106 protein-coding genes, 1 tRNA gene and 1 pseudogene (2 of these 108 cut by a window edge) are annotated in these 113413 nt (G+C 64.7%); 49 read left to right on the top strand and 59 right to left on the bottom strand.

Features of this window, described 5'->3' with window-relative positions:
• Nucleotides 1-123 carry the final stretch of an adenylate kinase gene (locus tag EA472_RS11035; protein WP_124191567.1) on the top strand. The gene continues 513 nt to the left of window position 1, outside the view, so 123 of the gene's 636 nt are visible here — the last part of the coding sequence; the start codon falls outside the window, past its left edge; the stop codon is at nt 121-123.
• A gap of 252 nt (nt 124-375) precedes the next feature.
• Here the strand turns inward: EA472_RS11035 and EA472_RS11030 are convergent, their stop codons facing one another.
• Nucleotides 376-3144, bottom strand: coding sequence for a DUF7289 family protein (locus tag EA472_RS11030; RefSeq protein ID WP_124191566.1), 2769 nt, complete (start codon nt 3142-3144; stop codon nt 376-378).
• A gap of 252 nt (nt 3145-3396) precedes the next feature.
• Here EA472_RS11030 and EA472_RS11025 point away from each other — a divergent pair, with 252 nt between their 5' ends.
• From EA472_RS11025 to EA472_RS11010, 4 genes are all read left to right on the top strand, one after another.
• The gene (locus tag EA472_RS11025) at nt 3397-4344 is read left to right on the top strand and encodes a DUF106 domain-containing protein (protein WP_124191565.1); all 948 of its coding nucleotides are present in this window, start codon (nt 3397-3399) and stop codon (nt 4342-4344) included.
• A 126-nt stretch (nt 4345-4470) separates the two neighbouring features.
• Nucleotides 4471-5049, top strand: a complete 579-nt coding sequence (cmk, locus tag EA472_RS11020) for a (d)CMP kinase (protein ID WP_124191564.1) — start codon at nt 4471-4473, stop codon at nt 5047-5049.
• Nucleotides 5046-5954, top strand: coding sequence for an RNA-guided pseudouridylation complex pseudouridine synthase subunit Cbf5 (locus tag EA472_RS11015; RefSeq protein ID WP_124191563.1), 909 nt, complete (start codon nt 5046-5048; stop codon nt 5952-5954). Before cmk ends, EA472_RS11015 begins: the two co-directional genes overlap by 4 nt.
• Before the next feature lie 102 nt (nt 5955-6056).
• A tRNA-Pro gene (locus EA472_RS11010) sits at nt 6057-6127 on the top strand.
• Nucleotides 6128-6219: 92 nt separating this feature from the next.
• Here the strand turns inward: EA472_RS11010 and EA472_RS11005 are convergent.
• From EA472_RS11005 to EA472_RS22515, 9 genes are all read right to left on the bottom strand, one after another.
• Nucleotides 6220-6606, bottom strand: coding sequence for a PIN domain-containing protein (locus tag EA472_RS11005; protein WP_124191562.1), 387 nt, complete (start codon nt 6604-6606; stop codon nt 6220-6222).
• Nucleotides 6596-6820, bottom strand: a complete 225-nt coding sequence (locus EA472_RS11000) for a ribbon-helix-helix domain-containing protein (RefSeq protein WP_124191561.1) — start codon at nt 6818-6820, stop codon at nt 6596-6598. The genes EA472_RS11005 and EA472_RS11000 overlap by 11 nt, the downstream gene beginning before the upstream one ends.
• A gap of 352 nt (nt 6821-7172) precedes the next feature.
• Complete coding sequence (locus tag EA472_RS23005) at nt 7173-7571, bottom strand: tyrosine-type recombinase/integrase (protein ID WP_124191560.1); 399 nt, start codon at nt 7569-7571, stop codon at nt 7173-7175.
• A gap of 28 nt (nt 7572-7599) precedes the next feature.
• Nucleotides 7600-7803, bottom strand: coding sequence for a hypothetical protein (locus tag EA472_RS10990; protein WP_124191559.1), 204 nt, complete (start codon nt 7801-7803; stop codon nt 7600-7602).
• A 555-nt stretch (nt 7804-8358) separates the two neighbouring features.
• Nucleotides 8359-8784: a type IV pilin gene (locus EA472_RS10985; RefSeq protein ID WP_124191558.1), complete on the bottom strand. Its 426-nt coding sequence runs from the start codon at nt 8782-8784 to the stop codon at nt 8359-8361.
• 51 nt (nt 8785-8835) lie between these two features.
• Nucleotides 8836-9273, bottom strand: a complete 438-nt coding sequence (locus tag EA472_RS10980; RefSeq protein WP_124191557.1) for a type IV pilin — start codon at nt 9271-9273, stop codon at nt 8836-8838.
• A 540-nt stretch (nt 9274-9813) separates the two neighbouring features.
• The gene (locus EA472_RS10975) at nt 9814-10014 is read right to left on the bottom strand and encodes a hypothetical protein (protein ID WP_124191556.1); all 201 of its coding nucleotides are present in this window, start codon (nt 10012-10014) and stop codon (nt 9814-9816) included.
• Nucleotides 10015-10137: 123 nt separating this feature from the next.
• On the bottom strand, nt 10138-10494 hold the full coding sequence (locus tag EA472_RS10970) for a type IV pilin (protein WP_394341342.1): 357 nt from the start codon (nt 10492-10494) through the stop codon (nt 10138-10140).
• A 421-nt stretch (nt 10495-10915) separates the two neighbouring features.
• Nucleotides 10916-11071: a hypothetical protein gene (locus EA472_RS22515; protein WP_165874874.1), complete on the bottom strand. Its 156-nt coding sequence runs from the start codon at nt 11069-11071 to the stop codon at nt 10916-10918.
• A 329-nt stretch (nt 11072-11400) separates the two neighbouring features.
• Between EA472_RS22515 and EA472_RS10965 the strand changes: the two genes are divergently transcribed.
• The 3 genes from EA472_RS10965 to EA472_RS10955 all read left to right on the top strand — a co-directional run bounded on the left by EA472_RS10965 (nt 11401) and on the right by EA472_RS10955 (nt 13141).
• Nucleotides 11401-11661, top strand: coding sequence for a hypothetical protein (locus EA472_RS10965; protein WP_124191554.1), 261 nt, complete (start codon nt 11401-11403; stop codon nt 11659-11661).
• A 44-nt stretch (nt 11662-11705) separates the two neighbouring features.
• A complete protein-coding gene (locus EA472_RS10960) occupies nt 11706-12527 on the top strand; it encodes an Nmad3 family putative nucleotide modification protein (RefSeq protein ID WP_124191553.1) in 822 nt (273 codons plus the stop codon).
• An 83-nt stretch (nt 12528-12610) separates the two neighbouring features.
• Nucleotides 12611-13141: an acyltransferase gene (locus EA472_RS10955; protein ID WP_124191552.1), complete on the top strand. Its 531-nt coding sequence runs from the start codon at nt 12611-12613 to the stop codon at nt 13139-13141.
• A 37-nt stretch (nt 13142-13178) separates the two neighbouring features.
• On the opposite strand, the gene EA472_RS10950 is transcribed toward EA472_RS10955, so the two are convergent.
• The 3 genes from EA472_RS10950 to EA472_RS10940 all read right to left on the bottom strand — a co-directional run bounded on the left by EA472_RS10950 (nt 13179) and on the right by EA472_RS10940 (nt 16016).
• Nucleotides 13179-14348, bottom strand: a complete 1170-nt coding sequence (locus tag EA472_RS10950; RefSeq protein ID WP_124191551.1) for an NAD(P)/FAD-dependent oxidoreductase — start codon at nt 14346-14348, stop codon at nt 13179-13181.
• Nucleotides 14349-14469: 121 nt separating this feature from the next.
• On the bottom strand, nt 14470-15675 hold the full coding sequence (locus tag EA472_RS10945; RefSeq protein ID WP_124191550.1) for a TIGR04347 family pseudo-SAM/SPASM protein: 1206 nt from the start codon (nt 15673-15675) through the stop codon (nt 14470-14472).
• Nucleotides 15672-16016 carry an Htur_1727 family rSAM-partnered candidate RiPP gene (locus tag EA472_RS10940; protein ID WP_124191549.1) on the bottom strand — a complete coding sequence of 115 codons (345 nt, stop codon included), beginning with the start codon at nt 16014-16016 and terminating at the stop codon, nt 15672-15674. Before EA472_RS10940 ends, EA472_RS10945 begins: the two co-directional genes overlap by 4 nt.
• 206 nt (nt 16017-16222) lie before the next feature.
• On the opposite strand from EA472_RS10940, the gene EA472_RS10935 reads away from it, so the two are divergent.
• Nucleotides 16223-17332 carry a TIGR04053 family radical SAM/SPASM domain-containing protein gene (locus EA472_RS10935; protein WP_124191548.1) on the top strand — a complete coding sequence of 370 codons (1110 nt, stop codon included), beginning with the start codon at nt 16223-16225 and terminating at the stop codon, nt 17330-17332.
• Nucleotides 17333-17748: 416 nt separating this feature from the next.
• Here the strand turns inward: EA472_RS10935 and EA472_RS10930 are convergent, their stop codons facing one another.
• The 3 genes from EA472_RS10930 to EA472_RS10920 all read right to left on the bottom strand — a co-directional run bounded on the left by EA472_RS10930 (nt 17749) and on the right by EA472_RS10920 (nt 21678).
• On the bottom strand, nt 17749-19572 hold the full coding sequence (locus EA472_RS10930; RefSeq protein WP_124191547.1) for an acetyl-CoA carboxylase biotin carboxylase subunit: 1824 nt from the start codon (nt 19570-19572) through the stop codon (nt 17749-17751).
• Nucleotides 19573-19777: 205 nt separating this feature from the next.
• A complete protein-coding gene (locus EA472_RS10925; protein WP_124191546.1) occupies nt 19778-20131 on the bottom strand; it encodes a hypothetical protein in 354 nt (117 codons plus the stop codon).
• Nucleotides 20132-20133: 2 nt separating this feature from the next.
• Nucleotides 20134-21678: an acyl-CoA carboxylase subunit beta gene (locus EA472_RS10920; RefSeq protein WP_124191654.1), complete on the bottom strand. Its 1545-nt coding sequence runs from the start codon at nt 21676-21678 to the stop codon at nt 20134-20136.
• Between the two features lie 258 nt (nt 21679-21936).
• On the opposite strand from EA472_RS10920, the gene EA472_RS10915 reads away from it, so the two are divergent.
• Nucleotides 21937-23211, top strand: a complete 1275-nt coding sequence (locus EA472_RS10915; protein ID WP_124191545.1) for an ABC transporter substrate-binding protein — start codon at nt 21937-21939, stop codon at nt 23209-23211.
• A 227-nt stretch (nt 23212-23438) separates the two neighbouring features.
• On the opposite strand, the gene EA472_RS10910 is transcribed toward EA472_RS10915, so the two are convergent.
• The 7 genes from EA472_RS10910 to EA472_RS10880 form a co-directional block, all read right to left on the bottom strand.
• Nucleotides 23439-24143 (bottom strand): ABC transporter ATP-binding protein, encoded by a 705-nt coding sequence (locus EA472_RS10910; protein ID WP_124191544.1) that lies wholly within the window; start codon nt 24141-24143, stop codon nt 23439-23441.
• The gene (locus EA472_RS10905; protein WP_124191543.1) at nt 24143-25018 is read right to left on the bottom strand and encodes an ABC transporter ATP-binding protein; all 876 of its coding nucleotides are present in this window, start codon (nt 25016-25018) and stop codon (nt 24143-24145) included. The genes EA472_RS10910 and EA472_RS10905 overlap by 1 nt, the downstream gene beginning before the upstream one ends.
• The gene (locus tag EA472_RS10900) at nt 25011-26342 is read right to left on the bottom strand and encodes a branched-chain amino acid ABC transporter permease (protein WP_124191542.1); all 1332 of its coding nucleotides are present in this window, start codon (nt 26340-26342) and stop codon (nt 25011-25013) included. Before EA472_RS10900 ends, EA472_RS10905 begins: the two co-directional genes overlap by 8 nt.
• Nucleotides 26339-27478, bottom strand: a complete 1140-nt coding sequence (locus tag EA472_RS10895) for a branched-chain amino acid ABC transporter permease (RefSeq protein ID WP_124191541.1) — start codon at nt 27476-27478, stop codon at nt 26339-26341. The genes EA472_RS10900 and EA472_RS10895 overlap by 4 nt, the downstream gene beginning before the upstream one ends.
• 144 nt (nt 27479-27622) lie before the next feature.
• Entirely contained in the window at nt 27623-28417 is a 795-nt protein-coding gene (locus EA472_RS10890; RefSeq protein ID WP_124191540.1) for a metallophosphoesterase, read from the bottom strand.
• Nucleotides 28418-28426: 9 nt separating this feature from the next.
• Nucleotides 28427-30151: a hypothetical protein gene (locus tag EA472_RS10885; RefSeq protein WP_124191539.1), complete on the bottom strand. Its 1725-nt coding sequence runs from the start codon at nt 30149-30151 to the stop codon at nt 28427-28429.
• Entirely contained in the window at nt 30148-31455 is a 1308-nt protein-coding gene (locus tag EA472_RS10880) for a Single-stranded DNA binding protein (RefSeq protein WP_124191538.1), read from the bottom strand. The genes EA472_RS10885 and EA472_RS10880 overlap by 4 nt, the downstream gene beginning before the upstream one ends.
• 147 nt (nt 31456-31602) lie before the next feature.
• On the opposite strand from EA472_RS10880, the gene EA472_RS10875 reads away from it, so the two are divergent.
• The 3 genes from EA472_RS10875 (at nt 31603) to msrA (ending at nt 33349) form a co-directional block, all read left to right on the top strand.
• Nucleotides 31603-31812 (top strand): hypothetical protein, encoded by a 210-nt coding sequence (locus tag EA472_RS10875; RefSeq protein WP_124191537.1) that lies wholly within the window; start codon nt 31603-31605, stop codon nt 31810-31812.
• A 115-nt stretch (nt 31813-31927) separates the two neighbouring features.
• Entirely contained in the window at nt 31928-32587 is a 660-nt protein-coding gene (locus EA472_RS10870) for a 2,5-diamino-6-(ribosylamino)-4(3H)-pyrimidinone 5'-phosphate reductase (protein WP_124191536.1), read from the top strand.
• A gap of 228 nt (nt 32588-32815) precedes the next feature.
• Nucleotides 32816-33349 carry a peptide-methionine (S)-S-oxide reductase MsrA gene (gene msrA / locus EA472_RS10865; RefSeq protein WP_124191535.1) on the top strand — a complete coding sequence of 178 codons (534 nt, stop codon included), beginning with the start codon at nt 32816-32818 and terminating at the stop codon, nt 33347-33349.
• Nucleotides 33350-33688: 339 nt separating this feature from the next.
• Here msrA and EA472_RS10860 read toward each other — a convergent pair whose 3' ends face one another.
• Nucleotides 33689-34054 carry a winged helix-turn-helix domain-containing protein gene (locus EA472_RS10860; protein WP_124191534.1) on the bottom strand — a complete coding sequence of 122 codons (366 nt, stop codon included), beginning with the start codon at nt 34052-34054 and terminating at the stop codon, nt 33689-33691.
• A 106-nt stretch (nt 34055-34160) separates the two neighbouring features.
• Between EA472_RS10860 and EA472_RS10855 the strand changes: the two genes are divergently transcribed.
• From EA472_RS10855 to EA472_RS10835, 5 genes are all read left to right on the top strand, one after another.
• Complete coding sequence (locus EA472_RS10855) at nt 34161-34850, top strand: cob(I)yrinic acid a,c-diamide adenosyltransferase (RefSeq protein WP_124191533.1); 690 nt, start codon at nt 34161-34163, stop codon at nt 34848-34850.
• A 141-nt stretch (nt 34851-34991) separates the two neighbouring features.
• Nucleotides 34992-35750 carry an ABC transporter ATP-binding protein gene (locus EA472_RS10850; protein ID WP_124191532.1) on the top strand — a complete coding sequence of 253 codons (759 nt, stop codon included), beginning with the start codon at nt 34992-34994 and terminating at the stop codon, nt 35748-35750.
• Nucleotides 35731-37197, top strand: a complete 1467-nt coding sequence (locus EA472_RS10845) for a hypothetical protein (RefSeq protein WP_394341341.1) — start codon at nt 35731-35733, stop codon at nt 37195-37197. Before EA472_RS10850 ends, EA472_RS10845 begins: the two co-directional genes overlap by 20 nt.
• Nucleotides 37198-37417: 220 nt before the next feature.
• Nucleotides 37418-37630 carry a hypothetical protein gene (locus EA472_RS10840; protein WP_124191653.1) on the top strand — a complete coding sequence of 71 codons (213 nt, stop codon included), beginning with the start codon at nt 37418-37420 and terminating at the stop codon, nt 37628-37630.
• Between the two features lie 75 nt (nt 37631-37705).
• Complete coding sequence (locus tag EA472_RS10835; RefSeq protein ID WP_124191530.1) at nt 37706-39418, top strand: cobyric acid synthase; 1713 nt, start codon at nt 37706-37708, stop codon at nt 39416-39418.
• A 52-nt stretch (nt 39419-39470) separates the two neighbouring features.
• Here the strand turns inward: EA472_RS10835 and EA472_RS10830 are convergent, their stop codons facing one another.
• Nucleotides 39471-39860: a CopG family transcriptional regulator gene (locus EA472_RS10830; protein ID WP_124191529.1), complete on the bottom strand. Its 390-nt coding sequence runs from the start codon at nt 39858-39860 to the stop codon at nt 39471-39473.
• Between the two features lie 150 nt (nt 39861-40010).
• On the opposite strand from EA472_RS10830, the gene EA472_RS10825 reads away from it, so the two are divergent.
• The 4 genes from EA472_RS10825 to EA472_RS10810 all read left to right on the top strand — a co-directional run bounded on the left by EA472_RS10825 (nt 40011) and on the right by EA472_RS10810 (nt 43946).
• Complete coding sequence (locus EA472_RS10825) at nt 40011-40262, top strand: MTH865 family protein (RefSeq protein ID WP_124191528.1); 252 nt, start codon at nt 40011-40013, stop codon at nt 40260-40262.
• Nucleotides 40263-40539: 277 nt separating this feature from the next.
• Nucleotides 40540-42543 (top strand): bacterio-opsin activator domain-containing protein, encoded by a 2004-nt coding sequence (locus tag EA472_RS10820; RefSeq protein WP_124191527.1) that lies wholly within the window; start codon nt 40540-40542, stop codon nt 42541-42543.
• 164 nt (nt 42544-42707) lie between these two features.
• Entirely contained in the window at nt 42708-43004 is a 297-nt protein-coding gene (locus tag EA472_RS10815; RefSeq protein ID WP_243637828.1) for a hypothetical protein, read from the top strand.
• A gap of 141 nt (nt 43005-43145) precedes the next feature.
• On the top strand, nt 43146-43946 hold the full coding sequence (locus EA472_RS10810; RefSeq protein WP_124191526.1) for a peptidase M10A and M12B matrixin and adamalysin: 801 nt from the start codon (nt 43146-43148) through the stop codon (nt 43944-43946).
• 78 nt (nt 43947-44024) lie between these two features.
• On the opposite strand, the gene EA472_RS10805 is transcribed toward EA472_RS10810, so the two are convergent.
• The 3 genes from EA472_RS10805 to EA472_RS10795 form a co-directional block, all read right to left on the bottom strand.
• Nucleotides 44025-44381 carry a winged helix-turn-helix domain-containing protein gene (locus EA472_RS10805; protein WP_124191525.1) on the bottom strand — a complete coding sequence of 119 codons (357 nt, stop codon included), beginning with the start codon at nt 44379-44381 and terminating at the stop codon, nt 44025-44027.
• A 142-nt stretch (nt 44382-44523) separates the two neighbouring features.
• Nucleotides 44524-45420 (bottom strand): trehalose-phosphatase, encoded by an 897-nt coding sequence (gene otsB / locus EA472_RS10800; protein ID WP_124191524.1) that lies wholly within the window; start codon nt 45418-45420, stop codon nt 44524-44526.
• 4 nt (nt 45421-45424) lie between these two features.
• Nucleotides 45425-47110 carry an alpha,alpha-trehalose-phosphate synthase (UDP-forming) gene (locus tag EA472_RS10795; RefSeq protein WP_124191523.1) on the bottom strand — a complete coding sequence of 562 codons (1686 nt, stop codon included), beginning with the start codon at nt 47108-47110 and terminating at the stop codon, nt 45425-45427.
• Nucleotides 47111-47759: 649 nt separating this feature from the next.
• On the opposite strand from EA472_RS10795, the gene EA472_RS10790 reads away from it, so the two are divergent.
• The 6 genes from EA472_RS10790 to EA472_RS10765 all read left to right on the top strand — a co-directional run bounded on the left by EA472_RS10790 (nt 47760) and on the right by EA472_RS10765 (nt 54947).
• Nucleotides 47760-48509: an SCO family protein gene (locus EA472_RS10790; protein ID WP_124191522.1), complete on the top strand. Its 750-nt coding sequence runs from the start codon at nt 47760-47762 to the stop codon at nt 48507-48509.
• A gap of 3 nt (nt 48510-48512) precedes the next feature.
• Nucleotides 48513-49076, top strand: a complete 564-nt coding sequence (locus tag EA472_RS10785) for a TlpA family protein disulfide reductase (protein WP_124191521.1) — start codon at nt 48513-48515, stop codon at nt 49074-49076.
• Nucleotides 49073-49747: a cytochrome c biogenesis CcdA family protein gene (locus EA472_RS10780; protein WP_124191520.1), complete on the top strand. Its 675-nt coding sequence runs from the start codon at nt 49073-49075 to the stop codon at nt 49745-49747. Before EA472_RS10785 ends, EA472_RS10780 begins: the two co-directional genes overlap by 4 nt.
• A gap of 392 nt (nt 49748-50139) precedes the next feature.
• Entirely contained in the window at nt 50140-50562 is a 423-nt protein-coding gene (locus tag EA472_RS10775) for a universal stress protein (RefSeq protein ID WP_124191519.1), read from the top strand.
• Nucleotides 50563-50790: 228 nt separating this feature from the next.
• Nucleotides 50791-53943, top strand: a complete 3153-nt coding sequence (locus EA472_RS10770) for a bacterio-opsin activator domain-containing protein (RefSeq protein WP_207891151.1) — start codon at nt 50791-50793, stop codon at nt 53941-53943.
• 290 nt (nt 53944-54233) lie between these two features.
• A complete protein-coding gene (locus EA472_RS10765) occupies nt 54234-54947 on the top strand; it encodes a helix-turn-helix domain-containing protein (RefSeq protein WP_243637827.1) in 714 nt (237 codons plus the stop codon).
• A gap of 4 nt (nt 54948-54951) precedes the next feature.
• On the opposite strand, the gene EA472_RS10760 is transcribed toward EA472_RS10765, so the two are convergent.
• Entirely contained in the window at nt 54952-55125 is a 174-nt protein-coding gene (locus tag EA472_RS10760; RefSeq protein ID WP_124191517.1) for a DUF5786 family protein, read from the bottom strand.
• A gap of 136 nt (nt 55126-55261) precedes the next feature.
• Nucleotides 55262-57322: a cation:proton antiporter gene (locus EA472_RS10755; protein WP_124191516.1), complete on the bottom strand. Its 2061-nt coding sequence runs from the start codon at nt 57320-57322 to the stop codon at nt 55262-55264.
• 768 nt (nt 57323-58090) lie between these two features.
• Here EA472_RS10755 and glmS point away from each other — a divergent pair.
• Complete coding sequence (gene glmS, locus EA472_RS10750; RefSeq protein WP_124191515.1) at nt 58091-59905, top strand: glutamine--fructose-6-phosphate transaminase (isomerizing); 1815 nt, start codon at nt 58091-58093, stop codon at nt 59903-59905.
• Between the two features lie 433 nt (nt 59906-60338).
• Here the strand turns inward: glmS and glmU are convergent, their stop codons facing one another.
• The gene (gene glmU / locus EA472_RS10745) at nt 60339-61520 is read right to left on the bottom strand and encodes a bifunctional sugar-1-phosphate nucleotidylyltransferase/acetyltransferase (RefSeq protein ID WP_124191514.1); all 1182 of its coding nucleotides are present in this window, start codon (nt 61518-61520) and stop codon (nt 60339-60341) included.
• Nucleotides 61521-61922: 402 nt separating this feature from the next.
• Between glmU and EA472_RS10740 the strand changes: the two genes are divergently transcribed.
• Entirely contained in the window at nt 61923-62132 is a 210-nt protein-coding gene (locus tag EA472_RS10740) for a DUF7563 family protein (protein ID WP_124191513.1), read from the top strand.
• Between the two features lie 462 nt (nt 62133-62594).
• On the top strand, nt 62595-62858 hold the full coding sequence (locus EA472_RS10735) for a MarR family transcriptional regulator (protein ID WP_124191512.1): 264 nt from the start codon (nt 62595-62597) through the stop codon (nt 62856-62858).
• A gap of 43 nt (nt 62859-62901) precedes the next feature.
• Here EA472_RS10735 and EA472_RS10730 read toward each other — a convergent pair whose 3' ends face one another.
• The 3 genes from EA472_RS10730 to EA472_RS10720 form a co-directional block, all read right to left on the bottom strand.
• Nucleotides 62902-63912 (bottom strand): lipid II:glycine glycyltransferase FemX, encoded by a 1011-nt coding sequence (locus EA472_RS10730; RefSeq protein WP_124191511.1) that lies wholly within the window; start codon nt 63910-63912, stop codon nt 62902-62904.
• Nucleotides 63909-65534, bottom strand: coding sequence for an alkaline phosphatase family protein (locus tag EA472_RS10725; RefSeq protein WP_124191510.1), 1626 nt, complete (start codon nt 65532-65534; stop codon nt 63909-63911). Before EA472_RS10725 ends, EA472_RS10730 begins: the two co-directional genes overlap by 4 nt.
• 159 nt (nt 65535-65693) lie before the next feature.
• Complete coding sequence (locus EA472_RS10720; protein WP_124191509.1) at nt 65694-67418, bottom strand: ATP-binding protein; 1725 nt, start codon at nt 67416-67418, stop codon at nt 65694-65696.
• Between the two features lie 574 nt (nt 67419-67992).
• Between EA472_RS10720 and EA472_RS10715 the strand changes: the two genes are divergently transcribed.
• Nucleotides 67993-68322 carry a hypothetical protein gene (locus EA472_RS10715; RefSeq protein WP_243637826.1) on the top strand — a complete coding sequence of 110 codons (330 nt, stop codon included), beginning with the start codon at nt 67993-67995 and terminating at the stop codon, nt 68320-68322.
• Nucleotides 68323-68352: 30 nt separating this feature from the next.
• On the opposite strand, the gene EA472_RS10710 is transcribed toward EA472_RS10715, so the two are convergent.
• The gene (locus EA472_RS10710; protein WP_124191507.1) at nt 68353-70287 is read right to left on the bottom strand and encodes a DEAD/DEAH box helicase; all 1935 of its coding nucleotides are present in this window, start codon (nt 70285-70287) and stop codon (nt 68353-68355) included.
• 197 nt (nt 70288-70484) lie between these two features.
• Between EA472_RS10710 and EA472_RS10705 the strand changes: the two genes are divergently transcribed.
• Both EA472_RS10705 and EA472_RS22510 read left to right on the top strand, forming a co-directional pair.
• Nucleotides 70485-72212 (top strand): methyl-accepting chemotaxis protein, encoded by a 1728-nt coding sequence (locus tag EA472_RS10705; RefSeq protein WP_124191506.1) that lies wholly within the window; start codon nt 70485-70487, stop codon nt 72210-72212.
• A 76-nt stretch (nt 72213-72288) separates the two neighbouring features.
• On the top strand, nt 72289-72465 hold the full coding sequence (locus tag EA472_RS22510) for a hypothetical protein (RefSeq protein WP_165874873.1): 177 nt from the start codon (nt 72289-72291) through the stop codon (nt 72463-72465).
• On the opposite strand, the gene EA472_RS10700 is transcribed toward EA472_RS22510, so the two are convergent.
• Nucleotides 72458-73411: a transcription initiation factor IIB gene (locus EA472_RS10700; RefSeq protein ID WP_124191505.1), complete on the bottom strand. Its 954-nt coding sequence runs from the start codon at nt 73409-73411 to the stop codon at nt 72458-72460. The two genes, EA472_RS22510 and EA472_RS10700, sit on opposite strands and share 8 nt — an antisense overlap.
• A 745-nt stretch (nt 73412-74156) precedes the next feature.
• Here EA472_RS10700 and EA472_RS10695 point away from each other — a divergent pair.
• Nucleotides 74157-74756: a DUF7344 domain-containing protein gene (locus EA472_RS10695; protein WP_124191504.1), complete on the top strand. Its 600-nt coding sequence runs from the start codon at nt 74157-74159 to the stop codon at nt 74754-74756.
• Between the two features lie 209 nt (nt 74757-74965).
• On the opposite strand, the gene EA472_RS10690 is transcribed toward EA472_RS10695, so the two are convergent.
• From EA472_RS10690 to EA472_RS10675, 4 genes are all read right to left on the bottom strand, one after another.
• Nucleotides 74966-76762, bottom strand: a complete 1797-nt coding sequence (locus tag EA472_RS10690) for a hypothetical protein (RefSeq protein ID WP_165874872.1) — start codon at nt 76760-76762, stop codon at nt 74966-74968.
• A gap of 587 nt (nt 76763-77349) precedes the next feature.
• On the bottom strand, nt 77350-78294 hold the full coding sequence (locus EA472_RS10685) for a hypothetical protein (RefSeq protein ID WP_124191503.1): 945 nt from the start codon (nt 78292-78294) through the stop codon (nt 77350-77352).
• 282 nt (nt 78295-78576) lie between these two features.
• Nucleotides 78577-78807, bottom strand: a complete 231-nt coding sequence (locus EA472_RS10680; RefSeq protein WP_124191502.1) for a hypothetical protein — start codon at nt 78805-78807, stop codon at nt 78577-78579.
• 473 nt (nt 78808-79280) lie between these two features.
• Nucleotides 79281-81071: a hypothetical protein gene (locus EA472_RS10675; RefSeq protein WP_124191501.1), complete on the bottom strand. Its 1791-nt coding sequence runs from the start codon at nt 81069-81071 to the stop codon at nt 79281-79283.
• A 409-nt stretch (nt 81072-81480) separates the two neighbouring features.
• Between EA472_RS10675 and EA472_RS10670 the strand changes: the two genes are divergently transcribed.
• Entirely contained in the window at nt 81481-82806 is a 1326-nt protein-coding gene (locus EA472_RS10670; protein ID WP_124191500.1) for a hypothetical protein, read from the top strand.
• Between the two features lie 66 nt (nt 82807-82872).
• On the opposite strand, the gene EA472_RS10665 is transcribed toward EA472_RS10670, so the two are convergent.
• Entirely contained in the window at nt 82873-83247 is a 375-nt protein-coding gene (locus tag EA472_RS10665; protein WP_124191499.1) for a hypothetical protein, read from the bottom strand.
• A gap of 76 nt (nt 83248-83323) precedes the next feature.
• Nucleotides 83324-84913, bottom strand: coding sequence for an alkaline phosphatase family protein (locus tag EA472_RS10660; protein ID WP_124191498.1), 1590 nt, complete (start codon nt 84911-84913; stop codon nt 83324-83326).
• A 297-nt stretch (nt 84914-85210) separates the two neighbouring features.
• On the opposite strand from EA472_RS10660, the gene EA472_RS10655 reads away from it, so the two are divergent.
• The 4 genes from EA472_RS10655 (at nt 85211) to EA472_RS10640 (ending at nt 89458) form a co-directional block, all read left to right on the top strand.
• Nucleotides 85211-86137, top strand: coding sequence for a polysaccharide deacetylase family protein (locus tag EA472_RS10655; RefSeq protein WP_124191649.1), 927 nt, complete (start codon nt 85211-85213; stop codon nt 86135-86137).
• 317 nt (nt 86138-86454) lie between these two features.
• On the top strand, nt 86455-87558 hold the full coding sequence (locus EA472_RS10650) for a Gfo/Idh/MocA family protein (RefSeq protein ID WP_124191497.1): 1104 nt from the start codon (nt 86455-86457) through the stop codon (nt 87556-87558).
• Nucleotides 87558-88490: a DUF362 domain-containing protein gene (locus tag EA472_RS10645; protein WP_124191496.1), complete on the top strand. Its 933-nt coding sequence runs from the start codon at nt 87558-87560 to the stop codon at nt 88488-88490. Before EA472_RS10650 ends, EA472_RS10645 begins: the two co-directional genes overlap by 1 nt.
• Nucleotides 88487-89458, top strand: a complete 972-nt coding sequence (locus tag EA472_RS10640; protein ID WP_124191495.1) for an NAD-dependent epimerase/dehydratase family protein — start codon at nt 88487-88489, stop codon at nt 89456-89458. The genes EA472_RS10645 and EA472_RS10640 overlap by 4 nt, the downstream gene beginning before the upstream one ends.
• A 135-nt stretch (nt 89459-89593) precedes the next feature.
• On the opposite strand, the gene EA472_RS10635 is transcribed toward EA472_RS10640, so the two are convergent.
• Entirely contained in the window at nt 89594-90511 is a 918-nt protein-coding gene (locus EA472_RS10635; protein WP_124191494.1) for a glycosyltransferase, read from the bottom strand.
• 176 nt (nt 90512-90687) lie between these two features.
• On the opposite strand from EA472_RS10635, the gene EA472_RS10630 reads away from it, so the two are divergent.
• Nucleotides 90688-91788, top strand: a complete 1101-nt coding sequence (locus EA472_RS10630) for a DUF354 domain-containing protein (protein WP_124191493.1) — start codon at nt 90688-90690, stop codon at nt 91786-91788.
• A gap of 118 nt (nt 91789-91906) precedes the next feature.
• Here the strand turns inward: EA472_RS10630 and EA472_RS10625 are convergent, their stop codons facing one another.
• The 5 genes from EA472_RS10625 to EA472_RS10605 are packed head-to-tail and all read right to left on the bottom strand — an operon-like array spanning nt 91907 to nt 97259.
• Nucleotides 91907-92980, bottom strand: coding sequence for a glycosyltransferase family 2 protein (locus EA472_RS10625; RefSeq protein WP_124191492.1), 1074 nt, complete (start codon nt 92978-92980; stop codon nt 91907-91909).
• On the bottom strand, nt 92973-94433 hold the full coding sequence (locus EA472_RS10620; RefSeq protein ID WP_124191491.1) for a nucleotide sugar dehydrogenase: 1461 nt from the start codon (nt 94431-94433) through the stop codon (nt 92973-92975). The genes EA472_RS10625 and EA472_RS10620 overlap by 8 nt, the downstream gene beginning before the upstream one ends.
• On the bottom strand, nt 94433-95452 hold the full coding sequence (locus tag EA472_RS10615; protein WP_124191490.1) for a Gfo/Idh/MocA family protein: 1020 nt from the start codon (nt 95450-95452) through the stop codon (nt 94433-94435). Before EA472_RS10615 ends, EA472_RS10620 begins: the two co-directional genes overlap by 1 nt.
• The gene (locus EA472_RS10610) at nt 95449-96684 is read right to left on the bottom strand and encodes a DegT/DnrJ/EryC1/StrS family aminotransferase (protein WP_124191489.1); all 1236 of its coding nucleotides are present in this window, start codon (nt 96682-96684) and stop codon (nt 95449-95451) included. The genes EA472_RS10615 and EA472_RS10610 overlap by 4 nt, the downstream gene beginning before the upstream one ends.
• A complete protein-coding gene (locus tag EA472_RS10605) occupies nt 96681-97259 on the bottom strand; it encodes an acyltransferase (protein WP_124191488.1) in 579 nt (192 codons plus the stop codon). The genes EA472_RS10610 and EA472_RS10605 overlap by 4 nt, the downstream gene beginning before the upstream one ends.
• A 428-nt stretch (nt 97260-97687) precedes the next feature.
• Between EA472_RS10605 and EA472_RS10600 the strand changes: the two genes are divergently transcribed.
• On the top strand, nt 97688-98224 hold the full coding sequence (locus tag EA472_RS10600; RefSeq protein WP_124191487.1) for a DUF7344 domain-containing protein: 537 nt from the start codon (nt 97688-97690) through the stop codon (nt 98222-98224).
• Between the two features lie 185 nt (nt 98225-98409).
• Here the strand turns inward: EA472_RS10600 and EA472_RS10595 are convergent, their stop codons facing one another.
• From EA472_RS10595 to EA472_RS10585, 3 genes are all read right to left on the bottom strand, one after another.
• Nucleotides 98410-99417 carry a DUF1616 domain-containing protein gene (locus EA472_RS10595; RefSeq protein WP_124191486.1) on the bottom strand — a complete coding sequence of 336 codons (1008 nt, stop codon included), beginning with the start codon at nt 99415-99417 and terminating at the stop codon, nt 98410-98412.
• A 542-nt stretch (nt 99418-99959) separates the two neighbouring features.
• Complete coding sequence (locus EA472_RS10590; RefSeq protein ID WP_124191485.1) at nt 99960-100235, bottom strand: PadR family transcriptional regulator; 276 nt, start codon at nt 100233-100235, stop codon at nt 99960-99962.
• A 330-nt stretch (nt 100236-100565) separates the two neighbouring features.
• Entirely contained in the window at nt 100566-100898 is a 333-nt protein-coding gene (locus tag EA472_RS10585) for a helix-turn-helix domain-containing protein (RefSeq protein ID WP_124191484.1), read from the bottom strand.
• 639 nt (nt 100899-101537) lie between these two features.
• On the opposite strand from EA472_RS10585, the gene EA472_RS22505 reads away from it, so the two are divergent.
• On the top strand, nt 101538-101708 hold the full coding sequence (locus EA472_RS22505) for a DUF7563 family protein (protein WP_165874871.1): 171 nt from the start codon (nt 101538-101540) through the stop codon (nt 101706-101708).
• 172 nt (nt 101709-101880) lie between these two features.
• A complete protein-coding gene (locus tag EA472_RS10580; protein ID WP_124191483.1) occupies nt 101881-102384 on the top strand; it encodes a DUF7344 domain-containing protein in 504 nt (167 codons plus the stop codon).
• A 79-nt stretch (nt 102385-102463) separates the two neighbouring features.
• Here EA472_RS10580 and EA472_RS10575 read toward each other — a convergent pair whose 3' ends face one another.
• The 4 genes from EA472_RS10575 to EA472_RS10560 form a co-directional block, all read right to left on the bottom strand.
• Nucleotides 102464-102943: a peroxiredoxin gene (locus EA472_RS10575; protein ID WP_124191482.1), complete on the bottom strand. Its 480-nt coding sequence runs from the start codon at nt 102941-102943 to the stop codon at nt 102464-102466.
• 110 nt (nt 102944-103053) lie between these two features.
• Nucleotides 103054-104064 (bottom strand): DNA replication complex subunit Gins51, encoded by a 1011-nt coding sequence (locus EA472_RS10570; RefSeq protein ID WP_124191481.1) that lies wholly within the window; start codon nt 104062-104064, stop codon nt 103054-103056.
• Nucleotides 104061-105236, bottom strand: a complete 1176-nt coding sequence (gene priS / locus EA472_RS10565) for a DNA primase small subunit PriS (RefSeq protein ID WP_124191480.1) — start codon at nt 105234-105236, stop codon at nt 104061-104063. Before priS ends, EA472_RS10570 begins: the two co-directional genes overlap by 4 nt.
• 106 nt (nt 105237-105342) lie before the next feature.
• Nucleotides 105343-105819: a GNAT family N-acetyltransferase gene (locus tag EA472_RS10560; RefSeq protein WP_124191479.1), complete on the bottom strand. Its 477-nt coding sequence runs from the start codon at nt 105817-105819 to the stop codon at nt 105343-105345.
• A gap of 209 nt (nt 105820-106028) precedes the next feature.
• Between EA472_RS10560 and EA472_RS10555 the strand changes: the two genes are divergently transcribed.
• The 3 genes from EA472_RS10555 (at nt 106029) to EA472_RS10545 (ending at nt 109171) form a co-directional block, all read left to right on the top strand.
• Complete coding sequence (locus EA472_RS10555) at nt 106029-106457, top strand: archease (protein WP_124191478.1); 429 nt, start codon at nt 106029-106031, stop codon at nt 106455-106457.
• Nucleotides 106458-106532: 75 nt separating this feature from the next.
• Nucleotides 106533-107597, top strand: coding sequence for a DoxX family membrane protein (locus tag EA472_RS10550; RefSeq protein ID WP_243637832.1), 1065 nt, complete (start codon nt 106533-106535; stop codon nt 107595-107597).
• Between the two features lie 107 nt (nt 107598-107704).
• On the top strand, nt 107705-109171 hold the full coding sequence (locus EA472_RS10545; RefSeq protein ID WP_124191476.1) for an RtcB family protein: 1467 nt from the start codon (nt 107705-107707) through the stop codon (nt 109169-109171).
• A gap of 63 nt (nt 109172-109234) precedes the next feature.
• Here the strand turns inward: EA472_RS10545 and EA472_RS10540 are convergent, their stop codons facing one another.
• Nucleotides 109235-109450 carry a hypothetical protein gene (locus EA472_RS10540; protein WP_124191475.1) on the bottom strand — a complete coding sequence of 72 codons (216 nt, stop codon included), beginning with the start codon at nt 109448-109450 and terminating at the stop codon, nt 109235-109237.
• A 188-nt stretch (nt 109451-109638) separates the two neighbouring features.
• Nucleotides 109639-109791, bottom strand: coding sequence for a hypothetical protein (locus EA472_RS22500; protein WP_165874870.1), 153 nt, complete (start codon nt 109789-109791; stop codon nt 109639-109641).
• Between the two features lie 116 nt (nt 109792-109907).
• Between EA472_RS22500 and EA472_RS10530 the strand changes: the two genes are divergently transcribed.
• A complete protein-coding gene (locus EA472_RS10530; RefSeq protein WP_124191473.1) occupies nt 109908-110672 on the top strand; it encodes an HNH endonuclease in 765 nt (254 codons plus the stop codon).
• Nucleotides 110673-110802: 130 nt separating this feature from the next.
• Nucleotides 110803-110999 (top strand): annotated as a pseudogene (locus EA472_RS10525) (IS4 family transposase); the annotation flags it as partial.
• A 528-nt stretch (nt 111000-111527) separates the two neighbouring features.
• Here the strand turns inward: EA472_RS10525 and pstB are convergent.
• A complete protein-coding gene (gene pstB, locus EA472_RS10520) occupies nt 111528-112388 on the bottom strand; it encodes a phosphate ABC transporter ATP-binding protein PstB (protein WP_124191472.1) in 861 nt (286 codons plus the stop codon).
• Between the two features lie 235 nt (nt 112389-112623).
• Nucleotides 112624-113413, bottom strand: partial view of a phosphate ABC transporter permease PstA gene (gene pstA, locus EA472_RS10515; RefSeq protein WP_124191471.1) — the 3' portion only. 113 nt of this gene lie beyond the right edge of the window; the window shows 790 of its 903 coding nt (coding positions 114-903); its start codon lies off the right edge, out of view; its stop codon occupies nt 112624-112626.

Raw genomic sequence — 113413 nt, 5'->3', positions numbered from 1 at the left:
GAGAACACCGAACCCGTCATCGAACACTACGACGACGAGGGAGTCCTCGAGCGCGTCGACGGAGAACAGGCTCCGAACGAGGTGTGGGCGGACGTGAAGGCGACGATCGAAGACGCGGTCTAGTTCCGTTGAGCGTCCATCGACTGGACGCCGGCGCTCCTCGGCTCAGACGATTTACTGTGAGCCATTTTCGGCGCAACCGCCGCACGGGTCGCGGTTGGGCCGATAAATCGAGATGGCAATCCGCATCGGGTCGAGTTCGTTTTCCTCGGGCGATCGGCCAAACCGTCGCCAGCGAGGTGAACGACCCGCGAACGCGTTACGAACAAAAGAGTCGGACGAACGGACGATCGCTCGAGTTCGCCCGCGATCGAGTTAGCCGATGATGATTTCGTCGGTTCCGACGTCGACGTTATCCCCGCTCGAGTTGCCCGACTCGGTCGGGTCGTCGGAGCCACCGGTGCCACCGCTTGCTGCATCGCCTTCGGCTCCGGAGAACGACGGATCGAGGTCGGGCAATCCGCCGCCGCTCGGCGAAATTTCGACGTGCGCGATCATGTCGTTGAAGTTCGGGTCGCCGTTCGTCTCGTGGGCTTCGTCCCAGTAGTCGTCCGGCGAGATATTCCGGTCTACGGACGGATTGGAGTTGTGCTGGATCGGGTGATGCGTAATCTCGAACACGAAGATGTACTCGTGTTCCCCGAGATCGAGGTAGCCGTCCTCGTCAACGGGAACGTCGACTTCGGGCCGCTCGAGGAGTTCGTCGGTGCTCATCTGCCGTTCGACGCCGGGATCGAGTTCCGGCAGCTGGACGTCGTCTTCGCCAAGCACGCGCACGTTCGTTTCTTCGGTCTCCGTATCTGCTGAGAGGCTGACGAGTTCGTCGTCTTCGTCGGCGAGGACGGCGTCGTCGGAACACTCCGTGTGATCCCACACGGCACCGTCGTACGTATCGGTAAACGTCCGGTCGGTGTAGCTGCCGCAGAAGTCGGAGCCGCCGTGGTTATACGACGTCGCGCTGATCATGAAGCTCACGCGCTCTTCTGTCGTGAAGCTGTACTCGTACAGCGGACGCGGTTCGTCGAATCGGTTCAGGTTGGTATCGTGCCACGGCACGTCGCCGAGGCGAGTCGGCTCGCCGATCGCGGTTCCGTCTTCGTCGACCGGTTGCGTCACGAGGTCGGCGCTCGCGGCGACCCAGTTGATCTCGTAGCCGTCGACCTGGAACTCCGGCTCGTCGTCGGGGGCCTCGCCGGCCTCGATCGGACCGTCCCAGCCCCACTGGTTCGCGTTGTGGTCCTGTCGGTTTTCCCATCGAATGTCCCACCCACCGTCGTCGTCCCACCAGAACTCCGTCGAATCGGGGAATCCGTACTCCTCACACGAGCCGTCCCAGGCTTCGTCGATACACTCGGGGTCGGCGTCGGAGTTCCAGCCGCCGGAATCGTTCCACTCCGGTTCGGTCGCGTCGTAGTTCCACTCGCCCTCTCGCGTCTCCCACTCGTATCCGACCCGGTCTCCCTCGACGAACGACCCCTCGGATTTCTCGGAGACGTGAGCCGTTTCACAGTCGGTACAGTCGTGTGGATCGCTGTTCGACATCTCGCTTCCGACGATCGTCACGTTCACACCCGTATCGGGACCCAGCACGATCTCCGACGAGCCGACGTCGCGGGCGTCGTAGACGTAAAAGTGACCCGCCGCGTCGTCGTCAGCCGTCGAAACCGTGAACGTGTGATCCCCTTCGAACAGTTCGCTCCGATTGAGTTCCCAGCTGACCGTCGCTTTCTCGCCGCGGTCGCGTTCGACCGTTGCCGTATCGGTGAACTCCCAGTCTTCGTCGTCGAACTCGAGGACGAACTCGATCGACTCGTCCTCGATCGGATCGAGGCCGACGTTCTGTACGTCCGCCTCGAGGGTAACGAGTTCCTCGCTCGCGTTGACGGGATCGGTTTCGTCGCTCGCGTCGACGCCGTCGACCGTCTGGTTGGTGACGGCGAGCCACGGCGCCTCCTGTTTTGCGTAGTAGAACGATCCGATGTCGTCGAGCGAGTCGCTGTCTGTTTCGACGTCGTAGTCGTAGACGCCGTACTCGAGTTCGCTCTCGTGGTCGTCGATCGTGAAGTTGACGATCGTCTCCTCGCCGCCATCGAGTTCGGTTTCGTTACCGACGTCGAGGACTTCGTTTCCGTCTTCGTCGAGGATCGTCAGGTTGACGTCCTGGGTCTGGCGTTCGTCGCCGACGTTTTCGATCGTGGCCTGGAATCGGAGCGGATCCGGGCTATCCGAGACGAAGACGTTCTCGCTTGCGTGCTCGCCGGTGACGATACCGTGGTCCTCTTTCACCCAGAAGTCCGGCGCGTCGGTGTCGGTGACGTTTTTCATGACCACCTCGACGGTGTTGGGGCCTCCGTCGCCGATCACCGGATTCGACTCGCTCGCGTTGACGGTGATGTTCTCGTGGCCGCTCAACTCCGAATCGAGATAATCGACCCAGCCGTCGTGGTACTCGCTCTGGACGACGAACGCGAGATCGTTGTATCCTCGGTTCGCAGCCTCCGCTCTTGCCGCTTCGATTCGGTCGGGAAGGTCGCTGTCGTAGTTCGGTCTCGCGACCGGATCACCGCTTCTCGCGTCGTCCTCGTCGAGCGTCAACAGCCGAAGCTGCAGGAAGTCGCCGTCGTACCGGATGTTCGGTCCTTGGTCGGTGCGGTACTCGCCGTTCTGGCGCTCCCAGCGCGCTCCCGACTGCTGGATGACCGTGCGATCGTCGAGGTCGTACTCGAGTGCACCCAGTCGGTCGATCGTTACGTTCGCGTCGTACACCGTGTTGGTATCGGAGGCGTCGTACCAGGCGAGGTGTACAGTTCCGTCGTCCCGGTACGTCGCGTCATCGAGATTCAGTCCCTGGATCTGTCCCTCTAGCGCCGCGGTCGTCAGGCTGTGTTCGGTCGAATCGATCGCGGCGTACGTTATCTCCGACTCGCTTTCGGACTCGAGCGAGTCGATCAGTCCCATTCCGAGCGTAATGACGAGGATCGATCCGATGAACACCATCCCGAGTAGAATAACGAATCCAATCTGCGGTGATAATCCCCGATCTTCGCCCCCGATCCGACGAAGCCGATCAACTCCCGAACTCATTATTTTGTACCAGTTATCAGTTTGGGATAATAAATGTTCTCCTCACCGTTACATCGATCGCTACGATCGAAACGAAAACCGTCGGCGTCGAACCGATCACAGCCGGTGTGAGAGCCGTATCCGACACCGATGTGGCCTTCCGGGAGGCCCCGTTTGGATCGTATACCATCGCGGACGAGCAGCCGTCGGCACGTCGCGAGCGTTCCGCCGAAGATAAACACTTGTATACCGAACGGACCCTACCACAACCAGATGACGCGTACAGCCGAGAAGATCACGTCCCTCGTTCGTGAGGATTCCTCGATGTTCGACGCCCTCGAGGCGATTCGCGAGACCGCCGACGAAAACGGCGGCGAGGTCCAGTGGCAGGACGTAAACGACGACCTGACGAGCGGACAGTGGGGGCGGTTGATCGAAAAAGGGGTGTTGGTCGACGGCGACGAGGGATTCGAAATCGCCGATCGGGAAGCCTACGACGAGGCGCTCGACGGCGACGGCGACGGCGGATCGCTCGCCGACGACGTCGACGTCGACGCCGAGGAATCGAAATGGTCGCAGTGGGACAAGCTCGCGGCCGTCGGCTCGGTGTTGTTGATGATCGGCTACTGGCTCGAGTCCGTCAGGGAAACCGTCGGCGGCGCGATCGATCTAGTGCTCTATCCGCTCGACGCGACGCTGCCGTTCTACGCGGTGATCCTCGCGGTTGCGATGCTGACCGGGCTGTACTCGACGCTGTTGCAGGCGAACCTGATGAATCCCGAGATCATCGGGAAGTACCAACAGCGGATGAAGTCCATGCAGGAAAAACAAAAGGACGTCCGCGAGCGCAAGAAAGAAGCCGAAGAGCGAGACGCGAGCGAAGCCGAGATCGAACGCCTCGAGAACGAAATGGAGCGCGTCCGCGAAGAGCAGATGGAGGCGATGGCGGACAACATCGGCATGTTCAAAGAGCAGTTCCGCCCGATGGTCTGGATCATGCTGTTTACGATTCCGCTGTTTCTGTGGATGTACTGGAAGATCCTCGGCGGTCACATCAGCGAAACCGAAATGACGATGGTGATGCCGATCGTCGGGCACGTCTCGTTAAACGAGGGGCTTGTCGGCCCGATGTGGGCCTGGATCGTCTGGTACTTCCTCTGTTCGATGGGCTTTACGCAACTGCTGCGCAAGGCGTTGAACATCGACATGACGCCGACGTGATCGGACGACGCTGTACGCATTGCCTACTCGTCCCGGGTTCGCTTCGTCCGGGACGCGACCGATCGACGGATTGACTCCCCTCGGCCGATTCAAAACCCATTTTACCGGCCACGTCACAGATTGAATATGTTACTCACCGTCTCCGGGCCGCCGGGAAGCGGAAAGAGCACGACCGCCGGGTTGTTGGCCGAGGCGTTCGACCTCTCGCACGTCAGCGGCGGTGACATCTTCCGCGAACTGGCCGACGAGCGCGGATACACGCCCCTCGAGTTCAACAAACTCGCAGAGGAGAACGACCAGATCGATCGCGATCTCGACCGTCGACTCCGCGAGATCGCTCGCACGGAAGACGACCTCGTGCTCGAGTCGAGATTAGCCGGCTGGCTAGCTGGCGACGAAGCGGACTTTCGCTTCTGGCTCGACGCGCCGGCCAACGTTCGAGGCCAACGGATCGCCGACCGCGAGGACAAAGACCCAGAGCGAGCGACCGAAGAAACCAAAGCGCGCGAGGCGAGCGAAGCCCAGCGGTACGAGGAGTACTACGGGATCGACATTCAGGACCTGACGATCTACGATCTCTCGGTCAATACGGCACGCTGGGATCCCGACGCCGTCCTGGACATGCTGGTAACCGCGGTCGACGAGTACGAACCGAACGGCGACGAGGGAAAGGCACCCGTCACCCTCGACTACGAGTTCGAATGACGCTTCGCGGTCCACCCGAGAATCGATCGCCGGCCGACCTCCTCTCGTTCGGCGTCGTCAACCTCGACAAACCGCCAGGCCCGTCGTCCCACCAGCTCAGCGGCTGGCTTCGCGACGCCGTCGCCGACACGCTCGAGGAGAGCACCGCCGAGGAGACGATCGACAACGCCGCACACGCGGGCACGCTCGACCCGAAGGTGACCGGCTGTCTGCCGATCATGCTCGGCGACGCGACCAGGCTCGCACAGGTCTTTCTCGAGGGACCGAAGGAGTACGTCGCCGTCCTCGAGTGTCACGCACCGGTTCCGTCCGATGCCGAGGCGATCGTCGAGGAGTTCGAGGGACCCATCTACCAGAAACCGCCCCGAAAGAGCGCCGTCTCGCGCCGGCTCCGCGTCCGAACGATTCACAGTCTGGAGGTACTCGAACGCGAACCGCGGCGGCTCCTGTTACGAATCCGCTGTGAGAGCGGCACCTACGTCCGGAAGCTCTGTCACGACGTTGGACTGGCCCTCGGTACCGGCGGTCACATGGGCCACTTGCGCCGGACTCAGACCTCCCCGTTCGACGACACGGACCTCCACACCCCGTACGAGTTCCTCGACGCGCTCGCCTTCTGGCTCGAGGACGACGATCCGGGTCGGCTGTTCGACGTCGTCGATCCGGCCGAACGAATCCTCGAGCAACTCCCGCGGGCGGTAATCGCAGAGAGCGCGGCCATCGAAGTCGCGAACGGCGCTCCGGTCTACGCACCCGGCCTCCTCGAGATCGACGATGACGTCGACGACGGTGGTCTCCTCGCCTGTTTCACCCCGAACGGTGCTGCGGTCTGTCTCGGCAGACTCGTCGGCGATCCAGACGCCGACTCGGGCACCGTCGTCGAACTCGAGCGCGTGCTCGTCTGATCCCGACCCGACTACGGTTTCAGCGCAATCACGGTGGCGGACGCCTCGAGTCGCGGCCCGAAACGACACGCTTAAACGGAAGACGCTACTTCGATCAGTTGCGGGACCGTGGGGTAGTGGTATCCTCTGCGGATGGGGTCCGTAGGACCCGAGTTCGACTCTCGGCGGTCCCATATTTCGCGGTGCAATAACGAGAACACGAGGTGCCGAGAAGCGACACCTCGTTGAGTTTGCGCTTTCTGCCGGATTAGTACGGAGAGAGACGTTACTCGAGATCGCGCGGATCGACGTGTTCGATCTCTTCGATCGTCGGATACAGCGTGTCGGTCGAGACGATCGGTTCTTCGAGTACCGTTGCAACGCCGAGGTGGACAGCATCGAACAGATTCAAACGGTCGTAGGAGAGTTGCAACGTCGAACCGGCGGCGACGTGTTCCAGTTGCAGTGGGACGAGCGTAACTCCCTCGTCGGCGATCAGTTCGTGAACTCTCGCCCGTCGATCACGGTCCCATTCGTCCTGCATCGCGTACTGGACCTCGATACACGTCGCAACCGAGGTCTTGGGTTCCTCGATCGTCTCGAGGTCGACGACCGAACTGAGCCAGTCGTCGGCCTTCAGAACGGCGAGAACGACGTCGGTGTCAACGTACACGCTTTCGCTCCAGCCGGTCTTCGATGTCCTGCTCGGCAGCGTTAGCCCTTCGGTCGTGCATGCGTTTCTGCTGTGCCTCGCGTGCGACCAGTCGGGCACCGTATCGGAGGGCCTCGGACCGTGATCCGAACTTCCCCTCTTCGACGAGTTCGTCGAGCTCGTCGACGAGGCCCTCGGGCAACGAGACCGGAATCGACTTTCTGTCTGTGCTCATGTGTCTACATATGTATAGAGATCGTATATGCCTTTCGAACCCACGAATTTCGCGGCCTGATCGGTTGCAGCTATCCAGCGGCGAAACTTCGGGATTACGTCCGTAGAATACGAATCGTCGCTCTCGGCGATTCTATACGAAATCTATAACTCTCGCCCAATAGCCGTTAGCGGCGTTCATACTCCGAACCCCTCTTTATCCCAGGGTAATTTTCGTGAGTATAATCCTGCCCAAAATTCGAGGGAAATGGCTCGAGTTGTCTCCACCGTGGAGCCCACGTTACCGATCGGTCCGGTCGTGGCTTCGGGCACGAAATCAGACCCGGCCGATGACCGACGACGGGATCGACGAGCTACGGGAGAACATCGAAGAGCTTCGCGAAGACGTTCGAGAGGACCTCGCGGCGGACTTCGGCGGGGAACCCGACGATAATCGTGCCGAGCAGCCGGTCGTCGACGGCGATGAAGACTGACCAGGCGACTGTTTCGCGTTCTCGCTGTTGGGCTTCCGTCGAGTACGTGCCACGATAGTGCTCGAGGAACGTTTCTACGTCGTTCCACCCGTCCCAGTCGACGACGAGCAGCGGGTCGACGTCGGCCGCGGCGAGCGCGGTCGTCCAGGTGCGACGGAGGTCGTGGAAACGGAGATAGCACCAGCTCTCGTCGTCGGTCGTCTCAGCCAGTTCGGTTGCGGCCGCATCGAGCCACCGCCGAAGTGAGCGCGTCGTCGGAGCAACAGTTTCGGAACGCACTCGCCACTGAGCGGGAACCCCGCAGCGATCAGACTGATTTCCGGCCTTCGTTGCGGTATCGCCTCCAGAGCGGGATCAACAGGGCCAGCCCTACGAAGGCAACGGCGAGGTATCCCAGCGAATCGAAGAACCAGGGCGCTGCGTTCGCTGCGAGCACCCCAGCCCACCAGACGATCAGGCCTCCGATTGCGGTCACTACCACCGCGAGGACCAGGAGATGCGGATTGTCCATCGGTTTACGTACCGAGCACAACCGGAAAGCGTGCTAGCCTGAGTAGGCAACCCCGTCCACACGATTCCGAACAACACAACCTGTCGCGGGGGTTCAGGGCAAAACTCACGTCTTGGGCCGCGGGGGAGAGACGGGAACGTCTTCGACCTCGAGCATTTACTATGGAGTGTGGCGGTGGCCGAGATTCGAGAGGACTCACCAGGCTCTCCGGGAGCTGTTGTGTCACTATCACCCGCTAGATCGTGACTACTGCGCGTCACGAGAGACAGTCGTCGAGGGGAGCCATCGGTTTGCTCGAGATGAGAAGCTGAGGAGTGGGGCTAGCTTCTCTGTCACGGAGTGACCCCGAAGTGGATCAATGTATGGTTGACGCCAACTGCAGGGCCACCGACTACTCGTTTGCACACCTTATTAAAACCCTGGAATGGGATAGTAAATCTCCGCTTTTTCCTGGGTCAGCGCCCCTCGAAGCGAAACCTCGAGACACCGTCGCCACTCCGTCCCGTAGGCGCGACAGAGTGGCTCGAGTCGTTGCTCGAGAACGAGAAGCGAAAATCAGTTGAAGTCGTAGTCCTGGCTCGTCGCGAGCGTCTCGCGATCGTCCGCGACGGCGACGGCGACGACGGTCCCGGATTGACCGTCCGACTCGAGGTCGCTCTCGCCGATCCGGACCGTATCCCCGACGCCGAGTTCGCGGAGGTCGTCCTGCTCGAGCGACCCGCCCGCCTCGAGGTGGTCGTACGGATCTCCCGTGACGTTGACGTGGTCGGCGTTCCCGAGCGTCGTCACCTGGACGTCGATGAACTGCGGATCGTGCTCGACGGTGATCGTGACGCCGGCCTGGACTTCCTCGTCGATATTATCACCGACGTCGAAGACGATTCCAGCCACTACAGCCGAGAGAATCACGGTAATCGCGACAACGAGGATCACGCCGACGATAGGTGAGACAGCCCGGTCACGTGAATTGATTTTGTTCATGATAGAGTCACCACTGATAAGTCGGCTAAAAAACGTAGAGTGAATAGTCTGCTAATTAAAGTCGTAGCTTTCACTGCCAACCGTCGTTTCCGTTTCGCTCTCTTCGATAACGGCAACAGCGGTTACCGTACCTGTAGTTTCATTAAGATTGTCATATGGACTGTGGTCAGCGAGCGTAGCAGTATCACCAACTGTCATATCTGTCAGATTGGCGTCACTGCTATCAGCATCTCCACTTAGGTTGACGTGATCCGCGTTTCCGAGCGAAGTAACCTCCACGTGAATTTCTTCCGCTGATTCGTCGACTTCGATCGAGACACCAGCCTGCGCTTCCTGCCCGACGCTCCCACCGAGGTCGAGCACGAAGGCGGCGATCACGGCCGCGAGAATGACCGTGATCGCGACCATGAGGATGACACCGATGACCGGTGACACTGCACGTTCCTGTTCGCCTCCGACGAGTTTGTCGCGAATTAGTTTCGCATCCATTGTGTATCCAGCACCCGAAAACGGTCAGAAAGGTTATGGCGTGTGCCGTGATATTCTCACGTAGCGCCTGGGGATTGGGGGTTAGCACGACCAACCCGGCGCACCCTTCCTGCCGTCGAGTTTGGTGCTGGTAGTTACCATTGCAAGTGGGGTATATATAATTAGTCGTTAGTGTACTGTCTGGCAAAAATAACTATTCGCTATCGGTTTCACATCTGAGAATCAGGCGCGAATAGAATCGCTACAGCATCCACTTGAACCGACGCCGGCTTGCGATTTTGACCACGTACTCACGGGCTCGGCGTCGGGTCCTCTCTACACCTCAAGCACTGCTATGAGTGCGGATAAACCGTTGATCGCACGGATTCGACGCCGACGGACGGGATCGCGTCCTCAAGTCGGCGCGGTCGAAACGCTCCACAACGCCACCGCCGACTGGTCGAACGCACACCGCCGCTCGAGGATTCAAACTGGCGAACGACGCTCCGTGCGGAAGCCGACTCGGGCACGGCACCCGGTGGGGCGATACGGTTCGGCCGATCACCGGCAGTCCCGTCGGTCCTCGACCGGAGTCGACTCCGGCGACTCCTCGATTTTAGAAAACGTCGTTCCCCCGCAGGCGCATCCGTCGGGTTTTCCGATCGGGACGATCTCCCCCTCGGCGTGTTGCTGTGCGGCGTACACCGACCCGCACTGCTCGCAGGCGGCGAGAAACCGCGACTGCTCGTCACACCCGGTCATCGACGTAGAGGAGCCGGGCAAATCAAATAAAGCCACTGTCACTACGCCAGGAACAACAGCTTGCGGATCGATCTCACGGCGACTGCGTACGTGTCGATCGGACGGCGGGCGATCGCAGGAAGCCTAACTGAAGTCCCAGCGCTCGCTTTGAACCATCGTTTCCGTATCGCTCGAGGTGATCACGGCGACCGCGGAAATCGAGCCCGACTCTTCGACGTGGTCGTCGGCCGCCGTGAGCGTGACGACGTCGCCGACCTGTAGCTCGGTCGTCTCGACGTCCGGCCAGTTCGTACCCTCGGCGTTGGAGGTGAGATTGACGTGATCGGCGTTACCCATCGACGTCACCTCGACCGTGATCCGTTCGGAACCCTCGTCGACGCTGATCGAAACACCGGCCTGGGATTCCTGGCCGACGCTTCCGCCGAGATCGATGACGAACGCTGCGATGACGGCGGCGAGGATGACCGTGATCGCGACCATGAGTATCACGCCGATGACGGGCGAGACTGCGCGGCGGTCGACTGGTGCGGACGATCGTGGGGGGAGGTCGACAATCATTCAGATCACAGCACCGCGGCGGCGGTCGCAACGCCCGGTCTCGCGGTGTCGGTTCGCTCGAGTGCGAGCCTGCCATCGATCGCGGAGTGGTACGATCCGGCGTGGCGGTACTACAGAGTGGAGGGTAGTCGTTCGATATATAGTTATCCGATACTGTCAACAATAGTTATACACGGCGTCTGTCGACCGGTGTCCGCTGGACCTGGTAGTACGTTTTACCGACATCGGCCGTACTAATGACAGACAACCACAATTGTCGCTACCTATATAATATTCCAGGAATCGAATCGATTATTGCCCGCGTCGTGCCGACAGCGAACGACCTGGCTCGCTGTCGGCACGATCACGAGACGTCGCCGTAGTTCATCGCTTCCGTTTCGGAGACGACGAACTTTGCCAACCGGCGCTTCGAGTGGTCGTAAAGGAGGTGCTCCTCGAGGGGCTGGTTTGCCAGAACCTGCCGGCAGATCGGACACTCGATCGGCGTTCTGGTCGCCATACGAACGACAGAACGTTCGCGTGGAAAAGTCTGTAGCCGGCAACCGCGTCGGGGTGCCTGAGACTGACGTCGATCTGGAGCGACGCGATTCATCGTTCCGGCGGCGCCGATACAAAGATTCATGCTGACGGACTGTTCTACTAAGAGTGGACGCGCAGTGCCACACCGTCGGCTATCGCCAATGGCATCCCGAGTCCGTGGACGGCGATTCGACGCTCGTCGACCGACTCCGAGGGTACCTAGGGCTCCCGATTGCGGTTCGGATGAGCGGATCGATCCGTTCCGTTCCCCGGGAGAACGCCGCCGATACAAGCGCGGACGGACGACGTATGATCGGAACGCTCGAGAACAGGCTCCCGCCGGAGGTCACGAAGACGACGCTCTATCACGTCGTCCGCCTCGTGTTTCGGATCTACGTCGCCAGTTTACTCCTCGCGGGCTTCTACAGCGTCCTCTGGCTCGCCGACGTCGCCGGTCTGCTTCCGGAGGCGTTGCTCTCGACGATCTGGATCGGAATCGCCGTCATGGGCAGTCTCTTTCTCGTGCTCTTGATTCCGCTCTTTTACACGACGCAGTCGACAGCCCGATAGGCGATCGGTACCGTTATCGTGTCGCTGACCACACCTCGACGCACATGACGGTCGTCCTCGCCGGCGTCGGTGCGGATAGCACGAATCTCGGCGCACTCGGGCCGCTGTACGACGACGGGCGGTTCGAGTACGTTCCGATTCCAGAGAAGACGCGAGAGACGAGCGAATCCGAAACGCTCGGATCGTGGTCGCTTCGGGGCGGAGACGGAGTTGCCGCCGATCTGACGACGCGAATCGATCCCCAGCCGGTGCGTGGCGAGGGCGACTCCGTGAACGGAGACGAACTGGCGTCCTGGCCGCTCCACCACGATCCGAACTTCGAGGCGCTGACGTACGGCGAACACCGAACGAGCGGATACGTTTCACGACTTCGAGCGCTGTCGCCGGGGGACGTGGTCGGCTTCTACGCCGGCCTCCGCCGGACGGACGGCGACAGGGCCCACCGCTACCTGATCGGCTACTTCACGGTCGAAACGGTCGACGTCGTCACGCCCGAAACGCCGCCGAACGAACGCGCGGCGATTCTCGAGTCCCACCCAGACAACGCGCACACGAAACGCGCTCGAGGCGACGAACTCTATCTCGCGGACAAGACGGTGGTGTTCGTCGACGGCTGCGAACCGGGCGGACTGTTCGAGCGACACCCGATCCGCCTCAGCGACTATTACGTCCGACAGGGAAACGAACGGCCGCAGTACTACCTCCGCGACGACGTCGCCGCCGCCTGGAACGTCCGGGAGGGGGGTGCGAACATGATGTTCAAACCCGCGTACCGGTGTGAACTCTCCGGTGAAGCGTTTCGCCGCCACGTCGGACTCCCGGGACGGCGGTCCGCGAACGACGCGAAGATTCGCGTTCGTCGCTAACTCGAGGGACCGTTCCGACTTTCGTCTCGTCCCCGGTGTCCGAACCGGTCGGTTTCTTGTACTGACACGCCGACTATCCTGACGTGACCGGAGACAGTCCACGGCACGTCCGTCTCAGCCGGCACCCGACGCCCGGCGCGGGAAACTCGCTGGCTGTGTGGACGGACGCGAAACACCCGATCCGGATCGCGATCAACTACGTCGTCGTCTGGCTGATTCGCGTCGCACCCAGCTTGCGGCTCAAACGGTGGCTGTTGCGCCGAATCGGCGTCTCGGTGGGAGCCGGCGTCTCCTGGGGTCTCGAGGCGACGCCGGACGTGTTCTGGCCCGAACTGATCACGCTCGAGGATCACGTTATCGTCGGCTACGACGCGACGTTACTCTGTCACGAGTTTCTGCAGGACGAGTACCGGACCGGCGAAATCGTCGTGGGCGAGCGGGCGATGATCGGTGCGGGTGCCGTTGTTCTCCCGGGCGTCGAGATCGGGGCCGACGCGAGCGTCGCGGCGAACTCGCTGGTCGCGGACGACGTGGAGCCGGGAACCACCGTTGCCGGCGTTCCCGCACGGCCTGTTACCCACGGCTTGCGGGACGACGATCCGGAAAACGGTTGAACGGCGACGCGAGACGAGAACGAGGCGTCGGTTCGCGTTACAAGGAAGACCAGGACGAACGCGCCTTGTTCCAGGACGACACGTCCGCGATCCAGCGTGCGGCGATCAGTTTCTTCAGGTTTTTGGCCGGGAATCCGCCGAACGTGTCGACGGGAAGCGAGACACCGAGGGCCGGTTTGACCTGGTGGGCAACGGCCTTCTCGCCGACGGAGACGACGGTACCTTTGTCCTCGTACTCCCAGGTCTTCAGCGGTCGGTTCTCGATGGCCCGAGCGATGTTCTCGCCGGCGACGTCCGCGGCCTGCCAGGCGGCCTGTGCAGTCGGCGGTGCGGGCCGGTCGCCCTGGTCGATGATGGCGGAGTCGCCGATCGCGAAGACGCGGTCGTCGGAGGTCTGGAAGTTCGCCTCCGTGTTGACGCGGTTGTGCTCTTTCTCGAGATCGGCATCGTCCAGCGCGTCGCGGCCGGTGATACCGCCGGTCCAGATCAGTACGTCGTGCTCGAGCGGTTCGCCCTCGTCGAATTCGATGTGAGTTTCGGTAGCTTCCGTGATCGGGTCGTCCGTGTGAATGTGGACGCCGGCGTCCTCGAGTAGGTTGCGCAACGCCTGCTGGATCTCCGGATCGTTGCCGGGGAAGATTTCGTCGAGCGCTTCGACCAGGTGGATCTCGATGGGTGCGCGGTGCTCGTCGCGGAACGCCGCGATTTCACCGGCGGTCTGGATTCCGGAGAGTCCCGCCCCACCGACGACGACCTGTGCCGGCTCACCCCGGGTCGCATCACGGCTGGCCTCCTCGATGGCGTCGTGGATCTCGAGTGCGTCGTCGAGGCACTTCAGCGTCAGCGAGTGCTCTTCGAGGCCGGGAATGCCGTAGTAGGCGGTTTTGGTTCCGAGCGCGACGAGTACGTAGTCGTAGTCGACGTCGTCTTCGTCGGCCAGCTCGACGACCTGTTCGTCGACGTCGAGACCGGTGACCTCGTCCTGAACGAACCGTGTGGACGGGTCGGCGATCTCCTCGACGGGGATGGTGATGTCCGACCGAACGTCCGGATCTCGGATGACGCGGTGGGACTCGTGGAGCACGAGGTGATAGTCCACGTCAGCGATCCAGGTGAGTCGAGCGTTATCCCCCAGCTCCGATTGGAGCGTGTTGATCGCACCGGTACCGGCATACCCGGCTCCGAGCACGACGACATTTTCGGCCATACTCCACAGTCTGAAACCCTCCGATACAAAGGTGTTGGAACGCGAGCCCCCGTGTTGGCTGTTGCCACTGGACAGAGAAATTGTTTAAAGTGTAAAATTTACCAAACCGTCGCCGAGATAATTACGTCGCGGACTCGAACGCGAGTTCGCCGAAGATTTCGTCCTCGTCCAGATAGCACTGCGGGTCCGGAGCGAACGGATCACCCGTCGTCGCGAGTGCCCGAAGGCGGGATCCGCCGCGACAGATCGATCGGTACCGACAGGTCCCACAGCGCCCGGTCAACCGACCGTCCCGGTCGCGTATCGCGCGCAACAGGGGATTCGACTCGTCCTCCCAGATGTCACCGAACGGCCGATCGCGTACGTTCCCCAGGCTGTATCCCTGCCAGAACTGAGTGAGATGGACGTTGCCCCGATAGTCGACGTCGGCGATCCGTTCTCCCGTCGGATCGCCGCCGTTTCGCTCGAGAAATCGGTAGACTGCCCGGGCCCGCTTCGCGCCGAACCGCCGACGGGCGTACTCGACGAGAAACGCGGCATCGGCGTAGTTGCCGACGAGCAGCGTTTCGATCTCCTCGCCTCGCTCGTGGTAGTCGACGGTCGTGTCGCAGAGCCGTTCGACGGCCGCCCGCTTTTCCGTCGGCGAGAGGTCGGCGTCGACGATCTCGGCCCCGCGTCCGCCGTAATCGAGGTGGTAAAAGCAGAAGCGATCGAGCCCGACGTCGACGAGGAGGTCGACGACGTCTTCGAGGTCCGACGCGTTCGCCCCCGTGATCGTGTATCTGAGTCCAGTCTTGAGTCCGGCCTCGAGACAGTGTTCGATCCCGCGGATGGCAGCCTCGAACGCACCGTCACGGCCGCGAAATCGGTCGTTTCGATCGGGCATGCCGTCGACGGAGATGCCGGCGTACCGGAGCCCGGCATCCCGGAGGGCAACGGCCTTCTCGCGGGTGAGCAGGGTGCCGTTCGACGAGAGGACCGGGCGTACTCCGGCCTCTGTGGCGTAGGCGACGAGTTCCACAAGATCGTCGCGCACGAGCGGCTCGCCGCCCGAAAAGAGGACGACCGGAACGCCGTACTCCGCGAGTTCGTCCAGAAACCGCTTCGCCTCGACCGTCGAGAACTCGCCAGCCGTCGGCTTCGTTTCGGCCGCCGCATAACAGTGCGCGCAGGCGAGGTTGCACCGCCTGGTCGCGTTCCAGACTACCACAGGCGCTCGCTGTCTCTCGCTCGAAATCTGGTGTTTCGTCGACCCCGCAGCGTCGTCGTAGCGCAATCCGTCCCCCTCGGCGTCGAGATCGCAGAGCAGCTTGCTGATCGAAATCACGATCGTTCACCCGCCGATTCGACGGTCGGTTCGACGCTCGAGTCGTCCGTGGAGGCTGTTCGGTCCCTCGAACTCGGCGGCGTTTCGCCGCCCGAATCGGATCCGAGCTCGCGCGTCGAGTATCGGTCGACGTCGGCCGCCGGACAGAGCCACACGTCGACCGCTTCCCGGCCGAACAGTCGCGACGCCTGTTCGTGCGCCCCCGCTCGCTCTTTCGCCGCGACGCTGCCGACGTGTCGCATCGGCCTGGATCGGTCGCGCCGGACGAACACTTCCCACTGGGGCCACGGATTCGCGCGATCGCCGGATTCGATCCGCGATCGACGTTTCGTTTCGCCCATACGTAGCCGTTCGAATCGGAAGCGATGACGGTTCCCCACGCTCCCGATCGGTGGGAACACCGTAGCCAGGAGCCGAACGCGTTCGCCACGTCAACGCTTTGCCGAACCGGTTCCGTACGGAACACCCGAGGCGAACGTCTTCCCGTCTTCCCGACCGGCGGGAACCAGGGGACGATTTTCACTCGAGATCCGCCGAGAGCCGAACGATGGATCTCGATACCGCCAATCGTCCGCTCGTACTCATCTGGGAGCTTACGCAGGCCTGTGGGTTGGCCTGTGATCACTGTCGAGCCGACGCTCGTCCGGGTCGTCACCCGGACGAACTCTCGACCGAGGAGGGAAAAGCGCTCCTCGAGGACACCGCTGGGTTCGGCGACGGCCAGCTCGTCGTGCTCTCCGGCGGCGATCCGCTCGTTCGTGACGACGTCGAAGAGCTCGTCGCGTACGGGACCGACCTCGGGCTCAGGATGACGATCACGCCGAGCGGAACGCGGTCGGTGACTGCCGACCGTCTCGACCGACTGGCAGACGCGGGACTCGCGCGGATGGCGATCAGCCTCGACGGAGCCACGCCGGCGGCCCACGACGCGTTCCGTGGCGAGCGGGGGAGCTTCGACGAGACGATTCGCGCCGCGAGGGACGCCCGGGACGCCGGGATTCCGGTCCAGGTCAACACGACCGTCTGTCGCGAAACGCTCGGACAGCTCCCCGCGATCCGCGCGCTCGTCCGCGAGATGGGGGCCGTCATGTGGAGCGTCTTCTTTCTCGTCCCCATCGGACGCGGTCGGCTCCTCGAGTCGATCGATCCGGCCGAGGCCGACGCGGTGATGGCGTGGCTCGACGACGTCAGTGAGCGCGAACCGTTCGGTCTCAAAACCACCGAAGCACCGCAGTACCGACGCGTCGTCGCCCAGCGCGCGTCACGCACGACTCGATCCGAGAACCGGACGAACGTCGAACGGCGAACCGGAATCGTCGCCGGGGACGGTTTCGCGTTCGTGGGCCACACCGGCGACGTGTTCCCGTCCGGCTTTCTGCCGTCGTCAGCTGGCAGCGTTCGCGATCGGTCGATCACGGAACTGTATCGGAGGTCGCCGCTGTTTCGCTCGCTGCGAAATCGGGACCGGCTCGAGGGAAAGTGTGGCGTCTGTCCGTACCGACAGCTCTGTGGCGGGAGTCGATCGAGGGCGTTCGCCCGCACGGGGAATCCACACGCGAGCGATCCGCTCTGTCCGTACGTTCCGGACGGGTACGAAGGACCGCTGCCGTGGTCAGATCGGCGCGTCGGAACGGACGGGACGGTTGCCGACGATTGACGATAGTCTGTGACCGACGGCTGACCGCGCTGTAGCTACGGACGGACGGACGTCGAGCGAATCGAAAATCGGTGTGGGAGGGGATCGTCGACCGACCGACCACGTACCACCACGCGGAAGACTCACACGCGTCGGCCGACGAGATCGCCCTCCGCGACGGCGGTGCAAACCGTCGTTTCGACGAGCCGTCGATCGTCCGATCGACGGTCACCGTTCCTGGTGGTCTCGACGCACGCGGTTGCCGAAGGGAAATCCTGTGGATTCGACCGAGGGTCGCCGCGAACGAAGACGAATCGGCCGAGTTCGCGGCGTCTTCGGAACGCGTGCAACTCGACGGTTGGACCGACGGTGCTTCGGTGTGTTGCCGAACGGATTCGTCGGCTCGCTCTCACTGCCGTACCAGCGGACCGGCCGCGTCACTCGAGCACGACCAGCGTATCGCCCATATCGACGCTATCGCCCTCGGCGATGGCGATCTGTGTGACCGTTCCGCCCCGGGAGGCGACGATGTCGTTTTCCATCTTCATCGCCTCGAGCACGACCAGCACGTCGCCGGCGGCGACCTCGTCGCCTTCGGCGACGGCGACGTCGAGTATCGTTCCCTGCATCTCGGCGTCGACCGTCTCACCCTCGCCTGCGAGGTCGCTCTCGTCGCTCTCGCCGCCGGCGGGTTCGGGCGGGCCGGCCGACGGGTTCGACTCGCCACCGGTCGGAATCGCGGGCGCGCCGTGTTCCTCGAGTTCGACCTCGAAGCGCTTGCCGTTGACCTCGACGGTGAACTCGCGCTCGACGACCTCGTCGTCTTCGCCGCTGTCGCCGCCGACGTCGCCGCCCCACTGTGCCTGCGCCTCCTCGATTCGTTCGTCCGCGAGCTCGTCGTCGAGGTACTTCGTCGTGTGCGTGCTCGAGACGAACGTCTCGTCGGTGAGCATGAGCCGGTGGAACGGAACGATCGTCGGAATGCCCTCGATCTCGTACTCCCGGAGGGCGCGAAGCGAGCGCTCGATACACTCGTCGCGATCCTGGCCCCAGACGATCAGTTTCGCGATCATCGAGTCGTAGTCGGTGACGAGTTCGTCGCCCTGCCGGAGTGCGTCGTCGACGCGGACGCCGATTCCGCCCGGCGGATCGTACGTCTCGAGGGTGCCGCCGGTCGCGGGCGCGAAGTCTCGGGCGGCGTTCTCGGCGTTGATCCGGAACTCGATGGCGTGGCCGTCGAACTCGACGTCGTCCTGTGCGAAGTCGATCTCCTCGCCCGCCGCAATCTCGATCTGGCGCTTGACGATGTCGATGCCGGTGATCTCCTCGGTGACCGTGTGCTCGACCTGGATCCGCGTGTTGACCTCGAGGAAGTAGAAGTTCGTCTCGGGACCGAGCACGTCGGTCCGGTCTGGATTTTCCTCGACGAGGAACTCGACCGTGCCCGCGTTGGTGTAGTCGGCGGCGGCGACGCCGCGACGTGCGGCCTCGCCGATCGCCTCGCGGAGGTCGTCCGACAGCGCCGCCGACGGCCCTTCCTCGATGACCTTCTGGTGGCGACGCTGGAGCGAGCAGTCGCGCTCGCCGAGGTGGCGCACGTTGCCGTGTTCGTCGGCGACGATCTGAACCTCGATGTGTCGCGGTTGCTCGAGGTAGCGTTCGAGGTAGACCGAGTCGTTGTCGAAGTAGGCCTCACCCTCGCGTTTGGCGCTTTCGAGTTGGTCTTCGATCTCGTCTTCGCTTCGAACCACTTTCATGCCGCGGCCGCCGCCGCCGCCCTCGGCCTTGATCGCGATGGGGTAGCCGTACTCCTCGCCGAAGGCCACGACCTCCTCGGGTTCGGTGACTGGATCCGTCGTTCCGGGGACGATCGGCACGTCGGCGTCGTTCATGATCGTCCGAGCTTTGGTCTTCTCGCCGAGCGCTTCCATCGCGTCGCTCGAAGGGCCGATCCACGTGAGCCCGTCGGTGGCCTCCACCTTGCTCGCGAACTCGGCGTTCTCCGCGAGAAAGCCGTAACCCGGATGGATCGCGTCGGCGTCGGCCTTGCGCGCGGCGTCGATCACCGCCTTGTGATCGAGGTAGGAGTCGGCCGCTCGAGCCGGACCCACGTTGTACGCCTCGTCGGCGTACCGGACGTGGCCCGCATTTTTGTCGGCTTCAGAGTAGATTGCGACGGTCCCCACGTTGAGCTCCTCGCACGCCCGCATCACTCTGACGGCGATTTCACCGCGATTCGCGACGAGAACCTTCCTGAACATTCCTTGTAGAAACGTCACGAGGCGGCTACCTTACTTTTTCGCAACTGGTTCGATCGGCTGATACGGGCGTCCGCGAACGCGCCGATAACCGCGTCGCTACGCCGGGGAGCGTTGGGCAGACCGACACCGGCGGACGTCGCCCGAGTCGCGCGAATCGAACCGGCGACGGTGGTCGCTTCGGCGGCGGACGGCGAACGCCGGTCGGTTAGAACCGATCCGTTCGACCGGCGGCCGTCCACGGGTCGCTCGGCGCGTCGCGGGGAACCCGGACGTGACGCTGCTTCTGGGCTCGCATCCGGCCGCCGAACGCCCACCGTCGGTCCTCCCACCGCTCCTCGTCGTCGGCCGCAGCAGCTGCGGCGGCCGCCAGCGCGTGATCGTGGAGGTGCGCGCCGATGGCCGCGGCGATCGCGGCCGCCTCCTCGTCGTCGGCGTCGTCCGGTAACTCGAGGCTGACGTCGCCGGCCAGGAGTTCGTTCCCCGCTCGGCGGGCATCGGTCCCGTCCTCCGACGACGGTCCGTTCGGCTCCGTCGGCTCCGCTCGTTTCTGAGATGGCATCGTCACAACGGAATGTTGCCGTGTTTCTTGTCCGGGTTCTGTTCGCGTTTCGTCTCGAGCATCTCGAGGTCGGCGATCAGGCGCGGTCGCGTCTCCGTCGGAACGATGACGTCGTCCAGGAATCCCTTGTCGGTCGCGGTGTAGGGGTTTGCGAACTCCTCGCGGTACTCCTCGATGAGTTCGTCGCGCAACTCGTCGGGGTTTTCCGCCTCCTCGAGTTCGTTGCGATAGAGGATGTTGACCGCTCCCTGTGGGCCCATGACGGCGATTTCGGCGGTCGGCCAGGCGTAGTTGACGTCGGCTCCCAGGTTCTTCGAGGCCATGACGCAGTACGCACCGCCGTAGGCCTTGCGGGTGATGACCGTAAGCAGCGGGACGGTCGCCTCCGCGTACGCGTAGAGGAGTTTCGCCCCGTGACGGATAATTCCCCGGTGTTCCTGGTCGGTTCCGGGCATGTACCCGGGGACGTCGACGAAGGTGACGATCGGGACGTTAAACGAGTCACAGAACCGGACGAACCGCGATCCCTTCATCGAGGAGTCGACCGTGAGCGTTCCCGCGTTGACCCGCGGCTGGTTCGCGACGATGCCGACGGAGCGCCCGTCGAGTCGCGCGAAGCCGACGGCGAGTTCGTTCGCGAAGTTGTCGGCGACCTCGAAGAACGAGCCCTCGTCGACCACCGAGTCGACGACGTCGATCATGTCGTAGGGCTTTTGGGGACTCGAGGGAACGATTTCCGTGAGTTTCTCGTCGCGGCGGTCCGGATCGTCCCAAGGGTCGACCCGGGGCGGATCCTCGACGTTGTTCTGGGGGAGATACGAGAGCAGCCGTTTGATGTCGTCGAGCGCCTGCTCTTCGGACTCGCAGGCGAACTGCGCCACGCCGGTTTTGTTCGCGTGGGTCATCGCCCCGCCGAGTTCCTCGTGGGTAACCTCCTCGCCGGTGACGGTCTTGGTGACGCCGGGACCCGTGATGTACATGTGGCTCGTCTCTTTCACCATGAAGATGAAGTCGGTGATCGACGGCGAGTAGACTGCGCCACCGGCGCACGGTCCCATGATCGCCGAGATCTGGGGGACGACGCCGCTTGCCTCCTGATTCCGTCGGAAGATCTCCGTGAAGCCGGCGAGGCTCTTGACGCCCTCCTGGATGCGCGCGCCGGCGGAGTCGTTGAGACCGACGATCGGCGCGCCGACCTCCATCGCCATGTCCATCACCTTGCAGATCTTCTCGGCGAAGACCTCGCCCAGCGAGCCGCCGAAGACGGTGAAGTCGTGTGCGAAGACGAACACCGTCCGGCCGTTGACCTCGCCGTAGCCGGTGACGACCCCGTCGCCGGGGATCTTCTTTTCCTCCATGCCGAACTGGCTCGTCTGGTGAGTCCTGAGTTGGTCGAACTCCGTGAAGGTGTCGTCGTCGAGGAAGTAGTCGATGCGCTCGCGGGCGGTCATCTTCCCCTTCTCGTGTTGTCGCTCGATCCGATCCTCCCCGCCGCCCAGAAGCGCCTCCTCGCGACGTTTCTCGAGCTCGTCGATTCGATCCTCCATCGTCATAGTCGCCCTCTCCCTTCGGCGTTCATCGGGGGAAGAAACGGCGAGGCAAATGAAAAACGTTCTGCAATTCGGAACCGAGTGTTGATTCGGTGTCTCGATCGAACAGTCGTCTCTCGTTCGTCTCCGGATCTTCGAACGGTGATATTCGGACGAGTGTCGATGCTCGTTTCACGAACGTTCGGTACGAGAACGCGTTCGACCCCCATTCCACACACAAACGCTTTATAATTACCCTCTCCATATACCTCTCGTATGGCACGGCATGTCAGCAGACGAAGGGTGCTTGCTGGAATCGGTGCAGGAACAGGGATGGCAGTCGCAGGCTGTCTCGACGACGGCGGCAACGGAAATGGGAACGGTAACGGTAACGGCAACGGCAACGGAGCCGCCGACGACGAAGCCGACGTCATGGTCGGGACGCTCTTGCCGGTCACCGGTGACCTGGGCAGCCTCGGGGCGCCGATCAACGACGCCGCGATTCTCCCCGGGACCCAACTCGAGGACGAGGGCGTCGCCTACGAGATCGATATCCGCGAAGAGGACACGGAAACCGACCCGCAGGCGGGAATCGCTGGCGCGCAGTCGCTGGCCGACGCCGGCTATCCCTCGGTGACGGGTGCGGCGTCGTCGGCCGTGACGATCGCCGTCGCGGAGGACATCTTCTTCCCGAACGAGGTCGTCGGCATCTCGCCTGCGAGTACGTCGCCGGACATCACCGATATGGAGGGAGACTACCTCCTGCGGACGGCACCGAGCGACGCCTGGCAAGGGGAGGCGATGGCCGAGATCGCGTACGAAGAAGAGGGTGCCGAGACCCTCTCGACGTTCTTCCTGAACAACGATTACGGGCAGGGTCTGCAGGATACGATCGTCGAGAACTTCGAGGACCTCGGTGGGGAGGTCTACGAGGAAGTCGCTTTCGAGGCCGAACAGCCGTCGTACGACTCCGAACTCCAGAGCGCGCTCGGGGACGACCCCGACATGCTGGTCATCATCGGCTACCCGGACAGCGGCGAACAGATCTTCCGGGACTACTACATCAACTTCGACAACGACCACACGATCATGGTTCCCGACGGGCTGCAGGATAACTCGCTGCCCGGAAACGTCGACAATCCGATGTCGAACGTGATCGGAACGGCACCGTCGGCGCGCGGACCGGAAGCCGAAACGTTCAACGACATGTTCGAAGACGCCTACGGCGATTCGCCGGGGGTGTTCACCGGACAGGCCTACGACGCCACGGCGATCCACATCCTCGCTCAGCTGCGGGCCGGAGACCTCTCGGGCTCCGCCGTGAGCGCGGAGATTCGCGAAGTGGCGAATCCCGACGGTGAGGAGATCGGTCCGAGCAACCTCGCCGACGGCCTCGACATGGCGGCAAACGGTGAGGAGATCCAGTATCAGGGTGCCTCGAGCATCACCAACTTCGACGACAACGGCGACATGGAAGCCGTCACGTACGACCTCTTCGAGTTCGACGAAGACGGCTACCACATCACCGACACGATCGAGTTCGAGGCGTAGACGACCGCGGTCATCTTTCGTCACAGCGGGTGGGAGCGGCGTCTCGGGAACGCCGATCGCGAACGGACGGACGGCAGTCGTTCGAGCGGTTCTGAAATTCTCGGACCGGTTCCGAATCCCTCGAGTAGTCCCCGTCCGTTCGAATCTGGGCGATCGCGTTGACTGTCCCTGGCGACGGATCGACACGCCGGAGTTCGGGTACCGGCGCGTTCCGAACGACACTCGAATCAGCCGCCGAGGAAGTCCTGGCGAACCTGCTCGTCGCCGAGCAGCGCGTCGCCGTCGTCCTCGTACCGATTCTGGCCCTGCACGAGGACGTAGCCGCGATCGCAGCGACGCAGCGCCTCTTTGGCGTTTTGCTCGACCAGGAGGACCGCCGTCCCATCGTCGTTGATCTCGTCGATCCGGTCGAACATGTCGTCGACCAGGTCGGGAGCGAGTCCGGCGCTCGGCTCGTCGAGCATGAGCAGCTTCGGCTCGAGCATGAGCGCACGTCCCATCGCGAGCATCTGCTGTTGGCCGCCGCTCATCGTCCCCGCCTTCTGCTCTCTGCGCTCGTCGAGGATCGGGAACCGGTCGAAGACGGCCTCGAGGCGAGATTCGGGAACCTCGTCGAGAATGTACGCCCCCATCTCGAGGTTTTCCATGACCGAAAGCGAGGGGAAGACGTTGTCGTTCTGGGGGACGTAGCCGACGCCGGTCTGGATGATATCCTCGGGACGGTAGCCGTGGATCTCGTTGCCGTCGAAGACGATCGAGCCACCCATGTAGTTCGTCAGTCCGAAGATCGACTTCATCACGGTCGACTTTCCGGCACCGTTCGGGCCGACGATGGTGACGTACTCCCCGTCGTCGACGGTGAGATCGACCCCCTCGAGGATCTGGAGGTCGCCGTATCCCGCGTCGAGTTCCGAAACGTCGAGCAACGCCATCAGACGTCACCTCCGAGGTAGGCTTCGATGACGTCTTCGTTGGCGGTGATCTCCTCCGGCGTCCCCTCCGCGAGAACGGCTCCCTGGTGCATGACGATGACGTGTTCGCAGTGGTTCATAATGACGTCCATGTCGTGCTCGACGAGCAGGAACGTGTAGCCCCGATCCTGCAACTCGTGGATGTGCGAGAGCAGTTTCTTCTCGAGCGACGGGTTCACGCCGGCCATCGGCTCGTCCAGCAACAGCATCTCGGGATCGGTCAACAGCGCTCGCGCCATCTCGAGCAGCTTTCGCTGTCCGCCCGAGAGGTTGCCGGCGTACTCCCCGGCGAGGTGATCGATCTCGAAGAACTCGAGCATCTCCCAGGCGCGATCTCGGATCTCCCGCTCCTGTTCGACGACGTCCCGGCGGACGATCGGGAGGACGGACCGCCACAGCGACTCCCCCTGCTGGTCTTTCGGTGCGAGCATCATGTTTTCGAGGACCGTCATCTCGGGGAGTTCGCGCGCGATCTGGAACGTCCTGACCAGGCCCTGATTCGCGACCTGGTGTGGCTCCCGTCCCGTGATGTCCGTCCCTTCGAAGACGACGACGCCGTCGTTGGGCGTGTGGACGCCGGTGATGCAGTTGAACGTCGTCGACTTTCCGGCGCCGTTCGGGCCGATCAGCCCGGTGATGCTGCCTCGTTCGACCTGGAAACTCGCCCCGTCGACGGCGGTGATACCGCCGAAGCGCTTCTCGAGGTTCTCCACCCGGAGGATCGGTTCGTCGACGGATCGCCGGTCAGGCGTCTCGTCGGCCGATCGGTCCGATTTCTCCGTCGCTCGTTCCGTGGAGTCGACGTTCGCGTCCGCGGTTGCGGTGGTATCACTCATCGGGCTCACCTCCGTCGGTCGCGGTCGGGCGACGCGTGATGTCCGTCGCCGCCGCGAGTTCCTTTCGGTGACCCAGCAATCCGTCGGGCTTCCAGATCATGAGCAGGATCAGGACGACGCCGACGAGGACGAACCGGAGTTCGTCGAGCGTTCCGATGACGTAACCGACGAAGGGAAGCGGGTCCCCCGATCCGAGTGCGACGACCGCGTCGTAGATCGTCTGTGGCGGTCGAACGTCGACGTTGGCCCGGACGATGGCCCTGATGAATCGCGGCCCCTGCCAGAGGAAGGCGGCGAACGCGAACGCTCCGACGATACTACCCGTGTTCGATCCGGATCCGCCGACGATCAGCGCGACGAAGATGTAGAACGTGACGATCGGCATGAAGCTGTCCGGATTGACCCGACTCTGGCTGCCCATCCAGAGGATGCCGGCGAGGCCCATCAGCGCGCAGCCGACGACGAAGACGGTGATCTTCACGCGGTCGGTGTTTTTTCCGAGCGATCGGGCGGCGAGTTCGTCCTCGCGGATCGCCTTGAGGACGCGACCGAACGGCGAGTAGGCGATTCGGGTGAGCAGGAGGTAAAACGTGATGACGAACAGGATCAACACGCCGGTGTAGAGTCCGCCATCGATGATCGACGACTGAATGCCGACCATCCGCCCGATCGCGTAGAGCTGATCGCCGGCGAAGCCGATGACGGGACGCTCGAGTAGCCACGGGACCACGCTGTCGACGGGCGTGTAGCTGATTCCGCTTCCGCCGCCGGTACCGTACTCCGTGTCACCGATCTCGACGGATCTGAGTGATCCCGACAGCAACGACAGTCTGATGATTTCCGAGAGGCCGAGCGTGACGATGGCGAAGTAGTCGGCTCGGACCCTGAGGGCGGGAAGCGCCGCGATCAGGCCGACGAGGCCGGCGGCGATCATGCCGCCGACGACGCCGATCGGAATCGGCAATCCGAGCCCCGCGGGCGAACCGTCGGGCGATGCGGTTAGAAACGCCATCGTGTAGACGCCGACGGCCATGAATCCGGCGACGCCGATGTTGAACAGTCCCGTGTAGCCCCAGTGCAAGTTCAGCGCGAGGACGACCAGCGCGTAGACGGCGGCGAAGAACGTCACCTGTCGCATGAAGCCGACGGTTTCGTTGAGGCCGACGCCGGTTAGCAATCCGATCACGCCGAAGGCGGCGTACGTCGCGGCGACGATGCCACCGATCAGCAACAGATCGGAGAGCCACTGCGGTCGTTCGGTCGCCTCGCTTCGCTCGCCAGGGGTTTCCGCCACGCCGTCGTTCGAATCGGGCGCTTCGCTCATGCGGTTTCCACCCCGCTAAACAGGCCGTCGGGCCTGAAGATCAACACGATGATCATCAGCGTGAACGCGGCGATCTCGTTCAGGTCCGACGGAATCCAGACGAGCGAGAGGTTGATCGTCAACCCGATGACGAGCGATCCCGCGAGCGCGCCGTAGATCGAACCGATGCCGCCGAGGATGACCGCGGCGAAGATCAACAGCAGGAGGAACCAGCCCAGGTTGATCGTGATCTGGCCGCGGTCGAGGACGATCAGGTAGCCGGCGACCCCGGCCAGCCCGGAGCCGATCACCCACGTCGCGAAGATGACCCGTTCGGTCGGAATGCCGGTGATGAGCGCCAGATCCTTGTTGTCGGACATCGCCCGCATCGACTTGCCGAGTTTCGTGTACTGCAACAGCAGGTGAACGCCGACGATCAGCGCGAGCGCGGAGATTACGAGCGTGGCCTCGTGGAGATTGATCGTCCGCTCGGCGAGAAACGCCGGCAACTCGAGTCCGACGATTGCAACTAACTCCGCCAGCTCCGGCTGTGGCGGCGACGCGACGACGATTCGCGTGTCGGTCGTGTAGACGAACGCGATCAGATATCGCAGCGCGAGCGCGACGCCGACGCTCGCGATGAGCAGCGGAATACCGCCGGCGTCCCGGAGGCGTCTGTACACGAGTCGATCGATGAGCAGCGCGACGAGGATGGTCACGAGCGCGGCGACGATCAGCCCGAGCACGATCGTCAGCGGCGCCGACAGGACGTCCATTCCGACCGCCCCGGGCTGGGCACCGCCGTCGGCTCGAAGCAGCAGGCGGCTGCTCAGGTCCGCGACGCCGATCCCGCCGATCAGGTACGCGACCGTCCACCCGGAGAACGCGCCGGTCGTTATCAGATCGCCGTGCGAGAAGTTCGCGAATCGGAGGATACTGTACGTCATCGACAGGCCGATCGCTGCGAGCCCGATGTACAGCGAGTCCACGATACCGTTCCACGTGTAAGACAGCAGTCGTCCGAACGGCAGTTCGTTGAGGAGGATCAACCGAATCAGATCGAGAGCGAGAATTCCGATCCCGAGCAGCAGGATCCCACCCACAGCCTCCTGTGCCGTCAGGTTCGACAGTCGATCCCTTCCGTTCCCTGTACTCATACGTCCGAGTGTTACACCGCGAGTTGAAATAGTTCACGACAACATCTGACATGGTGAAACCGGACCGCAGTCGCGGTCTGATCGATCCGCGAAAACTAAGTATAGCGGACGAAACCGTCGGAATATAGACTCCCTGCAACGGTCTCAGACCGAATCGTACGGTCCAAGCCTGGTTCCGTCGAGCAGGTACGCTTGACCGTCGGCGAGCCCGTCGGGAACGAACGGCGAGAGAAACGACTGGCCGGGAACGTTCACCCACGTGCCGCCGACGAGGTCGTTGAACGCCGGGAAGACGATCAGCCGGGGCGGTCGGCAGCCCTCGAGCCAGGCGAGATCGCCGTACCCGGTTCGATCGCGAAACGGAGCCGGATCGATCCGACCGCGCAGCCACGCCCGTTCGACGCGACTGCCGCCGACGTCGTCCTCGAGACGAACGCACGGGTGCTCGTGACCCACGCAGACGACGTCGCTTTCGAGGACCGCCGGCGCTGGCCAGGTGTGCCCGTGACAGATACCCAGCCTCCCGATCGCGGTTCCCTCGCCGGACGTGACGGTGACAGCGGCTCCGTCCACGTCGCCGAGCCACGTTTCGATCAACCCGTCGTGGTTTCCCTTCGCGACCGTCACGTCGACGGCGAGCGACTCGAACAGCACCTCGAGTTCGCCGCGTTCGGCGCCACCGGGGTCGCCGATCGAGTGCATCAGATCGCCGAGGACGATCAGTCGGTCCGGCTCGGTTCGGTCGACGAGCGCGAGGAGTCGCTCCCGGCGCTCCGGTGCGCGACTCGGGACGTCGACGCCGCGTTCGTACCGCAGCCCGGCCTCGTAGCCGGCGTGGTAATCCGCGATCAGGAGCAGCACCTGACCGTCTGCGCTCGCGGTCGCCGCGGGTTCGCCGGGGATCGGTTCGACGCGTACGCCGGCGGAGTTGTCCGACATCAGGTGGGATCAGATCGCCTTCAGCGTCTCGTCGTCGGGCTCGTAACACTGTCCGCCCATGAGCGCGTCCTGAATCGCATCCTCGACCTCGTCTTCGGAGACGCCGAGGTCGTCGACGACGGCTTCGATCAGCGCCGTCCGATCCGCGCCGTCGCCGTCGTCGAGTTCCTGCATCGTCTCGACGACGTACTCATCGACGTCGACGTCGGCCGTCGGCTCGCTTTCGTCCGGTTCGTCCGCGTCTTCGGCCACCTCGTCTTCGCCTTCGTCTTCGGACTCGACCGCGCCCTCCGCCGTCTCGTCGACGACGGCCTCGAGGTCGTCGCCGTCGCCCGAATCGGCGTCGTCGGAATCGACCCCGGTCGAGTCGGCGTCCGCCACGCCGTCGGCGTCGATACCGTCACCGCTCGGCTCGCCGGCGTCGTCGGTCTCCGAATCCGCCTGCGGATCGGAATCCTCGAGCCGGGACGACGGCGGTGCGCCGAGGTCGTCGTCGGATTCCGACGACGAGTCGGCGATGGACGACTCGCCGGGGTCGTCGACTTCGGTGCCGGTCGTGAACTCCGCGCCGAACTCCGCCTCGAGTCGCTCGCGTTCGTCGTCGCCCATCTCGTACATCTCCGCGCCGACGTCGCCGGCCGCGAGATCGTCGAGGTCACCGTCATCGTCGTCGGAGCCGTCGGATTCGACCGCCTCGTCGAACGTCGACTCCGCTGGGGACTCCGCGCTGCTCGCGTCGGTTCCGCTGTCCGAGTCGGTCGCTCCGTCGAGATCGGCGTCGGGTGCGATCGATTCTGCATCAGTCGTCGTCTCCGCGTCGGCCGACGCCGAACTCGATTCCGCCTCGGATCCGGCGTCGGTGCTCGTCGAAGCGATGTCTTCGGACGCACCGCCGACGTCGTCGCTCGTCGCGGTGGCTGCGACCGAACGCTCGGGCTCGTGCGACTCGTCCGAGCCGGACACGGCGTCCCCGACGGTCTCGAGTTCGCCGTCGCCGAGGTCGGCTAGCGAGGAGAACGTCGCTCGCCCGTCGACCGACTCGTCGGGGGCGACGTCGACGCCCGATACCTGGTCGCGGTCGCCGGCGACGACCTCGACGGCCTCTATCGCACAGGTTCGAAGCGCCGCGAGGTACGACGGCGTCGTCTCGTAGTGGTCCAGCGCGAGCGCGGTCCCCGACGCGAGCGGCGAGTCGACGCCGGCTTCCTCGAGCGCCGCGCTCAGGTCGTCGCCGCGCGCCTCGAGTTCGGCGGCACCGGCGTAGGTGCCGACGCGGTCGAGCGTCCGTTCGGCCGCGCTGACGACCCACCGATCGCGGGTGTCTGCGTCGACGGTGGCGATGCTTTCGGGGCGGATGGAAGTGTACACTCGATCGGAGTCGTCGGGCTGAAACGTCCGCGCTTTGCCGGTCACCGCGACGAACGCGGGCGGCTCGATCCCCTCGAGGAACGCGAGTTCGTCGGGCTGGTACTGGCCGGCGTAAACGACGAACGCGCCGGTCGGATCGACGACGCGCGCGCGAACCATCTCGTCGTTGACCGGCGTGACCTCGGTGAGCGTCCCGACGACGAACAGGCGATTGACGCGCGCGCCGGTCGGCGCGATCACGTAGTTGGGGGCGCGCTCCTCGTCGCTCTCGGCGTAGGACAGGGACGCGTCGTCGTACTCGGCCGCCAGGAGCCGGTATGCGATCTCCCGGCCCGGAATCTCCTCGTCACCGTCGTTCGAGCTCATGCGTCCACCTCCGTCCGCTCGGTCTCGTCGGACGCTCCGACCGCCTCGAGGAACGCCGTCGCCCGTTCGACCGGGTCGTCGTCGTTCTCTTCGAACGTTTCGGCGTCGAGGTTCGCGCCGTAGTCGTCGACCGTGAGGTGACCGCGCACGCGGTACTCCCGTCCGACGATCCGTTCGCGAATCGTGTCGGCGACGACCTCCTGATCCATCGCGTCGCGAGCCTGCTCGAGGGCGTCCTCGAGCGTCCCGCCGTAGACCCGCTGGGTGAGTTCGTCGTCCAGGACGACGGTGACGGTGCCGGTTCCGTCGTCAAGGATCGCCTTCACCCGGAGGTCGTCGACGGCGTCGACCTCGCCGTGGGTTCGACACTGGCCCTTCTGGGTCACCCGGTAGCACTCGGGACAGCGCTGGATGAGCCCCGAACCGTCGCGGACGGCGATGAGGTTTCCGACGACCTCGACGTCGTAAATGCCGCCGGTTCGGACGGCTTCGCCGATCGCCATCGAGGTCGCGTCCGCGCCGACGTCGATGGCGCGGTCGAGTTCGGTGACGGTCGAAAACGTCGAGACGTTGACCTCGGGGACGCCCCGGAACTCCTTTACGTAGGCGTTTTCGATCCGGACGGAGCCGCCCGCTTCGATTTCCGGTGTCGGTTCCCAGTTCGTGAAGGGAAGGCGGCCGCTCTCGTCCCCGAAGACGCCGCTCAAAATCTCGGTTTCGCCGTCGCGTCCGTCGATGGTGCGGCGTTCGCACTCGAGGACCGACGCTTCGACCGTGACGGCGCGATCGCCGGTTCGTAGCTCCGCGAGCTGGGCTTCGCCGCCGATCTCGTACGGCACGTCGAGCGGCGTTTCCTCGAACGAAAGCGACGTGCTCTCGCCGAGATTGAGTTCGGGTTCGCCGTCCCACTCGCGGACGCTCGCGTTGCCCGCCGTAATGGTATCTCCCGGCTCGAGGCCGAAGTCCTCCCAGGCGGTGTAGTCGATGACGCCGGTGTCGTCGGCGATCCGCCCCTCGACGATGACGTGGTCGTCGCCCTGGTAGCGGATCGAGCGCTCGCCGGCCGTCAGCACGACGCCGGTGACCGTGACGTTGCCGTCGTCGGGGTCGATCTCCGCGACGTCTTTGGCCGAAGGCGTTCCGCTTCCGCCGCTCGAGCCGTCGCCGTACTTCCGGCGAAGGCTCTGTTTGGCCTCGTCGATGGGGACGCTGTACTCCACCAGGTTCTGCAGGTCGGATTTGACCTCCTCTTTGTCGACACCGAGGTCGGAGGCGAGATCCTCGGCATGATTGTCGAGTTCCATCACTCGGTTTTCGGGTGGGGTCCTCAAAAGCGTTCCCGCACCGTGTCGCCCGTGAGAGACCCCCGACGGCCGAGCGGCCGCGTCGCCGGCCGAGGCTGGCCGATCGTCGTGCGCCAGATTCATCTTCGCGTCGTCGAAATTTGACGTATGGAACGCATCGGGGCGGCCCTCGGCGGACTCGCGTTCGTCGCCGCCATCTTCGGTGGCATCGTCGTCATCCGAATACTCACGCGCGCGCTGTACGCCGCGATCTGGTTCGCGGAGACCGTCGCGACGCTCGCGTTCGCTCTGTTGATCGGCTACGTCGTCTACCGCATCCTGCTCGGCTCGAGCGACGATCCGAGACGAACTCGATGACGCGGGTCCGGATTCGACGCGCGGTCGACGCGGGCCCGAGCCGGACGGCTCGTGCGGTCTCGGTTCCTGACGACGGTAACGAACGGTTATACCGCCAGCGTTCGAAGGGGCGAGCATGCACGTCGTCGTCAACGCCGCCACGAGCGCGGACGGCAAGCTCTCGACGAGACGCCGCGAACAGATCGCGATCAGCGGCGACGAGGACTTCGAGCGGGTCGACCGCCTGCGCGCCGACAGCGACGCCGTCGTCGTCGGCGTCGGTACCGTGCTGGCTGACGATCCCCACTTGACCGTCAAGGACGACTCGCTGTGCGACCAACGCCGCGAGCGGGGCGAGCCGGAACACCCGGCTCGAGTCGTCGTCGACTCGAAGGCCAGAACGCCGTCGGACGCGGCGGTGCTCGACGACGCGGCCGCGTCGTACGTCTGCGTGAGCGAGGTCGCGCCCGTCGACCGGCGGATGGACCTCTCGGACCACGCCCGGCTCGTGACCGCGGGCGACGACCGGGTCGACCTCCTGCGGGCGTTCGCCGCGCTCGAGTCGTCGGGTCTCGAGCGGATCATGGTCGAGGGCGGCGGCGAACTCATCTTCTCGCTGTTCGAGGTCGGGCTGGTCGACGAACTCAGAGTGTTCGTCGGACCGACGGTGATCGGCGGCCGTGACGCACCGACGCTCGCCGACGGCGAGGGTTTCGTCGAGGAGTTTCCGACGCTCTCGCTCGAGACGATCAGGCGGGTCGGCGACGGCGCACTGCTGACGTGGACTGCCGGCTGACGCCGTCCGACTGCTCTCTCCTCGAGCGGACGATCGGATATCGGCGACTACGCTCTCCTTGAGCGGACGATCGGATACGGACGGGCGGGTCGAACCGACGCGCTACGTTACCGATTCGGGCCGGACACGCTGTTCGCCGCGAACGTCGCGAGCCCGATCGGCGGAACCGTCATCGCGACCGCCGCCAGCGGCGTCACACCTTTGCTCGCGGAGCGCTTTCGATCTGGTATGGAACGAGCCACGTTCGGCGGCGGCTGTTTCTGGTGCGTCGAAGCCGCCTTCGAGGAACTCGAGGGCGTCGAATCGGTCACCTCCGGCTACGCCGGCGGCCACACCGAGGATCCGACCTACCGCGAGGTCTGTTCGGGCGAAACCGGCCACGTGGAGGTCGTCCAGCTCGAGTACGATCCCGACCGGATCGCCTATCCCGACCTGCTCGAGGTCTTCTTTACGATCCACGATCCGACCACGCGCGACCGCGAGGGGCCGGACGTCGGCTCCCAGTACCGATCCGCGATCTACGCACACGACGACGACCAGCTCGAAACCGCCGAGGCGTTCGTCGACGCGCTCGAGGACGACGGCGTCTACGAGGGAATCGTCACGGAGATCGAACCGCTCGAGACGTTCTACGAGGCCGAACAGTACCACCAGAACTACTTCGAGAAGAACCCGACCGACGCCTACTGTCGAATGCACGCGGCACCGAAGGTCGAGAAGGTTCGCGACCGGTTCGGCGACCGCGTCGTCGCGGACCACTGACGCCGTCCGCCGGTTCCGAAGCGATCGCGAACCGTCCGGCGGTCGCCCCGGGGGATCGGTTCAGCGGATCGCGTCACGCGATACCGGCGTCGTCGCTCGTCGCGAACTGCGTCCTCGATTGCCGCTCGCCTCGAGGCGCTCGGATCCCGTCCGCGCCACGCCCCATCGCGACGGTCGGCGATGAACCCGGTACCGTCGCGGACGCGAACGGGACCGATCGCCGAAGTAGAGCCCGCGGTCACGTGGAGTGTCGCGGGAGTCCACAGATTTCCAGCGATGAACCGAGACGCGTGTCGAAAGCCGGACTTCGAAACCGCCGGCTGGTTACGATAATCGCGATCAGAACTCCCGGCGGACTTCCGACCAGAGCTGGAGTACGTGATTTTTCACCCGATCGACGCGGGCTCGAAGCTCCCGGTTCTCGTCGAGTTCGATCGCGATCCGTTCGAAGTTCGTGACGTACCGCGACTTGCTGTGGCTCCCGTTGCGGACGCCGGTTGCTTCGTCGACCAACCCGGCTTCCGTCAGCCGATCGAGTTTTCTGTAACACGTCGAGAGCGGACGGTCCACAGTCTCGGCGATCTCGTCGACGGTCATCGGCTCCTCGAGCGCCGAGACGATCTCCCGACACCCCTCGTCGTCCAGCGCCCCGACTATCCGTTCGAGATCGACTCGCTCCTCGGTCGGCGGGGGCTCGAGCGACATCCGAATGCGAACACGTTAGGGTCGAAGCCTAATGAGGCGTTTGGTCGCTCCGATATCCGGCGTCGGAACGGGTACCTACATGTGCGACCGCTCCGACGACTCCCGTATGAACGACGACGAAACGCCGGAGTCGACGCTCGAACGGACGCCCGGACGGGGACGATCACCCGAGTCGGAGCCGATCGAACCGTCGGCTCCCGACGAGTTCGGGCTGGTTCAGGTCTGGTGGGGCGACGGGAAGGGAAAGACGACGGCGACGCTCGGAATGGGGATGCGCGCGGCCGGCCACGGCTACCGAGTGCACGTCCTCCAGTTCATGAAAGGCGGGGCCTCGAGCGTCGAAGCGGTCCGCGGAGAGTACAACGCGATCGCTGCGCTGCCGGGGATCAGCTACGAGAACCTCGGCCACTACGGCTGGCACGGCATGGCCGACGGGAGCGACGAGGCCGATCACGAAGAGCGCGCCAGGGCGGGCCTCGAACGCGCCCGCGAGCTCGTTTCGGCTGCGAACGACGCCGACCTGGGAACGCCGTTCGATCTCGAGGGGCCGCCGGAGGAAGGCGTTCACATGCTCGTCCTCGACGAGATCCTCTACGCCGTCGACCGGGGCCTGATCGACGAGGCGGACGTCCTCGAGCTGATCGACGCCAAGCCGGACGGCCTCGAACTCGTCCTGTCGGGCAGTCACGCCGAGCCGACGTACCTCGAGAGCCGGGCGGATCTCGTTACGAACGTTCGAAAGGAGAAACATCCGATCGACGCCGGCCAGCGGGCACGACGCGGAACGGAGTACTGAGACGGTCTACCGTATCGGGTTACCGCTGCAACCCCGGCACGGTCGCGGCCGCACCGGCACCGACGGACAACGGTCCGTGTGATCGAACGCGTCGGTCGTCGCCACAGTTATTACCGATCGCTGACAACGAATCGGCGTTCGATGGCTGCTATACGGGTAGACGAATTGTGCAAGTCCTACGGCGACGTCCGCGCGGTCGACGGCATGAGTTTCGGCGTCGATCGGGGCGAACTGTTCGGCTTTCTGGGGCCGAACGGAGCCGGAAAGACGACGACGATCCGCGCGCTGACTGGACAGATCCGACCCGACGGCGGGACGATCAGCGTCCTCGAGACCGACCCGGTCGCCGAGCCGCTCGAGACGCGCCGACGGGTCGGCATCCTGCCGGAGCAGGGCTCGCCGCCGAGCTTTCTGACGCCGCGGGAGTATCTCGAGTTCGTGGGTTCGGTTCGCGACCTCGATCCGGATCTCGTGCGGCGACGGACGGACCGCTGGGCCGACCGACTCGGCTTCGAGAGCAAACTCGATACGCTTCACGTCGACCTCTCGCGGGGCCAACAACAGAAGGTGATGATCGCGCAGGCGTTCGTCCACGAACCCGACGTCGTCTTCATCGACGAACCGCTCGCTAACCTCGACCCGCTCGTCCAGGAACGGCTCAAACGGTTTCTCGTCTCCTACGCGGCCGGAGACAACGCCGTCTTCGTCTCGACGCACAACATCGACGTCGCGGCGGCGATCTGTACGCGGGTCGGCATCGTCGCCGACGGCGCACTGGTGGCCGAGCGATCGCTCGAGGGCGACGGCTCCGGCGAATCGCTGCTCGAGGTGTTCGTCGAGCGCGTCGACGAAGCCGGCGCTCGCGATCTGCCGACGACCGATGAACTCGCCGATGACTGACGCCGATTCCGACCGACGCGGACCGACCGCGACGCTGTTTGCGACGCTACTGCGCGAGGAGTGGCGGCTGCACGTCCGGCTGTTCGGCGGCTGGCGATTCGCACTGTTTCCGGTCGTCGTCGCCGGCCTCTCGGTGGGCGCGACCGTCGCGCTCTTGCGGACCGGAACGGCGAGCGAGCGGATCGTCGGCTGGGGGCACCTGCTCGCGCTCGGCTTCGGCCTCTACAGCGGAACCGCCGCGTTCACCGGCTCGGACATGCTCGAGGGAGTATTCGGTCGTCTTACGTTCGTGCTCTCGTCGTCGGAGACGCTCCCGCTCTCGCGGCGTCGGCTTCTCGGCGCGTTTCTCCTGAAAGACGGACTGTTTTACGCGGTCGCGTTCGTGCTGCCGATGGCGCTCGGCGCGGCCGTGCTGTCCGGACTCGGTCCGCGAACGCCGGGTCTCGTCGCGACCGCGTGGCTCTCGCTCTCGCTCGTCTTCGCCGCCGGAATGGCCCTGACGGTCGCGTCGATCGCCGCGCGAAGTCGCGGCGTTCCCGTGTGGCTCTCCCTGCCGGCGATCGGGTTCGTCGGCGTCCTCGCGTGGACGTCCGGCTACGGAGCGATCCTCGAGACGGCGCTCGTCCCGATGGTCGGCCCGCCGACGTCGGCGATCGGACTCAGCGTCGCCACCGTCGCCGTCGTCGCGGCGTCACTTTTGTGCTACGATCCCACGTACGGACAGCCGACGCGGACCGCGACCGACCGGTTTGCACGCCTCTGCAATCGACTGCCGACCGACGACGACGCCCTCGTGGCGAAGACGCTGCTGGATCTCGCGCGGTCGTCGGGCGGCGTCTGGAAGCCGTTCGTCTCCGCGGGCGTCCTGCTGGTCCTCGTCGCCGCGCTCGTCGGCGTCGTCGACGCAATCACGGGGATCGAGCCCGCGCCGGGGGTATTCTTCGGCGGCGTTCTCGGGCTTTCGGCCTTTACGACCTACAACTGGCTCACCCAGTTCGACTCGCTCGAGGACTACCTCGTCTACCCCGTCTCGGTGCCCGCGGTGTTTCGAGCCAAGCGGATCGCGTTCGTCCTCGTCGGTGCCCCGACGGTCGCGGTCCCGTACCTCGCGGCCGTCTTCTGGTTCGAGGCGACGCTCGTCGACGCCGTCGTCGGCGCGGCGTTGCTCGCCGGCTACGCCTCGTACTACTTCGGACTCACCGTCTACCTCGCCGGCTTCGACCCCAACGAGTTCCTCTTCGACGCGCTCCGGTTCGGCGCGTTCACGGCGGGCGTCGCCGTTCCGCTGGTCCCGACGCTGGTCGTCGGCTTCGTCGTCGTTCCGCCGTCGACGACCCTCGCCCTCGCGCTGGCGGCCGCCGGCTTCGTCCTCGGCGTCCTCGGCTACGTTCTCTCGAGTTGGGCCGGCCCGCGCTGGGAGCAACGCTACCGCAGCGGCGTCGACTAACCGAGATCCGGCGGGCGGAAAGCCACGATCGATCGGCCCCGTCACGGCCGACCGGATCGGTTCTCATCGGCGGTTGACGGGCTCTACCGGAAACGCGTCCCGGCTCGTGGTCCGCCCTTCGCCGTCCCCCTCGCCTCCGGACGGATCGTCCCGACGCGTTCGCATCGAGCCTGCGATTGCAAGGTCATTCCCGAACTGGCACGACGTGGACGGTGCCGGCGTGAAGGTCGTCTACAAACCCGGAAACACCTACGAGGAGATCAACTGCGTCGACTTTCGCGAGTACGAACACGGCGTCGTCCTGCTCGGCGAGGACGGATACAACGTCGGCTACGTTCCACACGAGATCCTGAGCCACATCGAACCCCACGAGGGCGAGCGGATCGTCTTCGAAAGCGGCCAGCCGCCCGAGCGCGAGGACGACGAGGAGTGATCGGCGACGCGGCGGAACGCCGCGTTCCGAACCGACAGGACGATAGCCCCGGCCGCTCGAGTCCCCGATACGCGGATGACCCGGACGCTCCTCGTCGCCGGAACGGCGAGTCACGTCGGAAAGTCGACGATCGCCGCCGGCCTCTGTCGGCTGCTCGCCGATCGGGGCGTTTCCGTCGCCCCGTTCAAGGCACAGAACATGAGTAACAACGCTCGCGTCGTCGTTCGACCGGACGCGATTGCGGGGAGCGACGGCGGCGACGGGCGAGCGGGCGGCGGATCGGACGAATCGGCGAGCAACGGCGATCGGGACGACCGCGGCGACGATCGGGCTGTGGCCGAGCGAGGCGATCGCTGGGGTGAGATCGGCGTCTCCCAGTTCGTCCAGGCTCGAGCCGCGCGGACCACTCCGACCACCGACTGTAACCCGGTGCTGTTGAAGCCCCGCGGCGACGGAGAGAGCCAGCTCGTCGTGCAGGGACGGGCTCTCGAGCACCTCCCGGCCGGCGAGTACTACGAGGAGTACTGGGAGGAAGCGCTCGCCGCGACAGAGGAATCCTACCGCAGGCTCGCGGCCGACCACGACGCGATCGTCGCCGAGGGCGCGGGAAGCATCGCGGAGATCAACCTGCACGACCGCGACCTGGCGAACGTCGAAACCGCGCGCTTCGGGGACGCCGACGTCCTCCTGCTGGTCGACATCGAGCGCGGCGGCGCGTTCGCCAGCCTCTACGGCACCGTCGAACTGCTGCCCGACTCGCTGCGCGATCGGGTCGTCGGTGCGGTAATCACCAAGTTCCGCGGCGATCCGTCCCTGCTCGCACCCGGCATCGAGGAGATCGAGTCGCGGACGGGCGTGCCGGTGCTCGGGGTCGTCCCCTACGACGATCCCGGTCTGCCCGAAGAGGACAGCGTCTCCCTGCCCGGGCCGGGCGAACGGGGCGCGATCGGCGAAGGCGACGGCGTCCCCGACGACCAACGGATTCGGATCGCCGTTCCTCGGTTGCCGCGCATCTCGAACGCGACCGACCTCGAGGCGCTTGCGGCCGAACCCGGCGTCACGGTCGAGTTCGTCCCGATCGATTCGGACGGTCGAACGGACGAGAGCGCGGATGCCGACCCGAGGTCGAGCGCCGATCCGCTCGCGAACGCCCACGCCGTCGTGGTTCCGGGGACGAAGAACACGGTCGACGACCTGCTCGCCCTTCGAGCGTCAGGGTTCGCGGACGCGCTGTGGTCGTTTTCCGGCCCCGTCGTCGGCCTCTGTGGCGGCTATCAACTGCTGGGCGAGCGGATCACGAACGCGTCGCTCGAGGGAACCGGAACGGCGGACGTCGTCGAGGGGCTGGGGCTGCTTCCCGTCGAGACGCGTTTCGAGTCCACGAAACGGCTCGAGCGCACGACGGTGTCCGTCGACGGAACGGCGACGGCGCTGCTTCCGGGCGTCGAGGGAACCGTCTCGGGGTACGAAATCCACGCTGGTCGGACGCGACCGCTCGACGACGCGGTTCGACGCCCGCTCGGGGACTCGAGCGCCGCGTGCGGTCGGGTGCTCGGAACCTACCTGCACGGACTGTTCGACGACGACGCGGTCCGGACGGCGTTTCTCGAGTCCGTGGCGGCACACGCGGGTCTCGAACGCGGCCGGGATCGAGCCCTGGTCGACAGCGGCGAGGCCGAGGCGGCGACGGATCGAACCGACGCGACCGGGACGACGCCGTACGATCGCGCGGCGCGACTCGTTCGGGAGAACGTCGATCTCGAGGCGCTGGGGCCGCCGTTCGGGTGACGGAGACGGGGACAGGGCGGTTTGTGCTCGACCGGGATCGCCACTCCGGCGGCTACTCCGTGCCGTTCCGGTAGGTTCCTAACAGCTCCTCGAGAATGATACACTCCTGGTCGGAGGCGTCGTAGTGGGTGTCGATGAACCGCTCTGCGGCCTCGTAGTTTCCTCGGAGCCCCTGTTTGCGAACGGTGATTACGGCGTCGAGGAAGAAGGTTCCGCCGTCGGTTCCCAGGGCTCTGGCGTGGTCGGCCTCGGAGATGGCGAGTTCTGATTTGATCTCCTCGAAGTTGAACGTCTTCACGTTGTGTTCGGGGTTGATGAGGCTCAGTACGTACTCCGCGGAGAAGCGATAGAACTCGGATTTACTCTCGAACATACCGTCGTCGACGAGCGCGTCGATCTCCTCGACGACCTCGTCTGGGTACCTGACGGTATCTTTCGCCATGGCCTGACAGTCCACGCTACACACTAATTATAGTTTCGAAGAAACACTTCTTCCGGTGAATATCGCCGCCGTGAACGATCCACGGTCGAAGAACGGCGAAAAGCAACTACCTGCAAATTTATTATTTATCGTGTGCAAACGGCTAACGCGATGACAGACGAAGACGAAATCCGCGACCAGATGATCGACGCGTTCGAAGGTGCCGACTATCCGATCTCGAGTCCGATGGACCTCGTTCCGGCGCTTCCGAACGGCCCGGGAACGAAATTCGAGTCCGGAGAGTTTTCGATGACCGCCATGGAGCTAAACACGAAGACGTCGGGTGGAGACTTCCCGTACGACGACGTCGAGACGTTCGTCGACGACATCATCGAGGATCTCAAAGAACAGGGCGAACTCTGAGACGGACCATCGTCGTCGGTTTCTGTGCAACCGCAGGACGGGGACGGTTGCACCGGCACGTCGGGCCGACAGACCGTACGACCCATTCGACGTGAATTCGTCCCATCTCGCAGGTTGCGGCAGTCGGAGACGCGACCTCGTCCCGGAAACGGTAGTTCGAAAGCGAACGCGGACGGACGCGAGTTCGTATGCGCGGGTTTTTTATTCCGAGAGCTGTTTTCGAACAGAAAGGGGGCGGAGGATTCGGTGAGAGTCATCGGACGCCACACCGAGAGACATGGATCGAACTACCCACACGACCGACGAGACTCGAGACGGGCTGATCGTTCTCGTAACCGATTCTCGAGCAGAAGACCGTCTCAAGCTTCTGTCCGAGCGTCTCGGTGAACGAACCGGATACCGGATACGATCGATGCCGGTAGATGATCTCGAGGACGCGTTCGATCGATGGTGTCCGGACGGGTTCGTTCTGACGATCGACCGGTCCGATCGCCTGCGCGAACTGATCGACCGCGTTCGGAGCCGAGCCGTCGGAACGCCGATCGTCGTCGCGCCCCAACGGGGAAGCGAGGAACTCGCGACGACCGCGTTTCGGGCGAACGCGAGTGAGTACGCTCCGCTCGAGCGCGACGGAGCCGCGGACCGCATCGCCGAAGCGATCCGGTCGCGAGAAACGGAAATTCGAGGCCGAGACGACGAGTTCCGACACATCCTGGCGGACGAGCTTCCCGACGAAGCGTTCATCATCGGGGAGGACGGGACGTATTTCGAGGCGAAAGTCCGGCCGGAAGCCGAAGACCTCTACACGATCAGCTCCGACGAACTGCCCGGATTGACGCTCTCGGATTGCTTTCCCGACGACACCGCAGCGTCGCTTCAGAAGTGCATCGATCGGACGCTTCGAACCGAGGAGGTGCGATCGATCGAGTACGATCTGGAGGCGAGCGGAGAGTGGCGTCGGTTCGAAGCCCGCGTGGTGCCCCTCGAAGAGCGCGTCGAGGGCCAGCGCGCGGTCGTCTGGCTGGCCCGTGATATCACCGACAGGGCGAAACGCGAGCGCGAACTACGCTCGCGCCAGGCCCAACTCGAGACCCTGAATCGGATCAACGCGGTCGTCAGACAGGTGATCGAGACGCTGGTCGAAGCGCCGGCGCGAAACGCCATCGAACGGGAGGTCTGCAACCAGCTGGTCGACTCGGAGCTGTACTGTGGTTCCTGGATCGCCGAGCGCGCCGGAAACGGGAGTCTGGCCTATCGAACCGGTGCCGGCGACGCGACGACGTACCTCGAGCGTGCGCGCACCGAGGAGTTCACGGCCGAGTGCCCCTTCCAGCGGGCCGCGAGAACGGGAACCGTCCAGACGGTGACGCACATACTCGAGCGCCAGCCCTTGCCCGACCCGCTGCAAGCGGCCGCCCGCGAGGACGACGTGCGGGCGGCGATCGCCGTTCCTATCTGCCACGACGACGCGACCTACGGCGTTTTGAGCGTCCTCGCGAGCCGCCCCGACGCGTTCAGCGACAGCGAGAAAGACGGGTTCGAACTGCTGGGCGAGACGATCGGCTTCACGATCATGGCCGTCAAGAACCGCCAGTTGCTGTTCGCCGACACGATCGTCGAACTCGAGTTTCGGATCGACGGAGGCGAGACGTTCTCGTTCGACCTCTCGGAGGAGTACGACTGTACCTGCTCGCTCGAGTGGGCCGGCACCACCGTCGAAGGACGAACGTACCAGTTCGTGACCGTCGCGGGACTCGACGGCGAGACGGTGATGGAGGAGGCGCGTGCACACGACTCCGTCGAGGAGTGTCGACTGATACACGACCGGATCGAACGCTGCACGATCGAGATGCGTCTGTGTGAATCCGGCGTCAGGACGCTGACGAACTACGGCGTCACGATCCGGGACGTGACGGTCGAAGACGGCATCGGAACCTGTCGCATCGAGGTGCCACAGGACGCGGACATCCGGGAACTCGCCGACGCGCTGGCCGGCATCTACGAGAACACGGAACTCGTCGCTCGCCGGGAAGTCGACCGCGAGGTTCGAACCGCGGCGGAACGGCGAAACCGAATTCTGGACGAACTCACCGAACGACAGCTCTCGACGTTGCGACTCGCGTACTACGGCGGGTTCTTCGACTGGCCCCGCGAGAGCACGGGCGAAGAGATCGCGGCGGCGATGGACGTCTCGCCGCCGACGATGCACCAGCACCTCCGGAAGGGGCTCAAGACGATCCTCGGGGAGTTCTTCGAGTCCGGCGGTGCGACGACCGAGTGAAGGATCTCGAGTACCACCGACTCGAAAACGTTCACGAACGCGTGACCGTCAGGAGATCATAATAGTCGCGTATGTGAACCCGAACGTCGAACACGAACCGTCGGCTTCGTTCGAACGACGATGTACGAACCGGCGGATGGCGATCGTGGACGGGCGGTGAGACCGTGGTAGCGGACGCCGTCGACGCGGTGTTCGAGGGATCGAACGGCCGGTACTACACCCACTGGCAACTGTACCGAAATCTCGAACGCGGAAGCTGGAGACTGTGCATCTACCAGGGCCGACCCGAACGCTACCTGGTCGAGGCCGCCGACCGACGGTTGCTGTTGCTCGCGGCGATCGATCCCGAGGAGTTGCCGGACTGGGTCGAGATCAGGATCGAGGGGTCGGTCGCGCGCGTCGTCGATCGTCGCCGATCTGCGTCGACGACGACCGACGGCGAACGTCGCCGACGCGAGTGAGCCCGGCGTCTCGACACCCCGACTCGTCGCGGACGTACGAGGTGTCACATTCGCGGTCGATCGGAACCGCGATCCGGCCGGTGATAAAGTACGAACATAGTAACCGGGACCTAGAGATAACTGGGGGCGATACTCCCGAGCGTGAACCGGCGGTACGTTCTCGGGGCGATCGGCTCGCTCACTTCGATCGGAACGCTCGCGTACGCGACGCGAGATCCCGTCGAGGCGATCGAGGTACGAGTGTGGCTCTCCGACCGCGCCGCCGAGTACGACGCGGTCGAAACGCGGGTGCTCGAGTACGTGAATCGGCTGCTCGACTTCGAGTTCTGGACCGTCGACGCGTCCTTTGGCGGCGTCGTTTCGGTCTCGACCGAAGACGGTGCCGTCGTCTCGACGAGCGGGGAGTGGCCGCTCGCGGTGACGTCGGGGACGATCGGCTCGTCCGACCTCGACCCCGCGACCGACGTGAATCTCCTCGTTACGGACGGGCAGATGAAGTACGCGCCGACCGGCTACGGTTTTCCACACGTCGCCTCGGTGGGCGGAGCGCGATATCTCGGTTCGCTCGAGCCGTTCGACGAGCTGGTCGGGTCGGGTCCCGACGGGGCGGTCAAACGGCGGATCGTTCCGCTGACGTCGTCGACCCGGACGATGCAGGTGTTGCTTCACGAAGTCGGCCACGCCCTGGGACTACACCACGACCACGGGGTCGCGTTCCGGTACGGCGACGCCGTCGTCGCGACGCCGATGATTAGCACGTACGCGTTCGATCCGGACTACGAGGTCGACCGCTCGCGCTGTGGAACGAGCTATCCAGACACGTCGGGGCGCGAGCGAAAGCTCAGCCTCGCGTTCTCCAACTGTGCCCGACGCGAGCTTTCGAGTTACAGCGGCGGACTCCGGCTTCGACGCGGGGACGAGGAAAGCGGTTTCGAGTGGTGACGGCCGCCTTCGATTTCGCGGTGGTGACGTGCCGGTCCGTCGCCGAGCGGTGCGGTTCGTGCGGGGATCGTCCGTCGTCTACTCGTCGTCGGATTCCTCGTCTTCCTCGCCGCGGACGAAACTCATCTGCGCCTCGGGGCTTTCGTTCGCGTCGGTGGCGCGTGGTCCCTCGATGAGCGACTCGAAGTCGTCGACCTCGTCGTACTGGTCGCGGTAGACGAGTGCAGCCTTTCCGAGCGACGTGATCTCGTACAGTCCGGACCGCTCTGCGGGACCGATTTTCTCGACGAGTCCGTAATCCTCGAGCACCGGTAGCCGCGTGTTGATGTTCTTTCGGCTCTTTCCCGTGTGGGCCGCCAGATTGGTTGCAACGTTTCGTCCTTTGTCCTCTAACGCCTCGAGGATCAAGAAATCAGTTGGTTGACGTAACTTCACTATCGTTCACTCTCGTACGTACTCTATATTTCCACTGGTAACTAATACTTTCGACTCGGTCCCCGCTGTTGGGGAAACCAACCGCCGAAAATAATCACTCGTGGAAATTACTATAGCCAGTTTGGTACGTCGACCGGGTTGATTAATCGTCCGCCTGACTCGACGACCTCCGTTCGATCGGGGCCGGCGATCCGGCGGCGGTCGTCACCAGTGTATCCGACCCGGGGTCGATCGGTCGGCCGATCGCGTCGAGGACCTCCGAATCGAGCCACTCGAGGAACTCGGCGACGTGTTCGGGCGATCGAACGCGATAGGACGCCGCCGACGGCCGAGAGTCACCGACTCTGACGCCGATGCCGGCCGGTTCGACCGCCTGGAAGGCCGATTCGTCTGTGACGTCGTCGCCGACGTAGACCGACGCGGTCTCCGCCGGCAGGTCGGACGCGATCAGTTCCACCGCGTTCCCCTTCCCCCAGGGAATCGCCGGCCCGACCTCGAGGACTCGTTTCCCGCTCGAAAGCACGAGGTCGCCGCCGCCGATCCGGTCGACGATCCGCTCGGCGAGACGTCCGACCACGGGACGAAGCGCCGCGGGAACCGACCGCGTGTGGACCGTTCCGGTCAGCCGTTTGTTCTCGATGCGCGTTCGGGGGATCGGTTCGAGGACGGTCTCGAGCGCCGAGCAAACCTCGTCGACCAGGGCGGCGCGCGTTCGAGCGATCGGGTGAACCGCGACCGAGCCGTCGCGCTCGAGTTCGAGTCCGTGGTTGCCGGCGTACACGTCGGCCCCGCCGACCCGCGTTCGGACGTCGGAGAGGGCGCGTCCGCTGACGATGGCCGTCGAGACCTGCGGCTCGCTCGCGAGCGTCTCGAGACCGCGTTCGTTCGCCTCGAGCGCGGCGGCGTCCGTCGGCTCCTCGACGATCGGCGCGAGCGTTCCGTCGAAATCCAGGCAAACGAGCAGCCGCGACGCGCCCGAAAGCTCCCGGCGAATCCGCGGCAGGTGCTCGTCGAGCCGTCGGGGTGAGGTTTCCGACATTGGCTTAAAGCGACGGCGTGTGGCCGTGAACGTCGTGATCCGTTCCGGAGTTCGACGAGTCGTCGGTTCCGTTCGCGTCGACGTCCGTCACGTCGCGAACCCGTTGGATCCAGTCGAACTGGGTCGACATCCACGACTCGATGTCGTTTTCGAAGACTCGACTGCGAAGCTCGTCCATCCGTCGCCGTCGCTCCTGGCGGGGCATCGATACCGCCTCCTCGATCCGCGTGGCGACGCCTTCGGTGTCGGCTGGGTCGATAGAGAGCGCGTGCGAACCGAGCCGTTCGTGTGCGCCCACCCGGTCGCTCAACAGCAACGTTCCGTCGCGATCGACGCTCGAGGCGACGTACTCCTGTGCGACCAGGTTCATCCCGTCGACGAGGGGACTCACCACCATCACGTCCGCCCGGCGATACAGCGCGCTGAGGGTCTCGGCCTCGAGGTACGATTCCGTGTACGCGATGGGCCGCCAGTCGTCCGTCGCGAACCGATCGTTGATCCGTTCGACCTCGCGTCGAACGTGGTCGCCGTAGCGCTGGTACGTCGGGATTTCCGTGCGTGACGGCGTCGCCTTCTGGACGAAGGTGAACTCGCCGCGCCAGGCGGGGTTTCGCTCGAAAAAGCGCTCGACTGCGGCCAGGCGCTCCGGGATCCCCTTCGTGTAATCGAGACGGTCGACGCCGAGGCCGATCGCGTTCCCGTCCGACACGCCGAGCGCGTCGAACAGCGACGATAGTCGATCGTCGTCCGCGGTCCGGGCGTTCCGGTCGTACGTCTCGGCGTCGATCCCCATCGGCGTCGCGACGACCCGGGTCTCCCAGCCGTCGTATCGAACGATGTTGCGGTTCGGGTCGACGGCAGCTGACGGGAGCAGCCGGTTTATACTCGCCAGGAAGGTATCCACGTACGAGTCGACGTGGAACCCGAGGAGATCGTTGCCGAGCAGGCCCTCGAGCAGCTCTTCCGCGACGGGACACTCCGCGAGGACCTCGGGCGACGGCCACGGGATGTGCCAGAACTGAGCGACCGTCACGGTGTCGGGGACGGCGTCGCGGATCGTTCGGGGAGCGAGGCCCAAGTGGTAATCCTGGAGCCAGACGACCGAGTCGGCGCTCGCGTGCGTTTCGACGGCCGCCGCGAACCGATCGTTGACCGTCCGATACCACTCGACGTAGTCGTCCCGATCGGAGACCAGATCGGGAAACCCGTGACAGATCGGCCAGAGAACCTGGTTGCTGAAGCCGTAGTAGTACGAGTCGACGGCCTCGTCGGAGAGGTCGATCCGCCGGAGCGTGTACGATTCGTGCGACGGCGGTACGGAAACGCAGTTGTCGCCGTCCGCGACCGCGAAATCCGCGTCGCCGTCGCCCCAGGCGATCCACGTCCCGTTTGCGTGCCGGAGGACGGGATCGAGACCGGCGGTCAGTCCGCCGGTCGGTTCGTCGACCGTGACGGCATCGTCGTCGGCCTCGAGCGTCTCCATTTCGGCTCCGCCGGTCGCCGAATCGGCCACAGCCGGAGTATCGTCTGCGTACTCGTGACGGTACGGCTGTCGGTTCGAGACGACGATCAGGGGACCGGGGCACGTCGGTCCGTCCGGTTCCTCCTCGGTCGCGTCCTCGCGCCCATGGCCTCGTAGGTGTCTGCTATACGGATGCGTCAACGACAAACGCTCGTCGGTAAATCGCATTCGCTGAAACAACACAGCGCCGCCACGGGTTGATTCGTGGCCTGCATCCGCATGGCGGTCTAATACTCACCCGATACCGTTCGGGCCAGACGGACCGTTCGGATGCGGAGAATGTTCGTCTCGACGACAGTATCGGTTGTCCGAATCGATCGTCCGATCGAATCGCTCGGATCCCCGTTCGGGGACGGTCCCCTGGTTCGGGTGTACGCTCCGATTTCCAACCCGTTCGATCGTCGAGGTGAGCCCTGGCGAGCCGACGTCAGTAGTAGTAGAGTTCGAGTTCGTGGCCGCAGTTCACACACGACGCTTCCGTCCCCTGGAGGCGATTGTCGTCGTCGCCGTCGACGATTCCGGGACCTGGCGGGATGGAGGCGTTCACGACTGTCTCACACGCCGGGCACCCGATGTGCATGGCGGCACGGTTCGTTTTGGACACGTCCGCGAAGTAGTCGATTCACGCCGATAGTTATACCAGCCGTACTTCGAGTCGCATCTCGTATTCGATTCGTTTCTCGGTCGTACGGTGACGTTTCCGATCCAAACGGTCGCGGCTTTCACGCGTTTGCCGTCGTCTCCAGCCCGTCGAGCGAACCGTCCCTTCGAAACGCGAACCAACGAACCTTTGACCGATCCATCCCTCGGTTCGAGTATGGACCGACGGACGTATCTCGGCTCACTCGGGATGACGGGGGTCGCGGGCATCGCCGGCTGTCTCGACACGGTCGGGTTCGCTGGCGACGACAGCCGGACCGTGCTCGGACCGCCGTCGGAAGAGAGGGGGGAACCGATCCATCCGGTCCACGGCGACGAGTTTCCGTCGTTTTCGCTGCCGGACCCTCTCTCCGACGAGACCGTTTCGCTCGAGGACTTCGTCGGCGAACGGGCCTTCCTGATGACGTACATCTTCACGGCCTGTCCCGACGGGGCCTGTCCCGCCCTTCTCTTGCGACTTCGGCGCGTCCAGGAGGACGCCGCCGAACGCGGGTACGAGGACGACGTCGCGTTGCTCGCGATGACGTTCGATCCGGAGCGGGACACGCCGGACGTGCTCGAACAGTACGGCGCCGAACGCGGCGTCGACTACGAGGCCGACAACTGGCACTTCCTCCGACCGGAGACGTACGAGGAGGGCGAGAAACTGCTCGACGAGACGTTCGGAATGCCGATTCAGCGGATCGACGATCCCGACGAGCACGACTTCGACGACGACCACGGCGACCACGACGACGATCACGACGACCACGACCACGGCGAGTACACGTTCAACCACTACAACCTTATCGTGCTGGTCAACGACGAAGGAATCGTCGAGCGAGCCTACCCGAACGCGGTCGAACAGCGCGAGGAAGTGAGTATCGAAACGATCGTCGAGGACGCACGAACGGTCGCACAACACTAGCCCATGCACCGACGAGAGGTCATCGCCGGACTCGCGAGCGCGGGAGTAGTGGCCGGTGGCGGCGCACTCGCCGTCTACGGCGTTCCCTCCGTCGAAGAGCTGACCGGTGAGGGCAACGACGTGCCCGATCCTCTCGAGATCGAGACGATCGACGCGCCGGGTAGCGAGGCCGGCGAAGTGCTCGTTCCCGCGCCGGACCGGGCGACGTTCGTCGACATCTTCGGCACCTGGTGTCCGCCCTGCGTCGAACAGATGCCCGAACTCGCCGAGGCGAACGACCGGATTGGCGACGAGGTGCTGTTCATCTCCGTCACGAACGAGTCGGTCGGGGAAACCGGCTCGATCACCGAGGACGAACTCGTCGACTGGTGGGACACCCACGGCGGCGACTGGACGCTCGGTCTCGATCCGACGGCAGAACTGACCGAACGGTACCTGGCAGGGGGCTATCCGACGGCCGTCTCGATCGACGCCGCCGGGCGCGTCCAGTGGTCCGACGACGGACGCAAGAGCGCCGACGAACTCGTCGCCGGAATCGAGCAAGCGCTCGAGGCTGAAGACGGATGATCGACGCGGCGCTCCTGCCGACGCTCGCGTTCGCGCTGACGGCCGGTATCGCGACGTTCTTTTCGCCGTGTGCCTACCCGTTGCTGCCCGGGTACGTCGGCTTCTACGTGAGTCAGACGAACCCCGACGAGTCGTCGATCTTCGGCGCGTTGGGTCGCGGACTGATCGCGGGCGTCGGCGTTCTCGTGACGTTCCTCGTCCTGCTCGGCGGCGCGTTCTGGATCGGGCACGCGACGCTCTCAAACGTCGTGCTGTTCGAGCCCATCGTGGGTGCGATCCTCGTCGTCTTCGGGCTGCTGGTCGTCTTCGACCGCGCCCCGTCGCTCTCGATCGCGCTGCCGAAACGCCGCTCCGGAGTGCTGGGGTTCGCCGTCTTCGGCGTCGGATACGCGCTCGCGGCCGCCGGCTGCGTCGCGCCGCTTTTCGCGTCGGTCCTCGCCAGCGCGCTCTCTCGACCGCCCGCCGCGGCCGGGTTGATCATCGGCACCTACGTCGGCAGCGTCGTCGTGCTGATGGTCTCGCTCACGGTCGCGACCGGAATGGGGCTGGTCGCGAGTTCGGGTACGCTCGCCGCCTACGGCCAGCGGCTCGAGCGCCTCGCCGGCGCGATCATGATCGCCGCGGGAATCGGCCAGCTCTATCTCGCAGTCGTGATCCTCGACGTGATCTGACGAGAACCCTGCCGGCGGGTGCCGGTCCGCCGTCCGTCCCGATTCCCCGCGATCGGTACGCAACCAAACTGCTTTGGTTACCGGTTTATTCTGCTCGAGTCCCAAGTGCGGCCGTGAGTCGAGTTCGCTGTCCGGAGTGTCTCGAAGTCGCAGGCGAGAACGTCGACCGTACCGTGACTGAATCCGGCCTCAAACGGACGTTCGAGTGTCGACACTGTGGCAACACGTGGTCGGTGTTCTTCTGACGTCTCGTCGTCGGCCCGTCCGCCCCTCGGGAACATCTCGTCGCGCAGACGTGCGCCGTCGTCCTCCGGAACGGCTCGTCGAAAAGTATCGCCGGCACGAGCAGGTCGAGTACGTATCCGCCCGTCCGCCGAACGATCACCAGAGCGATGTATCAAGAGCTTTTGCTCGCGACCGACGGCAGTGACGGCGCTCGACGCGCGACGAATCACGCCATCGCGCTCGCCGATCGCCTCGACGCGAGATTGCGCGTCGTCTCGGTCTCCGAGGAGGGGCCGCACAGTTCCGAAAAGCGCGACGAGCTTCGGACGGATCACGAGGAGGAGGCGCGCGAGGCGGTCGAAACCGCGGAGCGAGCCGCCACCGCGGACGGACTCGCGGTGACGACCGAGATTCGCTCCGGCGTTCCCCAGGACGAGATCCTCGAGGCGGCGGCCGAGCACGGAAGCGATCTGATCGTCGTCGGAACCGTCGGTCGGAGCGGGCTCGATCAGCTGATCGTCGGCAGCGTCGCCGAGGAGGTCGTTCGAAACGCCTCGGTTCCGGTCGTTACCGTCCGGGAAGGGGACTAACGGAACTCGAGCGTCGAACCGAGTCGGGCGACCATCCGCCGACCGCACTCGACTCTTCCCAGGTCGCGATCACCGACGTCCTCCCGGATTCGGACCGGCAACCGCTCGTAATCCGGTGTTGTTCGCAGGTATGCCACTGATAATTTTCCGTTCGGTACGAAAACGACGGCTCGTGGTCGCCCGTCCGGAGGTTCCCGTCCGTCCGTCGCCATCGGGGGTGTTCGATCGGTGAGCGACGGCGAGACGGCCGTCGTCGGCGGCGTGTTGAACGTTCTCGTCGTCGGCGACTCGCCGTCGACCGACGCCGCGATGGCGGCCCTCGAGTCGTCCGTCGACGTCGCGTCTACGTGGCGCGAGCGGGAACTGGCGGCCGCCCTCGATCGTCTCGAGCGCGAGACCGTCCACTGCGTCGTCTGTGAGTTCGATCCCGCGGCGGTCGATCCGGCGCTCGAGTCGCTCGCGGCGCGAGCCGGAGCCGTGCCGATCGTCGCGATCACGGACGGGGAGGCGGCGAATCGCGCGCTCGAGGCGGGCGCGACGGACGCGGTCGATCCGGGCGACGATCCGTCGGTGATGGCTGCCCGCGTCGAGAACGTCGCACATCGGTACCGGCTGGCCGACGACCGCTCGTCGGATCGACACCGCGCGATCCTCGACAGCGCGGACGTGCTCGTCTGGATCGTCGACGACCGCGGAACGGTCGACTACGCTAGTCCGGCCGTCGAAACGCGACTCGGATACACGGCCGACGAACTCGAGCGAACGACGCTGTTGGACCTCGTCCACCCCGACGATCGCGCGCTCGCACGCGACGTACTCTCGGTGACGGCTGGCGATCCGATCGGCTCGAGGGAAACGATCACGCTCCGGCTGGGCGACTCGGACGGGATCTGGCAACTCGTCGAACTCACCGCCGTCAACCGCCTCGACGACCCGATCGTCGAGGGGCTCGTGGTGACCGCTTCCGAAGCCGCGTCGGCGGTCGATGAGGACGTCGAAACCGCGATCGGACGGCTTCGGGACCCGTTTTTCACGCTCGGATCCGACTGGGAGCTTCGATACGCGAACGAATCCGCACGGCGACTCCTCTCCGAACGCGCGAGGCCGGGAACGATCGTCTGGGACGTCCTTCCCGAGTCGATCAGGGACCCGTTCCACGAGCGACTTCAGGAGGCGGCGACGACCGATTCGGTCGTGGAGTTCGAGATCACGGACCCGACCGCGGACGGTCGACTCGCGGTGACCGCCGAGCCCGACGACGACGGCCTCACGGTCCACGCCAGAGAGCGCACCACTCGGGACGCGCGGTCTCCGTACGGCGTCGCCGAATCGAGGCGGCTTCGCGAACGGCTCGAGCTGTTGGAGTCGACCGTCGACGCCCTCGAAGACGGCGTCGCGGTCCTCGAGGACGGGACGATTCGGCTGGCGAACGCCTCGCTGCTCGAACTCACGGGCGAGGACGCGCTGTTGGGTCGAGAGATCGACGCGGTGTTCGACGACGCGCTCGCGGAGACGGTTCGAGAGCGCGCGCGTTCGCCGGTCGTCAGGTGGATGGATCCGGTCCGAGGCGAACTCGACAGCGGCCGCTCCGTGGACGTGTTCGTCGCGCCGTTGCCGAACGACGAGCGAACGGTGTGCGTCGTTCGTGACAGGTGGCGCTCTGGCGCGGCGTCGCTTTCGCTCGTCTCTCGAGCGGTGACGACACTCGCGAGTGCCGAGACGTCGACCGAGATTCGTCGGTCGGTCGTTGAGGCGGTTCGATCCTGCGCCGGCGGCGAGTTCGCGGGCTGGTTCCTCGTCGACGACGGGACGCTCAGGCCCGCGACGGTGACGACCCGCGATCAGAGTACGGGGATCGATCCGCGACCGGTATCGCTCGAGGGGACGTCGATCGCCGACGCGCTGGGGGCCGACGGACCGACGACGTACGAACGAGCGACCGCCGACACGTTCCTCTCCCGGTCCGGGATCAGGGCCGAACGCGTTCTCGCCGTTCCCGTCTCGGCGCGAAACGTCGTCGTCGCAACCAGCACCGATCCGCTCGCGTTCGAATCGATCGACCCTCGACCGATCGAGGCGCTCGCCGACGCTGCGTCGACGGCTCTCGATCGACTCGAGCAGCGAACGCGCGCCCGGGAAGAGCGGCGACTGCGCACTCGACTCGAGGACGCGATCGACGCGTTCGATCGGGTTCGAGCGGGCGAACGAGCGATTCTCGCCGCCGGAAGTCGAGAGGACGTCGAACGCCGATTGTGCGAGGCGATCGTCGGACTCGACCCGGTGACGACGGCGGGAACGATCGACCTCGCCTGGGTCGGACGCGTCGACGACGCCACCGAGACGGTGGCGCCGAACGTTCGGATCGGCCGCGACGGGGACGTCCTCGAGTCGGCTCCGTTTCGGGTCGATCCGGACGCGGCCGAACCGACCGGTCGCTCGGCCGCGACCCGAACCCTCGTCGTCGACGCGTTCGAGCGGGGACGAGCGAACGCGGACGACGACTCCGCGTGGATCGGTCGGCTCGACGACCGCGGCTTTCGCTCCGGGTTGAGCGTTCCGATCGAACACGAAACGTTTCGGTACGGGCTTCTCACCGCCTACGCCGACGATCCGTCGACGTTCGACGAACGGATTCGGCGCGTCTGTGAGCATCTCGCGACGGTCGCGGGACACGCCATCGGTGCGATCGAACGCAAGCGCGCGCTGTTGGCCGACAGCGTCGTCGAACTCGAGGTCGTCCTCCGCAGCGACGACGAACCGCTTTCGACCATCGCACACCGCCTCGGTTCGCGACTCGACGTTCGGGCGATCGTCCCTCGCTCGAGCGGTGGATCGACGGTTTACTGTACGGTTGCGAGCGGCGAGGACGCGGGCGAGGGGGAGATCGACTCGCTCGCGGACGTCGAAGCGGTCGAACGCGTCGGAAACGCGACGACGGAGTCGGCGATCGAACTGGTTCTCGAGGAGTCGACCGTCGCGGAGACGATCGCGGAACACGGCGGGACGATTCGTTCGATCGTTCCGGTCGACGATCGGACCAGGCTCGTGTTCGATCTCCCGGAAACGGCCGAGGTACGATCGTTCGTCGACGCGCTCGAACGCGTCTATCCGGGAACCGAACTGGTCGCCAGACGCGAACACGACCGCTCGATGCCGTCCGAGCGGGCGTTCGATGCGACAATTTCGGACCGGCTCTCTGACCAACAGCGTCGCACGCTCGAGACGGCGTACTACGCCGGCTTCTTCGAGTGGCCGCGCGAGCGGACCGGCGAAGAGGTGGCGACGTCTCTCGGCGTCTCACAGCCGACGTTCAGCCGGCACATCCGAACGGCACAGCGTAAACTCCTCGAGTTGTTGTTCGAGGAACGAACCGACGAGTGATGAGCGACCGTTCGACCGGACGCGACTCCCGTTCCTCCCGCGTCAATGCGCCAGGTTAGCACGATCTTACCGGCGGGACGTCGGTTCGATCGGCCGGGTAACACCGAATTTCCTTCAGGCCGATTCGTTCACGAAATCGGACGGATGAATAGATATTGATGTCACTGGTCGTATCATTTTGCTGTATAGCGTCTACCATCATGTACCAGCGCTCGAATCATCGTTGCAATGAGCGCGTCACCAGTAACGAGTTATTACGAGACACTCTCACGGAATCGGGTGATGTTCGCGTGAGCATCGAACCGGTGGAAGCCGACGGCGAACGAGCGACGCTTCGCTCCGAAGCCGAGGGTGGAATCGTCGCGCAGCTTCGGATCGACCATCCTGATCTCGTACTGGGACCGACGCTCCGTCGAGCCCCGGACGTCACCCTCGAACCGCAGTACGCGACGACGCTCGAAACCGGCCGCACCGTGCTCTTCGTCACCGCGTACGGCTCCTCGTTCGACGGGTTCGAGTCCGCGCTCGTCACCGACTCGACGGTCCTCGATCCGGTGCTCGTCGACCGTTATCCCGACAGGCGGGTCTACCGCGTTACGCTGGCCGAACACGCGATCACGGTCACCGAACGGACGGCCGACGTCGGCGGCCGACTGCTCGACGTCTCGAGTTCTCGCGACGGCTGGCTCGTCCAGCTCCGGTTCCCGAGCCGGGACGCCCTCGTCGCGTTCAACGAATCCTGCCGCTCGTGTGACATGTCCGTCTCCGTCGACCACTTGCGCGTCTCCGACGACGACGACGAGGGCGTCGTCGCTCTCACGGAGAAACAACAGGAGCTACTCGCGGTCGCCTACGAGGAGGGGTACTTCGACGTCCCCCGCGGAATCTCTCAAGACGAACTCGCTGACCGACTCGGCGTCTCGAAGTCTGCAATTTCCCAGCGACTCCGCCGCGCCATCGGCGAACTCTGCGACGCGTCCCTCTCCGGTACCTCTTCGGCGTAACCGTTCACTCGTCGTCTTTCATCGAATCCAGTTGCGAGACGAGTTCGTCGGTGGAGAGTTCGGATTCGAACGAAAGCTGGCCGTCGTGGTCGTTCTCGTGGACGTTGACGGCTTCGACGTCTTCGTCGTCGGCCCGCTGTTGATTCTGTTCGGACTCGTCGTAGCTACCAAAACCCATACGCCGAGTGCAACGACGGGTGGAAAAAGGGTGGCGGTTCGATCCGTCCCCGTGTACGACTCCCACGCGAGTACCTCGTCCGACACGCCCCGTCGAACGATGAACGAGAGATCACCCGACGCCGCCGGGCTGGCGCCTACTTCAACCGGAGATACTGCCGATCGTACTCCGGCTCACCCTGGCGCGGATGGATCGCGATGAACGACTCCGGCGGTAGTTCGGCGAGCCGCGCGGGGAGGTCCTCGAGTTCGGTGTGCCAGCCGACGTCGCCGCGACGCGGCGAGACGGCGACGATGAGGTCGTCATCGTCGGTTTCCGACTCGAGCCAGGGGAGGAGACCGTTCCAGGCGTCGATCGACTCGAACTCGGCCGGCACGTCGACTTCGACGAGGTCGAACAGCTGCTCGAACTGGTGGGCCGAGCCTTCGACGACGACGACGTTCAGTTCGGCACCGAGCCCGGAGGCGAGTCGTTTGACGAGGTGGACGGCCTCGTAGAATCCCTCGTGGTGGTCGGCTCCGATGGGGACGACGACGAAGATCCGTCGCGTGGTGTTGATCGGGTGCCCGAGGCGGGAGACGAGAACCGGGAGCGTGGTTCGCCGGAGTACCTGGTCGATGATGCTCCCGAAGATCCGGTGACGGAAACTCCGGGTGGCGTCCCAGCCCATGATGATCTGGTTCGCCTGGACTTCGACGGCACCCTGGACGACGCCGGAGGCGACGTTGTGGTTGATTCGCGTTTGCGTCTGGATCGGAATCTCGGCCGCGCTGCCGGCCGCCGCGATCTCGTCGAGATCCGACTGTACGGCCGCGATCTGCGCTTCGGTCGAGCCGCCGCGGTCGGGCTGGACGACGGTCATCACGTTGACCGGCTCGGTTCCGCTGTCGCCTTTGATGACGAACGCGAGTTCCAGCAACCGCTCCTGGAGTTCGGCGTGGTGGGAAAGCGGCAACAGGATGTTCGGATCCTTCCCGTCGCCGTCGCCGTCTCCGACGTCGCGCTCGAGGGCGAGCTGTGTGGCGGCTCGCTCCGTCAGCCACGGGCTCACGAGCGCGGTCACCAGCAACATCAAGACGACGGCGTTGAGCACCGCGGAGCCGAACAATCCGGCGTCGTAGCCGACGAGCGTGATCGCCAGCGCGGCGGCCGCCTGTCCGGTCGAAAGCCCGAAAATGACGTTTCGTTCGCTGGCCGAATAGCCCTGGATCTTCGCGACGAGCCAGGCGGCGCCACCTTTCGTGACGATCATGACGCCGATGATGAGCCCGGCGATCTGGAGGGTCGTCGGGCCGTCGAAGATGACGCCGAGGTCGACGAGCATGCCGACGTGCAACAGGAAAAAGGGGATGAAAAAGGCGTTCCCGACGAATTCGATCCGGTTCATCAGCGTTCCGCCCTCGGGAACGAGCTGGTTCAACGCGATTCCGGCGACGAACGCGCCGAGTATCGGCGCGAGCTCGAGCACCTCGGCGAGACTGGCTGCGGCGAAGATCGCGACCATCACGAACAGGAACTCGAAGTAACTTTCCTCGCTGAAACTCTGGAAGAACCACCGCGAGGCGCGGGGCAACACGAGCCAGACGCTCGCGAACAGGACGAGCAGGGCGAACCCGACCTGTGCGAACAGAAAGACGGATAGCTCGCCTTCGGTCGCCCCGGTGACGATCGCGAGAACGATCAGCGCGAGCGTGTCGGTAAAGAGGATACCGCCGAAGACGGCGGTGACGGCGCGGTTTTTCGTGACGCCGAGACGGTTGACGATCGGGTACGCGAGCAAGGTGTGCGAGGCGAACACCGACGACAACAGAAGCGCCGCCCAGAGGTCGAGCCCGAGTACCGTATGCGTCGCGAACGTTCCCACGGTGAAGGGGAGGAAAAAGCTCACCAGTCCGAACAGCGCCGCGTTCTCGGGTGCCTCTTTGAACCCCCGAAGATCGAGTTCGAGACCGACGGTGAACAGCAGGTAGATCAGACCGACGCTTCCCAGCAACTCGATCGCGTCCGAGTGCTCGACGACGTTGAGCGCGCCCGGACCGATGAGCGCCCCGAAGACGACGATCCCGACGATACCCGGCTGACCGAAGCGCTTGACGAGCAGCGGTCCGACCAGAAAGACGGCCATCGCGATCGTGAACACGAGCACGGGTTCTTCGAGCGGCAACTCGAGAATCGTCGGAAACGAATCGGGGTTCATACGGGATGGAGGCAACTGGATCGATCAGTTCCGGCGTCGTCTCGTCGCGTCGGTACCGGCAAACGATGCAGCTTTCGTAGACTTTCTCCTCGAAATGGCGTAATCGTGACGTGAAAATGCGTTGGTAAGTAATAAAATGACCGGTTTTGGAGGTGAAGAGGGGACGAGTGGCGAATTTTGTGATCGTCGAACGGCGAGAAGTGGATGCGCGTTCACGACGGGGCGGCGAACACCCGCGCTCGGTCGCGTGGCGTCACGGTCTCCGTACCGACACCGGTCGGGGCCGCCGCCGCGGACACCGGGCTGTTCTCGATTCCTACTCGCGTTTCAGCGGTCATTACGGACGTTCGGCGAACCGTACTCGAGCGTCACCTGACCGTTCGGTTACCGTACCGGCGCTCGAGCGACGGATCACAACAAATCGTGGAGATCGATCGACGATAGCTGGTCGATCGTGGACCGGACCAGGTCACGGGTGGGCGGAAGTACCCGTACCGATTCGATCGAACGGACGGTCGACGAACGCGTTACACCACGACTACTCGATCCGGTAGCCCGTCTATAGTAATGGATTCGGACTGCCTGTGATTCGAGCATGTCCAGCAAACGGATCGCTCGCCGAACGGTCGAGAGCGATGGCGGCGCGACGCTCGGCCGGCGACCAGCAGCGAACGACGGACGCCGCGGGCGGGCGGCGTCGCATCCGACAGGCGAATCGACGGGAGACGGCGCACGATCGCACCGACCAACCGAACGGGTGACGCGCTGATGTGCGGGATTATCGGTCACGTCGGCGACGGAAACGCGGTCGATACGCTCATCAACGGCCTCGAGAACCTCGAGTACCGCGGCTACGATTCGGCCGGCGTCGCCGTCCAGAACGGTTCCGGGATCGCCGTCCAGAAACGATCCGGCGAAGTCGACGAACTCAAAGCGTCGATCGAGAACGTCTCGCTCGAGGGCAACGTTGGCATCGGTCACACGCGCTGGAGCACCCACGGCCCGCCGACAGACGAAAACGCTCATCCGCACACCGACGACACGGAAGACGTCGCCGTCGTCCACAACGGCATCATCGAAAACTACGCGGAACTCAAAGCGTGGCTGCGCGATCGCGGTCACGTCTTCACCAGCGAAACGGACACCGAGGTCATCCCGCACCTCATCCAGCACTACCTGGACGGCGGACTCGACAACGAGGCGGCGTTTCGTCGCGCCATCGACGAACTCGAGGGAAGCTACGCGGTCACGGCGATGTTCTCCGGCGAACACGTCCTCTACGCCACCCGGGAGGGATCGCCGCTGGTCGTCGGTATCGAGGATCAGGAGTTCTTCCTCGCGAGCGACGTTCCCGCGTTTCTGGAGTACACTGACGACGTCGTCTTCCTCGAGGACGGCGACGTCGTGATCGTCGACGAAGACGGGATCGAGTTCACCGACGTCGACGGCAACCCGGTCAGCCGGGAGACGGAGACGATCGACTGGGACCCCGAGCAGGCCGGGAAAGGCGGCTACGACCACTTCATGCTCAAGGAGATCCACGAACAGCCCACCGCGCTCGCCCAGGCGATCGAGGGGCGGGTCGATTCCGAAACCCCGGCAATTCGACTGGAGGACTTCCGGAACGGAACGTTCGACGGCGTCGAGAACGTCCAGCTCGTCGCCTGTGGCACGTCGTATCACGCCGCGCTGTACGGATCGCTCGCGTTGAACCGGGCGGGCGTTCGGGCGACGGCGCTGCTCGCCAACGAGTACAGCGCGTCGTCGCCCCCGATCGACGACGGGACGCTCGTGATCGCGGTCACCCAGAGCGGGGAGACGGCCGACACGCTGAACGCGCTTCGTCGGGCGAACGCGGACGGTGCGCGGACGCTCACCGTCACGAACGTCGTGGGATCGACGGCTGCACGAACGGCGGACGACGCGCTGTTCATCCGTGCGGGTCCGGAGATCGGCGTCGCCGCGACCAAGACGTTCTCCTCGCAGGTGGTCATGTTGCTGTTGCTCGCACAGCGAATCACCGACGACGCACGCGGCGAGCCGGCCGCGGATCTCGACGCCTTGCTCTCGGAGCTGCGACGGATGCCCGATCGACTCGACGCCTTGCTCTCGTGGTCCGACGCTGAGGCGATCGCCCGACGCTACGACGGCAGTCAGTCGTACTTCTTCATCGGGCGAGGGCTCGGTTTCTCCGTCGCCCTCGAGGGGGCGCTGAAGTTCAAAGAGATCACGTACGGACACGCCGAAGGGTTCGCCTCCGGCGAACTCAAACACGGACCGCTCGCGCTCGTCACGCCGGAGACGCCCGTCTTCGCGGTCTTTACCGGTCGAGAGGACGAGAAGACGTTGAAAAACGCCGAGGAAGCACAGACCCGCGGCGCCCCGATCGTCGCCGTCTGCCCCGACGGTCACCGGGCTGTCGACGTCGCGGACGCCCACCTCGAGATACCCGAGACCCACCCGGCGTTGGCCGGACTGTTCGCGAACGTCCAGCTCCAGCTCGTCTCGTACCACGCCGCGTCGCTGCTGGATCGACCGATCGACAAGCCGCGCAACCTCGCAAAGAGCGTCACCGTCGAGTGAACGGTCCGTACGATGTCTCGAGGTGAGCGGGCCGGGAACCGTCGACGGCTCGAGGCGCGTCCGACGGAGACGGATCTCGTCGCGCTTCGAATGCGAGACGACTCGACGAACCGCGTCGCCGCTGCGAAGCGTTGCGAATGCGAGTGCGAGTCGTCGGAGTCGCGGGACGGTGGGGCCACCCCCGTAGCCCGGCGTCCGGTCGACCCGTCAGGTGTGACACGCACTCGAATACGTCGGAATCGGCAGTGGAGGAATGCGGTGATCGAGTAGTAGTGTGATACCGATCGACACCCTCCAGTTCGACTAGCCCGTCAGTCGCACATAAATCCCACACCTGATAGCTACGGGATCGCCCAAAATTGGGCCGGTAGACGGACGGAACGCGAAACGAGCGATCGGTTTCGGCGCTGTACGAGGCGAGTCGACGGTTCGATTAGCGGTCTCGATCGACGACCTCGCCGGGAGCGGTCGTTGCGCCGGCGTCGAGTTTCAGGCCCGGAGAGAGACTGGTGTTGATACCGGTTTTGACGCCGTCGCCGGCGACGACGCCGAACTTGCGCCGACCGGTCGAGACGCGTTCGCCTTTGACGGTGAATCGAACGTCGCCGTCGTCGTGGCGCAGGTTGGCGACGGTCGTCCCGGCCCCGAAGTTGACGTTTCGACCGAGCACGCTGTCTCCGACGTACGAGAGGTGACCCACCGTTGCACCTGACGAGAGGACGCTGTTTTTCACCTCGACGGCGTGACCGATCTTCGCTCCTTCGTCGACCAGCGTCGCGCCACGAACGTAGGCGTTCGGACCGACGGTCGCCCCCGACCGAACGAGCGCCGGTCCCTCGATCACCACGCCCGATTTCACCGTTGCTCCCTCCTCGACCACGACGGATCCCTCGAGGCGTGCGTCGTCGCTCACCTCGCCGTCGAGTCGCCGCTCGAGCGTTCCGAGTTTCCACTCGTTGGCCTCGAGCAACTCCCAGGGGCGGCCGACGTCCATCCAGCGCTCGGTGGTGACGGGCGTGACCGCGAACTCGTCGATCACGCGCGCGAGCACGTCCGTGATCTCGTGTTCGCCGCGCTCGCTTGCCGGCACCTCGAGCCAGGCTTTCGCGTCGGCCGGAAACGCGTACGCGCCGGCGTTCGCGAGGTTCGTCGGCGGATCGTCCGGTTTCTCGACGATGTCGGTGACGGTCCCATCGGCGGTGCTGATGACCCCGTAGTGCTGGGGCTGGTCGACTTCGACCGCACAGACGGCGGGACAGGCTTCGAACAGCCGCTCGATAGCGCCTGGCTCGTAGAGGTTGTCCCCGTTCAGGACCGCGAACTCGCCCTCGATGTGGTCGCGTGCGGTGTCGACCGCGTGGGCAGTTCCAGCCTGCTCGGTCTGGAGCGCGTAGCGTACCGGAACGCCGCGGTACGTCGATCCGAAATAGTCCTCGACTGTCTCGCTCTCGTAGCCGACGACGAGGACGATTTCGTCGGCGCCGGCGTCGATGGCGGCGTCGACGGTGTGTGCGGCGAGCGGACGATCCGCGACCGGTAACATCGGTTTCGGTACCGCCGCGGACAGCGGCCTGATTCTCGTCCCCTCACCTGCCGTGAGAACGACTGCTTTCATGACTTTGTGTATTCCGATTCGCCGGATAAATATACCGCAACTACTGCACTCGCGTGCGGATCGCCGTCACCGCCGCCGCCGACGAACGCCGATCGATTCGCAACGCGGATCCGTTGTCGGGTCGGCCGTTCCCGTTTCGACGGCTACCGACGGCCGCCGATCCTCGCTCCCGTTGTCCCCTGCGCTCGGGATCGAAGTTCGGCCTCGATCCGTCTGCGTTTCCCCGAAAAAACGACCCATTTCCGGACAGAAATATTGAATTTCGCGCTCGAGAGACGGTGACGACCACGAGAACCGAACGGTCACCGATCTTTACGTATTTCGCCTGAAATCAGCGACTAACCGATTCGAAACGAGTTATGCAGTCTATAGTAAATACCGTTCTGTGGCTACGGCCTGTTGATGTCGACGGAACCAACCGACGCCAAGTGGACGCCCATGACGTCCGGCCACCAGACGAGCAGCCCCCGATGTGTCAACTGCGGAAACCAGGTAACTCGCCAGTTTTCGCGCGTGTTCGGTGACAATCGAGACGTCGTCCACGCCTGTCCCGACTGTGCGACGTACCGCGAAATGAAAACGTCCGATTTCATCCCCGAGGAAGCCCGGTAGAACCTCGGCAGTCGTCGCCGATCCGGATCGAACGAACCCGTTCTTCGACTCTCCCGTTCGCTTCGACAAGCCCCCGGCACCGAACGGGACCCCGTTTCCGAACTGCACGTCGGCGACGAGCACAGCCAGCGACGGGCGGTCGAACTGGCGGCCGAATCGAACCGGCCGCTGGGGCGTGCGGAGCCGAACGGCCCGCTGGAGGCGCGAAAACGTCGAACTGCTGGACGAACCGCGACGTCGCGCTCCCGAGTCGGCGGCGGCCGTGAGTTCTCGCGTCGGTACGACCGTTGCTGTCCCGCTCAGGCTCGCCAGGCGGTCGCTCCCTCGGGACGGCCGTCCGAAGCGAGGTCCGCGTCTCTCGTGGCCGGCGAACTCCCGCCTTCGTTAGCACCCCCCTATATTTCTGAACGTTCGGAACGGTATATACGAACACGAGCGGACGAGGGAGTACGAAGATTCCGTATGAGTGCAACCGATCAGGATCACGATATCGACGAGGAAGCGGACCGTCACGTCTCGATCTCCGAGCTCTCGCCGAGCGCGAAGCTCGTCTACAAGGTCCTCGAGTACGAGGGATCGATGACCCAAGAGGAGATCGCGAGCGAGTCGCGACTCTGTTCACGGACCGTCCGGTACGCCCTGGGCAAGCTCGACGAACACGATCTCGTCGCCAGTCGCGTCTCGCTCGAGGACGCCAGAAAGTCGAAATACTGGATCGACGAGTGAGACCGGCCGCGAAAACGGTTCGGAACGGTTTCGACCCGATCGATCACCGCAGTTTCCGATACCGATCGACAACCAGGTCCAGCCCGAACGAGCCGGCGGTGATCTCGTAGTGGGTCTCGAGTCGCGGGTTGAACTTCGCTTTGTACCGATTGATGCTCGGAACCCCCGCGCCGACGAGATCGTAGCGCTCGCGACCCTCCCGGAGCCCGTCGCGCATCACGTGCCAGTCGAGCAGATCGTTGATCGGGAGGTCGACCTCGGTGTCGGGTTTGACGCCACCTTGCCACCGGTAGCGCGTCGAGTCGGACTCGACGACGAGAATGCCGCCGAGGAACTCCCCGTCGGTCCGGCAGACGTACGGTCGAATCGCGCCGTCGGGTAACCGATCGTAGGCCGACCGGGCGAACTCCGAGCTCAGGTGAAACGTCCGCCCCTGGTTCTCGTAACGATTCGAGACCTGTTCGACGATCCGCTCGACGTCGTCGACGTCGCCCTCTTCGACGACGTAGTCGGCCTCGTCGGCGTTCCGGACGTTGCTCCGTGCGTCACCGCTGAACCGTCCCAGCAACTCGTCTTCGTCTCCCTCGAGGTCGATGACGTACGTGTATCCCGGCGTCACGTCGTACCCGTTCCAGACGAACGGACGGACGTCGTCGAACTCGGCGGCGACGAACTTGCTGTACTGCGGGGAGAGTTCGTCGTCGATCCACTCGAGACAGCCCTCGAGAAATCGTTTGGTTCGTCTGTCCGCCTTTCGCTGTTTGAGCTTGTCGACGTTCAACAGCGACGGGCCGAGGTAACAGGACCACGATCGCGGGGCGGGGGAGAACGCGCCAGTGATCGGCCCCTTCCGGAGTTCGAACACCGGAAAGATCCCGACCGCTTCCTGTCCCTTGAAACCCGCCAACAGATGGGGTCTCGTTCCGGTCTCGTCCGCCTGCAGTCGGAGCGCCTCCGCGCGAAAGAACGGGTTCGTCCCGGGCGATCGCTCGACGTAGCGGTTCCACTCGTCGGCTTCGGTCCGCGGGTTGAACACGGTGATATCGACGCTCATAGATACCCGAGATCGGAGAGTCGGTCTTCGACGGCTCGATCGTCCGTCGCGGTGATCGGTGCCGGCTCGTACGCCGGATACTCGATCTCGTCGCTGTGGTCGACGATCGGCAGCGTGTCGCCGTCGAATCCGGCGTCGACCGGGACGTCGAACAGCGAACAGATCGTCGGCGCGACGTCGAATATCGTTGCGTCCTCGATCGAGGCCCCCTCGTCGAACGCCGGCCCCGCCGCGGCCACGACGCCCGTGCGCTTGTGGTTCCAGGGCTCCATCGGCTCGCCGAAGCGCTCGCTCCCGAGATCGGCCACGACCGCGGTGTCGAACGCCGCGGGAACGGTCACGACGTCCGGCGCGTCGTCGATACACGGCCCCTCGAAGTACGTCTCCCGCGGCTCGACGGCGTCGAACACCGGCTCGCCGTCGGGCGTGCGGACGGCCGACAATTCGTCGATGACCGCCTCGCGAACGTCGTCGTACTCGGATTGTGGAACCGTTCCCTCGGGCTCGCGCCCCTCGAGGTTGATCCGAACGCCGAGTTCGCTCTTCGATCGCATGTACACTCGCGAGTTGGGAAAGTCGACCTGCTCGCTCGCGGCCCGGATCGCGTCGTTGGGGATTCGCCGCCCGATCGGTTCCGTGAGTCCGACGCGATCGAGCACGCTCGCCACGCGCTGTGTCGTGAGTCCGACCGTCGCCGCCGCGTTCATCGCTTTTTCGAGCGGCCCCGTCCCGTGGTCGCCGGCGTCTTTCCCCTCGAGGAGATCGTTCTCCCAGCTACGCGACCAGTCCGGCATCCCTCGGCCGCCGCTTTTGGCCGTCAGTCGGCCGGTGTCCCGCAGGTACTCGTTGATCCTGAACTCCGGCCCCGATACGGGGCCAATGCCGTGGTCGCTGACGACGAGCACGTTGTCCGGTTCGGCGGCCTCGAGCGTCTCGTCGAGCTCCCGGTCGACCGCACGGTAGACGGCCTCGATCGCTTGCTCGTCTCCCGGACGCTCGTGGAAGACGCTGTCTGTCAGTTGAAACTGCAGGAAGCCGAACTCCGGATCCGTTCGCCGACAGAGGTACCGAAACGCCGCTGCGCGGCGCTCGATCGTTCGTTCGTAGCCCTGGATCGAACGATCAGGCGCGTCCGTGCTCTGGGGGTAAACGTGGTAGTCACCGCAGGTTCGTTTCACGTCGGCCAGGATTCCGTCCGGGTGACAGTCCGGATCTTCCGGTGCGGTCATCCCCGGAATCAGCGCGCCGTCGAACGCTCGAGCGGGGTGGGTGACGGGGACGTTGACGACGACGCTCGAGATGCCGTGTTCGCTCAACAACTCCCAGACGGATCGCTCTCGAACGTGGGTCGAGTTCACGACGTTCCAGTCGTAGCCGTCGAACGAGAGGAAATCGTAGACACCGTGTTTGCCCGGGTTTTTCCCGGTGTAGATCGAGGGCCAGGCGCTCGCCGTCCAGGGCGGGATCTGGGACTCGAGCGGCCCGCTGACGCCGCTTTCGAACAGCCGCTCCAGCGTGGGCGTCGCACCCGACTCGAACAGCGGCTCGAGCACCGGTCGGTAGCCGGCGTCGATCCCGACGACGAGCAGACGGAGATCGGTTTCGTCGGTCGTTTCTTCCATAATCGACCGGTTCATTCGTCTCCGCTTTGTTATGCGACTACTTGGGGGCTGTAAGCCGCCGCTTCAGGTTCGACCGGGATCCCGGCTCGAGTGCCGCCGATCGCCGTCCGTGGCTGTAAGCCGCGGTTGCCCATCCGTCGGCTCCCGTACCGACCGCGGTCAGTCGGCCGTCGTCACCAGCGCGAGTTTTGACCGAACGTCGTCCGTGAGTCCGTATCGCCGTCGGTCGCTTCGATCGAGGACGGATTCGCTTCGCAGCTCCGAGAGCAGGCTCTGGACCGCGACCGTCGAGCGATCCACGCGCGCCGCGAGCGCATCGACCGTCATCGGCCCCTCCCGGGCGAGGACGACCAGCGCGTGGGCCGCCGTCTCGAGCGAACACTGCGAGCGCTCGCTGGCTCGATCGACCCGGCCGACGATGCCGGCCGTCTCGAGGTAGTCGACGTACTCCTCTCGATCGTTCGCGACGACCACCTCCGTTCGTTCGTTCGGCTCGTCGACGCTCGCGTACCCGAACTCGTACCCCTCGCCGTCGCCGTGAACGATCGAACCGTCGCCCGCAGCGTCGTCCGCTCGCGTGGGTTCGTCCCCGTCGGTCGACTCGTCCGCACCGTCCGTCTCCTCGGCCGCATGCAGTTCGCTTTCGAGCTCGGAGATTCGGCGGCGAAGACGTTCCGTCTCCGTGCGAAAACGGGTGACGTCCTGGGACCGGGACTCGAGGTCCGCCTCGAGCGTCTCGATTCGCTCCTCTCGCTCCGCGAGTTCGTCGGCCAGTTCGTCGCGTTCTGCCTCGAGTTCGACAACCTCCTCGTGGAGCCGTCGGAGCTCCTCGTCGGCACCCGGAAGCTGGGACTGGACGGTACTGGGGTTACTGAGCGCGTCGGCCATCTGCTTGGCAGCGCTCGAGACGTCGCGGGCCGACTCGAGTTCGTCCTCCAGGGTTTCGATCCGTTTCTCTTTCTTCTCGAGTTCGTTTTCGAGCTCGTGAATCCGGTCCTGTTTGCGTTCCTTTCGTTCGGAGATCTCCTCGAGATCGCCGACGAGCGCGTCCGATACGGACTTGAGCTCCGGTCGTTCGAAGTCGTCGAGACCGGGCGTCGCGCCGGCGTCGAACGTCCGCTTGCGGCGGAACTGGACCTTGCGAACGTCGGCTTCCGTCCAGTCGGTCTGGACGAACGCCTGTCCGTCGTTCAGATCGGAGACGAGCTCGGCGTACTCGGTGTCGATGATCCGGCCGACGACGTTCGTGTCGTTCTCCCAGGTGAGCCGGTGCCAGACGAGCCAGTTCGCCTGCGTGATGAAGTCCTTCTTGACGTCTGCAGGGCGCTGGCTGATGCCGAGGATGCCGAGCCCGTGTTTCCGCCCGCGCTTGCCGATCTTTATCAACAGCTTGCCGGTTTCGCCGACGCCACCGCCTTCGGGAATGTACTCGTGAACCTCCTCGACGACGAGCAGGAACGGCTTCTTGAGCTTTTTTTCCTTGACGAACAGCTGTCGCGCGATTTCGCGGATGAGTTCGTTCGCCACCTCCTCGTCGAGGTAGCCCGAGACGTCCAGGATCACCGGAACGTTCTCCTCGAGTGCGAGCGTCGCCATCTGTTCGGCGTGCTCCGGGCCGATCTGGATGTCGCACTCCTCGTCGGCGCCCGCGTGAAGCATCTCGTACTCCTCTTTCAGTCCGTAGTACTCGCCGTCGGTGTCGACGATGAGCAGGGGAAAGCCGGCCTCGAGCAACTCCTCGGCGATGACCGAGGCGGTGTTGGACTTGCCGGATCCCGACTTGCCGGTGACGAACCCGCGTCCGGTCAACAACTCGACGACGGGCAGAGAGAGGTCCGTTCCGTCGTCTCGCTCGCCGACGAGAACTTCTCGCTGGTCGCTCACCGCGACCTCACCTCGAGTGGGGCCACTTCGTTCATGCTACAAGAGTTCGAAGCAGATACCTTGAAGATTGGCCCCGATCGAATCCATCGGTCGGTGCGAACGAGGGGTGCGATGACTCGGGGCGAACTACCGTCGTGGTAGTTGTGCGCACACCTGGGAAACGGTTATGTCAATTGCGATCCGTCGTTGACGTAGGTTCCTCGACCGATGATCACGACCACCCCGCGTGCCCACCTCGCGTCCGCCCCTCACCTCGAAGCGGGCGGTTTCTGGCGTCCGCGCGGTGGGTCCGGAATCGGATCCGCTGGTCGTGGCCGGTATCCGCGTTCGAGCGCGGATCCGAAGTCGGTCGAGATCGGATCCGTCCGCGCCGCGTAAGTCGCCTCCGGCCGGACGGTTCCGCGTTTCGTTTTCGGGACCCGACGATTCGATCCCGTTTCTGAACGTCGACGCCGTCCGGCCAGCGACGACCGCGCACCCCCGTGGTGTACCGGCCAACACGCGGACTCGTCGACCGTCGCAGCCCTCGAAATCGTCCGACGTCGGCGGGTTCGAGCGTCGAGTTCGACTCTCGATGGGGGTGGTTATGAACGATCCAGACCTCCGCGTCGTCGCGACGCTCGCCGTTCGCGTCCCCCTGGGCGCGACCGGCGACCTGACCGAGGGCGCCGTTCGAATCGTCGAACGAGTCGACGCCGTCAGCGCCGTGACCGTCGTCGCCGTCCGACGCGTCGCTCCCGGACTGAACGACACCACCGTCGAGCTCGAGGTCCTGCTCACGCTCGAGCGCGAGGACGCGGGTGCCGACGACGCGCTCGCGAGACGTCGACTCGAGGCCGGCGTCGGCGTCGAAGCCGTAACCGACGTCGAGACCGTCGAACCGGACGCGCCGCCGGTGGCGTAGGGCGGACGTTCGACTCCGTGACCGATCGACTCACTCTCCTTCGGCGGGCTCGAGCGTCCGCTCGCGCACCGTCATCCCCTTTCGGCCGAGGTGCTGGAGCTGTCGGCGCGCGAAGTCCTCCTCGCGGGAACCCCGCGTCGCGAGCACGTAGACGAGCGCGCCGCCGGCCGGCCGCATCGTTCGGCCCGCTCGCTGGGTTCCCTGGCGGCGCGATCCGCCGAGTCCCGAGGCGACGACCGCGAGATCGGCGGTCGGGAGGTCGATGCCCTCGTCGCCGACCCGCGAGACGACCAGCAGGTCGCGTTCGTCGCGTCTGAACTCCTCGAGGAGCCGCCGGCGCTCGTGGTGTGGCGTCTCGCCGCTGAGGAAGGGGACCCCGAGCGCGTCGGCGATTTCTCGGCCCTGTTCGAGGTAATCCACGAAGACGAGCGCCTTCGAGTCGGGATGTGACGACAGCAGGTACCGCACCTCCTCGAGCTTCCCCCGATTCTGCGCGGCGATCCGGTACTTCTCGCGACCCTCCGCGGAGACGTAGGCGTTTCGCTGCTCGTCGTCGCCCCACGGCACGTACCTGATCTCGAGTTCCGGTTCGGCGACGAAGCCGGCGTCGAACAGCGCCTGCCAGTCGGTGCCGATCGGCGGGCCGACGAGCGTGAAGATCTCGGTCTGGCGGTCGTCCTCCCGGATCGGCGAGGCCGACAGGCCGAGCCGATGGCGCGATTGCAGGTGCGTGCTCCGCCGGTAGACGTCCGAGGGGACGTGCTGGCACTCGTCGAAGATCACCAACCCCCACTCGCGGTCGTCGAACAGCGACCGGTGACGGTCCATCCCGGCGATCTGGTAGGTCGCGATCGTCACCGGCCTGACCTCCTTTCGGCCGCCGTGATACTGGCCGATCTGTCCCGGCTCGAGGCTGGTGTACTCCGCGACGGCGTCCGCCCACTGGCGGGCGAGGTCGCGACTGGGGACGAGAACGAGCGTCTCCCCTTCGACGTGGGCCATCGCGCCCATCGCGGCGACGGTCTTGCCGCTGCCGGGCGGACCGACGAAGACCCCCTCGCCGGCCTCCGCGAAGCGGTCGACCCAGGTCCGCTGGTAGTCGCGCAGGGAAACCCGGAGGTCGATCGGTAGCGCCTCGCCGGCGTCGAGGTCTCGGTGATCCTGGACGGGGTAACCGGCTTCGTAGAGCAGCCGCTTGATCGCCGCCTCCGATCCCTCCCGGACCCAGTCTTCGGTCTCGGAGATCGGCGCGTGAACGTGGTCTTCGTCCAGCTTCTGACGCGCGACGTTTCCCATCACCTCCGGACTCTTCGCCTCGAGGACGGTGTATCCGTCCTCGTGGGTCGTCAGTCGGAACTGGTGGGCACGATCCCACTGGCTGTGAACCCACTCCTCGAGGGACTCCGAGCGCTCTCCGAGCGCCTGGCGCATCGTCCGCGCCAGCGCGTCGAACGACTCGTGTGGGGCCTGCCAGACGTCTTCGGGACGGACGACGTACCGGTATCCCCGTTCGCCGTTGGCGTCGGCCAGATGCGCGAACTGCGACAGTTGCGCGCGCGTAAACTGATCCGGTCGGTCGACGACGATCTCACGCCGTTTTGGAAAGACCACGACCCGCTCGCGATCGGTCAGATCCTCGAGTTCGCTCGGATACCAGACGACCGGATCCGTCGACACCGAGAGACGCTCGAGTTCGCCCCGATCCGCGAGGGCGTCGAGGTCGCGGCTGACGGACTCGTGGGGTCGCTCGAGCGTACGCGCGACCGCGCCGGCGGTGAGGACCGGTCGCCCCTCCCGCTGGCACGCGTCGTGAAACTCCGCGAGCGTCACCCTCCGGTCGTCGTCTCGTCGCTCGGCGTTCCGTTCGGCGACGGTCCGGGATTCGTCGTCCACTTCGCTCCCGTCGTCACTATCGGCGGCGGCGAACTCTTCGGCGTCGGTGTTCGGCTCGCGTTCGTCGGTCACTGTCGGGTCGTAGCGTCGAGGGAAGTAAACCGATTTCGCTCGGGCGGGGACCGATCGCGCTCTGTCGGACGATCCTCGGCCGACCACGCCGGCTCGTACGGATCGATTCGCGCCGAGCGTGACTGAATTATCGTCGAACTGTAACGAACTGGTAATCAGAACCGGAGTTAAGTAGGCGTCCGGCTATCGCTTCCGGTATGTCGACCGTATCCTCCGAAGTGGACGGCCTGGACGGTCCGATGCGCACCCTGCGCGAGCGCTACGAGTCCGGCCTGTGGACCGCGATGGATCGCCTCGGAATCGCAGCGAGCGTCGAGCGAAAGATACTGGCGGCGGTGGTGCTCCAGTTTCTGTCCACGCTCGCGGTGTTCGCGTTGCCGATCGCGTTTATGGGGCCGCGGGAGGCGATCGCGGTCTTTCCCGGGACACAGATCGCACTTACCGCGGTCGTCTTCGTTCTCGCGGTGCTCGCGTTTACGAATACGCTCTTAATCGCCAGACGCGATCTCGTCGTACCGTTACGTGACGTGCGGCAGATCGCCGACGACGTCGCGAGCGGCCGACTCGAGAACCGGCCGACGAAATCGACTCAACCGGACGAAATCGGCGACCTTCAGCGGTCGTTCGTCGAGATGCACGGGGTTCTGGCGACCGTCGCAGCGCAGGCCGACGCGCTCGCCCGCGAGTCGTTCGACGACGAGGTGCTCGCAGAGCCCGTCCCGGGGGAGTTCGGCGATTCGCTCGAGGGAATGCGGGCGGGGCTTCGGAACCGGATCGACGAACTCGAGGAGAGCCGCCGGCGGATCGCTCGCCAGCGCGAGGACGTAGAACGGCGCAACGAGGCGCTCGAGGCGGACGCAGAACGGATACGGACGGTGCTCGACCGGTGCGCGGACGGCGATTTCACCCACCGCGTGTCGATCGAGAGCGACCACGAGGCGATGGACGCGATCGCGACGGGACTGAACGCGATGCTCGACGACGTCGAAACCACGGTGCGGACGGTTCAGACCGTCGCGAGCGACGTCGAAGCGGTCGGCCGAGAGGTGTCGGCGAGCGTGGCGGAGATCGAGCAAGCGAGCGAGGAGGTCAGCCGATCCGCCGACGAGATTTCGGTCGCGACAGACGAGCAGAACACCCGTTTCGAGGAGGTGCTGGGAGAGATGAGCGATCTGTCGGCGACGATCGAGGAGATCGCGTCGACGGCCGACGGCGTCGCCGACGTCTCGGCCGAGGCCGCAGACCGTGCGAGATCGGGCCGCGACAGCGCCGACGAGGCGCTCGACGAACTCGACCGCATCGAACGCCGCTCGGCGCGGATCGTCGACCGAATCGAACGCCTCGCCGAAGAACTGGACGCGGTCACCGAAGTGGTCGAACTGATCGACGAGATAGCCGAGGAGACGAACCTGCTCGCGGTCAACGCCTCGATCGAGGCGGCCCGTGCTACCGGCGACGGAAAGCGCTTCGCCGTCGTCGCCAACGAGATCAAAACGCTCTCGACGGAGACCGCCGACGCGACTACCGAGGTCGAGAAACTGATGGGGAGCGTACAGACGTCCGCCGGGGACGCCGTCGAAGAGATCCGGTCGATGCAACGCGACGTGACGGACGGCGTCGAGACGATCGAGGCGAGCCTGGCGAGCCTCGAGGAGATTGCCGACCGCGTCGACGAAGCGAACGAGGGCGTTCAGTCGATCGACGAGGCGACGGACGAGCAAGCGCGCTCGAGCCAGCAGGTCGTCGCGATGGTCGACGAGGCGACCGAACGCAGCGAGCGGACGCTTCGGGAGACCAGCAGCGTCGCAGCCGCCGTCGAGGAACAGACCGCAACGATCTCGGAGGTGTCGAACTCGTCGCGATCGCTCGCGGAGAAAGCGACCGCGCTCCACGATCAGCTCGAGTCGTTTACGGTTCGACGGTAACCGCTGCGAACGACCCCCGCTCGCGGCCCCGACTCGAGCCCGACACTATATGCCGGTCGACGGCGTACGTACTGGTATGTTCCGTGCGATCCTCCCGGAGGGTCAGATCGTCTGCGAGCGATACGACCGCACCGAGAAAGGGCTCGAACTGTACGACGGCGACGACGAGTTCATCGCGTTCGTCCCGTACGCGAACCTTCACGCGCTCGTCGACGAGGAAGTGTACGGCGGAGACGAGCGGTCGATCATGTAGCCGGCGCCTGATCGATCGCGTCGAGTTGCTCCCGGTATCTGTTTCTGACCGTGACGACGGTCGTCTGTGCGGTGTCGGCGACTGCGCGCTGTGGAATCGTCTCGTCACAGAGCAAGCCGGCGGCGTAGATCGCCGCCGCGGCGAATCCCGTGGGCGATTTCCCCGAGTGAAGCCCCTGTTCGGTCGTCCGATCGATGATCTCGATCGCTTTCGTCTCGACGTCTTTGTCCACGTCGAGTTCGGAACAGAACCGCGGGACGAACTGGCGGGGATTCGTCGGCTCCAGATTGATGTCGAGTTCGTCCGCGATGTACCGGTACGTTCGGCCGATCTCGCGCTGGTCGACCCGGGAGACGGCCGTCACTTCCTCGAGACTCCGCGGAATGTCCTCTTTGCGGCAGGCGGTGTAGAGCGCGCTGGTGGCGACGCCCTCGATCGAGCGCCCCCTGATGAGATCCTGCTCGAGCGCACGGCGGTAAATGACGCTTGCAGTTTCTTTCACCGGTTTGGGAACGCCGAGCGCGCTGACCATTCGATCGATCTCGGAGAGCGCGTACTTGAGATTTCGTTCGCCGGCGTTTTTCGTCCGGATCCGTTCCTGCCAGACGCGCAGTCGGTGGATCTGGCCGTGCTTTTCGGCCGACATCGAGTGGCCGTTCGCATCCCTGTTTCGCCAGTCGATCGTCGTCGTCAGTCCCCTGTCGTGCATCGATTGTGTGAGGGGTGCGCCCACGCGCGAGAGTTCGTCGTGTTCCTGGGCGTTGAACGCACGCCATTCGGGGCCGTAATCGATGGGGTCCTCGGTGAGGACGAGTCCACACTCTTTGCAGACTCGTTCCCCACGATCGGGATCGTGAACGATCGTCTCGGTTTCGCAGTCGGGACAGCGCTCGGCGTCCGTTTGCTGGGTTTCGCGTCTGGTAGTATCGGTGATGGACTGCGTCATCAGTACGGGACGAAGCCGTGCCGGCACTGTAAGGTGTTCACATGGTTTCGGAGGAAACTGTGACTTACGCAGCCAATCGCCGTCACCCAAAGAGGGAGACGAGAAAGGTGACACGAAACGTCCCACCCGCCTGCTCGAGGCGGTCACCGATCGTGTCGAGACCGTGTCCCATCGGTCGTGTCCGGGCAAAGCGATGCGCGTTCGATCGCTTCGACCCACCGTGTACGACGTGAACGTTACACATCAAACGCAACTATCGTTTCGCGACGAACGACCCGTAAATCGAGGGTTCATCGCGTAAATCTCTCTTTCGCTGGCAAACCGACGCTCGAATTTATGTCGCTGGAGTCGAATGTCTTACCAGTCCCGTGTTGGCGACGTGTTCCGCGAACGGAGAACGAACGGCTGCCATCCGTCGGTCCGTACGCCGTCGATATTGCCGAACAATCGACCGATACCGACCGGCCAGCGCGAGCGGCGGCTGGCGGTGGCATCGGACTCGCACCGGCTCCCGTTCGTCGCCGGCTCGAAGTCGATCCGTACCTCCTTTGCAGCCGGTGCAAAACGTGACCGTGTTTAAGAGAGTCACTGTTGGTGTACAAGGTGGTGTGTCAATCGTGACTGCGAACCGCCGTTCGAGAGTACATCGGTCCCTGGCTGCCCGAAATCCCGGGAGCGAGCCGTTCGTTCGTGTCGAAGGGGAATTCGGCACCAGTATGCGACCGCCAGCTGGAGGGACGAAATAATGTCCTCGATCGATACTTCACTTCCCGACGAAATCGCCTCTTCGGTTTCCGACTCTGCGGACGACGAGGGGCTCTCGAAGGACGTGATTTTCGAACTCCTGAAGAACCGTCGCCGCAGAGAAGTGCTCGCGTACTTGCTCGAGGCCGAAGAAACAGTAACCCTGGGAGAGCTCGCCGAACAGATCGCCGCATGGGAAAACGATACCGAGGTCAACGCTCTCAGTTCCGATCAACGTAAACGGGTGTACGTCGCACTTTATCAGACCCACCTGCCGAAGATGGACGACGCGGGCATCGTCGAGTACGATCAGGACCGCGGTTTGATCACCCTCTCCGACAACGCCGATCTGTTGATGATGTATCTCGATACCGACTCGCATCAGCAGGATCGCTGGGACCGCTGGTACGGTGCGGTGAGCGTCGTCGGCGTCGCACTCATTGCCGCCGCATTTCTGAGCGTTCCACCGATCTCTGCCGTACCGACGCTCGCCATCGCTGGCGTCGTCGTCGTCGCGTTCTTCGCGCTCTCGATCGCCCACGCCGTGATCAATCGACAGCAAGAACGCTCCGTCAACGGAAAGCTCTCGCGGATCGAGTAACTGACGCAGTATCTTTCTGAGGCGTTTCGTCGTACTGTTTATCCGTTTCGGACAAATACGAATCGGGTTCTTCAATACGAGAAGGACTTTTATCCACCCCGTCCGTAGTGGCGGTTGGCTCCCGGCGACCGTCATCCAGTACCGGAACAGTTCGCGTGCCAGCTTGCTGTTCTCGGCGCGGGAGCCATCTTCTCTCGAGACGATCGCCGCTACTGTTCGCGAGCGTTGTACTGAACGTCGACGGATGCACGTCCGAACAGTCTGAACGATTCGATCTCGCCGTCGAACCAGTAGGCGGTACGTTCGTCGTCGACGACGCCGCGGACGACGCCGTCTTCGATCACGGCGTCGTCGACCGACGCGTCGTCGTACGTGGACGTCACGACGGCTCCGCTCGTCTCGAACGAGTACGTGCTCGGTCCGTCGGCGTCGGTTCCGTCGATGACGAGCGCGTGGGGCAACAGTTCGTGGTCGCCGTAGTCGTCCGGATCGATCGGTTCACCGTCGAGGCTGATCTCGGCTTCTCCGTCGATAACGGTCACGTCGGTCAGCGCACCCGAAAACCTGAACGTCTCACTTCCGTCCGTGATCGAACGTTGGACGGTCGTTCCGGAAACCGCCGTCGTCTCGTCCGCCGGATTCTCGTCGGACTCGAGTTCGATCTCGCCGTCGACCGTAACTTCGAAACTCGCCGGACCGTCGCGGCTCGTCACCTCCAGGACGTGTGGCCGGTCGACCCCGTAGTCGGTCGGATCGACGACCTCACCGTCGACGAACACGGTCGCCGGGCCGTCGACCGTCAACTGCTCGAGGTCACCGCTGAACCGGAACGCGTCCTTCCAGTCGGCGACCACGCCGTGGACGAACTCGCCGTCGATCACGTCCTCGTCGTCGATCGACGCGCCCTCGTCCGTCGACTTCTCGACCGAACCGCTAACTTCGAACTCGTAGCGGGTCACGCCGGCTGGATCGCCGTCGAACAGGATCAGGTGTTCGAGCGGACCGTCGTCGTCCTCGGCGTCCGTCGGCGCGTCCGTGTCGGCCGTAGTACCCTTCGAGCCGGCCGCGGCTTCCTCGGGCGAGGTCGGGACGCCCTCCGGAACGGAGAGGTCCGGATCGCTCGAGACGTTCGAACGGTTGAGACCGCCTCCCTGGACGGTTCCTCGAATGGCTCCGCCGGTCATCCGGGCCGTCGCGTTCCCGCGCAGCACCATCGCGTAGGGGTACGACCCGCTCGCGACGTTCGAGTCGTCGATCCGAACCGTGTTACCGGGCCAGACCCACACCGGCCGACCGGCGTCCTCGACGTAGCCGCCCCAGCCCGGGCCGTAGTCGGTGTCGTCATTGTACGCCACGCAGTCGACGATGGCGTCTCGGCCGCCAGCGACCCGGTAGGTACTCACCCCGTTGTTCTTGCCGTAACAGTGCTCGAAGCGGACGGAGCCGCCGCTGGCCGTGTTCGAGCAGTAGAAACCGTTGTTCGGCCATCCCTGGACGTTGCAGTACCGAAACGTGACGTCGCAGGAGGCGTTCCGGTGGTAGAACACCGCGCCGGGTCCGTGGACGAAGCTCTCGCCCTCTTTGGTCGATCCGTCGCCGAGGTAAACGTTCTCGATCAGGACGTCGCCGCTTGCTGCGCTGATGGAGATCATGAAGCCGTCGCCGCGGTGGAGCCCCCTGAATCCGACGTTCCGGATCACGGAGTTACCCCCCTCGACGAGCAACAGAACGCTGTTGCCGTTGGTGAGATCGAACAGCTTGTTCTCGTAGGTCTCGCCCCGCCCGATCCTGATGACCTGGCCGCGGGCGGTGATCTCCTCGTAGTCGTCCCCGCCGGCGCTCGTCACGCTCGAGAGCGTGGCGGCCGCCGTCGTCACGCCGGCGAGCGTCATGTACGAACGTCGCCCCAGTAACCCGGAATTACCAGTCTCACCGTCGTCTTCCGGTGCGTCCTCGTCATCGTCGACGGAACGCGCTTCGTCCAGTACCGAAGGTTCGCGTGCCATGCAATGCGAGTAATCCGATACTACCCGTATAAACTTTCCCCTATGAAAAGTATAAAATTAACATATTGTAGCTATTACCTGAACGAACGTTCAGGAAGTCAACGGTGTTTTTCATCGAAAGAAAGACGACGATTCGACTTGCGTCGGGCGAGTAATACCGTATTACCGTCAGTGCGAGGTCGACATCGGCCGGTAATACCGAATTACCGGCCGGCGGTCGTGACGGTCGCCACCGATAGACTGTGATCGAATCGTGGCGGAATCCGAGCCGGCTCGAGTTGGTGACCGATGCAATCACCGTTCGTCAGCGCCACACAACCGCGGGCGGCCAGCAGTCGTGACGGTAGAGCAAGCCGTGTGACCCGAACCGCGCGGTTCGGCGAACGGGCCGAGCGTCTCGGGAATTCGAACGAAAACGCGGTGGAAAACGAATCGAGCGAGACACCAGCGAGAACGGAGGACGAGGTTGCGAGAGAACGGAGCCGCGATGCGTCAACGGGGGAGGACGGTGCGTCGGGGGGTCCGGAGGGGAACGCGCCAGCGGGGAACGTGGCGGAGTCGGTTCGGTTTCGGGGGGCCTCGAGTCGCTAGGTATCGGAGCCGGCGGCGGCTTCCTCGGCCGAGGTCGGAACTCCGCTCGGAACGTAGGCCTCGGGGTCGGTTCCGACGTCGTCCTCGAGCTGGACGGACGATCCGTCGTGTTCGCCGATGCCGGCTGCGTCGTCGTAGTCGGTGTCGCGGACGACGACCGTGGTCGCTTGTCCGTTCGCGCCGGCGTCGATCGCGACGTTTCGACCGTTCATCTCGAGCTGGCAGTTCTCGACTTCGACGGTGCCCGGTGCCCAGGCCCAGATTCCGCGTCCGTCGTAGTCGTCCTCGTCGACGTAGACACAGGAGTTGGTCACCTTGCTCCCCTCGGTGGCGAGCCGGAAGTGAGAAACGTAACAGTTCGCGGCGAAACACCGATCGACGTGGATGGTCCCCCCACCCGCGTTTCCGGGCGCCGACGCGTAGATCGCGTTGTCCGCGAAGCCCTGAACGTTGACGTTCCGGAAGTCGACGTGACCCGCGTGATCGGGGTCAACCCAGAACGCAGTCTGACCGTGACCCGACGAACTGCCGTTTCGGCTGTCGGAGCCGTCGCCGAGGTAGACGTTCTCGACCGTACTCGAGCCGCCGGCGTCGGAGATGCCGAACGTCGCGGAGCCGGCACCGGAGGTGTTCTCACCCTCGAAGCCGACGTTGCGGATCGTCCAGTCGCTGCCGTGGGCCGTGACGACGACGTCCTGACCCGTGGTCATGTCGATCAGCTTGTTCTCCCAGGTCTCGCCGGACTCGACGGTGATCGTCTGGTTCTGCGCTTCGATTACCTCGTAGTCGTCCGCGGCCGCGACGGTACCGGCCGCACCGAGCGACGTCGCGGCGGTCGCCACCGCGGCGAGCGAGCGAACGTAGTTTCGTCGGCTTAATCCGGAATTACGACCTGTAGTCGGAGATGTGTCCGTCTCGGACGTACGGGGATTCTGCGCCATACACCTGGGTAACAAGAGCTTACACTCATAAACTTTTCCTTGGCCCTATGAGTTGAATTTACTGAAATACTTCAAATCACTTTCGAAGCAATCAGAACCTATGATCGATCGTGTCCGAAGATACGAACGAATACCGTCCCGAAAACGATCGTCGCAAGGGAGTATTTCGGGAGAAAAATTCGATTACCGGGTTCGAAACGCGGTTCGAGGGTCGAAAGCCGGCCGTCGAACGCTACCAGCTATCCTGCTCGGCGAACGTGATCGACCAGATCGACGGATCGGTTACGGCGAGTCCGCCGACGGTCCACTCGTGGCCCCGTCGTCGGCGAGGGGGTACGTGACCTGCGTCGTCCGAGTGGTGATGCGCGCGATCGGAGCCAACTCGTCCGAGAGGAAGCCGAACTGCCGGAGGAATTTCGACGGAACGAGCCGACCGCTCGCGGCGAGGAGGTCGGCGTCGCGGTGATCGTCGACGATTCGCTCGAGGATCGTTCCCGGAACCGCGCGATTCACGAGCGAAACGAACCGCTCGGTCGGAATCCCGTCGAACCGATCGACGGTGACGGCGGCGGCTCGCCTTCCGAGTCGTTCTCGCGCACTGAAGGTACGCGCGTGCGAACGGACGCGCGGATCGCGACAGCGTCGACGACCAACCGTCCCCGTCGATCAGCGCGTCGGGTCGTTGCACCCGGTAGAACGTCGCCACCTCCTGGACGATCCGCCAGCCGCGTTTGTGGCTGCCCGACCGCGTCGCCTCGTTCGGAACGTTGAAAAACAGCGCCGGCTCTCGGTCGCGGTAGTACCCTTTGAGTCGTTCTCGGCTCGCGTCGGAGCGGCCGACGCCGCTCGGTCGCGATAGTGTCGGGACCACCGAGGACCCCCGTCAGATCCAGCACGCGCACGTCGTCGAGGGCGGGCACTGTCGTATCACGCTCGAATACGATCTCGCTCTTTGTCATGGGGGCTGTGTAGCCTGAAGGCACGACTCACTCGTCGCTAGCGATTGCGTACATCTCGAACTCGTCGTTGGAGATCACCTTGTCGGCTGTCGGCTCTCCCTGGAGTCCCGCGAGCGACTCCTCGCTGTAGTGAAGCTCCTGATAGACGTCCACCTCCCTCGTCACGTCGTACTCGGTGACGACGAGGTAGTAATCAATTCCGTGATATGCACCGCTGTAGTTCCCCGCTTCGAACGCCTCCGGATCGACCTCGCCAGTCGCGACCGTGGCACCGCTCAGAGTCTCCTCACCCTCGAGCCCGTGGAGTCCGTGATCGTACCGGTACGGATCGTAGCCGAGGCCGGCGTGGGGTCGGTCGTCGACGCCGTGTTCGAATCCAGACTCGTAACCGCTGAACTTCTGGTCGGTCACGTGCTGGCCGGGGCTGTAGATCAGCGGCGAAGCGTAGACGGTCGCCAGTCCGAGGACGAGCAACGCACCGACGAAAACCGCGGCAACCGTGGTTGCCCCAGGCCTCGTGATCACGCCCGAGAGGCCGCCGAACAGGTGCGCGAGCGCGATCCCGGCCAGAATCGTCAGGAGCACGTAGATGAACCCGACCTGGCGAAACGCCATCGTCGGCGTTCCGACGAAGTAGACGAGGAAGATGACGCCGAGCGGAATCAGCCCGATTCCGAAGTACGTGACGAACGACGCGGCTTCTCGATCCAGACTCGTCCGTCCGAGCCAGACCGCGAGAACGAAGAGACCGGCAACGATGCCGATTATCGCCGCGTCGAGAAACATCACGACGAATAGCTCCGCGAGGCTACCGCCGATCTCCGCCAGCGACGCTCCGCGCTGGTCGACCTCGGCTCCCGCGCCCACGTCCTCGATGAAGACCCCTTCGATCATGTTGACGAACGCGGTCCTGAACCGCTCGTTGGCCATCGTCCAGACCGTGAACATACTTCCGAGCACGACCGTCTGTGCGTACATCGTCGGCTGCTCGAGCACCGGATGGTCGTCAAGCCGCCGGTGGGCGAGAAGCTGTACGCCGGCGATCGCTCCCGCGAGAACGACGACGTTGATCATCTGCTGGGGATGAACGACCAGGAGGACGATCGCGGTGAGATAAATGAGGACGCTGAACGGCGAGAGGCCGAACGGGAGGCGTTCGATCGTCGATCGCCGCCCGAGGTACGCGACGAACGCGAAGACGACGACGGGGACCAGAAACAGCGCGTTCGAGTTGGAGTGAATGCCCATGTGCGTCGCGACGTTGTTGACCGGCAGCACCATCCAGGAGACGATCGCCGCGAAGCCGACGGCCGCGGGGGTACCGGTTACGTCCCTGACGATCAGCGGAACGAAGATCAGAAACGGAAGGAACAGAACGACGACGGTCACGAGCAACGCACGCTCGAGGGGGATTCCGCCGAGGAAGTGAAGGGCGATTCCGAGCGAGTGGACGCCCGGATAGATCAACTCGTGCGGGAGTAACTCGCCGCCAACGATGTCTCGCGTCCATCCGAGGTGCGTCAACGCGTCGCCCATCCCCGAAAAGCGGTAGTTTCTGAGCACGGGTAGGCTGACGATCGACGTGACCGTCAACGCACCCAGCGCCATTCCGAGCGTCTGGAAGCGACCGCGACAGCCGAGCGTCGTCGCGACCGCGAGCGAAAGCGCCAGCGCGAACGCCACCCACACTCCGCCGGGCGTTGCCGCGTACACCGACGCCTCGTAGGCCGTCGCCGGATTCGCTCGGGCGAACAGCACGCCGATCGCGAGCGCGAAAAACCCGACGGCGAGCGCGCCGTTCACAGTCGCACGTTTCATGGTACTCCGTCGCGAGAATCGGTCGGTCGCGGTTCGATACGCATGACTTGCGAACGCTTCACCGAAGCCGACGTTTGTTATTGAGAACTTATTCTCCCCGATGTTATCTTCGAAGTCGGTTGCGTAATTATGGTTCGGTGACGGTATCTGCGCCGCGATCCTCGGACGAGGTCGAACCGGCGAATCGACGAACGTCGAACGACAACCTCGAGACTCACGTCGGGTAAGACGGCCGTACAGCGCCGGCCGTCCGGAGTACTCGAGAGGCCGTTTCGGCCTGGGCGATCGATCGTTCCGTTCGGCTGGCTGGTACGGACGGCTTTCGCGTTCTCCGTCCGATCAACGGTTGCGCCGATTTTTGTGCGCGTCCGGAATACTCGAGTCGACGGCCACCGCCGTTTTCACGACCATGTCAACAATCGTCATCGATCGGATCACGGTGCGGGAGAACACGCTCGAGTGCGAAATTCGTCCGTCGGCGGACGTCGCCCGGTTTTTTTCGGGGGAGACGTTCGTCACCAGCTACGACCGGTCGATCGAGGACGTTCCCGAGGGAATTCTCGCGATTCCCGTCCTCGCGAACGTCTGCCCGGTCGCGTGGGCGAACGGAGCCGACGTCTACGTCGACGAGGTGGACGCGTCGTTCGCCCGCGCGCTCGAGGACGTAAAGGCGTCGCTGCTCGGGATGTACGACTTCCTCGAGGGCGGAACGCTCTACGCCCGTCGAACGATCGAACCGAAGCCGGCCGCGGAATCGATCGACGGTGCGGAGAGTGAAAGCGCCCTCCTCTTTACCGGCGGCGTCGATTCGACGTGTTCGTACGTCCGCCACCGCGACGAGGAGCCGGCGCTCGTGAGCATCCGTGGTTGGACGATCACGCCCGACCGGGCGGACGACCGGAAGTGGGACGACCTCCGAAACCGCGTCGAGTCGTTCGCCGACGAGCGAGGACTCGAGACGGCCTTCGTCGAATCGAACGTTCTGTCGGCGCTCGACCATCCGATGTTGCTCGCCCACTACAAACGCCACGTCGACGGCGCGTGGTACAGCTCCGTCGGTCACGGGCTCGGATTGCTTGGACTCTGTGCGCCGATGGCGTACGCTCGAGGGATCGGCGACCTCTACGTCGCCGCGACCCACTGGGACGGGATCGACCTCGAGTGGGGCTCTCGGCCGGACATCGACGACAACGTCCGCTGGAGCGGAACGCGGTGTCATCACGATGCCTACGAACTCACCCGTCAGGAACGCCTCGATGCGATCGCCGACTACGTCGAATCCGACGCCCCCTCGCTCGAACTCCAGACCTGTAACGTCCGGATGGACGGCAACTGCGGCGAGTGCGAGAAGTGCTATCGGACGGCAGTCGGACTGCGTCTGTCCGGACTCGAGCCGTCGAGACACGGGTACGCGTTCGTCGATCGCGATTACGACGAGATCCGGTCCGCGCTCGAGGGCGGCGAGTGGGTGCTCGGTCAGGACGAACGCCACATGTGGGCCGACATCAGAGACCGCGTCCGCGAAACCGAACCGTCGTCGGAGCGAGAGCGGGCGTTTTTCGAGTGGCTCGTGGCGGTCGACCTCGACGAACTCGTCGCGGACGCACGACCGCCGCTGTCTCACCGTATTTTGCGCGCGGGCGCGAGAAACACGCCGACTCGAGTGTACAACGGAGCGTATCCGACGGTGAAGGCGGTGAAAATGGGTCTCGATCGGATTCGCTCCGTTCGGTAATCGGATCGTCGGCCGGCCGTCGCCTCCGTGGACACCCGACGGTTCCGTCTCCATCCGCGTTCTCGGCTACTCGCGTTCGTCGTCCTCGTCCAGTCCGATCTCGATCGGATGGACGTCCTCGTCGCGCTCGCTTCGATCGCCGCCCACCGGAATCTTCGTCCGCAGTTCGGACGCGAACGACTGTACCTGATCCACGAGCGTCTGTACTTCCTCTTCGAACTGCTCGACCGAGCGCTCGACGTAGTGGACGCGCTTTGCGGGAATCCGACGAACGATGTCGTTACCTTGCTCGTCTTCGTCCGTTTTGACGATCCAGTGATCCTGGAAGTACGCGACGTGTTCGTTCGGCACCGACTTCCTCACCGTTCCGTCGTCCGGATCCTCGTAGACGATCGTCGCGCTACCGAGGTCGCGCTCGAGCTCGAGGTCTTCGTCGACCATGTTCGCCGTTCGCCGAGGACGCCGGTAACGCTCTTGCTTGCGAAATCGCGCCACGACTCCCTGCGAGATCGCGCCGTTACTCCATGTACCCGAGCCCCTTCAGGCGATTCTCGACGTCGGTGAAGTCGTCGTCGACGTCGTCGCGCTCGCGTCGGGAGACGCTCGTTCGCTCGACTTTCGTTCGCGACGGCGTCGCGTCCGAGCGGAACGCGTCGAACAGCACTCGGCCGTCGACGTTGTCGGGAACGGGCTGGCCGATTCCGTGCAACAGCGTCGGCGCGACGTCGACCACCCGTGCCCCCCGAAGCGTCGCACCTGGATCGATCGAAGGGCCGTGACAGAGGACGATCCCCTGCGATCGATGGCTCGCGGCGTACGTCCCCGTGTCGCCGAACACCCGGTCCGTGATCGCGGTGCGAGACTCGTAACCGTCGACGCCGTTGACGATCAGATCCGGCGACTCGTCGTCCGTCGGGAACAGTTCGTCTCCGTCCTCGACCGAGAGCACCGATCGACCGTTCTCGTCGGTGACGGACTCGAAGACGGACACGAGTTCCGCTTTCACGTCCGGGACGTCCATCGGGGAGACGACCCCGTTTTCGAAGCGGTCGGTGTCGTTGACGTAGCAGTTGCCGGCGTCGTGGACGAACGCGACGGTCCGATCGAAGTCGACGTCGTAGAGCGCGTGATCGCCCGGGATCTGTTCTGCGACCGAGTCGACGAGCCCCCGGGGTAACGTCGAGATGAGCATCTCTTCGGAGATGCCGACCCGTTCGAGAGCGTTCGTGATGCGGTCGCGCGAGATACCGAGACTCGCGAGCGCCCCCCTCGTTCCCTGATCTTCGCGCCTGAAGAGGTACCCCTCACGCTCGAGAACGTGGTTGACGAAGACGAGCTGGTGGATCGGCCCGAAGCCGTGGTCGGAGACGACGTAGAGGTCGCTGTCGTGGCGATCGGTGTACGCCAGGACCTCCCCCAGCAGGTCGTCGAGTTTTCGGTAGTGCTCGAGAAGGCGATCGTCGTCCCAGATCAGGTGCTGAAACCGATCGGGTGCGGTGTAGACGAAAAAGAACAGCTCCCAGTCGTCACCCGCACGGTCCATCTGCAGACGCATCAACTCGCGTCGGTTCTCGAGCATACCGCCGACGGCTTCCTCGAAGTCGTCGAGTCTGTTTGCGTACTTGGGATAATCCAGGCTGATCCGGTAGTCCGGAATCCGCGCGTCGATGTCGTCGCCGAGATCCGCGGGGTGTGTAAACTCCCGCTCCGTCGAGGGCGTCATCATCCCCGCGACCATCGTTCCGTCGATTTCGCGCACCGGATACGTCATCGGAACGTTCCCGACGTGAGCGGGCGAGAGCAACTCCCAGAGCGTCGGCTGTTTGAAATCGCGGCTCGTGTACATCTCGTGGGAGTACTCCCGAGAGAGGTTCTGAAATCCGTAAATTCCGTGCTTATCGGGCCAGACGCCGGTCGCGATCGAGGGCCACGCCAGCGGCGTCGTGGGCGGGCTGGTGCTCACGAGCGGTCCCGAGGCACCGTCCTCGCGCATTCGTGCGAAGTTGGGCAGCTCGCCCTCGTCGCTCCACTGTTCGATGAGCCTCCACGGCACGCCGTCGAGTCCGAGCACGAACGCTCGCTCGGACGAAGTAGTAAGTCCGCTCATGATTGTACTGAGAAGCCTGCTGTCGTGGAGATAGCTCGACGTGCGCTTTGTTATAGGGAGTGTTCAGACCGTCCCCGACGGGGAAGACGCGCTGTTCGATCCGCTTTCCGTTCGCGTCCGTCGGACGTTCGTCCGTTCGAGACGATTACCGCCGAGTCTCCGTTCGAGGGGGCCGTCGCGATCGGCTCGCCGACGGGTATCCCGGCTGACGTCCGGCTTCGTTCGCACAAAAGGAACCAATAACAAAACCGTCCCGTCGAATTTCCCGGGGTATGACCGGAGCGCGTGGTGGACGACGTGGGTAGCGTCGTGCTCTCGATCGACGCCGAGCTCGGCTGGGGATTTCACGACTTCGAGACGCTCCCGAGCGAGCGGGTCGAAGCCGGCCGACGTGGCTGGCCCGCGCTGCTCGAGTTGCTCGACGAGTACGACGTCCCCGCGACGTGGGCGGTCGTCGGCCACCTCATGCTCGACTCCTGTGACGGCGTCCACGCCGATCACCCGGCCCCCGAGGGCTGGTTCGAACGCGAGAGAACAGAGTGGCGCGACCGCGAGGATCTGCGATTCGGACGCGACCTCGTCGCCGACCTCCTCGAGGCCGACGTCGACCACGAGTTCGCCAGTCACTCGTTTTCGCACGTCCTCTTCGGACGGCCCGAGACCGACCGCGAACTCGCGGCCGCCGAACTCGAGCGAAGCGCAGAGATCGCCGCCGACTGGGGTCAGACCGTCGAGTCGTTCGTCTACCCGCGAAACGACGTCGGACACCGCGACGTCCTCGCCGAGTACGGCATCAGCGCCTACCGTGGGCGATCGCCCACCGGAGACGGCGTTCGGGGGATCGTCGATTCGACCGTCCGAAATCGATCGCTGCTGGTCGAGCCGACGGTCGACGAGTACGGCCTGGTGAACGTCCCGGCGTCGCTGTTCCTGTTCGGCTTCGAGGGACCGGCGAGAACGGTCGCGGAAGCAGTCTGGCGAGATCCCATGGTCGCTCAGGCGCGGACGGGGATCGACGAGGCGATCCGAAACGACGGAGTGTGTCATCTCTGGCTCCACCCGAACAACCTGACCCACGAGCGAGACGACGAGCGGATGCGTGCGATCCTCGAGTACGTCGATCGCCGGCGCGCCGAAACCGATCTCACGGTGGAGACGATGGCCGACGTCGCGCGTCGCCTCCGTGCTCGCGGAAGCGTCGACGGCGGAACGGTCACGGCGTGATCGACGCACCGCGAGCGGATAGATCGGCGGCGTGATCGATGAGCAGTCGGCGCTCGGTCCGACAGTGCGTTCGACGACGGTTCGAACCGTTCGCCTCGTCGAACGGTTTCGCGGCCGGGAAAAACGAGACGGACGGGACTCGTTCTGTATCGCGCAGTTACCCACGGTAGCGTCGGTGATCGGGTCGTCGAACGAGAACGTTCACCGCGTCGTCGATCGGTACACAGCGGGAATCGACCGCGGAGACGACGGCCGTTTCGGCCGGTCGACTGTACGACGATGATAACAAAGCCCGCCGAGGACCCCCACTCGCACGGATGAATACGACACTTCTCGGCCGAGACTCCGATTCGGGGACGCTCGACATCGGCGTTCTCGGGATTGGAAACATCGGCATGGTCCATCTGAAGTCGGCGCTCGCGATGGCGAACGTCGACGTTCTCGCTGTGGCGGACGCCGCCCCGGAGAACCGAAACCGGGCGGAGCGGGCCGGGGTCTCGCGGACGTACGAGGACTACGCGACGCTTCTCGAGTCCGAAGAGCTGGATGCGGCGGTCGTCGCGCTCCCACCCTTTCTTCACGCCGACGCGGTCGAAGTCGCCGCAGCGAACGACGTCGACGTCTTCGTTGAGAAGCCGCTGGCGCGTTCGACGGCTGAGGCGGACCGGCTGCTCGAGGCCGCAGACGCGGCCGGGATTGCCGTCGGCGTCGATCACACGCTGCGCTACCAGCCCGATATGAAAGGCGTGAAGACGGACTACGACGACGGAACCGTCGGCCACGTCCCCTACGCCTCGATCACGCGCCTGAACGACGGGCCGCTGGGTCGACCTCCGGCCCGGGACGCGCCGCCGGAGTGGGCGCTCGACCCTGACGCGGCCGGCGGCGGATCGCTGCTCGAACTCGGCATTCACTGTTTCGACGTTCTCAGGTGGCTGTTCGGCGATCTCGAGGTAGAGTGCGCGGCGATCGACGGCACGCTCGATCTCCCGGTCGAGGACGCGGCGACCGTCCTTCTTCGCGCACCGGAGACCGAGACGATCATCTCGCTACACTGCGGCTCTTACCAGTGGGAGGAACTGCCGGAGGTCAACACGCAGTTGCGACTCGAGGGGATCGCGGGAACGATCAGCAACGAGGACCACCTGCCGGAGAACTTCTACGCGAGCGCGGCCAAATCGGCTCTCACGAACGTCGCGACCCGCGCGACCGGCGACGAACCCGACGTCTTCGGTCCGACGTTCTATCTCCGGGCGCACTACGACGCCCTTGCCGACTTTCTGGAGAGCGTCCGAGCGGGATCGTCGCCGCCGGTCGACGGCGAGGACGGCCGACGAACGCTCGAGCTGACCGAGGAGGCGTACGAGCGTGCCACTCGAACCGACGACGAGGAACTCGAGTCGTCGGAGGTGACGCTGTAATGGATCGACGTGTGTGCGTTGCGGCCGCGGACGAATCCGGCGGCTGGACGCCGGACGTTCGCGAGCGCACGGCCGCGTTCGCCCGACCGGTCGAAGCCGTCCTCGAGGCAACCGCGGACTCGATCGTCGCCGACGACGACGGCGTCACCATCGTCCCGGACGCACACTACCCGTTCCACCCGTCGACGGGCGTGGTGACCGATCCCGCCGTAGTCGGTGCGATCTGCCGGTTTCTGACGGATCGTACCGGGACCGATCTCTCCGTCGCCGTCGCCGGAAGCGAGCACGTCGACGTCGATCGAACGGCCGCGTTCCTGGGTTACCCCGAACTGGTCGATCGATTCGACGCGGCGCTGTTCGATCCCGCGGACGAACCGCGGACGACCGTCGTTCGCGACGTCGGCGGTCGGTCGGTCTCGACGTCCATCCCGACGCGGCTGCTCGACGAGCGGGTGATCGTCGTCCCGACGCTTCGGCCAACCCGGACGGGGCAGTTCGCGGGTGTAACGCGGACGCTCTCGCGCTTCGACGACCGGTCGGACGGCTCGCCCGAGGCGACGATCGCCGCGGCGGACGCGATCGAGCCTGCGCTCGCGGTGCTCGACGCGACGACGGCCTACGGCGACGATCCGCACGCGACGAACGCCGTCTTCGCCGGACCGGCGGCGTCCGTCGACGCGGTCGGGGCGTCGCTGCTCGGCCGATCGATCGACGAAGATCCCGTCCTGAAACCGACGCTCGAAACCGAACCGCCGGTCGAGATCGAACGAATCGGTTCCGGTGCCGTCGACGTCGAGTCGATTCGAGATCGTCTCTCCGGCGGACGGTTGCCGGCGACCGGCGACGCACACCCGGCCGTCACCGCGGCGTACCGCCTCTACGCGGCCGTCGGTCGCGACGCCGTCCCGCCGCAGCTAGAGGGAGGACGATGACGACGGGCCAGACGGCGGCGGTGACGGGAGCGACGGGATTTCTCGGGAGGCACCTCTGCGAACGCCTCCGCGAGGACGGCTGGGACGTCCGCGGACTCAGCCGTCCCTCGTCGGATCGCGACGGTCTCGACGGAATCGACTGGTACGTCGGCGACCTCTTCGACCGCCGGACGCTGGAACCGCTCGTCGACGGGGCCGACGCGATCTTTCACCTCGCCGGCGTCGGTCTCTGGAGCGCCGACCCGGACACCGTCGAGCGAGTCAACCGAGACGGAACCGAAAACGTCCTCGAGGCCTGCCGTGCGTGCGACGCGGGGCGCGTGGTGTTCACCAGCACCGCGGGAACTCGACGAACGAACGGCTCCGCCGTGGTCGCGGACGAATCCGACGTGGCCGAGCCGATCGGCGCTTACCAGTCTTCGAAGGCGGCGGCCGAGGAGCTCGTCGACCGCTACGCGGAGACGGGCGGCGACGCCGTCACCGTCCACCCGACCTCGATCTTCGGTCCCGGAGACGACTCCTTCACGCCGCAACTGCTGGCGATGGGCCTCGAGCCGACCATGCCGGCGTACCTCCCCGGCGGACTGAGCATCGTCGGCGTCTCGGACGTCGTCGACGGACTGCTCGCGGCCTACGACGGCGGCGGTCGCGGCGAGCACTACATCCTCGGCGGCGAGAACCTCACCTACGATCGGGCTGTCGCACGAATCGCGGACCACGCGGACGGATCGCCGGCCCGCGTTCCGGTCCCGTCGACCGCGATCCGCGCCGCCGGACCCGTCGCCGCTGCGGTCGGGACCGTGACCGGCCGACAGGTGTTCCCCTTCGATCGGAAGATGGCGAGGCTGGCGACCCAGCGACTGTTTTACACCTCGAGAAAGGCCCACGAGCAACTCGGCTACGAGTACGAGCCACTCGAGTCGCACCTACCGGAGACGATGGCGTGGTACCGCGAGCAGTATCGTTAGCGGCTTTTTGGCCTGAATCCGTGGGCGAAATAACGCTCCGGGGTTCGATTTCGCTCACCAGTCGACGATCGACGGCGTACTGGCCTCCGCCAGCGATCACCGATCCTCCGACGGGAGATCGGTTCAGCGGATGTCTCAAACGACCCGCTCGTAGACCTCGAGCATTCGCTCGGCCGAGCGGTCGATGCTGATCTCCCTGGCGTTCTCCCGGCCGTTCGATCGTTCGCCGGACTCGAGGATCGCCCTGAGCCCCTCGATCAACTCCTCGTCGCTGGTCGCGACGCGGGACGGTTCGACCCCCCCGAGGCGCGACGCGACGTCGCCGACGTCGGTCGAGACGACGGGCAGGTTACAGGCCAGCGCTTCCTTGACCGAGTTGGGCGATCCCTCGCTGTCGGAGGTCAAAAGCAGCGCGTCCGCGGCGTTCATGTACGTCGGCACGAGGTCGTGATCGACGCCGTACACCGTGTGGAGTCGAACGGGGCGATCGATCAGTCCGTTGACCGCGTTGACGACGCGGCGGGCCCGCGGATAGTTCTTCACCTCTCGCTCGGGCGTGTAGGGAAAGAGGACGTGGTGTTCGTCGTCGGCCCAGCCGACCTCCTGGCGAGCCCGATCCCCGGGCTCGGGGCGGAACTTCTCGAGGTCGATGCCGTCGGGGATGACGACGCAGTCGCGTCCCAGGTACCGGCGCATCTCGTCGGACATGACGATCACCTCGTCGCAGAAGGGGACGCAAGCGCGACTGAGCGGTTCGACGGGACCGAAGACGTCCGACCCCCACAGCGAGAGGACGACCGGCTTGCGAAGCTGTGCGAGCGCCATCGGCGCGGTCAGTCCGTAGTGAGCGTGGATCAGGTCGTAGCCGTTCGCCGACTCGCGAACCACCGACGGGAGAAATCGGAGGTAGTCCGCCGGCGTCCGCGAGCGTCCCGCACGTCCGTCGCCCGAGACCGACAGCGTCGAAAAGGAGACGCCGCGTCGCTCCAGCACGCGCATCTGCTCGTTCATGAACGGCGCATCGGCGTTCGTCGTCAGCGTGAGGACGTGCATCTCGGTCTATCCGGTCGAATCGTCCGCCGAGATTTTGTTATTCCTCGCTTTTTCCGACGCGTCACGGTGACGCGTCGTTCGTCGAGCGACGGTTCACGCCGGTCGTTTCGGCCCCGTCCCCTCGTTCGCGTGTACGTGTACGATTACAAAGCGCGCTCGTCGACAACGTCGACTCGATGCGGATTCTGGTCTTCGCCAACACGCCCGCGCACGTCCATCTGTATCGCCACGCCGTATCGAGACTCGAGGAGGCGGGCCACGAGGTCCTCGTCCTGACCCGCGAGTACGCCTGTACGACCGACTTACTCGAGTTCTTCGGGCTTCCCTACCGGCGCTACGGCGCACACGACACCGCCGCGTCGTCGAAGGTGCGACTCGCGCGCGAGTTCGCCGGACAGGCCGGCCGGATCGCGGCCGAAGCGACGCGCTTTCGGCCGGACGTCGTCTTCGGTCGGGGGCCGTACGCCGCGCTGGCGGGGACGATCACCCGCTCGCCGGTCGTGCTCGTTCTCGACGACGAGCCAGGCGACTTCAACCACACGGTCTCGCGGCCGTTTGCGACCTGCATCCTCTCGCCGGCGGTCACCCGCCGCGACCTGGGCGACGACCACTACACCTTCGACGGATTCAAGGAGTGCGCCTACCTCCACCCTGCGGTGTTCGAACCGGATCGGGCCGTCCGCGACTACCTCGGCGTCGGATCGGACGAGCGGTACGCGCTGGTTCGCTTCAACGCCCTCGACGCGCTCCACGACGCCGGACTCGAGGGCTTCGGCCGACGGCAGCGGCGAGACCTCATCGAGCGGCTGAGCCGGCACGCGACGGTGTTCGTCTCCGACGAGGGCGGCGGGATGGACCTCGCCGAGCTACCGGCCCGGCCGTACGACCTCCACCCGGCGCTGATCCACGACGCGATGGCCGAGGCGGCGCTGCTGGTCGCCGACACCGGGACGATGATCAACGAGGCAGCGCTGCTGGGGACGCCCGCGCTTCGCTTTCGCGGCACCGACGACCACGAGTACGGCGAGTTCGCCGAACTCGAGCGCGTGGGGCTCGCCGAGCAGTTCGACGAGTACGCGGCAGTCCGCGAGCGCGCGATCGAACTCTTGACCGACGAGTCGGCCGACGACCGGTGGCAGCGACGGCGACGCGAGTACGTCGGGGACCTCGTCGATCTCACCGACCTGCTCGTCGACGTGGCGGAGGCGAAGGGATCGCTCGAAGCCGTCGACCGATCGACGCGGCGAGCGCTCCGGCCGCGGTCGGCGTCGACGTAGCGTTCGCCTCCACGACCTGCACGGTCGCGCGTCGGAGAATCGTGGTCCCACTCGAGGCGAATTCTCCGCTCGAGCCGGTAAAAAGCTCGACGAACGGGCGAGCGAGTCCGCGATCGGATCAGTCCATCGACTGGCGCGTCCGGATCGGCGGCTCGGTCGGTCGCTCGCCTTCCTCCCGTTCGTCGCTTCGCTCGTAGTAGGTCACCTCGAGCGACTCGCTCTCCTCGGCGTCCAGCGAGATCGCGATCCCGAGCGCGACGAGACCGAGGAGGACGGCGACGAACGAAAGTAGGACGCTCGAGAAGCCGTCCTTGCCGCGGGCGGTCCGCCCTAACGCGCCGACGAACCCCACGACCCCGCCGGCGAGGCCGGACGCGGCCGTCCCGTAGAAGACGACGGCGGGGTGAAATCCCTCGACGACGTACCGGCGTTTGAGCCGCCACAGGAAGCTCTGAAGCAACAGCAACGAGACGTACCGGACGAACGGCACGTACCTGATGCTGCTCTCTTCGTCCCCGTAGATCGCCGACATCGAGACGTCGGCGATGCGACAGCCGTTGAGGTTGAGGTGGGTCAGGATGTGGTTGAGAAAGCCGTACTGGTCGGTGATCGACTCGAGGTCGAGTTGCTCGATCGTCTCGCGCGAGATAGCGGTGTAACCGTTCTGGGGGTCGCCGATCGTCCAGTATCCCGAGGCGAACTTCGAGAGGCCGGTGAGCATCGCGTTGCCGAGCAGCCGGAACGCCGACATGCCGTCTCTGTCGTCGGGGTGGAGCAGCCGGTTCCCCTTGGCGTAGTCCGCTTCGCCCGAGACGACCGGGTCGATGATCCGGTCGAGAATGGCGGGATCCATCTGCCCGTCGCCGTTCATCACCGCCACGACGTCGATGCCGTCCTCGGCGGCTCGCTCGTAGCCGGTCTTGACGGCCGCGCCGTAGCCTCGATTTTCCTCGTGACGGATCGGAACCACGCGCCGGCCGTCGCCGCCGTCCGCGACCGCCCGCTCGGGCTCGACGGCCGCGTTGATCCGCGAGGCCGTCTGCTGGATCACGTCCCAGCTGTCGTCGGGCGAGGCGTCGTCGACGGCGTAGATCCGATCGACGAACTCCGGCACAGTCTCGATCACCTGTCCGACGAACGCCGCCTCGTCGTAGGCCGTGACGACGACGGCGACGGTCCGCCCCTTATACATCGTCACCTCCGTCGGTGCGCCGGGCACCGGCCGGGTCGGGAGACGGCGTCGACGATATCCGATCGAGTCCGTCGGCATCGCTGCCGTCGGACGGCGGTCGACCGTCGGTCGACCCGGCGAGCGTGTAGACGCGGTGGTCCGTCCCCGAGAGGTCGAGCGCGTCCCGCGCGTCGACGACGACCATCGACTCGAGCGCGCCCCACTCGATCCGGTCGAACTCCTCGTGAGGGGTCACGACCACGGCGGCGTCGAACGATTCCTCGCCGATCTCCTCGAGCGCGACCGGCCGAGCGCCGTACTCGGAGGGATCGACGAGCGGGTCCACGCCGGCGACGTCCGCACCCCGCTCCGACAGTTCAGCGACGACGTCGAGCGCCGGAGACGCCCTGGTCTCCTCGACGCCCGGCCGATAGGTGAGCCCGAGAACGAGCACGGACGCGTCCGAAACGTCGTCGTCGACGGCGGCGAGGGCGTCCGCCAGCCGGTCGACGACGACCGCCGGCATCTCGTCGTTGACGGCGCGTGCCGTCCGCGTCAGCCGCATCGGTTCGTCCATCGTCGACAGCAGGAAGTACGGGTAGTACGGGATGCAGTGACCGCCGACGCCGGGGCCGGGATCGTGGAGCTGACACATCGGCAGGTCGTTGGCCGTCTCGATCGCCTCCCTGACGGAGATGCCGAGTTCGTCCGCCAGCCGGGCGAGCTCGTTCGCCAGGCCGATGTTGACGTCGCGATACACACCTTCGAACACCTTCACCGCTTCGGCGGTCGTCGCGTCGGAGACGGGGTGGACGTCGTTGCTCGAGAGCGCGTCGTAGACGACGGTGGCTGCGCGCGTGCTCTCGTCGTCGACGCCGCCGACGACCTTGGGATAGTGTCCACGAACGTCGCGCAGCGCCGTCCCCGAGGAGGTGCGTTCCGGACAGAACGCGACGCCGAACTCGTCGGGACCGAGTCCGCTCTCGCTCGCGAGGTGCGGGCGGAGCACGTCGCGACAGGTTCCCGGCGGCAGCGTGGATTCGGCGATCACCAGATCCCCCGGGTCGAGACCGGCGGCGACGTCGTCGGTCACGGCCTCGACGGTCGAGAGGTCGGGATCGCGCCGATCGTCGAGCAGCGTCGGAACGATGACGACGTGGATCCGCGCGCGTTCGGCGGCGGCGGGCCCGTCCGTCGTCGCCTCGAGTCGACCGGCGGCGACCTGGTCGGCCACGAGGTCATCGAGTCCCGGCTCTCCGACGACGTGGCAGTGGCCGTCGTCGACCGTCTCGACGACTTCGGGATCGACGTCGACGCCGGTCACGTTCCCCGTCGTCTCCGCGTAGACGGCCGCAAGCGGAAGCCCCATCTTCCCGAGTCCGTAGACGGCGACGGGAACTCGCCCGCTCGTCAGCAGCTCGCGCTGTCGATCCTCGGCGCGACTCGAGCCGTAGAGAGCGACAGAACCGTCCATCAGGCTTCCACCTCGCGCTCTCGCTCGCCGGTGCGCTCTCGCGGCGGCGCTTCGTCCGAGACGATCGCGTCGATCCGCTGGACGGTCTCGAGCGCGTCGATGCCGTCTTCGGCAGTCACCTCTGGCGTCGAACCGGTCCGAACCGCCTCGACGAACGACTCGAGTTCGTGACGAAGCGGCTCGCCGTTGTCGACGCGTGGCCGTTCGACGACGCTCTCGTGTCGGTACCGACGCTGTCCGTCGTCGACGAGGTACTCGGGGTACGAGTCCCGGTGGATCAACACCGACTGCTCCAGGTAGTCGACTTCGAGGAGACACTCGCGGGCGGTGACCGTGAGCTTTCGAACCTTCTTCTGGGTCACGCGACTCGCGGTCAGCGTGGCGACGACGTCGCCGTACCCCATCGTCGCGGTCGCGTACCGCCCGTCGTCGGCTCCCATCGCCGTGATCGGCGCTGGCTCTTCCTCGAGCACCGATCCGACGATGTCGACGTCGTGGACCATCAGGTCGAAGACGACGTTGCCCAGCGCCGATCGGTCGGTCGGCGGACCGAGACGCTCGGCCTCGAGGCTGATCACGTCCAGGTCGTCGATCAGTTCGTGCACGGTCCGGACCGCGGGGTTGAACCGCTCGATGTGACCGACCTGCAGGACGAGTCCGGCATCGTCGGCACGCTTCGCCATCGTTCGGCCCTCCTCGATCGTCTCGGCGATCGGCTTCTCGACCAGCACGTGGACGCCCGCCGCGAGACAGCTCGTGACCACCTCGTAGTGGGCGTGGGTCGGCACGGCGACCGTCACCGCGTCACACCGCTCGAGTAACTCGTCCATCGATAGTCGCGTCGTTCCGTACTCGTCCGCGACGCGCTCTGCCAGCTCCGTCTGCCGATCGGCGACGCCGACGAGGTCGACGTCGCGAAGCTCGCTGTACACTCGCGCGTGATTTTCGCCCATCGCGCCGACGCCGATGACGCCGGCGCGCACCGGTCGTGATCCGAAAGGTGATCGTTCCGTACTCATTGGGAATCGAGTGCGTCGAAAACCGCGTCGACGACCGTCTCCAGGTCGCGTTCCGAGAGACCCGGGTGAACGGGCAGCGAGAGGACGCGCTCTGTCGCCCGCTCGGTCCGGGGGAGCGTCGCCGCTGCGGTGCTGACCGTCTCGTAGGCCGGCTGTCTGTGAATCGGCGTATCGTAGTAGACCGCCGCGTCCACGTTCCGCGCCTCGAGCGCCTCCGCGAGCCCCGCTCGATCGTCGGTTTCGATCGTGTACTGGTGGTAGACGTGTCGGTACCCGTCCGGCACGGTGGGCGTCTCGATCGGGCTATCGCGCAACCGCTCGTCGTAGTACGCGGCGTTCTCCCGACGGTTCGCGTTGAACTCGGGGAGACGCTCGAGCTGCGTGCGCCCGATCGCGGCGGCGAGACTGGTCATCCGGTAGTTGTGTCCGAGACGGACGTGATCGTAGTCGCCGGTCCCTGTCTCCGCTCTGCCGTGGTTGACGTAGCTCGCGATCCGACGGGCGACGTCGTCGCGGTCCGTGGTGACGATTCCGCCCTCGCCGGTCGTCATGTTCTTCGTCGGATAGAACGAGAAACACGCCGCGTCGCCGAGGCCCCCGACGCGATCGCCGTCGATCTCCGCGCCGTGGGCCTGACAGGCGTCCTCGAGGACGAACAGGTCGCGGTCGTCCGCGAGATCGCACAGCGCGTTCATGTCGGCAGCGAGCCCGTAGAGGTGAACCGGAAGGAGGCCGACGACGTCGTCTCGGTTCGCGAGGATTCGCTCGACGTCGGCCGGATCGATCGTGTACGTGTCGGGATCGACGTCGGCGAACACCGGCGTCGCCCCGGCGAGTCTGATCGCGTTCGCGCTCGCGACGAACGAGAACGACGACGTGACGACCGCGTCGCCCTCCTCGACGCCGAACGCCTCGAGTGCGGCGTGTAACGCGGTCGTGCCGTTCGAGGTCGCCACCGCGTGGTCGGTCCCGCAGTACGTCGCGAACGCCGATTCGAACCGCCGAACTTCGGAGCCGTCGGCGAGGTCGCCGCTCTCGAGGACCGACTCGATCCGACCCAGCGCGGACGTACTCACGTCGGGATCGGCGATGGAGACGCCGCCGTCGTCACGTCGCGGCTGGACGCGTTCGTCCGAATCGACGGCATCGGTCCCGCCGTCCGTCGACGTGCCGTCCGTCGGGGTTCTCGTCTCGGCGTCGGCTTCCGTCTCGGTGTCGATCGTATCGGTCATGCGATCTGATTCGTCCCCTCCAGCGGTTCGGGAAGCGACTCGTGGCTCGCGGGCGCGCCGAGTGCCAGGCGGTTCGGCGGAACGTCGTCCGCGACGACGGCGCCGGCCGCGACGAACGCGTTCTCCCCCACGGTGACGCCGGGCAGTAACGTCGCGTTCGCACCGATCGACGCGCCGTCCTGGATCGTCGGCCCCTCGAGACCGTCGTCGGTCCTGACGGGATACTCGTCGTTCGTCAGGACGGCACCGGGACCGACGAAAACGTCGTCGCCGATCGTGGTCTCGGTCGGCACGTAGACGTTCGTCTGGAGGCTGACGCGCGATCCGATCGTCGTCTTGCCGTCGACGACCGTCTTGGTTCCGACGAGCACGTCGTCGCCGATCGTGGTCGATTCGCGGATCAGCACGTCGTGACCGGTCGAGAACCGATCGCCGATCGTCACGTCGGCGTAAACGATCGAGCCCGACCGGATGGTTGCGTTCCGCCCGATCCGAGTCGGCTCGTCGAACTCGCCGTAGCCGATCGTCACGTCGTCGTCGATGGTACAGTCGTCGCCGTGGACCAGTTCTCCCATCACGATACACCCCCGTAACCGCGTCCGAACCGAGTCGGGAACGGAGACGTCCGCGGTCGAACTCGTAGTCGTCGTCGGTTGTCGTACTGTGTCATCGTTGCTCGATACCCGGAAGGGAATCGTCCTGATACAGCCGGTAACGAGGTTTTGTTATCCCTGCCTTGACGGGTCCGTAGCCGGGAACTACAGCCTCCGTGACGGTGTGACCCCACCCCGATCACCTGGCCCCGGTACCGTCCGATTTCAGGGTTTGCGTCGTTCAGCCCAGCGGAAACGTCGGATTAGACGTCAGTCACGAGTGCTAACCGGTACAAATCGCTTTCGTTGGGGTAGCCGTGCGATAGTAAAGGGTCGGGGTGTGGGAATCCGTGCTGTGAGGTATCCGAACACATCCGATCGGAACCCAACACGGGAACGCGAGGGCACCCATGGTTGAACACGAGTTCACCCAGGCTGAGCTGTTCGACGTGTTCAGCAACGCTCGGAGGCGACGGACGGTCCAGTACCTGAAACGGCGAGGTGGCTCCTGCGACCTCGCGCCGCTGGTCGAGCAGGTCGCCGCCTGGGAGAACGACACGCCGCCGGACGAGGTGACTCGAACTCAGCGTCGACGGGTGTACATCTCGCTGTACCAGACGCACTTGCCGATGCTCGAGGACCACGGCATCGTCGACTGGGACCCCGAGGCGCACACGATCGAACTCCTGCCCAGCGAGGAGGTGTTCGAACCGTACCTCGATCGGAACCTTGGGAGCGAGCGCCCCTGGCACCGGCTGTACGTGGCGGTGACGACGATCGGCGTGATCGCCCTCGGCGTCGTCTGGCTCGTTCCTGGTCTGACGACGGTCGACGCCGCAGCAGTCGTGGCGCTCATCCTCTGTCTCGTCGTTCTCGCGCTCTCGCTCGTACAGCACGTCTCGCGACGGCCCGACCTCGAGTTCCCGCTCGGCCGTGCGAGTCGATAACAGCCACGTTCTCACTGTCCCTCCGGCTCGATGGACCGTCGAGTCACCGGCTCGTCGATTCGCACTCGGTCGACGCCGCTGACCGAGACGACGTCGGCGTGATCCGGATACGCGTCGTCACGGTGACGATCGAAACGAGAATCGGAGTTCCGACACCGAACGGCGACGGACGATCCGTCGTCGCGTCAGGCGTCCTCGGTCTCCGGCTCGTCCGTGACCGTCACCCAGAAGTAGACGTCCTCGTCGGCGTTCTCGTTCGTCGGAGAGGTGGGGACGTCGTCGGCATAGAGGAGGACGCTGATGCGGACGGTCTCTCCGTCCGACGCGATCGGCGTCACGTCCCGTTCTACGGCCGCCGTTTCGCCGTCTTCGGACTCGAGTTCGACGTCCTGGAGGTGCGTTCGTTCCTCGACCGTGCCGTCGTCGACGACCTGTTGCTGGACGACGGCAGTGTAGTTCGCCGGCTCGCCCTCGTGGTTCTCGACCGAAATCGTGATCGGTACCGATTCGCCGGGAACCACCTCGTCGGGAAGTTCGCCGGCGACGAGGTCGCCGTCGTCGTCCTCCGTGTAGAGTCCGAGCTCGCTAAAGCCGCCTGCGGACGCCGGGGCGAAAAAGCCGACGAGTAACGCGCCGACGGCGGCCGCGACCGCGACGGCGAGCACGGCAGACGAGACCGTCACGAGCGTGCCGTGTTCCCGTCGGTACCGGCCCGCGGCCGCGACGGGCGAGACGGAGAACCGTTCGGACTCGGGGAGTCGAAGTCGGCGAACGACTCCCAGCTGAGCGAACCCGACGGTAAGCAGTCCGATACCGGCCGCGGTCTGGTCCGTTCCGAGCCCCCAGTCGGTCGTCGAGAGCACGAGGACGACGAGCGAGACGACCGCGAGCGAGAGCACGAACGAGAGCCCGAGTCGCTCGGCGGCGTCGATCCCACCGATCCGCCGGTCGCGATCGGTCGAAGCGATCTCTTTCCCGCGACGGACCGTCGCAGGAAAGAGCACCGACGTCAACGCGTAGCCGGGGAGAAACAGCGCGAGCGGGACCGTCAACGCCAGTCGGACGACGCTCCCGTCGGGAAACGACGTGACGACGAGATACGCGAGCACCGTCGCGAGCGAGACGACTGCGAGATCGACCGGATACAACAGGACGTACTCCAACCTGGTTCGCGTTTCCGCTCGAAAGCTCATCGTCGCCGTTCCCCGGTTCGTCGGCCAGCAATTCGACCGCGTACGAACGATTCGAATCCCATTGTCGCTCTCGTATTACCCGGTCGGTCGCTTTGTTATGCCCGAATTATTCGATCGGGCCGGACCGCCGTTCTCTCGCACGGATCGATTCCCCGCGAGGGGACGTCGTGGCTCGTCGCCGGCGGGACGACGGCGCGACTGTCCGACCGCACAGACGGCAACACACCAGGAACTATCGGCTCGACCGAATTGGGTACTCGAGAACCGTCCGTTCGCGAGCAGCTACTCGTCGGACGAAACGGGCCCGCGGCGAATCCGAACGTCCGGTGGTTGGCGGCGAACGCGCCGAACCGACGACCGGGAGTATCGGTTCCCGGCTCACGTCGTCGCCGTCGTTCGAGTGAGACGGCGGTAACGCGAGCCGTATACAGTGATCCGAACACCCACGACTTCGGTCGTGGACGAATCGCCACACACAAATCTACCGCGACGACTCGAACGAATCAGTAGCTCCGCCGATCGCGACGACTGGCTTCAGCGTGTTAAAAATCGACGTACTGTCCCTCCCACTCGCGTCGCTCTTCGATCCGCTGTCGACCGTCGTCCGTGATCGCGTAGTAATTCGTTCGCCGGTCTAGCTGGCCTTTCTCGACCAGCTCCTTGTTGACGAGCGTATCGAGGTTCGGGTAGAGACGACCGTGGTTGATCTCGGAGCTGTAGTACTTTTCCACCTCGTCTTTCACCGTTTGACCCGACGGTCGATCCGCACCTGCGATCACGTACAACAGATCTCGCTGGAAGCCAGTCAGATCGTGCATTGCTCAATCACAGTGACCGTTCCACTGAGTAGATATTTGTTATCCGTATCATACAGGCTTGTTAGAGCTTCTTTCAAGTATTGTCTCAGTTACGAAACTGACCGTTCCGGTGAAAAACGCTCGCTCGAGAACGTTCGACTCCACGGGCCGCTCGATCCCCGCGTACCGGAGACGACAGTCCCAACGCCGGCGCATGAAACGCGGTTGATGGTTCACGAACGGTCGATCTGCAGCGACGCTCGCCAGTTGATCGCAGGTGACCCTTCCGAAAGCGGTAAGCCTTCCTTCGCGGGCGTTGCTGCCCCTCGGTTCGCTCGTCGGTAGCGTCTCTCACTCGTCGGGACGGGCGATCGAAACGTCGATTCCGTTCGCATCGATCCGCACGTCGAGTCGTTCGACCGTCGCCTCGTAGGCGGTCGTATGCGACCCGTCTTCCTCGAAGCGCACGCACTCTATCAGGAGATCGCTCTCGAGGAGGCTGTTGATCCGTCGGTAGACGGTCGCCGACGAGCTGTCCGTTCGCTCCGTCAGTTCCTTTGCCGTCTTGGGTCCGTCACTCGTCGCGATGAGGATCGTTCGTGCACACGTATCCCCAAGCACGTCGAGCTGTGCTGCAGGGTCAGCCGTCTGTTCCAATCGCGTATTACTCGCTTTAGTTGACATTATTGTGGATGATCCGGTCCGCCAGAGGAGAATGGTTCACTCTCTGCGCCGAGAGGCGACCATACGAGGTAAGCGGGTCAGCGCCGGGCCGTTGTGGGTGGTCCTTCATCACGTTCTAGCGGTTCAACTTGTAAGCGAGAACGGTATTTTATAACGATGGACCTTCTACTTCGAAGGCAAGTCATTCTTCTGCGAAATTTCGCATTTCGGGGTCGAAATCTCCGATTTCGAGGGTGGATATCGTCGCTCAACCGCGGGTTTGGGAGGCGAATGCGGAGCAAGTAATCTGAACTCACGTTGAGGTCGTCTCCACCTCGTTTTCGGAAAACGGGAGGATACGACCGCTACCACCGGTCTACCGGCGGAAACAGTGTGTTTCTACGCCTCTAGCCCTGACCACCGAGTGAACGGTCTGCGTCCTTTATTCACGTCTGACCCCCTCCGTCGTAGTGATGCCCGGACGGAGATCGTCGCTGCGGCCGTCGGTTGTCCCGACGAGGCGTGGCTACGGTCAGACCGATACACCGGGCTTGACAGGCGGCGGACGACGCTTCCCGGCGTCGACCGACCGTACCGTTCCCAGCGAGACCGTTTCCCACTATCCCAATCATGAGATCCACACAGCAAAACTGGCGACCCATGGAATCGTCGACGGCGGGCGCACGCTGTCGAAACTGCGGCACCCACGTCACCCAGCAGTTCGCCCGCGTCTTCGGAGATAACGGTGACGTCGTTCACGGCTGCCCCGGCTGTACGACCTACCGAGAGATGCAGTCCGGCGGTCACCTCCCGCACGACGAAACGAGCTGAATCGTTCGTTTTTCCCGCGACAGCCGCATCGACCAGCGTCGCTATTTTTCCCACCAGGTGGAGGGAAACGAATACCGCAGCTTAAAGTCACTGGTCGACGAAACGACACACGTTAATGAAGGTTGATGGTGGACTAACGGTCGATAACGGCCCCGGGATTTCCTCTTGATCAATGTCTGTCCAGACGAGCCGATCCGATTCGCTCGCTGAAAGCGAAGTGTTTCACATACTCGGCAACGACAGACGGCGTGCGATCGTCCAGTTACTCGCACGTGAGTCCGGACAGGTCGACGTCTCCGACGTGGCGACCGAGATCGCCTCGAACGAGTCCGACTCGACGCCAGTTCCGAACAACCTCTACAAGAGCGTTTACGTCTCCCTCCAGCAGACGCACCTCCCGCAACTCGAGGAGGACGCGGTCATCGAGTACGATTCCGACGCGAAAACGATCGAACCGGGACCGAACTTCGCCGACGTACTCACCTACATCGACGGCCACGACGACGACTACTCGAGCGTGCTCGCGATTCACCTCGCGATCAGCGTCCTCGGACTCCTCCTCGTCGCACTGGCCGGACTGCAGATTCCGGTGATCGCGAATCTCGATCCCGTTCTCTCGACCGTCCTCGTGTTGCTCGTCGTCGCGGCGAGCAGTCTCTACCAGCTGTTAAACTGAGTACGCGAGCCGTCTCGAACGCGTCTGCGTCACGAGCTTTCGGACTGACTTCGGAACGGCCGGAACGGGAGCAGTTCGATCACGGCGTCGCCTCCTGCGATTCGATCTCGATCCCCTCGAGCACTTCCTCGGCGTGACCCTCGGGAGAGACGCCCTCGTAGACGGCTTCGATTCTGCCGTCGGGACCGACGACGTACGTGTTTCGAAAGACGCCGTCGAACGTGTTCCCGAACAGCTGCTTTTCGCCGTAGGAGTCGTAGAGCGTCGCGACTTCCCCCAGCTCGTCCGAGAGCAGATCGAATCCCAGCTCGTACTCCGCGGCGAAGGACTCGAGGTCGGGGACCGGATCGTCGCTGATGCCGACGACCGCGGCGTCGTTGTCGTCGAATCGCGGTTTCGCCGCGTCGAACTCGCACGCCTCGGTCGTACAGCCGTCCGTGTTCGCGCGCGGATAGAAGTAGACGACGAGTCGCTGGCCGTCGAAATCCGACCGTCGGACCGATTCGCCGTGCTGATTCGGCAGTTCGAACTCGGGTGCCTCGTCGCCAACGTCGAGCATAGCCGTCTGTTAGAGACGACCGTTGTATGTGTTGTGGTTACGGGCGGCGACGGCGATCTGTCCGAACCGACAGCTGTACGTGAGCGAAGCGCTGGCGTCGAAACCCGGTCTCACTCGAGTTGCTCGGCCGCTTCGCGGTCGACAAGCGGCGTCGCGTTCTGCTCGGGGAGGGTCACGACGTCGTCGGCCGACAGCGTGTACTCGCGGTCGTCGACGCCGAGGATCGAACCGACGTCTCTGGTGATCTTGACGGTGACGCGGTCGACGTCCGATTCCGCAGCCGCCACACCGTCGGAATCCCCCGTGGGTTCGCCGTCAGACTCGCCCGCGCCTGGGCCGTCCGAGTCGCCCGCGGATCCGTCCGCCGTCGTTTTCCCGTCCGATCCGTCGAGCGTCTCGGCTGGCTCCGTCGGACGGACGTCACCGTCGTTCGTGTCGGGCGGAGTCGGATTCGACCCGTCGGTCGGGTCGCGGTCGCCGCCCATGACGTCCGCTGCGGAGACACCGCTCGAACCGTCCGACTTCGTCGGCTCGTTCGAGGCGGTCTGGTCCGGCGCGTCGGGTTCCAGCGGCGGTGGCGGCGGATCGTCGGAGACGTCCGGGGCGGACGGCTCGACGGTACGCTCCGGCGACGCTCCGGCGACGTCGTTCGCCTCGCCGGCGGCCCGCCGTTCGTCCGCTCGAGCGGCCGCCACCGGATTGTCGCCGCCTGGACCCGGTTCTCCCGATTCCTCGATCCCCTCGAGAACGTCGAGAACGCGGGTCTTGTTGGATTCGATCCGGTCGACGAGGTCGTCGAACAGGTCGGCTTCCTCGGCCGTCAGTCCCTCGTCGTCGGCCTGCATGCCGGCGGCCGCGAGACTCGCCTGTTTGACGAGTTTGCCCATCCGTCGCTCGTAAACCGCTTCGACGACGTCTTTGGCGGTTTCGATCTCGTCGGTGAGCCGACCCACCTCGGGCGAGGAGAACGGGTCGTCGGCCCGCTCGGCCGCACGGTCGCGTTCGGCCTCGAGGTCGGCGATGTAGTCGCCGACCTCCCGGTAAAACGAAGGGCGCAGGTGCTGGAGACTGTCTTTTTTCCGCTCCTTGCTCTGGACCGAGCGCAACTCGTCGAGATTCATTCTTTTTCCTTTTCGGCCCTGCCGCGTGTCATGAGGAACACGCCGACGTACTCCGGGAGTGACTGGTCTCCCTCGGAGACCGTAAAGATATCGCCACCGAGTTCGACGTCGCCGCCGTCGGTGACGTCGACGGCGATCTCCTGGCCGCGAAACGTCTCCGGAACCGCGTCCGTGAGCGGATCGAACGCGTCGAGTTCGTCCCGTTCGAGGCGAACCGTTTCGAGCCCGCTCCCGCCGTGAAGGCTGCCGGGAAGCCGAATGAGGCGGTTCGTATCCGTCGTCACGGGCTCGTCGATCGGCGCGTTGTCGGCCTCGACGGTCCGGGTTGCGAACCGCTCGGCCAGCTGGGCGACCGCGGTGTGGACGGTCACGTTACCGGACGCTACGCCCTCGCGGTTGTTTCTGGCGGCGTTAAGCGTCGCCTCGGCTTTTCCCTCGCCGATTCCGTCGAACTCCTGTAGCCGCGCTTTCGCCTCCTCGTCGTCGAGCTCGAGCAACCCGTCGACGAACCCCATGAACCGCTCGTGGGTTCGTCGTCCCCATCCGCCGTCGATTCGAAGGGTGCGTCGCTCCGTCGGCGTCTTTCTGCCCATTCCGGCGACGGTTTCGGTCTCGATCAGCTCCTCGAAGTCGAGGCCGATTCCCCGGACGTAGTCGACGATCTCGCGGCGGTGTTCCCGTTCCAGGTGTACCACGTTCTCGTCGCGGACGTGGACGTGGTAGCCGCGCCCGCCGGAGAAGACGACTTCGACGTCCTCGAACGCGAAGTCGTTTTCGAGAAAATCGAGCAGCCGAAACAGGGCCGCCTTGCACTTTTCGAGCATCTCCGCGTAACTGTCCTCGCCCAGCGTCACCGACGGGAGGTGGTCGGCGTCGAGGTCGAAGACGAGATCGGCCGACTGCCAGTCCTTCGCGCTCATCGAACTCGCGCCGGGGTCGCGAAACCGTCCCGCCGAGAAGTAGACGTGACGGGGCCGTTTTCGGACGAGGAACTCCGAGAGGTCGCCGAGCTCGAGCAGCGAGCGGTGTCGGACCATCGTCGTTCCGGGACCGTCGGTCCAGGGGATAAAGCCCCATTCACGCTCGTTGGCAGCAGGCGGCGGCGTAATCTCCGTGCGGCGGTAGTGATCCCGAAATCGCCCCCGAAGATACGCCCTCGTTCGCTCCTCCATTCGCCTGGGTAGTCGTCGGACGGGGGGTTTAATTCTGCCGAATGGTCGACTCGGTTCGAGCCCGCTCGGCCGAGGTCCGAGGCCCCAGCGCCTGCGCTAGGACGGCTCAGCGCCGAACCAGTTCCGAGATCCGGTCCGTGATTCCGACGTCCGAGCCGAGTTTGAGGTAGTAGGCGTCGCCGCCGTCTTCGTAGTAGTTGTCGATCCGGCGTTTGATCTCGAAGCCGAGATGTTCGTAGAACTGGAGGGCGTTTTCGTTGCTCGTCCGGGCGTGGCAGGTGATCGAGTCGTGGTCTTCGGCGACGTGTGCGACGAGTTGTTTGCCGATTCCGAGTCCCCGACAGTCGGAATCGACCGCCAGAAAGAGAATGTAGCCGTCGCGTCTGACGGCGGCGAATCCGACCAGTTCACTCTCCTGAAGGTAGCAGTGAACCGTCGAGCGGCGATAGGCGTCGGTGAAGAAGTCGTATCGCTGCTTGAGCACACCCTCCTGACGTTTGATCTCCTCTTTGAGCTGCCAGGCTTCGTCGACGAAGTCGTCACTCCCCGGCGTGACGACCCGACTGTCGATGTTGACGCTCACTATCACACCATTACATCGTGGCCAATATAATTCCACCGGCAGTCGGCCATCGAGAACGTCAGACGCCGCCGACACGTCTCGCACTTTTCGACGAATCGTCGACACGATTCGCCCTCCGGTCCGGTCGCCACCGCGACCGCCGTCGATTGCATCGGTCCGTCCGTCGGAAACGACGGACATACCACGCCGACGATCGTAGCGTTCGTCCAATGGAGTACGAACTTCGCGACCACACCGCCGACGTCGCGGTCGCGGCGACCGGCGACACGCTCGAGGCGGTCTTCGCCGCGACCGCGGACGGACTGGCCGCCGCGTCGCGGGACGACGAGCCGCCGTCGGACGTCGGCGATCGGTTCTCCGTCTCCGTGACTGCGGAGGGGCGGGAGGCGTTGCTGTTCGATTATCTCGACGAACTGATCTACCTTCGGGACGTCCGGTCCGAGCTTCCGGTCGACAATCGGGTTGAACGCATTCGTCGCGACGACGACGGCGACGAGCGCTGGACGCTCGAGGCGAGCGCGCGCGGCATTCCGCTCTCGGAGATCGTCGCCCGCGACGTCAAGGCCGTCACGTACTCGGAGATGCGAGTCGAACGCGTCGGCGGCGGGTGGGAAGTGTACGTCGTCTTCGACGTGTGAGTTCCGCCCGAGTGCATTTGACCGCGGCCGTGGTAGCCGTCGACGGTGACCCGTTCGATCCGGGCGCGTTCGACGATCGGCGCGGCGGGGCTCGTGTTGCTTGCCGCGGTATCGATCGACGTCGTGAGCGCCCACGAGGAGTACGTGGTCGAGGACGAACGCGACGTCGGCCTCCGCGAGTTTCTGCTCGAGGCGCTGGCCGATCCGTTCGTCGTCGGACCGCTGGTCGCGGGCGCGCTCGTCGTCGTCGCGACGCTCGCGGCGTATCTGGTCGTTCGACCGGTCCAGCGCGACGTCGCCGCGTTTCGGTTCGCGATGCGGGAGTACGTCGAGTACGTCCCGTGGCTGTTGCGAATCTCGTTCGGCATTCCGCTGATCGGTGCCGGATTCAGCGGCTACTTCGTCAGTCCGGCGGTCGAAGTCGACCTCAGACTCCTCCAGGTCGCGCTCGGATTCCTCCTGTTGTTCGGCCTGGGAACCCGCGTCGTCGCCCTAGTCGCGCTCTCGGTCTACCTCGCGGGCGTCGCCGTCTGGCCGACGCTGCTCCTCCAGGTCGAGTTCGTGGGCGGCCTCGCTGCGATCGCGCTGGTCGGCGGCGGTCGACCCAGCGCGGATCACGTCCTCGGCCGGCTGGCGGGTACGCCGGGGACGCTTTACGGGCGGCTCGATCCGGTCCACGATCGCGCGCGATCGGTTCGAGATCGGATCGACTCCGCCGAGCGGTATCTTCCAACCGTCGTTAGAGTCGGCCTCGGCGTCACGTTCGTCTATCTCGGGCTGACCCAGAAGATCCTTCGACCGGGGCTGGCACTCGGCGTCGTCGACCGGTACGAGCTCACCGCGGCCGTTCCGGTTGCGCCGGAGCTGTGGGTGCTGGGTGCCGGACTGGCCGAGGTCGGTCTGGGGCTGGCGCTGCTCGCCGGCTTTTTCACGCGCGCGACCGCGGCCACGGCTATCGCCGTCTTCACGCTCACCCTGTTCGCCCTGCCCGACGATCCCGTCCTCGCTCACGTCGGGCTGTTCGGAATGGCGTCCGTCCTGCTCATCACCGGCGGCGGACCGTACGCGCTCGACGAGCACCTCGAGCGCATCGAGACCGACGCCGATCGACTCGACGCGACGCCGACCGACGGGCCCTGAACCGCCCCGCGAGAGCCCCGACAGCGGACGCTGGAACGGCAACCGAAACTGCCCGACAGCGGTCGCGGAGACGAACACCTTTCACCGTCGAGACCGGACTGATACGTATGAGCGACGTCACCTTCGACGCGGACGACGTCACCCTCGAGCGGGTGAGCGAGTTCGTCTGGGAGATTCCACGGGAGGGAGAGATGCGCGTCCCCGCGCGCGTTCTCGCGAGCGAGGCGCTCCTCGAGGAGATCAAAGAGGACAAGACCCTCGAGCAAATCAGAAACACGACCCACCTGCCGGGGATCACGAAGTACGCCATCTGCATGCCCGATGGCCACCAGGGGTACGGCTTCCCGGTCGGCGGCGTCGGCGCGATGGACGCCGAGGACGGCTGCATCTCCCCCGGGTCCGTCGGCTACGATATCAATTGCGGCGTCCGGATGATGCGGACGAATCTGACCTACGACGACCTGAACGGCCGCGAGCGCGAACTCGTCGACTCCCTGTTCGCCAACGTGCCGTCGGGACTGGGCGGCGGCGGAATCGTCGAGTCGGGCGTAGACACCGTCGACGAGATTCTCGCCCGCGGCGTCGACTGGGCGCTCGAAAACGGCCACGCCGTCGAGGACGACCTGCTCCACTGCGAGGACGAGGGAATGCGCGAGGAAGCCGATCCCGACGCCGTAAGCCAGAAGGCCAAAGACCGCGGGAAGAACCAGATCGGCTCGCTCGGGTCGGGCAACCACTTCCTCGAGGTCCAGCGCGTGACCGACGTCTTCGACGACGAGATCGGCGAGGCGTTCGGTCTCGAGGAAGACCAGATCGTCGTGTTGATCCACTGTGGCTCGCGCGGGCTCGGCCACCAGACGTGTAACGACTACCTCCGAAAGATCGAACGACAGCACAAGGGGCTGCTCGACCGGCTTCCGGACAAGGAACTGGCCGCGGCACCGGCCGGTTCCCAGCTCGCCCGGGAGTACTACGGTGCGATGAACGCCGCGATCAACTTCGCGTGGGTCAACCGCCAGCTCATCATGCACCGCACGCGACGCGTCTTCGAGCGCGTGTTCGACCGCTCCTGGGAGGAGATGGAGATGGAGCTGCTGTACGACGTCGCACACAACATCGCGAAAAAGGAAGTCCACGACGTCGACGGCGAGCAACGCGAGCTGTACGTTCACCGAAAGGGTGCGACGCGGGCGTTTCCCGCGGGCCACCCCGAGGTGCCCAGAGCGTACCGAACCGTCGGCCAACCGGTGATCATCCCCGGCAGCATGGGTGCCGGAAGCTACGTGCTTCGGGGCGGCGAGCGCTCGATGGATCTCACGTTCGGCTCTACCGCCCACGGCGCTGGCCGGCTCATGAGCCGAACGCAGGCGAAAAACGAGTACTGGGGCGGCGACGTCCAGGACGAACTCGAGGGACAACAGGGAATCTACGTGAAAGCCCAGTCGGGTGCGACGGTCGCGGAGGAAGCGCCGGGCGTCTACAAGGACGTCGACGAAGTCGTACGAGTCTCCGACGCGCTCGGCATCGGCGACAAAGTCGCGCGAACGTTCCCGGTGTGCAACATCAAGGGGTGACGCCACGATACGTTCAAACGTACTCGATCGCGGGAGTACGCCGGAACGGCCGACGCCCCCGGCTCACTTCAGGCGAAACGGATTCTCGTCCTCGTCGTCCTCGTCGCCGTCGGACCGCTCGTAGGGCTTTCGCGCCGTCACCGTCACCGTCGCCTCGGGATCGTCCTCGTCGGACCACGGACTGTCGTAGGCCGACAGCTCGAGATCGCTGACCTCCCACCCTTCCGCTTCGATGAGCTCCACGAGCCGGCGCTGGTCGTCGAGCATGTCCTCGTTCATGTCGCCACGTTCGATCCCCCGCGGCGTAGGTTTTGTGCCGGATCGGACCCGAACCGTCGTCAACCGATTCGTCCCCCGACGTGACCGTCTAGCCGTCCGGTGATTCCAACCGAAAGACGTACGTCGTTATCGTCCTCGGTCGCGTATCGGTTCACATGACACCACCGGTTCGCTTCCGAGATCGAGGTTCACGGGGTCGGACCCGACGGATCGATCCGATCGACGAGCGTCTCGACGAGATGGACGAACAGTTGCGCCAGCTCCAGAACACGCTCCGCGCCGTCGCCCGCGAGGCCGGGGTCTCGATCGGCTGTCCGTGCAGCCGCTGCGGACGGAGCCATCTCCTCGTCAAAGACGGGAGTCTCTCCTGTCCAGTCTGTCGGTACCGTCGTTCGTTGTGACCGGAAGTACGGACCGTCCGGTGAACCTTTGGTATCGAAGAGTGCACAATCGAACGATGGGGAAACGCGACGGCGGCGACCGTGGTGATCGCGACGTCGACGGCGTTCGCGGCGACCGCACCGACGCTCGAGGCTACGGCGACGGCTGGCCGAAACTCAGAGAGCGGACGCTTCGCCGGGACGGATACGCGTGTACCCGCTGTGGATGCGACGACCGAACGCTGCAGGCACACCACGTGATTCCGCGCTCGGCAGGCGGTCCCGACGCGCTGGAGAACTTGCTCACGCTCTGTCGTCCCTGCCACGGCGTAATCCACCAGTCGAACGGTTCGTTCGACGACGTGCGAGACGACGCGCCGTTGTTTCCGAAACCGGACGCGCCCGACCCGGTCGCCCGAATGCGCGAACCCGACGACCAGCTGTGCAGTCGTTGTGGAACCGAACGCGTCGATCCCGCGAATCTCGTCGCCTGGACCGACGTTCCCCGGCGGGAAACACGGCGCAACCGAAACCACCTCACGGTCTGTACGCCCTGTGCGGGACTCCTCCTCGAGGAGCACCGAGGGTGCACGATGGAGGCGCTCGAGAGCAACCGCCGCCTCGGACGATCGGAACTCGGCCGCCACAAATCCGACGCCCCAGTTCGACCGAGCGCGTTCGCGCCGTCCCAGGTCGCGATCCGTCGAGAGCCGCGAACCCGTCGCGAGCGACTTATCGACGACACGGCGTTACGATTTCTGTGCAACCACCGTGGCGTTCGCTGGGCGATTCTGATCGCGGTCGCCTTCGCGCTGTTTTCGGCCGGAATGGCCTCGCTGTAGCGTACCGACGGCCACCGGAGACCGGACGTTCGCGACTGCCTCGACGTCATCCGTCTTTTGCTAAGCGAAGAATCGCGTGACTGCGGCGACTTATCGACATCTTTTTGGAAGGAAGGAGGAGGCTTCAGCTATGCAGACAGAACCCTCTTCACGTCATATTGAACGTCGGCTCACTAACCTCCTTCCCTCTGAAGCGCTCGAAGACCACGTCTAGGATGTCGGCGTGGTTGAGTGCGAGTGGAAGCTTCAGATTCCACCGCTTGTCTGGTCGTTCGCGTTCGGCTTCGCGATGGGCGAAGCCGAACGCTTGCGGCATTCAGACGAACCTGACTCAGCAAACATGTTCTTCACAAGATCGGAATCGGTGGTTTTATTAATGTTCGGTAGAGGTTGAATACAAATGACGGATCAATCGAAGGAACCTTGCGGTTCCTACCTACGCGCAATTCATACTGTGTTGGTTGCACTAACATTTGCTGTGTTCTTTAATGCGATAGGTGATGAAGACCCGATCGACGCTATACTCTTTTTCGCCATACCCGCCATAGTTATATATTCGATTCTACAAGTTTATGAGGCGGGAAAAGCAGAATAAACGGGCACACCGGACAGTGCGATATAAACACTAGACTCTTCTGTAGCACATTGTTGATAGAGTGCAGTCTTGCGATTTTCCGTGAGTGCTTCGAACTGAGATGCCGTCTACGAGTAGTTCTACACGCTAGTCCCGTTCAAACGAACAAGGAACCGAACGGTAGCAACAATCACGTACAGAAGAGCGAAAGACCAATGGCCTCGAGTGGTGTTCGCGATGCGAACGAGGCAACGACGACACTGCGGCGACGAGAAGAGCCGCTAGCCGAACTTGCCGGTGATGTAGTCCTCGACGCGGTCGCTCTCGGGATTTTCGAAGATCTTGTTCGTGTCGTCGAACTCGACGAGGTGGCCGCCGGTGAGAAAGACCGCCGTCTTGTCCGAGATGCGAGCCGCCTGTTGCATGTTGTGCGTGACGATGACGACCGTGTAGGATTCGGCAAGCTCCTCGACGAGGTCCTCGATCTTCGAGGTCGCGACGGGGTCGAGTGCGGACGCCGGCTCGTCCATCAGGATGACCTCGGGATCGGGTGCGATCGCGCGAGCGATGCAGAGTCGTTGCTGTTGGCCGCCGGAGAGGTCGAGTCCGCTCGAGTCGAGTTGGTCTTCGACCTCGTCTAACAGGGCGGCGCGCTCGAGGGCGGTGTGGACCTGTTCGTCGACGTCGACGTCTTTTCCCTGGACCCGAAGGCCGTAGGCGACGTTGTCGTAGATCGACTTCGGGAACGGGTTCGGTTTCTGAAACACCATGCCGATCTTGCGTCGGAGGGCGACGGGATCGACGTCGTCGTCGTAGACGTTCTTGCCGTGAAACCGGAGGTCCCCCTCGACGCGGGCGATGTCGATCAGGTCGTTCATTCGGTTGATCGAACGCAGAAACGTGGACTTCCCACAGCCGGAGGGACCGATGAGCGCGGTCACCTGTCGCTCCGGGATGTCCATGTCGATGCCGTGGAGGGCCTGATCGTCACCGTAGTAGACGTCGAGATCCCGAGATTCGATGACCGGGTCGACGACGCGGGATCCGCTCCGGCGTTCGTCGCCGGCCACTGCCGAACTCGTCTCGTCGTCGCTGACTTTCGGTTTCGATACCGTTCGTGGTCCACCGCCGTTCGTATTCATATCTAGTTGGGTGTTCGCCGGGTATAGTCGAGCGCTCGTTTCGGATTCGTTCGTTCGTCGATCCACCCGATTTCGAGCGCGACGCCCGCAGACGTGCCGAAACACTCACCTGACACGTCGAAATCTACGGCCGTCGCGGAGTAAATAGGATACTATGTTGGCTACGTTCAGGGAAGGTTGTCTACGTCCGACTATATAGATTTTTGCTTGAGAGGGAAAATCGGTGGAGCGGCGATCAGCTCCGGGGATCGTACCGGTTCCTGATCAGGATCGCAACCGCGTTCATCAGCAACAGTATCGTCAGAAGGACGACGATCCCCGCAGCCGCGACGTGCTGGAACTCGGGATCCGGACGGGACGCCCACTCGAAAATCATCATCGGCATGGCGCTGAACGGAGCCGTCAACCCGTCCGGGGCTACGAACAGCGACGTGGCCGCACCGACCATCAGGATCGGTGCAGTCTCGCCGATCGCCCGCGAGAGCGAGAGAATGGTTCCGGTCATGATGCCCGGAAGCGCCCGCGGCAAGACGACGTCGCGGATCACCTGCCACTGCGTCGCACCGACGCCGTAGGCCGCCTGGCGCTGGCTGTCGGGAACCGACCGGAGCGCCTCCTGAGTCGAGACGATGACGATCGGCAGGATCAACAGCGTCAGCGTCAGCGCGCCGGCGATGAGACTCGAGCCCAGTTGCACGCTCCTGACGAAGATCGCGAGTCCGAGTAGCCCGTAAACGATCGACGGAACGCCGGCGAGATTCGCGATGTTAGCCTCGATGAACGACGTCAACCGATTTTCCGACGCGTACTCCTCGAGGTAGACCGCCGCACCGACGCCGAGAAAGACCGTGAAGACGGCGGTCAGCGCGATGAGGAAGATCGATCCGACGAGGGCTGGATAGATTCCAGCTCCGCGTCCGCCGGGCAGGAAGTTCTCGATGACCTGCGACGGCGGATACGTCAGGAACTCCCAGGTGACCCACCCCCACGACTCGACGAGGACGTCCGCGATCAGGGCGACGAGC

Origin of the sequence: Natrarchaeobius oligotrophus, from assembly GCF_003841465.1 — an archaeon.
GTDB lineage: Archaea > Halobacteriota > Halobacteria > Halobacteriales > Natrialbaceae > Natrarchaeobius > Natrarchaeobius oligotrophus.
This window is presented reverse-complemented; position numbering and strand designations above follow the sequence as displayed.

What these genes read in the sequence shown, in the direction of transcription:
- EA472_RS11030 (WP_124191566.1), bottom strand. Translation starts at nt 3,144, where the DNA reads ATGAGTTCGGGAGTTGATCGGCTTCGTCGGATCGGGGGCGAAGATCGG.
- EA472_RS11025 (WP_124191565.1), top strand. Translation starts at nt 3,397, where the DNA reads ATGACGCGTACAGCCGAGAAGATCACGTCCCTCGTTCGTGAGGATTCC.
- cmk (WP_124191564.1), top strand. Translation starts at nt 4,471, where the DNA reads ATGTTACTCACCGTCTCCGGGCCGCCGGGAAGCGGAAAGAGCACGACC.
- EA472_RS11015 (WP_124191563.1), top strand. Translation starts at nt 5,046, where the DNA reads ATGACGCTTCGCGGTCCACCCGAGAATCGATCGCCGGCCGACCTCCTC.
- EA472_RS11000 (WP_124191561.1), bottom strand. Translation starts at nt 6,820, where the DNA reads ATGAGCACAGACAGAAAGTCGATTCCGGTCTCGTTGCCCGAGGGCCTC.
- EA472_RS10990 (WP_124191559.1), bottom strand. Translation starts at nt 7,803, where the DNA reads ATGGACAATCCGCATCTCCTGGTCCTCGCGGTGGTAGTGACCGCAATC.
- EA472_RS10985 (WP_124191558.1), bottom strand. Translation starts at nt 8,784, where the DNA reads ATGAACAAAATCAATTCACGTGACCGGGCTGTCTCACCTATCGTCGGC.
- EA472_RS10980 (WP_124191557.1), bottom strand. Translation starts at nt 9,273, where the DNA reads ATGGATGCGAAACTAATTCGCGACAAACTCGTCGGAGGCGAACAGGAA.
- EA472_RS10975 (WP_124191556.1), bottom strand. Translation starts at nt 10,014, where the DNA reads ATGACCGGGTGTGACGAGCAGTCGCGGTTTCTCGCCGCCTGCGAGCAG.
- EA472_RS10970 (WP_394341342.1), bottom strand. Translation starts at nt 10,494, where the DNA reads ATGGTCGCGATCACGGTCATCCTCGCCGCCGTCATCGCAGCGTTCGTC.
- EA472_RS22515 (WP_165874874.1), bottom strand. Translation starts at nt 11,071, where the DNA reads ATGGCGACCAGAACGCCGATCGAGTGTCCGATCTGCCGGCAGGTTCTG.
- EA472_RS10965 (WP_124191554.1), top strand. Translation starts at nt 11,401, where the DNA reads ATGATCGGAACGCTCGAGAACAGGCTCCCGCCGGAGGTCACGAAGACG.
- EA472_RS10960 (WP_124191553.1), top strand. Translation starts at nt 11,706, where the DNA reads ATGACGGTCGTCCTCGCCGGCGTCGGTGCGGATAGCACGAATCTCGGC.
- EA472_RS10950 (WP_124191551.1), bottom strand. Translation starts at nt 14,348, where the DNA reads ATGGCCGAAAATGTCGTCGTGCTCGGAGCCGGGTATGCCGGTACCGGT.
- EA472_RS10940 (WP_124191549.1), bottom strand. Translation starts at nt 16,016, where the DNA reads ATGGGCGAAACGAAACGTCGATCGCGGATCGAATCCGGCGATCGCGCG.
- EA472_RS10935 (WP_124191548.1), top strand. Translation starts at nt 16,223, where the DNA reads ATGGATCTCGATACCGCCAATCGTCCGCTCGTACTCATCTGGGAGCTT.
- EA472_RS10930 (WP_124191547.1), bottom strand. Translation starts at nt 19,572, where the DNA reads ATGTTCAGGAAGGTTCTCGTCGCGAATCGCGGTGAAATCGCCGTCAGA.
- EA472_RS10925 (WP_124191546.1), bottom strand. Translation starts at nt 20,131, where the DNA reads ATGCCATCTCAGAAACGAGCGGAGCCGACGGAGCCGAACGGACCGTCG.
- EA472_RS10920 (WP_124191654.1), bottom strand. Translation starts at nt 21,678, where the DNA reads ATGGAGGATCGAATCGACGAGCTCGAGAAACGTCGCGAGGAGGCGCTT.
- EA472_RS10915 (WP_124191545.1), top strand. Translation starts at nt 21,937, where the DNA reads ATGGCACGGCATGTCAGCAGACGAAGGGTGCTTGCTGGAATCGGTGCA.
- EA472_RS10910 (WP_124191544.1), bottom strand. Translation starts at nt 24,143, where the DNA reads ATGGCGTTGCTCGACGTTTCGGAACTCGACGCGGGATACGGCGACCTC.
- EA472_RS10905 (WP_124191543.1), bottom strand. Translation starts at nt 25,018, where the DNA reads ATGAGTGATACCACCGCAACCGCGGACGCGAACGTCGACTCCACGGAA.
- EA472_RS10900 (WP_124191542.1), bottom strand. Translation starts at nt 26,342, where the DNA reads ATGAGCGAAGCGCCCGATTCGAACGACGGCGTGGCGGAAACCCCTGGC.
- EA472_RS10895 (WP_124191541.1), bottom strand. Translation starts at nt 27,478, where the DNA reads ATGAGTACAGGGAACGGAAGGGATCGACTGTCGAACCTGACGGCACAG.
- EA472_RS10890 (WP_124191540.1), bottom strand. Translation starts at nt 28,417, where the DNA reads ATGTCGGACAACTCCGCCGGCGTACGCGTCGAACCGATCCCCGGCGAA.
- EA472_RS10885 (WP_124191539.1), bottom strand. Translation starts at nt 30,151, where the DNA reads ATGAGCTCGAACGACGGTGACGAGGAGATTCCGGGCCGGGAGATCGCA.
- EA472_RS10880 (WP_124191538.1), bottom strand. Translation starts at nt 31,455, where the DNA reads ATGGAACTCGACAATCATGCCGAGGATCTCGCCTCCGACCTCGGTGTC.
- EA472_RS10875 (WP_124191537.1), top strand. Translation starts at nt 31,603, where the DNA reads ATGGAACGCATCGGGGCGGCCCTCGGCGGACTCGCGTTCGTCGCCGCC.
- EA472_RS10870 (WP_124191536.1), top strand. Translation starts at nt 31,928, where the DNA reads ATGCACGTCGTCGTCAACGCCGCCACGAGCGCGGACGGCAAGCTCTCG.
- msrA (WP_124191535.1), top strand. Translation starts at nt 32,816, where the DNA reads ATGGAACGAGCCACGTTCGGCGGCGGCTGTTTCTGGTGCGTCGAAGCC.
- EA472_RS10860 (WP_124191534.1), bottom strand. Translation starts at nt 34,054, where the DNA reads ATGTCGCTCGAGCCCCCGCCGACCGAGGAGCGAGTCGATCTCGAACGG.
- EA472_RS10855 (WP_124191533.1), top strand. Translation starts at nt 34,161, where the DNA reads ATGAACGACGACGAAACGCCGGAGTCGACGCTCGAACGGACGCCCGGA.
- EA472_RS10850 (WP_124191532.1), top strand. Translation starts at nt 34,992, where the DNA reads ATGGCTGCTATACGGGTAGACGAATTGTGCAAGTCCTACGGCGACGTC.
- EA472_RS10845 (WP_394341341.1), top strand. Translation starts at nt 35,731, where the DNA reads ATGAACTCGCCGATGACTGACGCCGATTCCGACCGACGCGGACCGACC.
- EA472_RS10835 (WP_124191530.1), top strand. Translation starts at nt 37,706, where the DNA reads ATGACCCGGACGCTCCTCGTCGCCGGAACGGCGAGTCACGTCGGAAAG.
- EA472_RS10830 (WP_124191529.1), bottom strand. Translation starts at nt 39,860, where the DNA reads ATGGCGAAAGATACCGTCAGGTACCCAGACGAGGTCGTCGAGGAGATC.
- EA472_RS10825 (WP_124191528.1), top strand. Translation starts at nt 40,011, where the DNA reads ATGACAGACGAAGACGAAATCCGCGACCAGATGATCGACGCGTTCGAA.
- EA472_RS10820 (WP_124191527.1), top strand. Translation starts at nt 40,540, where the DNA reads ATGGATCGAACTACCCACACGACCGACGAGACTCGAGACGGGCTGATC.
- otsB (WP_124191524.1), bottom strand. Translation starts at nt 45,420, where the DNA reads ATGTCGGAAACCTCACCCCGACGGCTCGACGAGCACCTGCCGCGGATT.
- EA472_RS10795 (WP_124191523.1), bottom strand. Translation starts at nt 47,110, where the DNA reads ATGCGATTTACCGACGAGCGTTTGTCGTTGACGCATCCGTATAGCAGA.
- EA472_RS10790 (WP_124191522.1), top strand. Translation starts at nt 47,760, where the DNA reads ATGGACCGACGGACGTATCTCGGCTCACTCGGGATGACGGGGGTCGCG.
- EA472_RS10785 (WP_124191521.1), top strand. Translation starts at nt 48,513, where the DNA reads ATGCACCGACGAGAGGTCATCGCCGGACTCGCGAGCGCGGGAGTAGTG.
- EA472_RS10780 (WP_124191520.1), top strand. Translation starts at nt 49,073, where the DNA reads ATGATCGACGCGGCGCTCCTGCCGACGCTCGCGTTCGCGCTGACGGCC.
- EA472_RS10775 (WP_124191519.1), top strand. Translation starts at nt 50,140, where the DNA reads ATGTATCAAGAGCTTTTGCTCGCGACCGACGGCAGTGACGGCGCTCGA.
- EA472_RS10760 (WP_124191517.1), bottom strand. Translation starts at nt 55,125, where the DNA reads ATGGGTTTTGGTAGCTACGACGAGTCCGAACAGAATCAACAGCGGGCC.
- EA472_RS10755 (WP_124191516.1), bottom strand. Translation starts at nt 57,322, where the DNA reads ATGAACCCCGATTCGTTTCCGACGATTCTCGAGTTGCCGCTCGAAGAA.
- glmS (WP_124191515.1), top strand. Translation starts at nt 58,091, where the DNA reads ATGTGCGGGATTATCGGTCACGTCGGCGACGGAAACGCGGTCGATACG.
- glmU (WP_124191514.1), bottom strand. Translation starts at nt 61,520, where the DNA reads ATGAAAGCAGTCGTTCTCACGGCAGGTGAGGGGACGAGAATCAGGCCG.
- EA472_RS10740 (WP_124191513.1), top strand. Translation starts at nt 61,923, where the DNA reads ATGTCGACGGAACCAACCGACGCCAAGTGGACGCCCATGACGTCCGGC.
- EA472_RS10735 (WP_124191512.1), top strand. Translation starts at nt 62,595, where the DNA reads ATGAGTGCAACCGATCAGGATCACGATATCGACGAGGAAGCGGACCGT.
- EA472_RS10730 (WP_124191511.1), bottom strand. Translation starts at nt 63,912, where the DNA reads ATGAGCGTCGATATCACCGTGTTCAACCCGCGGACCGAAGCCGACGAG.
- EA472_RS10725 (WP_124191510.1), bottom strand. Translation starts at nt 65,534, where the DNA reads ATGGAAGAAACGACCGACGAAACCGATCTCCGTCTGCTCGTCGTCGGG.
- EA472_RS10715 (WP_243637826.1), top strand. Translation starts at nt 67,993, where the DNA reads ATGGGGGTGGTTATGAACGATCCAGACCTCCGCGTCGTCGCGACGCTC.
- EA472_RS10705 (WP_124191506.1), top strand. Translation starts at nt 70,485, where the DNA reads ATGTCGACCGTATCCTCCGAAGTGGACGGCCTGGACGGTCCGATGCGC.
- EA472_RS22510 (WP_165874873.1), top strand. Translation starts at nt 72,289, where the DNA reads ATGTTCCGTGCGATCCTCCCGGAGGGTCAGATCGTCTGCGAGCGATAC.
- EA472_RS10700 (WP_124191505.1), bottom strand. Translation starts at nt 73,411, where the DNA reads ATGACGCAGTCCATCACCGATACTACCAGACGCGAAACCCAGCAAACG.
- EA472_RS10695 (WP_124191504.1), top strand. Translation starts at nt 74,157, where the DNA reads ATGTCCTCGATCGATACTTCACTTCCCGACGAAATCGCCTCTTCGGTT.
- EA472_RS10690 (WP_165874872.1), bottom strand. Translation starts at nt 76,762, where the DNA reads ATGGCACGCGAACCTTCGGTACTGGACGAAGCGCGTTCCGTCGACGAT.
- EA472_RS10685 (WP_124191503.1), bottom strand. Translation starts at nt 78,294, where the DNA reads ATGGCGCAGAATCCCCGTACGTCCGAGACGGACACATCTCCGACTACA.
- EA472_RS10675 (WP_124191501.1), bottom strand. Translation starts at nt 81,071, where the DNA reads ATGAAACGTGCGACTGTGAACGGCGCGCTCGCCGTCGGGTTTTTCGCG.
- EA472_RS10670 (WP_124191500.1), top strand. Translation starts at nt 81,481, where the DNA reads ATGTCAACAATCGTCATCGATCGGATCACGGTGCGGGAGAACACGCTC.
- EA472_RS10665 (WP_124191499.1), bottom strand. Translation starts at nt 83,247, where the DNA reads ATGGTCGACGAAGACCTCGAGCTCGAGCGCGACCTCGGTAGCGCGACG.
- EA472_RS10660 (WP_124191498.1), bottom strand. Translation starts at nt 84,913, where the DNA reads ATGAGCGGACTTACTACTTCGTCCGAGCGAGCGTTCGTGCTCGGACTC.
- EA472_RS10650 (WP_124191497.1), top strand. Translation starts at nt 86,455, where the DNA reads ATGAATACGACACTTCTCGGCCGAGACTCCGATTCGGGGACGCTCGAC.
- EA472_RS10645 (WP_124191496.1), top strand. Translation starts at nt 87,558, where the DNA reads ATGGATCGACGTGTGTGCGTTGCGGCCGCGGACGAATCCGGCGGCTGG.
- EA472_RS10640 (WP_124191495.1), top strand. Translation starts at nt 88,487, where the DNA reads ATGACGACGGGCCAGACGGCGGCGGTGACGGGAGCGACGGGATTTCTC.
- EA472_RS10635 (WP_124191494.1), bottom strand. Translation starts at nt 90,511, where the DNA reads ATGCACGTCCTCACGCTGACGACGAACGCCGATGCGCCGTTCATGAAC.
- EA472_RS10630 (WP_124191493.1), top strand. Translation starts at nt 90,688, where the DNA reads ATGCGGATTCTGGTCTTCGCCAACACGCCCGCGCACGTCCATCTGTAT.
- EA472_RS10625 (WP_124191492.1), bottom strand. Translation starts at nt 92,980, where the DNA reads ATGTATAAGGGGCGGACCGTCGCCGTCGTCGTCACGGCCTACGACGAG.
- EA472_RS10620 (WP_124191491.1), bottom strand. Translation starts at nt 94,433, where the DNA reads ATGGACGGTTCTGTCGCTCTCTACGGCTCGAGTCGCGCCGAGGATCGA.
- EA472_RS10615 (WP_124191490.1), bottom strand. Translation starts at nt 95,452, where the DNA reads ATGAGTACGGAACGATCACCTTTCGGATCACGACCGGTGCGCGCCGGC.
- EA472_RS10610 (WP_124191489.1), bottom strand. Translation starts at nt 96,684, where the DNA reads ATGACCGATACGATCGACACCGAGACGGAAGCCGACGCCGAGACGAGA.
- EA472_RS10605 (WP_124191488.1), bottom strand. Translation starts at nt 97,259, where the DNA reads ATGGGAGAACTGGTCCACGGCGACGACTGTACCATCGACGACGACGTG.
- EA472_RS10600 (WP_124191487.1), top strand. Translation starts at nt 97,688, where the DNA reads ATGGTTGAACACGAGTTCACCCAGGCTGAGCTGTTCGACGTGTTCAGC.
- EA472_RS10595 (WP_124191486.1), bottom strand. Translation starts at nt 99,417, where the DNA reads ATGAGCTTTCGAGCGGAAACGCGAACCAGGTTGGAGTACGTCCTGTTG.
- EA472_RS10590 (WP_124191485.1), bottom strand. Translation starts at nt 100,235, where the DNA reads ATGCACGATCTGACTGGCTTCCAGCGAGATCTGTTGTACGTGATCGCA.
- EA472_RS10585 (WP_124191484.1), bottom strand. Translation starts at nt 100,898, where the DNA reads ATGTCAACTAAAGCGAGTAATACGCGATTGGAACAGACGGCTGACCCT.
- EA472_RS22505 (WP_165874871.1), top strand. Translation starts at nt 101,538, where the DNA reads ATGGAATCGTCGACGGCGGGCGCACGCTGTCGAAACTGCGGCACCCAC.
- EA472_RS10580 (WP_124191483.1), top strand. Translation starts at nt 101,881, where the DNA reads ATGTCTGTCCAGACGAGCCGATCCGATTCGCTCGCTGAAAGCGAAGTG.
- EA472_RS10575 (WP_124191482.1), bottom strand. Translation starts at nt 102,943, where the DNA reads ATGCTCGACGTTGGCGACGAGGCACCCGAGTTCGAACTGCCGAATCAG.
- EA472_RS10570 (WP_124191481.1), bottom strand. Translation starts at nt 104,064, where the DNA reads ATGAATCTCGACGAGTTGCGCTCGGTCCAGAGCAAGGAGCGGAAAAAA.
- priS (WP_124191480.1), bottom strand. Translation starts at nt 105,236, where the DNA reads ATGGAGGAGCGAACGAGGGCGTATCTTCGGGGGCGATTTCGGGATCAC.
- EA472_RS10555 (WP_124191478.1), top strand. Translation starts at nt 106,029, where the DNA reads ATGGAGTACGAACTTCGCGACCACACCGCCGACGTCGCGGTCGCGGCG.
- EA472_RS10545 (WP_124191476.1), top strand. Translation starts at nt 107,705, where the DNA reads ATGAGCGACGTCACCTTCGACGCGGACGACGTCACCCTCGAGCGGGTG.
- EA472_RS10540 (WP_124191475.1), bottom strand. Translation starts at nt 109,450, where the DNA reads ATGAACGAGGACATGCTCGACGACCAGCGCCGGCTCGTGGAGCTCATC.
- EA472_RS22500 (WP_165874870.1), bottom strand. Translation starts at nt 109,791, where the DNA reads ATGGCTCCGTCCGCAGCGGCTGCACGGACAGCCGATCGAGACCCCGGC.
- EA472_RS10530 (WP_124191473.1), top strand. Translation starts at nt 109,908, where the DNA reads ATGGGGAAACGCGACGGCGGCGACCGTGGTGATCGCGACGTCGACGGC.
- pstB (WP_124191472.1), bottom strand. Translation starts at nt 112,388, where the DNA reads ATGAATACGAACGGCGGTGGACCACGAACGGTATCGAAACCGAAAGTC.